Source organism: Stenotrophomonas sp. OVS01A (genome assembly GCF_019969775.1).
GTDB classification, from domain to species: Bacteria; Pseudomonadota; Gammaproteobacteria; order Xanthomonadales; family Xanthomonadaceae; genus Stenotrophomonas; species Stenotrophomonas indicatrix.
In genome coordinates this window covers 114,106-227,624 of sequence record NZ_JAHXYV010000006.1, presented here as the reverse complement: position 1 = coordinate 227,624, position 113,519 = coordinate 114,106, and the positions used below count along the sequence as shown (strand labels likewise).

The window sequence follows — 113,519 nt, the reverse complement described above, 5'->3', positions numbered from 1 at the left end:
GCCGCCGCAGCGCCACCTGGGTTACGCCGTGCAGTGGTTCGGGCTGGCGCTGACCGTGCTGGTGGTGGCGCTGGTACTGGAGTGGCGCGGAAGACGGCCCGTTGCCCGGTAGTGCCGGCCGCTGGCCGGCATCCCTTTCCCAACCATGAGAAAATGCCCTGCATGAACACTGCTACCTCCCCGCAGGCGCGCGGCAACGGCCGCCGGACCCTGGTGCTGCTGTTCGCCGTTTTCTTCGGGGCGATGGCGCTGGCCGCCCTCCTGCGTTTCTCCGGCTGGCAGCCAACCGCGCACCGCAATGCAGGGCAATTGCTGAAGCCGCCGGTGGATCTGCGCCAGCAACCGCCGACGCTGGCCAATGGCGCGGCCTACCCCTGGAACCCCGAGGCGCGCACATGGCGCCTGTTGGTGGCCCCGGCCGGAGCCTGCGACGCGCAGTGCGTCACTTTGTCGCAGGGACTGGGCAAGGTGTGGCAGCTGTTCGGCCATAACGCCGATAATGTCGAGATCCTGTGGCTGGGAACGCCACCGGCGTCGATCGCCTCGCTGCCCGCGCTGCGGCCGCTGGCCCCGTCGCCAGCCCTGCGCGCGGCGCTGCCTGGCGTCGATGATCCGGCGGGTCTGCCGGTCTACGTGATCGATCCGAACGGCTTCGTGATCATGCGTCATGCCCCCGGGAGCGATCTCGGCGGTCTGCGCAAGGACATGGCCACGTTGCTGAAACTGAAGTGAGTCCCGTTTGATGAGCCTTTCCGCGCGTCCGGCGCTGCACCGCAATTTCCACCGCCTGGCGTGGTTCGCCATGATCATGACCGCGAGCACGATCATGTTCGGTGCCTTCGTGCGCCTGTCCGATGCCGGCCTGAGCTGCCCGGACTGGCCGACCTGCTATGGGCAGGCGACCTGGCCGCAGCACGTGGAAGAGACCATCGGCCACCCGGCAGCGGAGATCCGTCCGCTGGAAACACACAAGGCCTGGCGTGAGCAGGTGCACCGCTTCCTGGCCGGCGCGCTCGGCATCGAGATCCTGACCCTGGCCCTGCTGGCCACGCGCAAGCGGCGTTTCGGAAGCACGGCGGTGGTCACCGCCTGCGTGCTGGTGGCCGCGGGCATACCGCTGTACATGATGGGCTGGCATGGAACCGCCAGCGCACTGGCGCTGGTCGGCGAGGCCATCCTGCTGATCGCGGCGCTGCGCTGGAGCAACATCGACCTGGCGCGCGCTGCGCTGCTGACATTGGCGGTGGTGATCTTCCAGGCGCTGCTGGGCATGTGGACGGTGACCCTGCTGCTCAAGCCGATCGTGGTGATGGGTCATCTGCTGGGCGGCATGCTGATGTTCGGCCTGCTGGTGTGGATGGCCTGGCGTGCCACGCACATGCCGATCACCCTGGCTGAGGCGCCGAAGCTGAAGTGGCTGCTGCGCATTGGCGTGGCGGTGCTGGTCACCCAGATCGCGCTCGGTGGCTGGGTCAGCGCCAACTACGCGGCGCTGGCGTGCGGCGGCGGCAGCGCCTCGCTGGACAACTTCCCGCGCTGTGCCAACCAGTGGTGGCCGCAGCACAACTTCGCCGAGGGCTTCACCCTGTGGCGCGGTATCGGCGTGGACTACGAAGGCGGCGTGCTCGACGGGGCCTCGCGCATCGCCATCCAGATGGCCCATCGCCTGTTTGCCATCGTCGTTGCCGTTTACCTGCTGTGGCTGGGCCTGCGCCTGTTCCGGCTGCCGAGCATGCGCGGCTGGGCTTCGGCCCTGGTCGCGCTGCTGGTGCTGCAGGTCACCCTCGGCATCCTCAACGTGAAGCTGGCGCTGCCGCTGGAAGTGGCAGTGGCGCACAACGGCGTTGCCGTTGCCCTGTTGTTTGTATTGGTCAGCCTGCTGGCCCGCCTGCGTGCCCCGGACTGATCCCATGTTTTCCAACTATCGCCAGTACTGGGACCTGACCAAGCCCAAGGTCGTTGCCCTTATCGTCTTCACCGCCCTGGTCGGCATGGTCCTGGCCATTCCCGGCGTGCCCAGCTGGGAGCAGGTGCGTGCCGGCCTGCTCGGCTTCCTCGGCATCTGGCTTGCCGCGTCCGCCGCTGCAGCCATCAACCAGCTGCTGGATGCGCACATCGACGCGCAGATGGCGCGCACCTCGTGGCGTCCGCTGGTGGTGGGCAAGGTCAAGCCGTGGCAGGTGCTGGTATTCGCCGGCGTGCTGATCGTGCTGTCGATGGCGATCCTGGTGCTGTGGGTGAACTGGATCACCGCGGTGCTGACCTTCGCCTCGCTGATCGGTTATGCGGTGATCTACACCGTCTACCTGAAACGTGCGACCTCGCAGAACATCGTCATCGGTGGTCTGGCCGGTGCGATGCCGCCGATGCTGGGGTGGGCGGCGGTAACCGGCATGCAGGGGCAGTCGGACTGGGCGTACTCGTCGCTGCTGGTGCTGATCATCTTCATCTGGACGCCGCCGCACTTCTGGGCGCTGGCGATCTTCCGTCGCGAGGATTACGCCAAGGCGGAAATCCCGATGCTGCCGGTCACCCATGGCGTGGTGCACACGCGTAAGCAGATCATGGCGTACTCGGTGGTGCTGGCGCTGGTCTGCCTGCTGCCGTACCTGGTTGGCATGAGCGGAGTGTTCTACCTGGGTGGGGCGATCGTGCTCAACGCCGTGTTCCTCTGGTACGCCTGGCGCATGCTCAACCCGCCGGACGAGCTGTTCTCGATGAAGATGTTCAGTTACTCCATCGTCTACCTGATGGCGCTGTTCGCCTTCCTGCTGGTGGACCACTGGATCCTGCCCTGGTTGTGACGGCTGGATCCGCCGGGCATGGCCCGGCGCTACCTGTGGAACATCCACTGCCCTGGTTGTGACGGGGTGACGCCGCCGGGCATGGCCCGGCGCTACCACCGCGCCCGGTAGCGCCGGGCCATGCCCGGCGATGTTCCACAGGTCAGGGCGCGCGCTTGGCATACCGTTGCGCGATCACGCCGCAGACGATCAGCTGGATCTGGTGATAGATCATCACCGGCAGCACGATCGCGCCGAGGCTGCCACCGGCGAACAGCACCTTGGCGATCGGAACGCCGGTGGCCAGGCTCTTCTTCGAGCCGCAGAACACGATGGCGATCTCGTCTTCGCGGTTGAAGCGCAGGCGGCGGGCGATGAAGGTGATCAGCGGCATGGCGATGCCCAGCAGTACCGCCGCCACCACCGCCACCGCGAACAGCGACAGCAGCGGCGTCTTGCTCCACAACCCCTCGGTAACCGCTTCGCCGAACGCCGAGTACACCACCAGCAGGATCGTGGCCTGGTCGGTGTAGCGCAGCAGCGCGCGCTGCCTCTCAACCCAGCCGGCGATCCACGGGCGCAGCAGGTGGCCGGCCACGAACGGCACCAGCAGCTGCAGCATGATGCCGCCGATGGCATGCAGCGGGTCGTGCACGCCGCCGGAGGTACCGGCCAGCGCGGTCAGCAGCAGGGGCGTGAGGAACACGCCGAGGATGCTCGACAGCGAAGCACTGCACACGGCCGCAGGCACGTTGCCGCGCGCCATCGAGGTGAACGCGATGGACGACTGCACGGTGGAGGGCAGGGTGCACAGGAACAGCACGCCCAGGTACAGCTCAGGCGTCAGCAGCCAGCCGGACAACGGCTTGAACAACAGCCCCAGCAGCGGGAACAGGATGAAGGTGCAGGCGAGGATCGTCAGGTGCAGGCGCCAGTGCAGCATGCCGCCGATGATCGATTCGCGCGGCAGGCGCGCGCCGTGCAGGAAGAACAGTGCGGCGATGGCGACGGTGGTGACATCGTCGAGCACCAGGGCGGCGGCGCCTTTCATCGGCAGCAGCGAGGCCAGGCCGACGGTGCACAGCAGGGCGAGGGTGAAGTTGTCCGGTCGCAGGCGCGACCACCAGCGGGTCATGGTGGATGGGCTCCTTGGTGCGGGGGGATTACCCCGGGAATCAGGGGGTGGGAGAAGGGATCGCCAGACGCTCGCGGGTGGCCGCTTCCAACGACTTCAGGCCGGCTCGCTGGCCCAGTTGCAGCGCCTGTTCCGGGCTGGCGTGTTCGTAGCGTGCGTTGACCAGGCCGAGCACGGCACCGGCGCGGTTGCCGGAAGCGCAGTGCAGCAGCACCGGCCCCTGGCTCTGCTGCAGCGCCTGGTGCACGGCGCGCAGGTTGGTGGCATCCAGGCCCTCGGCGCCGGCTACCGGGATGCGCACATAGCGCAGGCCGAGCGCTTCGGCCTCGCGTGTTTCATCAAAGCCGCGATCTTCATCGGGTTGGCGCAGGTCGATTACCGTGCGCACGCCTTGGGCAGCCAGTTCGTGCAGTTGCGCGGCCGTGGGCTGGCCACCGGCGTAGAGGCCGGGGCGGACTTCAGCAAGAACAGGGTCCGCAGCCCAGGCCGGCAGGATCGGGCAGAGCGACAACAACAGCAGGCAGGTCAGGCGCAGCAGCATGCTCTCTCCGGGGATGTGTTCTGCCGCTACAGGCGCAGATTGGCGCGCGCCTTCAGCAGCTCGCGCATCTCGTACTTGTCAGTATCGTCCAGACCCTGTTGTCGCTGCTTGGCGTTGAGGTCGTCGATCCGCTGGAACAGCAGCTGCTTCTCCAGCTGGCCGACCGCGTCATGCAGTTCCACCGTCCACATCGCTTCATCGCCCGCCAGCGTCTGCGCGGCCAAGGTGTGCAGCGAGGCCTGTTCTTCGCGGCCGTCGAAATGCTCCAGCAGGGCGCCGGTACTGATGTCCGGGCGCTGTTCGACCAGCCCCAGCAATTCCAGCAGCAGCTCAACGCCCGGCAGGCGCAGGCCCTGGAAGTGGTGCTTGCCGCCCAGGGTCAGGGCCAGCGACGGCTGCTGCAGCAGGACGGCGATCGCGCCACGCACCAGGCTGCGCTTGGCCGCCGGCTGGATCGTGCGCGGAGCGGCGCGTTGCGGCATCTGCGGCCGGCCCGCCTGCGCGTTGCCGCCCAGGCCGGTCAGCTGTGCCAACTGCTGCTTCATCAGGTCGCCGAAGGCACCATCGGGAATCTGCGCCAGCATCGGCTTGGCGCGCTCGGCCAGCCGTGCCTTGCCATCCAGCGTGCCCAGGTTGATCTCGCGGGTCAGCTCGTCGAAGAAGAACTGCGACAGCGGCGTGGCCTGCTTCAGGCGTTCGTCGAAGGCCTCGGCGCCTTCCTTGCGCACGATGCTGTCCGGGTCTTCGCCGTCGGGCAGGAACAGGAAGAAGGCCTGGCGGCCGTCCTTCATGCGTGGCAGCACCGATTCCAGCGCCTTCCAGCCGGCGCGGCGGCCGGCGGCGTCGCCATCGAAGCAGAAGAACACGTCCGGCGCGTTGCGGAACAGCAGCTCGGCATGGTCCGGCGTGGTTGCCGTGCCCAGCGTCGCCACTGCCTGGGTGACGCCGAACTGGAACAGCGAGACCACGTCCATGTAGCCCTCGACCACGATCAAGCGCTCGATCTTCTGGTTGGCCTGGCGCACCTGCCACAGGCCGTACAGCTCGCGGCCCTTGTGGAACAGCGCGGTCTCGGGCGAGTTGAGGTACTTGGGGCCGTCATCCTTCTCGAACACGCGCCCGCCGAAGGCGATCACCCGGCCACGGCGGTCGAAGATCGGGAACATCACCCGGTCGCGGAACTTGTCGTAGACGTGGCCGCGGTCGTTCTTGGAGAACAGGCCAGCGCGGTCGAGCAGCTTCATCCGCCGCTCGTCCTTGCCCAGTGCGTCGCGCAGGCCGCTGTAGCCATCAGGTGCATAGCCGATCTGGAAGCGCGCGCGGTTCTCTTCATCCACGCCGCGGCCATCGAGGTAGCTGCGGGCTTTCTCGCTGCCCTCAAGGTTCTTCTGGAAGAACCTGGTTGCCGCGTCCAGCGCCGAATACAGCTCGCGACTGTCATCCTGCTGCTGGGCGCTGCGCGGATTCTCGCTGCGCGGCACTTCCATGCCGGCACGCTTGGCCAGTTCATCCACCGCGTCGAGGAACTCGAGGCGGTCGTAGTTCATCAGGAAGCTGATGGCCGTGCCGTGCGCGCCGCAGCCGAAGCAGTGATAGAACTGCTTGGTCGGCGAGACGGTGAACGAGGCCGACCGTTCGTCATGGAACGGGCAGCGCGCGGCGTACTCCTTGCCCTGGCGCTTCAACGGCACGCGGCTGCCCACCACCTCGACGATGTCGGAGCGGGCCAGCAGGTCGTCGATGAAAGCGTCGGGGATACGGGCCATGGGCAACGAGGCAGGGCGCGGCGGCAGCCACGCGGAAGGGGGGAAGTCAGTCCCCCTAGTTTACCCCTTGCCGGCCACGTTCCCGGGCGCGTTCGCCGCAGTGCCAGGGTCGATGCCGGCAGCGAGCAGATGATGGCGTGCGCGCAGGCGTTCATCGATCACCGCGGTCATCAGCGCGCCGACGAAGAAGACCACGGTGGCGTAGTAGATCCAGACCAGCGAGATCACCAGCGCACCCATCGAGCCGTAAGCGCTGCCCGGTGCGACGGTGGCGATGTACACGCCGATGCCATAGCGGCCGAGCGCGAACAGCGCCGAGGTGATGAGGCCGCCGATGAAGGCCTGGCGCCACGCCACGCGCCGGTCCGGCAGGTAGTGATACATGAAGGCGAAGCCGACCGCGTACAGCAGCAGGCTGGTCAGGTAGCCGATGGCCGGCAGGATCGAGGGCAGCTGCGCAAAGGCCACCTGCAGCACGGTGGTGGCGGTCATCGACAGGATCAGCAGGAAGCCCAGCGCCAGCACCACGCCGAAGGAGAACACGCGTTTGCGCAGCCACGCCTTGATGCCCTCCAGGCGTTCGCCGCTGGTGCGGAAGATCAGGTTCAGTGCGTTCTGCAACTGGGCAAACACCGCAGTGGCGCCAACGAACAGCAGCAGCGTGCTCCACAGCCCGGCCAGCGATCCGACGTCGGGCTGGTTGTCGGCATTCTTCAGCACGGTTTCGGCCACGGTCGCGGCACTGCTGCCGGCCACAGAGCTGATCTGGTCGACCAGGGCCTGCTGTGCCGGCGGATACAGCGAGGCGGTCAGCCACAGCAGCAGCACCAGCAGCGGCGCCATCGACAGCAGGGCATAGAAGGAAACCGAGGCGGCCTGGGTCAGCACGTCGATTTCGACGAAGCGCTTGACGACGGCCATCGGGAAACTGTCCTGCAGGCGCTTGATGTACTTGTGCAGGGACGCGGGGCCGCCGTGCGGCGCGCTGTCTTCGGGGGCGTGGGACGTTGGATCAACCATGCCGGAGTTGTAGCAGCACCACGTCGAAGACGCGGTGAAGCAGGTGCGCAGGAGCGCGTCCCGGAGTCCCTTCGCAGTGCGGAAGGGACCCGGGTCAGGCGTCGCTTACGACAGCGCCTGCTTGACCAGCTTGGACACCAGGCCCATGTCGGCCTGGCCGGCCAGCTTGGGCTTCAGCGCGCCCATCAGCTTGCCCATGTCGGCCGCGCTGCTGGCGCCGGTCTCGGCGATGGCTGCCTGGATGGCCGCGACAATCTCGGCTTCGCCCATCTTGGCCGGCAGGTAGGCTTCGATCACCACGATTTCGGCGCGCTCGATTGCCGCCAGGTCTTCGCGGTTGGCCGCTTCAAACTGGCTGACCGAGTCCTTGCGCTGCTTGACCATCTTGTCGAGCACGGCGATCACGGCGGTGTCGTCGAGCTCGATGCGCTCGTCGACTTCCTTCTGCTTGATGGCGGCGTTGATCAGGCGGATGACGCCCAGCTTGTGCTTCTCGCCGCCCTTCATGGCGGCCTTCATGTCTTCGGTGAGCTGCTGCTTCATGCTCATGACGAACCTCGTGGTGGTAGTGGGGCAGGGCGGATGCCCGGGCCCGGAAACGCAAAAAGCCGGCGACGCTCGCGCGTGCCGGCTTCGACTCCATCGCGGCAGGGAATGCCCACCGCAATGAAGATGCGTCCGATCAGTACAGGCGCTGACGCTTGGTAACGTCGCGCGACGAGCGGCGCAGCTGACGCTTCACAGCAGCGGCGGCCTTGCGCTTGCGCTCCTGGGTCGGCTTTTCGTAGAACTCGCGCTTGCGGGTTTCGGCCAGCACACCGGCCTTTTCGCAAGTGCGCTTGAAGCGGCGAAGAGCAAACTCAAAGGGTTCGTTCTCGCGGACTTTGACGCTGGGCATGGAATCTCCGGGACACAGTAGAACCGGGTCACGCCCGGCGAGCCGCACATTATAGTGGCGAATAAACAAACTGCAAGCCACAAATCCTGAATAGGGGCAAGTTGTTGGATTGCAGTGAGGCCTGCCAGTTCCCCGAGGGGTTGGCAGGGGCGTCATAATAGCAGGCATGCGAGTCCTTGGCATCGAATCTTCCTGTGACGAGACCGGCGTGGCGGTGTATGACACCGACCTGGCCGGCAGCGCTGCCCTGCGCGCCCATGCGGTTTACAGCCAGATCGCCCTGCACGCCGAGTACGGCGGTGTGGTGCCTGAACTGGCCAGCCGTGACCACGTGCGCAAGCTGCTGCCGTTGATCCGTCAGACGCTGGCCGAGGCCGGGCTTGGCGTGAACGACATCGACGGGGTGGCCTACACCGCCGGCCCCGGCTTGGTAGGGGCGCTGCTGGTGGGTGCCGGCGTGGCCCGGTCGCTGGCCTGGGCGCTGGAGGTTCCCGCCGTGGGTGTGCACCACATGGAAGGTCACCTGTTGGCGCCGCTGATGGAAGACGATCCGCCGCAGGCCCCGTTCGTGGCGCTGCTGGTGTCCGGTGGCCATACCCAGCTGGTGGCCGTCGATGCCATCGGCCAGTACCGGTTGCTGGGCGAAACCCTGGACGACGCCGCAGGCGAAGCCTTCGACAAGACCGCCAAGATGATGGGCCTGCCGTACCCGGGCGGGCCGCAGCTGGCCGCGCTGGCCGAGCAGGGCACGCCGGGCGTCTACCGCTTCACGCGGCCGATGACCGACCGCCCCGGCCTGGATTTCAGCTTCTCCGGCCTGAAGACCCAGGTCCTGATGGCCTGGCGCGACAGCGACCAGAGCGAGCAGACCCGCGCCGACATCGCCCGTGGCTTTGAAGACGCCGTGGTCGAGACCCTGTGCATCAAGTGCGAACGCGCGCTGGAAGCGGCCGGCACCAATGTGATCGTGGTGGCCGGCGGCGTGGGTGCGAACAAGCGCCTGCGCGCCCGCCTGCAGCAGATGGCCGAGCGCCTCGGCGGCCGCGCCTGCTTCCCGCGGCCGGCGTTGTGCACCGACAACGGCGCGATGATCGCCTTCGCCGGCGCGCTGCGCCTGCTGGCGGGCCAGCACAGCCCCCCGAAGGTGGACGTCACCCCGCGTTGGGACATGGCGACGCTGCCGGCGGTGTGAGCCCCGCAACCGGTAGCGCCGGGCCATGCCCGGCGGACGCATTATGGACGCCCTGCCAACGGCGACGCCGCCAATACCGTCGTCGCCCGTTCATGGCGCTGCAGCCATGCCAGCGTGTGTGGGCACCGGGCGTGGATCAGCCGCCCGATCGCGGCCAGGTCGGCGCCGATGTCGCGCTCAAGGATCGGTTCGTGGCGGGCGATGCGGTTGCGCAGGTGGCGGATGCGTCCGATATCTGCGTGGATGGCTTTCCTGGTGACACTGGGATGGGCCGAAGGCGCATGGCGTAGAACGCCGCTGAGCGCTGGTATCCACAGCGAAGCGTCGAAGCGGCAGGTGAAGAGCTGCTGCCAGAAAACCATCGGCAGGTTGGCGACGATCTCGGGCGTGTCGGTGGTACGGCCGGTTACCAGTTCCAGTGCGGTTCTCGCCGAAGCGGATGAAGATGCCGGCAACCTGCGTCGGAAGGCATCATTCCACGGCCATCGAGGCCCATGTTGCCGGGCCAGCGCCGATGCGGCTGCGTTGCGGATGACAACTTCGCACAGATGCACCGGCATCATCAGCGCACCGCACATCCGCATGTTCCACAGGTACAGGGATTCGGCGGTGACACCCGGGCTGCAGGCCGATGCAATTCTCTCGTAGGTCGACAGGCGCTCCGCTGACAGAGCGCGCCTCAATGCATCGTATGCAGCCATCGTGATGTGCGGTGGTGAAGGAAGGGTCGATGCTGGCCAGAGACGGCGGCGATCACCATCGGGGAACGCCGTTGCCTGCGTGACCGATTTCCTGTGTTTCGGCTCGGACGAATTCCGTGAGTTGCTTTGTCGCAATTGGCCTTGACCGGCGATTGGGTCCTTGCCTAACCTCAGTGCCTGCGCCACCGGGACCCGCGGCTTGAGAAAGCTCCCCCCGGGGACAAAACGGTAGTACCAAAGGGCCCCGCTAGCAGGGCCCTTTGTCTTTTCCAGACCTTGCGAATGCCCGGCGACCCGCCTCCGTTCCGGGCAGGCTCACTGCCGTCCCGTTACCATGGCCGCCTGTTTTCCGGCTGGTAACCGCAATGGACAAGGTTTTCATCGAAGGGCTGACGATCGACGCCCTGATCGGCATCTACGATTGGGAGCGGCGGATCCGCCAGGACCTAGTGTTCGATCTGGAGATGGGGTTCGACAACCGTCGCCCGGCCGCCAGCGATGACATTGCCCATACCCTGAACTACAAGGCGGTCAGCAAGCGCCTGGAGCAGTTCGTGCGCGAATCGGAATTCGGCCTGGTGGAGACCCTGGCCGAGCGCTGCGCGCAGATCGTGCTGGACGAGTTCGACGTGAAGTGGCTGCGCCTGAAGCTGAGCAAGCCCGGGGCGGTGCGCGGTGCACGTGCGGTCGGCGTGATCATCGAACGCTCGCGGGACTGACACTCCGGTAATGCCGGCCGTCGGCTGGCAACCCCCGGTAGTGCCGGCCGCTGGCCGGCAACCTCAACAGCAATGAAGAAGGAGACAACCGATGGTGGACGCAGTGGTGGCGGTACAGTGGCTGGAAAAGCTGCAGAACACACTGGAACCCTATCCTGGCGCCTACCTGGCGTTGATGATCTCGGCGCTGCTGGTTGCCGCCGGCCTGGCCAACTGGGTGACCAAGCGCATCCTGCTGCGCGGCCTGCGTCGCCTGCTGCAGCGCCTGCCGGGCGCCGAGTCCGGGCGTGGCAGCCATCTGATGCGGGTCATTTCGCGGCTGTCCAACGTGGTGCCCAGCCAGGTTATCGCCTCGGGCATCACCCTCATTCCCGACCTGCCGCCAAGCCTGGTCAACGTCATCATCAAGCTGTGCATCGTGTGGGCGGTACTGACCGTGTCGATGGCGTTCTCGCATGCGCTGGATGCGGCCAACGACCTGTACGAACGTCGCCCCGAGGCGCGCAACAAGCCGATCAAGGGGTACCTGCAGGTCGCCAAGATCATCATCTTCGTGATCGCCGGGCTGTCGATCGTTGCCACCCTCGCCGGTGTCGACCTGCGCTACCTGGTCACCGGCCTGGGCGCGGCCACCGCAGTACTGATGCTGATCTTCCAGGACACCATCCTGTCGCTGGTGGCCAGCGTGCAGATCAGTGGTGATGGGCGTATCCGTATCGGCGACTGGATCGAGATGCCCAGCCAGAATGCCGACGGCGATGTCATCGATATCGCCCTGCATACGGTGACGGTGCAGAACTTCGACAAGACCATCACCACCATCCCGACCAAGAAGCTGGTGACCGAGTCGTTCAAGAACTGGCGCGGCATGCAGGAGGCCGGTGGCCGCCGGATCAAGCGCGCGCTGTTCCTGGACCAGCACAGCGTGCGTTTCATGGAGGAACAGGACCTGGCCTTCCTCGGCCAGTTCGCCCTGCTGGGCGACTACCTGCGCGGCAAGCAGCAGGAGCTGGGCCAGTGGAACGGGCGCCTGCGCGAGCAGGGCGTGGCCGAGGTCAACAGCCGCCGGGTGACCAACCTGGGCACCTTCCGCGCCTACGTGGAGCGCTATCTGGCCAGCCATCCGGGCATCCATACCGATATGACCCTGCTGGTGCGCCAGCTGCAGCCGACCACCGAAGGCCTGCCGCTGGAGCTGTACTGCTTCACCCGCAGCACCGCCTGGGGCGAATACGAGGCGGTGCAGTCGGACATCTTCGACCACCTGCTGGCGATCCTGCCGGCCTTTGGCCTGCGGGTGTTCCAGGCGTCCAGCGACGCGATGTTGATGGCCGGGCAGCGCCAGTTGGCCGGCTCGGAGTAAGCTGCGATGCCCCCGGCCGGACCGTACGGATCCGGCTGGTGGCTGAAACTGAATGACGAAACCTCTCGCCAAATCGTCCGGGATCGCTAGAATGCCGGGCTTGTAAACGTTTTCATCAAGGACTGCCGGTGGCCTCCGATCGCATCGAATCCCTCATTGCCCAGATGACCGTCGAGGAAAAAGTCGGCCAGCTGGGTGTCTTCGCGGACATGGTCCGCCCGTTCGCCCCGGACGTGAACCCGGAAGCCAACGTGCGCAATGCCGACCAGGTGCTGCAGCAGGTGCGCGAGGGCAAGGTCGGCTCGCTGTTCAACGGTGTCGGCGCCGAGCTCGGCCGCCGCATCCAGCAGGTCGCCACCGAGGAGAGCCGCCTGGGCATCCCGGTGATCCTGGCGGCCGACGTCATCCACGGCATGCGCACGGTGTTCCCGATTCCGCTGGGCGAGGCCGCCAGCTTCGAGCCGGACCTGGCCGAGCGCACCGCGCGCGCCACTGCGGTTGAAGCTACCGCTGCCGGCCTGCACTGGACCTACGCACCGGCAGTGGACATCGCCCGTGACCAGCGCTGGGGCCGCGGTGCCGAAGGTGCCGGTGAGGACGTGGTACTGGGCTGTGCCTTCGCCGCTGCCCGCGTGCGTGGCTTCCAGGGCAGCGACCTGCGGGCCGCCGACTCGCTGCTGGCCACGCCCAAGCACTTTGCCGCCTACGGCGCGGTGATGGCCGGCATGGAATACAACATGGTGGACATCTCGCCGCAGACCCTGCGCGATGTGCACCTGCCGCCGTTCAAGGCGGCCTTCGACGCTGGCGCGATCACCGTGATGTCCTCGTTCAACGACATCAACGGCGTGCCGGCCAGCGCCAACGCCGAGCTGCTGACCGACATCCTGCGCGGTGAATGGAAGTTCCCGGGCGTGGTGATCTCCGACTACACCGCCGACATGGAACTGGTCGCGCACGGTTATGCCGCCGACGACCGCGATGCCACCGCCAAGGCGTTCACCGCCGGCCTCGACCTGAGCATGCAGAGCGGCTTCTACGCCGAGCACCTGCCGGGCCTGGTGGAGAGCGGCGAGGTGCCGATGAGCGTGCTGGATGAAGGCGTGCGCCGCATCCTGTGGCTGAAGGAAGCCATCGGCCTGTTCGACGACCCGTACCGTTCGCTGGACCCGGCGCGCGAAGCCGATACCTCCCATATCGACGCCCATGACGAACTGTCGCGCGATGCCGCGCGCCGTTCGATCGTGCTGCTGAACAACCGCGACAACGTGCTGCCGCTGCAGAAGAACGGGCAGAAGATCGCGCTGATCGGCCCGTTCGTGCAGGACCGCGACAACATCGAAGGCTGCTGGACGCTGTTCGGCGACAAGCAGCGCTACGTGGATCTGGAAACCGGCGTGCGTGCGGCCATCGGCGATGACGCGCTGCTGGAAGTGGTGCCGGGATGCGAACTGGAAGCCGCCATTGCCGGTGGCACCGAGGCGGCCGTGGCCGCTGCGCTGCGCGCCGACGTGGTGGTGCTGGCGCTGGGTGAGCCGCAGCGTTACAGCGGCGAGGCGCAGTCGCGCGTGGAGATTACCCTGCCGCCGGCACAGCAGGCGCTGGCCGAAGCGGTGGCGATGACCGGCAAGCCGCTGGTGGTGCTGCTGCGCAATGGTCGCGCGCTGGCCCTGCAGGGCGCGGTGCGCAATGCGCATGCCGTTGCGATCACCTGGTACCTGGGCACGCAGACCGGCCATGCCGTGGCCGATGTGCTGTTCGGCGATTACAGCCCCTCCGGCCGCCTGCCGGTCAGCTTCCCGCAGGTGTCCGGCCAGCAGCCGTACTTCTACAACCACCCGCGCACCGGTCGCCCGGAACTGCCGACGATGTCGGAATTCAAGGCACGCTGGCGCGAGATTCCGAACGAGCCGTTGTACCCGTTCGGCCATGGCATCGGCTACACCACCTTCGCCTACGGCGTGCCGCAGCTGAGCACTGCGCGCGTCGGCTGGGACGACACCCTGACCGTGACCACCACGCTGACCAATACCGGCAGCGTGGCCGGCGAGGAAGTGGTGCAGCTGTACATCCACGACCGCGTGGCCAGCCGCGTGCGGCCGGTGCGCGAGCTGAAGGACTTCCGCAAGGTGGCCCTGCAGCCGGGCGAGTCGGCCGAGGTGGTGTTCACCCTGACCCGTGAACAGCTGGCATTCACCGGCCGCGACGGCGTGCTGCGTGCCGAGCCGGGCCTGTTCGACGTGTGGGTGTGCGCCTCGTCGATGGCTGGTGACGCGGTGCAGTTCGAACTGCTGAAGGCCTGATCGGTAGAGCATCCACGCATGGCGTGGATCTACTGGCAATGAGTAGCGCCGGGCCATGCCCGGCGTCCTCACCCATGGCGAACACGCCGGGCACGGCCCGGCGCTACCATCGGAGCCTGATCCGATGGAGACCGCGCATGCGCACGATGGCCTACCTTGTTCCTGTCCTGTTGCTGGCAGCGTGCTCGCAGCCGGCACCGCCGCCCGAACCTGCCGCCGATGCGCCTCCGCCGATGACGGGCGCGACGCCGGCCGAAGCGGCCGCCAGCACCACGCCCGATGCCGTCGCCGCGCCACAGGCTGCGGCGGAGCACGCCAAGGATGCGGCTGCGACGCCGGCCGATGCTGCCAACCCCGCAGCACCTGCGGCGGCAGACGACGCCCGCGCGCGCATCGAGACGCTGCTCGGCGATGCGGCGCAGTATGAAAAAGTATTCACTGCCTTCAAGACCGCAGTGGTCGGTGGCGATCGCGCGGCGGTGGTTGAAGAAGTGCGATTCCCGCTGAACATCAGCGGTGGCAGGAAGATCACCGGGCCCGGTGAATTCCAGCGCAACTACGAAAAGATCATCACCCCGGCGGTGGTCAAGGCGGTGTCCGCGCAGGACTTCGGCACGGTGTTCGTCAACCAGCAGGGCGTGATGATCGGCGATGGCCAGGTCTGGCTGACCGGCGAGTGCCTGGACAAGGCCTGCACGCGCACCGAGGTGAAGGTCGGCACCATCCAGTAACGAAAACGGCCCCGTATGCAGGGCCGTTCCAGATCGGTAGTGCCGGCCGCGGGCCGGCAACCAGGGCTCCTGCAGGTGCCGGCCAGCAGCCGGCACCACCCGGCCGTCAGGCCTTCGGCGTGAGCTTCAGCAGCCGTGCCTTGCTGCCGTCTTCCAGCAGCCACAGTGCGCCGTCCGGGCCCTGTTCCACTTCGCGGATGCGCTCGCCCATGTTGAAGCGTTCGGCCTCGCGCGCGCTGTCGCCGTCGAAGGCAACCCGCACCAGCGAGGTGGACGACAGGCCACCGATGAAGGCGCTGCCCTTCCACTGCGGGAACAGGCTGCCGCTGTAGAACATCAGGCCGGCCGGGGAAATGACCGGGTTCCAGGTCACCTTCGGTGCGGCAAACTCCGGGCGGGTGTCATGGTCGGGAATCGGACGGCCGTCGTAGTGGTCGCCGTTGGACACGATCGGATAGCCGTAGTTGGCACCGCGCACGATCAGGTTCAGCTCATCGCCGCCGGCCGGGCCCATCTCCTGCGCCCACAGCTTGCCATTGGCATCGAAGGCGATGCCCAGCACGTTGCGGTGGCCGAGCGACCACACCTGCGCGGCCACACCGCCCTGCGAGGCGAACGGATTGTCGGCCGGCAGGCTGCCGTCGTCGTTGAGGCGGATGATCTTGCCCAGGTTGCCGCTCATGTCCTGCGCAGGATCGAACTTCTGCCGTTCGCTCGAACTGATCCACAGCTTGCCGTCCGGGCCGAAGGCCAGGCGGTGGCCGTAGTGGCCTTCGCCGCTGACCTTCGGCGTCTGCCGCCAGATCACCTTCAGGTCCTTCAGCTGGCCGCCACCGTTGGCATCGAGGGCGAGGGTGGCACGGGCCACGGCCGCGCCGCGCGTGTCCAGCGTGCCTTCCTCGGCGTAGCTGACGTACACCACATGGTTGCGGGCGAAATCCGGATGCAGGATGACGTCACCGAACCCACCCTGGCCGCCGTAGGCGACCTTCGGCACACCGGTGATCTCATGTTTCTGGCCGCTGGCCAGGTCCAGATGCTGCAGCTTGCCGCGCTTTTCGGTGACCAGCAGGCTGCCATCGGGCAGGAAGGTCATCGCCCACGGCTGGTCGAACCGGCTGACCTCGGTGGCGGTGAAGGGGCGTTGGTCTGCGCTGGCCGCGGCGGTCGCCGGGGCCTTCTGGCCAGACGCATCAGGGCCGGCCGCGTTGCAGGCGGTGGTGGCGAGGATCGGCAGCAGGCCGAGGGCGAGCAGCAGGGGCGTGCGGGTCATGGGTATCTCCAGCGGAAGGGGATGCGGATGGCCAGGCTCTCCCTTGTATACCACCGGGGCGGTGACGGTCGTGGCCCGAAGGTCCTGCTCCCCCTGTGCGGCATGGCGCGGATCGTCTAGGGTGTTGTCGCCCGGGCAAAGCATTGCCCGCCTGTCTGCCAAGGACCTGCAATGAACGCACCCCTCATCCATCGACCCTCGCCCGCCTTCATCGCCGCCTCGTGGGTGGCCCTGCTGCTGGGCGCGGTGGCCTACCTGGTCGGCCTGTTCAATGCCGAGATGCCGCTGAACGAGAAGGGCTATTACCTGACCCTGCTGCTGTTCGGCCTGTTTGCAGCGGTATCGCTGCAGAAGAGCGTGCGCGACCGCGTCGAGGCCATTCCGGTGAGCGGCCTGTACTACGCGCTGTGCTGGTTCGCACTGCTGTCGGCGCTGTTGCTGCTGCTGGTCGGCCTGTGGAACGCCACCCTGGTGCTGAGCGAAAAGGGCTTCTACGGCATGGCGTTCGCGCTGTCGCTGTTTGGCGCGGTGGCGGTGCAGAAGAACACCCGCGACCTGATTGCCGCCAACGCGGCCGAGCCCAAGCGCGCGTCGTCGATCCCGCCGCTGCCGGAACAGGAATGACCGGCTGAGGTAGCGCCAAGCGCCTGCCCAGGCCAGGCCTGCAACGCAGAAGGCGCCGAGCAGGGGCTCGGCGCTACTGGGGCTGCATCAGTCAACTGCTGGAGGGGTCAACCGTGGCGCGTCAGCCGCGGATCGGCCACATGGGCTTCATCCCAACCGCGGCGGACAGCGGCGCGGGCCTGATCCCATTCCAGGCGGCTCTTGCCGCGCTCCGTCGCCCAGCGGGACTGCAACTCCGCTTCGACCTGTTCGTAGGCGCGGATCACCTGATCGGCGCGGGTTTCGTTGAAGCGTGCTGCGTGGCCGATCTGATAGGCCGGCTCGTAGTCATCGAACAGCAGGCTGGCGTCGTAATACGGTTCGGCGCTGTAGCGGTCGCGCCAGTAGTCGGAAATGGCCTCGCGCGGGGTGCTGTCTTCCGGCACGCGACCGGGGATCTGGTAATCGGGGCTCATGGACAGAAGGCTCCGTAGTGGACGAAGCCTGATCGTGCCCATCGGCCGGTTAACGCGCCGGACCGGCAGCGTGATCGGCAGGTCAATCAGCAGCGGCATCCTTGCGCGGCAGCTTGTAGATCACCGCGCCAACGGCGAAGGCGACCAGCGCTGCGACGATGTTCTGCCAGCTGGCACTGGCAAACAGGGCCACGCACAGCAGCAGGGCCAGCACCGGAATCAACGGGCCGCCGGGCAGCTTCAGCGCGCCGGGACGGTCGGCATAGCGCTTGGCCAGTACCAGCACTGCGGCGGCCGTGCCGATGTAGGCGAACAGGCGTGTGGTCATCGACAGCAGTGCCAGCTGCACGAACGACCCGGACAGCGCCAGGCCGAGGGCGATCAGGCCCTGGCAGAAGATCGCCGCGGCCGGGGTACGGAAGCGCGGGTGCACCTGCGCCAGCACCTTCGGGCCGTAGCCATCGCGGGCCAGGGCGAACAGGAAGCGCGGGCCCATCATCATCGTGTTGCTGTTGGTGCCGAGGATGGAGATGGTCGCGCCCACGGTGAGGATCAGCGCCAGCGCCTCGCCGCCGAAGCTGGAGGCCGCATCGGCCAGTGGCGTGGCCGAGTTGGCCAGGCCGGGCAGCGTGCCCTGCGCCACGATCTGCACCGCCGCGTAGATCACGGTGACGGTGACGATCATGGTGATCAGCGCGAACGGGATGTCGCGGCGTGGGTTGCGGTACTCGCCGGCTGCGGCCGGAATGTTCTCGAACCCGGCGTAGGCATACAGCAACAGCAGCGCCGCCTCGCCCATGCGCTGCAGGTCGTGCGGGTCCGGGCGCTGGCCGGAGAAGGCCAGCTGTGGGTCGATGTAGAACGCGCCGATGGCCACGAACAACAGTAGCGGCAGCATCTTGCCGATCACCAGCACGATGCCGGTGCGGGCGGCCGAACGCACGCCGATGATGTTCACCCCGGTGAGGAAACCGAGCGAGACAACGATGATCGCGATACGGCCCATGCCTGCGCCTGCCCACGGCCAGAACCGCGCCACAGCGTCGGCCAGCGCATTGCTGAGCGCTGCGGCCGAGCTGATGCGGGTCAGCCAGATCATCCAGCCGATCTCGAAGCCGGCGAAGCGGCCAAAGGCTTCGCGCGCGTACAGGTAGCTGCCACCGGGCTCATCGAAATAGCTGGCCGCCTGCGCGTAGCACAGCACCAGCAGGGCGACGACGATGCCGGCGGCGACCACGCCCCACAGGCTGAAGGGACCGAGCAGGGCGACCGTGGCCGCCGGCAGCAGGTAGATGCCGCTGCCGACCACATCGTTGATGGACAGGCCGACGATCTGCCAGCGGCTGACCGCGCGCTGCAGTTGGGGTTCGTCGGCGGCGCTCAACGTACGGCTCCTTCAAGCGCGGGCAGCTTCCACTGTGCCTGCAGGCGCTGGTATTCGGCCCTTGGCAACAGGACGAAGCGTGGCGTGTCCTGCGGGCGCAGCCAGTCCAGCAACGCCTGCATGCGCACCTCTGGCATCGCAGTGCAGCCAGCGGTGGCCTCGCCGGGCTGGCGCCACAGATGGGCGAAGATGCAGCTGCCCTTGCCGGGTTGGTTGTCCGGGTTGTGCGCGATCACGAAGCCTTCCCGGTAACGCACGTCACCTTGGTTGTGCAGGTCCAGCCGCATCGGTTCGGTGGAACCGGCTATGGCGGCGCTGCCCACCTTCTTCGCATCGACGATGCGGTTGTAGAACGGCGATGCTGGCACGTCCATGCAGTAGCTGCTCTCGAGCATCGGCTGATAGGTCATCGCCGTGCCGGGCCGGGTGATGGCATAGCCGAACGCGCTGCCCAGCGCGAACACACCGGCCGGACTGCGGCCATCGCCTTCCTTTTTCTGCGGACCGTCGGTCTGGGCAGGATGCAGGCCCAGGCCCCAGGCACTGCCGGTGCGACCCAGCGCCACCGGGAAGGCCTGGCCGTGCCTGCGCCAGTGCTTGCCGTCGCGCACGAAGGCCTGCAGCTGGCCCTGCGTGCTGTCCCAGGTCTCGCTGGTGACCACGATCAGTTGGCGAGCGTTGTCCAGCGGGGCAGCGTGGAGAGCAGCTGCGGCAACGAGCAGCAGCGCGGCAGATGCAAGGCGGGCCAGCAGCAGGTTCATCGGGCGCTCCGGTCAGGAATCCAGCAGGTGGTCGATCCGTTCCAGGTTCACCGCCAGCTGCTGCTGGCGATCCGGATTGGCGTGGCAGAGCAGCACGAACAGGAAATCGAGCAGGGCATGCATGGCGCTACGGTACAGCAGCTGCGCAACCTGCGGCGCGCGGTCGTGTGCGCACACCACCAGTGCTGCATCGGCATGCGCACGCAGCGGGTTGGCGGTGTGGCGGGTGATCGACACCACCTTGCCGCCCATGTCCTGGAACTGGCGCGATAGCTGCGAAAGCTGTGGCAACTTGCCGAACTCGGAGAACATCAGCAGCACATCGCCCGGGCGCGCGGCGGACAGGTTGGCCAGCATCAGGATCGGATCGGTATGCGGCACCACCAGCAGGCCGAGCAGCGACAGCCGCATGGCGAATTCGCGCGCGTACAGGCCGTCGTCACCCAGGCCGTACACAAACAGCTTGGGCGCGCCGTCGAGCAGCTGCACGATGCGCTCGATCTCCTCGCGTGGGTTGGCCTGGCGGGTTTCTTCCTCGGCCTGGGCCTTGCTGCGGCGCAGGGCGTCGCCCAGGCGCAGGTAGTCATCGCTGATGTCCGGTTCGGCGGGCGCCTGCTGTGGGTCGGCACCGGCGCGGGCGACGTCCTCGCCGATGGAATATTTCAGGTCCGGGTAGCCCTTGAAGCCGAGCTTCTGGCTGAACTTGACCACGCTGGACTGGCTGATGCCCAGCGCGCTGGCCAGCTGCTGCGAGGAGTAGTCGCGCAGCAGGTGCGCGTTGTCGAGGATGAAGTCGGCGATGCGGCGTTCGATGGCCGACATCTGCCCGCGCTCGGTGCGGATTTTCAGCAGGGGCGGCATGCGGGGCGTCCGATGGTCGTGCGCTGGAGCATAGAGGACCGCGTTGCGGTTGGCGGCGTAGAGCAGAGTATGTGGTGGCTCGGGCGGGTGCCAGCCGCGAAGGGGTTACGGAGTGGGGAAAAAGCAAGAGCAAGGGCATCCACGCATGGCGTGGATCTACCCGGAGCTGCAGTTGAGTCCGCCTTCAAGCGAGCCGAGCACCGCAGGTCCGGCGAGGGCGAAGAGGCGCGGGTGTCTGAGCGCAGCGAGTTCCGCGTCGTCCCTCGGCGGACCGAGGAGCGCAGGGCACCGGCGTGCGCAGCACGTCGGCTCGCGGCCGGCGGAGCGTTTCTTTTGGTTACTTTTCTTTTCGCGAAAAGAAAAGTAACGCCCGACCCAACGTCAGTTGTACGCCAAGCCAGCCGCAAGGCAGAAATCAACCCAGCATCTCCAACCCCCGCACTTCGGTGATGCCCAACCCCGGCACATCGCTGATGCTGATTTCCGACTCGTTGAAGCGCACCCCGCCGCTGACCGGATCGAACTGCCCCAGCGAGGGGCCATCCAGGTCGACCTTGGTGATCACATCGCTCTTGGCTACCGCCAGGTGCACCGCTGCGGCCACGCTGATGCTGGATTCGATCATGCAGCCGATCATGCACGGCACGCCGTAGATGCCGGCGATGTCGGCAATGCGGATTGCGTTGGACAGGCCACCGGTTTTCATCAGCTTGATGTTGATGATGTCGGCGGCGCGCTGCTGGATCAGGTCCATCACCTGGCTCGGACTGAACACGCTCTCGTCGGCCATCACCGGGGTGTTGACCCGATCGGTTACGTACTTCAGGCCGCTGATGTCGGCGGCCTTGACCGGCTGCTCCAGCAGTTCCAGCACCACACCTGCATCTTCCAGCGTTCGCATCGCATGCACCGCCTGCTTGGCGGTCCAGCCCTGGTTGGCATCCAGGCGCAGCAGCGCACGGCCTTCGACGGCGGCATGGATCGCCTTGACCCGCTCGATGTCCACGCCGATGTCCTTGCCGACCTTGATCTTCAGCGACTCGAAGCCGCGTTCGATCGCCGACAGCGAATCGGCCACCATCTTGTCGATGTAGTCCACGCTGATGGTGATGTCGGTGGTGATCACCGGGTCGCCACCACCGAGCATCTGGTACAGCGGCGCGCCATGCAGCTGCGCCCACAGGTCGTACAGGGCGATCTCCACCGCCGCCTTGGCGCTGGTGTTGCGCTCCATCGCGGTCTGCACCAGCGTGCACAGGCGGTTGAGGTTGACCACCTCCTGGCCGATCAGGCGCGGGGCGATGAAGTGCCGGATCGCTTCGATGATCGAGCCGTGGGTATCACCGGTGATCACCGCGGTGGCAGGCGCCTCGCCGTAGCCGGTGTGGCCGCTGTCGGTGCGGATCAGCACCACCACGTCCTCCACGGTTTCCACCGTGCGCAGCGCGGTCTTGAAAGGGGTCTTCAGCGGCACGCGCAGCATGCCCAGTTCGATGGCGGTGATCTTCATTCAGGGGTTCTTGGCACGCAGGCGTTGGATGTTGGTGATGCGATCGATGTAGCGGACGCTGTCGCTGGCCATCATCGGCTCCAGCGGGGTGACCGATACGCCATTGAGGTGGGCCTGCACACGCTTGCCGTCGGCGCCGAACCAGCTGCCGCCCGCGGTATCGTGGATCACCCAGGTGCGGCCATCGACGTGGCCGATGGCCATCATCACGTGGCCGGGGATGTAGACCAGGTCACCCACCTGCAGATTGGTGACGGCGCGGTCGCGCACGGCCTTGCCGTCCTTGGCGGTGAACGGCAAGCGGTCCAGCGCGGGACTGACCGCCTGTGCGCTGGTATTGCGTGGCAGCAGCACGCCGAAGCTGCGGTAGATCTCCGATACGAATCCACTGCAGTCGCGGGTGTCGTAGTCGTGGCCCCAGCCATAGCGCTCGCCGAGGAACTTGAACGCTTGCTGCAGCAGCAGGCGCGGAGTCAGCGGCAGGTAGTCGGCGGCGGTGTCCTGCGAGCGCGGCAGCAGCGCCGGCACCAGCTTCAGGCGGCCATCGGCCTCGCGCACCGGCAGCTGCACCACCCACGAGGCGTGCGCCTGTTGCCCGTTCACCGGCTCGGCGGCGGGCCAGTCGGCCAACACCGGCAGGCGCATGCCCATGTCCAGCTGCAGGCGCGATACGCGCGGTTCTTCGGGTGTGTAGGCGGTGTGCGCTGTGGCGGCGGTGACGATGCGGTACGGGCCCTTCGCGCCGTAGCCGAGCACCGTGGCCTTGTCACCGCTGGCCACCGCGTCGGCTTCGATCCATGCGCTGTAGCGCTCGCTGTGCACGAACAACCAGCGGCCGTCGGTGCTGCGGTGGACGACGGCTACCTTGTCACCGGGAAACAGCGCCGACTCCTGGAAGCGGTCGATGTCGGTATCGCCGACGGTGCTGAAGACACGCTGGCGGGTGGGGAAGGTGCGCAGCGCGGCGCGCTTCACCACCAGGGCGTAGTCCGGCGACACCTGCGACGGAACTGCGTCGAGACCGAGGTTGGCTTCGATCGCGCTGCGCACGTCCGGTGCGATGGCGCGGCCCTTGTCGTCATACAGCGCCCGCGTGGGCCAGCTCGACAGCGCGCCGATGCTGTCACGCACCTGTGCCGTGCTGAGCTGCGCAGGCAGGGTGGCGATGTCCTGGATGTGCTTGTCCTGCGCGCGCATCCGTGCGTTCTGCGCCTCGATCTGCGCGCGGTCCAGGATAGGTGCGTCGGCATTGTCCAGCCGTGCCGCCCAGTAGTCCGCGGTGAGGTAGGCCTCGTGCAGGCCGATCACGTAACGCAGCGGGGCGCCGGGGTCGGGTGCAGGCGTGGCCGCCTGGGTGAATGCGGGTGCGCCCAGCAGGCCCAGGGCCAGTGCCAAGGTCAACCGGTGCGGCCAGTGCCGACGCGGTTCGCGGGAAGCCAGGATCATGCGCTGCACACCCTCCTCGAATGCCTGTTGGAATATTTATTCCTTTCGGCCCCGAAAGCAAGAATAAATTATTGACCGGTCTTCCGGCCCGTGTTACACAGCCGTTACCACCCGCGCTTGGGAAGTGTCGCTGTGGATCCTGCCGTTCGCAAACCGTCTCTGCCTGCCGCTGCCGGCCTGTGTGCCGCGCTGCTGCTGTGGGCGTCGGCGGCACCGGCCGCGGATCCGCGCAGCGCCACTGATCGCGAACGGGAAACGCAGCTGATCGATCTGGTCGACAGCGGTCGTTTCAGCGATGCCGATGCGTTGCTGGCGACCGCTGGCGATGCTGCCGAAAGCGCGTTCCAACGCGAGCGCATGCGCCGCATCAAACTGGATTTCTCCCTTGACCACGCCGCTGCCAAAGCAGCGGTACGCCGCTGGATTCCCGACCTGACCGACGAGGAATTCGCGCGCTGGGACCAGCTTGGCCTGATCGAGCATCTCGACATCGATGGCACGCGCTGGTACTTCAAGCGCGCACCATCGAACCTGTTCCTGCTCAGCGATGAAGCGCGTGCACGCCGCCGCGCGGATGCGCCGATGCCGGCGCCGGGCCCCAACGAGGTGCTCAACGCGCATCACGCGCGCGTGGTTGCCGCCGCCGAACAGAGCGGCATGGCATCCGTGCTGCCGCAGCGCATCGAATTCACCCAATCGTTGACGGTCAAGGCGGATGCCGTACCGGCCGGCGAAACCGTACGTGCCTGGATTCCGTACCCGCGCGAGATTCCCGGCCAGCAGGAGCGCGTGCAGTGGATCGGCAGTGCACCAGGCAAGGCTCGAGTCGCTCCGGCCAGCACCCAGCAGCGCACCGCCTACCTGGAAGCCGCAGCCGTGGCTGGCCAGCCGACGCACTTTGAAATCCGCTATGCGGTGACGATCTTCGCGCGCCACACGGCAATCGATGCGACGAAGGTGCAGGCCACGCCGGATGATCCAGCATTGAAGCCCTATCTGGCCGAGCAGCTGCCGCACGTGCGCTTCACCCCGGCGCTGAAGCTGTTCTCCGACCAGGTGCTGCAGGGCGAGACACGCCCGTATGAAGTGGTACGCAAGCTGTTCGCCGCGGTCGACCGCATTCCATGGGCCGGTGCGCGCGAGTACTCGACCCTCAGCAACATCAGCGACTACGCGTTGCGCGCCGGTCATGCCGATTGCGGGCAGCAGACACTGCTGTTGATCGCCCTGCTGCGCATGAACGGCATTCCCGCGCGCTGGCAATCGGGCATGGTGTTCTCCGACGATGGCAGCGGCTACAACAACCTGCACGACTGGGGACAGGTCTACCTGGCGTCCTACGGCTGGCTGCCGATGGATGTGACCACCGGTGCGCTGGCCAGCGGCACGCCCGCGCTGCGTGACTTCTACCTCGGTGGCCTCGATGGCTACCGCATCGCCTTCAACGACGATCTCGGCCTGGCGTTCGTGCCGGCCAAACAGCACTACCGCTCGGAAACGGTCGACTCGCAGCGCGGCGAGGCCGAGTGGTCAGGCGGCAACCTGTACTTCGACCAATGGAGCTACGACTTCCAGTGGCGGGTACTGCCAGCCGGGCAACGCTAGCGCGACACACCACCCCACCACCATTCAATTCTTGCAGGAGAGAGCAGGGGATGAAGGCTTACAACATCAAGCGGGCGGCCTTGTGCGTCGCCCTCGGCGCGTGTCTGGGCATCATGCTGCCCGCCACGGCCATGGCCCAGAACGTGTCGGGTGCGGTCGCCGGCCGCGCCACCGCGGGCGACCAGATCACCGTCGTCAATGCCGGCACCGGCCTGACCCGGACGGTCACCGTCGGTGCCGACGGCAGCTACCGCCTCGGCCAGCTGCCGGTGGGTGACTATCGGCTGCAGCTCAGCCGCGATGGCCAGACGCTGGGCGAACAGGTGGCGGTAAGCGTCGCTGTCGGCGGCACTACGACCGTCAACCTGGCCAGTGGCGGCGGCGTCACCAACCTCGATGCACTGCAGGTGGTCGGTACCCGCGTGATCAACCGGGTGGATGTCTATTCCACCGAGACCTCATTCAACATCAACCGGCAGGAAATCTCACGGCTTCCGGTGGCACAGGATCTGTCCGCCGTGGCGCTGATGGCACCGGGCGTGGTCGGCGGCAACTCCTCGTTCGGCGGCCTGTCCTTCGCCGGCTCCTCGGTGGCCGAGAACGCAGTCTTCATCAACGGCCTCAACGTTACCGACATGTACACGCGTCGCGGCTTCAGCACGGCCCCGTTTGCGTTCTTCAATGAATTCCAGGTCAAGACCGGCGGCTACTCGGTCGAGTTTGGCCGTTCCACCGGCGGCGTGATCAACGCGGTCACCCGCTCGGGCAGCAACGAGTTCAAGGGCGGCGTGGAAGTCACTGCCGAGCCCAGCGCAGGGCGCTCAAGCGGTGGTGACCATTTCCATCGCGACGGTACGCCGCATTCCTATGGCAGCCGCGACAACAACTCGTTCCTGAAGACCAATGTCTGGGGCTCTGGGCCGATCATCAAGGACAAGCTGTTCCTGTTCGCCATGTACGAGGACCGCAACGACCGCGGCCACAACACCTCGTCCGATGGCAGCACCTGGTTCAAGAACAAGTCCGGCAATGGGTTCTGGGGCACCAAGCTGGACTGGAACATCAATGACAACCACAGCCTGGCGCTGCTGGCATTCTCCGATGAAGGCGATGTCACCAATGCGTCCTACGCCTACGACTGGGATGACAACCGCCTCGGCGACTGGGGCGGTGATTCGATCACCGAGACTGGCGGCAAGAACTGGTCAGCCACCTACACCGGTCACTTCGGACAGAACTTCACCGCACGCGCGATGGTCGGCCAGAACAACCAGCGCGCCTTCACCAACTCGTCGCTGGACCAGGCCTGCAGCCCGGTGTTCACCGACAGCACCTATGGCACCCGCCTGTCCAAGCTGCAGGGCCTGCGCGCCGGCTGCCATCCGACCGGGACCGCCGTGGCCGAACGTGATGACACACGCGACGTGGCGCGCCTGGACTTCGAATGGCAGCTGGGAGACCACCTGCTGCGCTTCGGCGTTGACCGCGAGCTGATGACCACCGACCAGACCACCCGCTATCCCGGGCCGACCGCCTTGAGCTACACCGCCTACGTGGCGCGTCCCGGGGATGAAGTGTGGGACGGCGCCAATGCCTACGTGCCGGCCGGTGTCACCGAGATGCTGCGTGCGCGCAACCGGCAATCCGGCGGCAAGTTCGAGACCGAAGCCAATGCCTTCTACCTGGAAGACATCTGGAACATCACTCCGAACCTGATGCTGAACCTTGGCGTGCGTTGGGACCGCTTCGAAAACCGCACCGCCGCCGGCAAGGCGTTCATCAAGATGGACGATCTGATTGCGCCGCGGGTGGGCTTCTCGTGGGACATGAAGGGCGATGGCAGCACCAAGCTGTTCGGCAACGCGGGTCGTTACTACCTGCCGGTGACCAACAACATCAACGTCAACTTCGCCGGCGGCCTGACCGACGAGTACAGCTACTACGTGCTTGAGGGCTGGGAACGGAAGACCTCGCCTACCGGTTCGGCGTACATGGCGCCGGTCATCGGACAGCAGATCGGGCCGACCGACACCCGCATGAACACCGGCGGTGCCGACCTGCGGCAGAGCGTGGACAAGGACCTGAAAGCGGTCTACCAGGACGAGTACATCCTCGGTTTCCAGAACATGATCAACCAGGCCTGGTCGTGGGGCGTCAACGCCACCTACCGGCGCATGACCCGCGCACTGGATGACATCCGCATCAACTACACCCCGTGCGGACCGACGCCGAGCACGTTGTGGCCGATCGCGAACCCGGGCGAGAGCCTGACCATCTGGGGCGACAAGAGCATCGGCTGCGCCAACGAAGGCTGGATCACCATCGATACCGCCAACAGCGGCTATCGCAAGGGCGGCAGCGGCGAGGTGATCGGTTATTCCAAGCCGAAGCGTACCTACAAGGCGCTGGAATTCCAGATCGATCGCGCATGGGACGAGAAGTGGATGCTCAACGCGTCCTACCTGTGGTCCAAGAGCGAGGGCAATTTCGAAGGGCCGGTGAACTCCGATACCAACTACGGCGACACCGGCATGGTCCAGTTCTGGGATCACCCGGCTACCAATGAACGTTATGGCGTGCTGTTCAATGATTTCCGTCACCAGTTCAAGCTGCGCGCGGCGTATGCGCTGAACAAGCAGTGGTCGTTCGGCACCACGTTGCAGGTGCAGTCCGGCGGCCCGATCACCGCTTATGGCGTCATGTGGCCGAACGATTCGATCGCAGGTGGCAGCACCTCCAGTGAGGGCAGCGGTGGTGGCACCGGCTGGCTGTGCGTGGCCAACTGCTCCGGCCCCTATGACAAACGCCAGTTCGAATACAGCCCGCGTGGTGCCTTCGGTCGCCTGCCGTGGACTTGGACCATGGGCGCGAACGTGACCTGGCGCCTGCCGGTGGAGGGCATCGACCTGAGTGCCCGGCTGTCGGTGTACAACATCTTCAACAACCAGAAGACCATCAACGTGCACCAGCGTTACGAAGCCCAGCCTGGCCAGTACCGCGAGAACACCTTCGCTACCGGTACCCGCTGGCAGGCGCCGCGCTACACCCAGCTGGTGGTGACCTGGAACTTCTGATCGACGAGGATGCGCAGGGCCGGGCGTCGCCCGGCCCTGCCAATGGAGACCGGCCGTGTATCGCCTGCTGACCTTGGCCGCGTTGCTTGCCGCCACCGCCCCAGCAGGGGCGGTGGACACCGCACGCCTGGACGCCGACATCGCCTTCGTGGGCCAGCACGAGCACCTGCCGGGGCTGGCGATGGCGGTGGTCGAGGATGGCCAGGTGGTCTATCGCCACACCGAAGGCGCGCGCGGTGACGGCGGCCGCATCGACGAAGACACGCTGTTCAAGATCGCCTCCAACAGCAAGGCGATGACCGCCGCGCTGCTGGCCACGCTGGTGGAGCAGGGCAAGCTGCGCTGGGACGACCCGGTACGCCGCCATCTGCCGGCGTTCCGCATGCATGACCCGTGGGTGGGCGAACACCTGCAGGTGCGCGATCTGCTGATTCACAACAGCGGCCTCGGCCTGGGTGCCGGTGACCTGATGCTGTGGCCTGAGCCCAATGCCTTCACCCGCAGCGATGTCATCGCCGGGCTGGCACACCTGAAGCCAGTCACCAGTTTCCGCAGCGGCTACGCCTACGACAACCTGATGTACGTCGTTGCCGGTGAGGTGGCTGCGGCCGCCGGTGGCAAGCCGTATGACCAGCTGATGCGCGAGCGGGTGTTTGAACCGCTGGGGATGACCCGTTGCCAGGTGGGCGCATGGTCGGTGAAGCAGGTCGGCAATGTCGCCCAACCGCATGTGCGTCGCGATGGCCGCAATGTGGTGGCCGGTGCCGATGGAACGCTCAGCCCCGATCTGACGTCGATGGCGGCCGGTGGCATCCGCTGTTCGCTGCGCGACATGACGCGCTGGATGCAGGTGCTGCTGGACCCGGCGCTGGCACCGGCGTGGTTGAGCGCCGAGCAACGCCGCATGCTGTGGACGCTGCACATGCCGATGCCGTTAGGCGAACGCCAACGCAAGTGGGACAACGCCCACTTCTATGGCTATGGGTTGGGCTGGCGGGTGTCGGACATGGATGGGCAGTGGAAGGTCGCGCACACCGGTACGCTGTCGGGCATGTATTCCTCGCTGGCGCTGCTGCCGGATCGCAAGGTCGGCGTAGTGATGCTGTTCAACGGCGAGGCCGAAGAAGCCCGCACCGCGCTGATGCAGTCAACACTGAAACAGTTCACCGCGCCGGATGACGCGCAACCTGTGGGGTACTACCTGGCCGAGCTGAAGGCCGATCGTGCCGCGCGTGCCGCCACGGGAAGTCGTGCGCCCTCTACCCGGGCTGCACGCCCGGCTGCAACCACCGATCTGGCGCATTGGCAGGGGCGTTACCGCGATCCCTGGCTTGGCCCCGCCTCGCTATGCCCCACCAGCAATGGCCTGCGCTTCAGCGTGGACAAATCGCCCGCGCTGCAGGCAACGGTGCAGCAGCTGCAGGGTCGCTGGCTGTTGCAGTGGGATACGCTGGAACCCTCGGCGCAGGCGTGGCTGAATCCCGATGCAGGCACGCCGACGCTGGAACTGCGCGCCATCGATCCGGAGATCGACTTCAGCTATGACTTCCAGGACCTGCATTTCACTCGTACTGGCGATTGCCCTGGCAGCGGCGGCCCACGCCGCTGAGCCACCACGCATCTCGCCCGCCACCGACGTCACTGCGGCGGGACTGGTGGAGATCCGCACGCTGTCGCCGCGCATCGAGATGGACATCCGCTACGCCGGTGCCAACAACTTCACCGCTGCGCGCGTGCCCGGCTATGAGGCGCCCGCGTGTTATCTGCTGGCGCCGGTGGCAAAGGCGTTGGCTGCTGTGGAAGCCGACCTGCGCGCGCAGGGTTTTGGCTTGCGTCTCTACGATTGCTATCGCCCGGTGCGCGCGGTGCAGGCGTTCATGGCCTGGGTAAGTGATCCGCAGGAACAGTCGCGCAAGGCGCTGCAGTATCCGGATCTGGACAAGCCGCAGCTGCTGAGCGACGGCTACATCGCCGAGCGCTCCGGCCACAGCCGTGGTGCCACCGTGGATCTGGGCCTGCTGGATTGCCGCAGCGGGCGCTGTACGCCGATGGACATGGGCACCGACTTCGATTTCTTCGGCCCGCGCGCGCATACGCAGACGCCCGACCTGAATGACGCGCAGAAGGCCAACCGCCAGCAGCTGGTACAGGCGATGGCACGGCGTGGTTTCGCCAACTATGCGCAGGAGTGGTGGCACTACACGCTGCAGCCCGAGCCGGACCCCGGTACCGCCTACGACGTGCCAGTGCGGTAAGGGGTTGTCGGCAGGGCTGCGCCCTGCACCCGCCGAATCGACGGCAACAGCAACAGCAACAGCAACAGCTGGCATTCCGTGGGATGGCGGGGTGGGTCCGGTTGCGGGGGACGCTGCAAGTACGTCCCTGTAAGCTCGGTCGCGCCATCCATGGCGCTCACGCCCCCGCAACCGGACCCACCCCGCCTTCGACAGATTTCCGCGATCTGTCGGAATGGCTTGGCGTGCTCCTGGTGGGTGTCGACCTTGGTCGACACAGTAGATCCACGCCATGCGTGGATGTTCTTCGTTCAATTGTCGAAATATTCGATTCGATGGAAATCCATCCACGCATGGCGTGGATCTACTGAAGCCGCCGGTACTCGTCTGGGGAAGAGCCCCCTGAGTCAGGGGGCGGCCGCGAAGCGGCGGGGGTGTGGAAGCTGGTAAGGGGGGCCCGCGGTTCGCGCAGCGAAGCGTGGGAGCGACAGCGCGTATGCGATGGCGCGTACCAGGGCGCAGCCCTGCCGATACGCCTTACACTGGCCGCCTTCTCCTGCGTCCCCGCCCGATGAACCTTCCCCTGCATTTCGGCCTGCTCGGTACGCTCGAGGCGGGTCTCATCGCCCTGCTGGTCGGCCTGCTGGTGTATTTCCTGTGGCACCACCTGTGCCGACTGCTGCACTGGACCGTGGGTCATGCGATCGGCTGGTCGTGCGTGATCGCGGTGATCATCTCCGCCGGCATCGATGCCTGGAAGCTGTTCTACATGGGCATCGTGCGGTTGGAGTCGCCGCTGTATGCGCGCCTGTTCCTGTCCACCATCCACGATCCGAACGAACTGGGCAGCCGCGTGGTGCTGGAGATCGCCGGTGCGCTCTCCGGTGTTGCATTGGGATGGGTGTTGTTCAGTTCGCGGTCATCGGAAAAAACCGTCGACTGACGCAGGTTTTTCGTTCGCTGCCGGTTAAATCCTGCAGCGCTGAATGCTCGTCTTACTACCTGCTCACTTCGCACTAACCACCGCGCTAACGCATGCGTCTGCGCCAGTGGTTAACCATGCGTGTTCGAGGGAATCGCGGCGCAAAATCGATTCAGAAACGCGGTGGCAGGGTAGGTGCCGTGCGGAGACAACGACCGCGCACTACCACCCTTCAGGAGACACCCCAGATGACTATTCGCAACCGCAAGCCCCTGATCGCCCTGATCGTCGCCGCCGGCAGCGTGTTGGCCATCCCGGCGATGGCGCAGTCGGCCAAGCAGCAGGCCGCGCATGCACAGAACGAAGCGGCACAGGCCCAGCAGGCGGCGGCACAGGCAGGCCAGGCGGCTGACCAGGCCACCGACGCGGCCGCAGCAGCCTCGGCGCAGGCCAACGGCGGTGGCCAGACGTGGGCCAGCATCGATACCGATGGCAACGGCACCATCAGCAAGAGCGAGTCGCAGGTGAATGCGGGCCTTGCGCAGGTGTTCGACCAGGCGGATGCCAACAAGGACGGCCAGTTGAGCGCCGACGAGTACAAGGCCTACGTGGCCGCCCAGCAGGCGGGTGCCGGCGCGGGTGGCACGGCCGCAGGCCAGGGTCGCTGATCCACGGTTGAATTCGGGACAACCGGTGCATGGGCAACCCGGGTGGCTTCGGCCACCCGGGTTTTTTTCGTCATCGCCGCGCCTGTATCCTAGGGCGATGAACACCTCCACGCCTGCGCCCTCGCGCGCCATCGGCCTGGTCGGTTTTGACGGTGACGACACGCTGTGGAAGAGCGAGGACTACTACCGCAAGGCCGAGCAGGATTACCTGGACCTGCTGTCGCGCTACATCGACGTCCACGACACCCAGACCGCCCGCCACCTGCTGGAAGTGCAGCAGCGCCACCTCGGCGTGTTCGGTTACGGGGTGAAAAGCATGACGCTGTCGATGATCGAAGCGGCCATCGAGATCACCTCGCAGCGGATCGAAGCCAAGGACATCCAGCGCATCCTCGATATCGGCCATGACACCCTGCGCCACCCGGTCGAACTGATCGACGGCGTACGCGAGTCGGTGGCGGCCATAGCCGCGCGGTACCCGGTGGTGCTGATCACCAAGGGCGACCTGTTCCACCAGGAAGCCAAGATCAAGGTCGCGGCGCTGGCGGACCTGTTCCCGCGCATCGAGATCGTGTCCGAGAAGGACCCGGAAACCTATGCCCGCGTGCTGGCCGAATTCGACCTGCCGATGCAGCAGTTCGTAATGGTCGGCAATTCGCTGCGCTCGGACATCGAACCGGTGATCACCCTCGGCGGCTGGGGTATCCACACCCCCTACGCAGTGACCTGGGCGCACGAGACCCAGCACGGCGTGGCCGACGACGAACCACGCATGGTCAACGCCGATACCGCCTGGGACTGGCCGGCGGCGCTGGCGACGATCGAGGCCAAGGCCGCTGCCGCGGCCTGACACGGCGCGGCGGCTGCGGCAGAATCGAAGGATGAAACTGCCACTGCGCGCCCTGCTGTTGTCCCTGCTGCTGGCGCCGGCCATCGTGCTGGCGCAGCAGACCGCCGAACGTTCGGCGACCTATGAGGTGGATACCGGCGATGCCTGGGTCGACACCCAGCTGGCCGACATCAACCACTACGCCGAGCGTTACCCCGATGCCTTCCTCGACGAGGTATCGCGCTATGCCGGTGTACCGCGCGGTTACATCGCCGCGCTGGCCACCACCCACCGGTGGCAGGCCGGCGACATCTATTTCGCCTGTTTCTGGGCCAAGGCCAGTGGCCAGACCTGCCGCGACAGCGTGCGCGCCTTCAGCCAGGACCCCGAGGGCGGCTGGGCCGAGGTGGTGAAGCGGATGCCGGCCAAGCCGCAGAACCTGCACTACCGCGCCGTACGCCACGCCATCGTGGCCAGCTACGAGCACTGGGATCGGCCGATCGCCCTCGATGCCACGCTGAAGCGCCAGCTCAAACGGTAGTGCCGGCCGCTGGCCGGCAACTGCATGCCCCCGACGCACGGTGGTTGCCGGCCAGCGGCCGGCACTACCCATCGCAGGTCATGTTGCTCTGCGTATCGCCGCCGCCGCGCGCTCCGGCGACAATACGGGTCCGAGCTGTTCCCCGTTCCCGTAATCGAGTGACTGATGAGCGCCTCTTTCGTTTCGCCTGATGTGATCCGCCGCCTGTTCGCCCAGGCCATGTCCCGCATGTACCGCACCGAAGTGCCGTTGTACGGCACGCTGGTGGAACTGGTGGAGCGGATCAACACGCAGGTCCTGGCGCAGGACCCGGCGCTGGCCGCGCAGCTGCTGCGCAACGACGAGCGTGCCCGCCTGGATGAAGAACGCCATGGCGCGATCCGCGTCGGTACCCCGCAGGAACTGGCAACCCTGCGCCGCCTGTTCGCGGTGATGGGCATGTACCCGGTGGGCTACTACGATCTGTCGGTGGCCGGCGTGCCGGTGCATTCCACCGCCTTCCGCCCGCTGACCGCCGCTGCGCTGGCACTGAACCCGTTCCGCGTGTTCACCTCGCTGCTGCGCCTGGAGCTGATCGAAGACGAGGCGCTACGCGCACAGTCGGCCGAGATCCTCGCCCGCCGCCGCATCTTCACCGACGAGGCACTGGCGCTGATCGACCAGGCCGAGCGTGACGGTGGCCTGACCCAGGCCGATGCCGAGCGCTTCGTCGAACAGGCGCTGGAGACCTTCCGCTGGCATGGTGACGCCACCGTCGACCTGCCGACCTACCATGCCCTGCACAAGGCGCACCGGCTGGTGGCCGACGTGGTCAGCTTCCGTGGCCCGCACATCAACCACCTGACCCCGCGCACGCTGGACATCGACGCTGCGCAGGCGGCGATGATCGAGCACGGCATGGCCGCCAAGGCGGTGATCGAGGGCCCGCCGCGCCGCGCCTGCCCGATCCTGCTGCGGCAGACCAGCTTCAAGGCACTGGAAGAGGCGGTGCACTTCCCGGGCAACGAGGGCGGCGACGCCGGTACCCATACCGCGCGCTTCGGCGAGATCGAGCAGCGTGGCCTGGCGCTGACCGCCAAGGGCCGCGCGCTGTACGACCAGCTGCTGACGCAGGCGCGCGATGCCGACGGCGCGGGCAGCACCGGTGGCGACTATGGGCAGCGCCTGCAGGCGGTGTTCGCCAGCTTCCCGGATGACCACGACACCCTGCGCCAGGAAGGCCTGGGGTATTACCGCTACCAGCTGACCGACGCTGGCCGCGCCGCGCCGGAGCGCGTGGCCGATCTGCCGGCCGAAGTGCTGGTTGCCGCGGGCCTGGCCACGGCCGATCCGATCGTCTACGAGGACTTCCTGCCGGTCAGTGCCGCAGGCATCTTCCAGTCGAACCTGGGCGGCGGTGAGCAGCGCGCGTACGCCGCCCATGCCAATCGCGAGGCCTTCGAACAGGCGCTGGGTGCGGCGGTGAACGATGAGTTCGAGATCTACGAGCGCATCCAGGCCGAATCGCTGGCGAGCCTGCGCACCTGATGCGGCACACCCGCCGGGCATGGCCCGGCGCTACCAAGGTGCGATGCGGGACACCGCCGGGCATGGCCCGGCGCTACCAAGGTGCGATGCGGGGTAGCGCCGGGCCATGCCCGGCGAACCGGCAATACTCAGGCCTTCATGGTGCCCGTATCCAGCCACCGCTGGTGCCACGACAGCGCCTCCGGCAGCAGGTGCGGGGTGTGCTTGCCGTAGCTCTCGCGGCTGGCGCGGTCGAAGTAGTCCTGCAGCTGCGCGCGGAAATCCGGGTGCGCGCAGTTGTCGATCAGCACCTGCGCGCGCTTGCGCGGGGTCAGGCCACGCAGATCGGCCAGGCCCTGTTCGGTCACGATCACCGACACGTCGTGCTCGGTATGGTCGACATGGCTGGCCATCGGCACGATCGCCGAAATGGTGCCGTTCTTCGCCGTCGACGGGCTCAGGAACGCAGACAGGAAACCATTGCGCGCGAAGTCGCCCGAACCGCCGATGCCGTTCATGATCCGCGTGCCCATCACGTGCGTCGAATTGACGTTGCCGTAGATGTCCACCTCGATCATGCCGTTCATGCCGATGCAGCCCAGGCGGCGCACCAGTTCCGGATGGTTGGAGATTTCCTGCGTGCGCATGATGATGCGCTCGCGGTAGAAATCGATGTTCTCCTTGAACGTCTCGTTGGCCTGCGGGCTCAGTGCGAAGCCGGTGCACGAGGCATAGCTCAGCACGCCGTCGCGCAGCAGGTCGAGCATGCCGTCCTGGATCACTTCGGTGAACGCGGCCAGGTCGCGGAAACCACTCTTGGCCAGGCCGGCCAGCACTGCATTGGGGATGTTGCCCACGCCCGACTGCAGCGGCAGCAGGTTGGCCGGCAGGCGGCCGCGTTTCACTTCGTGCTGCAGGAACTCGATCAGGTGCGCGGCGATCTGCTCGCTGGTCGCATCGATCGGGCTGAACGGGCTGTTGCGGTCCGGGCCATTGGTGCGCACCACGGCCACGATCTTGTCCGGGTCGCAGCGCAGCGCGGTCTCGCCGATGCGGTCGTTGGCATTGACCAGCGGAATCGGCTTGCGGTGCGGCGGCAGCGCGGTGCCGTAGTAGATGTCATGCATGCCATCCACGCCGGCCGGCTGCCACTCGTTGACCTCGATGATCACCTTCTTGGCCAGGTCCAGCCAGGTCTTGTTGTTGCCCAGCGAGGTGGACGGCACCAGCGAGCCATCCTCGCGGATCGCCGAGACCTCGACCACGGCGGTATCGATCTCACCGTAGAAGCCGAACCAGACGTGCTGGGCGACGTGGCTGAGGTGGATGTCGATGTAATCCAGCTTGCCCTCGTTGATGCGGTTGCGCGCATCCGGGTCGCTCTGGAACGGCATGCGCATGGCGATGCCATCGGCCTTGGCCAGCGCGCCATCGAGTTCCGGCGCGGTGGAGGCGCCGGTCATCAGGCTGATCTGGAAGGGCAGGCCCTGGGCATGCACCGATTCGATGCGGCGGGCCAGCTCAACGGGAACGGCCTTGGGGTAACCGGAGCCGGTAAAGCCGCTCATGGCCACGGTTTCACCGGGCTGGATCAGCGCGGCTGCGGCCTCGGCGGAGACCACGCGGTCACGAAGACGCGCGTTGGCGATGCGATCAACAGTCATGACGACAGCGTTTCTGGGGGGAATCCCGATTATCGGCCATCCCCTGCCGTACGGGGCGTTCTACCTTCGTGGAATGGTGTTTCCGGCAACGCCTCTCCCATACCCGTCAGTTTTGTTTTGCAGTGCAGCGTGCAAAGTACTTTCGTACACCGCACGATGGCCCTGCATCCCGACGTGGGGGAGGGAGCAGAGCCCGCTGGCAGTTCGCTGCAAGCGGGCTTTTTTATTGCCTGTCGCCCAAGATGAATGCGCGGCCTCCATTATCGGTAGTGCCGGCCGCTGGCCGGCAACCCCAGCAACCTTCGGCGATATCGCAGCAAGCGGTCACAGCTCTTCGCCGTTGGCAAAGAGATGCGACCCCGCGAGAATCAGTGCATGACCCTCGCCCCCGCCGAATTGCCCGCCACCCTGCAGCCCCTCGTCCACCGCGCGCTGGCGCGCCTGGCCCAGGCAGTGCCCGATCCCATCCCGGCAGAACTGCAGCCGCTGCTGGTGCAGCTGGCCATCAGCAGCGACTTCGCCCTGGACACCCTGGTGCGCCAGCCCGGCCTGCTGGCACAGCTGGCCGCGCCGGGCTGCCCGCCGCTGCCGGCGCCGGTGCTCGACCCGCTGCAGCCCAGCGACTGGCCGGCACAACTGCGACGCTGGCGCACGGCGATGTCCACCCGCTTGATCTGGCGCGACCTGGCCGGGCTGGATGACGTGCCGCAGACTCTGGCGGGCGCTACCGCGTTGGCCGAGGACTGCCTGCGCTTGGCGCTGGACGCCCTGCAGCAGGAGTTCGCCCAGCGCCACGGGGTGATCACCGATGACCACGGCCAACCGCAGCAGCTGGTGGTGTTCGGGCTGGGCAAGCTGGGCGGTGGCGAGCTCAACTTCAGTTCCGATGTCGATCTGGTCTACGCCTACGTGCAGGGCGGTGAATCCGACGGTCCGCGCGCGTTGGCGGCCGAAGAGTATTTCGCCCGGCTCGGCCAGCGCCTGGCCAAACTGCTGGATGAAACCACCGTCGATGGCTTCAGCCATCGAGTCGACCTGCGCCTGCGCCCGTTCGGCAGCGCGGGCCGCGTCGCACTGTCATTCGCTGCGATGGATCAGTACTTCCAGCGCGAAGGCCGTGACTGGGAGCGCTATGCCTGGTTGAAGGCGCGCGCGGTGGCGGGCGATATCGCCGCTGGCGAGGCCTGGCTGCAGACCCTGCGTCCGTTCGTGTACCGCCGCTACCTGGATTTCACCGCGCTCGACGGCCTGCGCGAGATGAAGGCGGCTATCACTGCAGAAGTCGCCCGGCGCGAGATGCACGACGATATCAAGCGCGGTGCCGGTGGCATCCGCGAGATCGAATTCCTGTGCCAAGCGCTGCAGCTCATTCGCGGTGGCCGTGAGCCGGTGCTGCGTGAGCGGCGGTTGCTGGTCGCGCTGGATGCCCTGGTGGCTGCCGGGCAGATCGCTCGCGATGATGGCGCCGCACTGCGCGAGGCCTATCTGTTCCTGCGCCGGCTGGAAAACCGTTTGCAGATGCTGCGCGATGCGCAGACCCATGTGCTGCCCAGCGATACGCTGGATCGCGAGCGGATTGCCGTCGGCCTGGGCTATGCCGATTGGGATGCGCTGCGCGAGGCACTACGTGTGCAGCAGCAGCGCGTCAGTACCGAGTTCGGTGCGCTGCTGGCACCACGCAAGGGCCAGGCAGCGCCGGATGCGCTGGCCAACTACTGGCGCAGCCTGCCCGAAGGCAGCAACGCGCCGCTGCTGGCCGAGGCCGGTTTCCTCGATGCCAATGGCGCCGATCAGTCACTGCGCGATTTCGCCCAGGGTACGGGCGTGAAGTCGCTGTCCGATGCGGCGCGTGCGCGACTGGACCGCGTACTGCCGGCACTGCTGCACGCGGCCACCCGTTCACCGCAGCCCGATGCCGCACTCAAGCGCGTGCTCGGCCTGCTGCAGGCGGTCCTGCGCCGCACCAGCTACCTGGCGCTGCTGGACGAACAGCCCAGCGCACTCGCGCGACTGGTCGACGTGCTGGCACGCAGCGCGCTGCTGGCCGAGCGCCTGGCCGCGTATCCGCTGCTGCTGGACGAACTGCTGGACGTACGCGTGTCCGGGCCGATGCCCGACGCCGCCGGCATGCTGGCCGAATGCCGGCAGGTGCTGCCGGTGGAAGATCCCGAATCGCAGCTGCGCTGGCTCAATGAAACTCGCCTGGCGTTGAGCTTCCGCATGGCCATGGCCACGCTGGATGGCCGCCAGGGCGCGGTCGACAGCACCCGGCAACTGGCCGAACTGGCGCAGGCGGTAGTCATCACCGTGTTGGCGATGGCCGAGGCCGATATGCACGCCGCGCACGGCGCTATCGCCGGCGGCCGCTTCGCGATTATCGGTTACGGCAGCCTGGGCGGCCTGGAGCTGGGTTTCGGCTCGGATCTGGACCTGGTGTTCCTGCACGATCACCCGCCGGGTGTGGAAGCCAGTGACGGCGCGCGCCCGCTGGAGCCGGGCCGCTGGTATGCGCGCCTGGCCCAGAAGGTGATGGCGCTGCTGGCTGCAGTCACCGCCGCCGGCCGCCTGTACGACATCGACGTGCGCCTGCGTCCGGATGGTGGCAAGGGCTCGCTGGTGTCTTCGCTGGCCAGCTACACCGAGTACCAGCGCGATCGCGCATGGACCTGGGAGCACCAGGCGCTGGTGCGCGCACGCGGCGTGGCCGGCGATGCCAGCCTGCTGCAGGATTTCGAACAGGTACGTGCGCAGACCCTGGGCCGCGAACGTGATCGCGCAACGCTGTATGCCGATGTGGTGAAGATGCGCGGGCGCATGCGCACCGAATTGGACCGCAGCGATGCCGCGCGACTCGACCTGAAGCAGGGCGCGGGTGGCGTGGTCGACCTGGAATTCCTGCTGCAGACCGGCGTGCTGGCATGCAGTGCGCAAACCCCGGCATTGCTGCAGCCTCGTGCCACGCCTGCATTGATCGACGCGCTGGCGGCGGCGGAGTTCCTGCCCGAAGCGACCGCACAGGCGCTGCATGGCGCGCATGCCGCGCTGCTGGAGGTCGGGCTGGCCTGCACGCTGGATCGCCGGCCGCGCTTGGCACCGACCACGCCGGCCATCGAAGAGGCGTGTGCGGCGATCCGCGCCGCGTGCATCGCCGCGGAGCTGCCGTTCGCCTGAGTGCTTGCAATGGCGGTAGCAGCTTTGGGTAGGTGCCGACCGTGGCACCCACCAGATCAATGGTCTGGCGATGGCTTTTCATTGGTAGGTGCCGACCGTTGGTCGGCACAATCCCTCAGCTGCGATGAACCCTGAAGAAGCGTGCCGACCAACGGTCGGCACCCACCGGGTTCAAGGAGTGCGCCAACCAAGGTTGGCAGCTACCGGATCAATGGTCTGGCGATGGCTTTTCATTGGTAGGTGCCGACCGTTGGTCGGCACAATCCCTCAGCTGCGATGAACCCTGAAGAAGCGTGCCGACCAACGGTCGGCACCCACCGGGTTCAGGGAGTGTGCCAACCAAGGTTGGCAGCTACCGGATCAATGGTCTGGCGATGGCTTTTCATTGGTAGGTGCCGACCGTTGGTCGGCACAATCTCTCAGCTGCGATGAACCCTGAAGGAGCGTGCCGACCAACGGTCGGCACCCACCGGGTTCAGGGAGTGTGCCAACCAAGGTTGGCAGCTACCGGATCAAGGGCCCGGCGATGGCCGTCCATTGGTAGGTGCCGACCGTTGGTCGGCACAATCTCTCAGCTGCGATGAATCCTGGAGAAGCGTGCCGACCAACGGTCGGCACCCACCGGGTTCAGAGAGTGCGCCAACCAAGGTTGGCACCTACCGGTGAGGCGGTCAGCCCGCTGTACGCAGCGGCGCCATCTTCCACAGCAGCGCGCGGAACGGGGCCAGCAGGCACACGCCGATCGCCAGCTTCACCGCTAGGTCGCCCGCCGCCCAGCTCACCCACGGCAGGGTGGAACCGGCGAAGGCGATCGACCAGAAGATCGTGGTGTCCACCGTAGCGCTGCAGGTGGTGGCCACCATCGGTGCGCGCCACCAGCTGCCGCGGCGCAGGCGATCGAATACGGTGATGTCCAGCAACTGGGCCACGATGAAGGCCGAGCACGAGGCGATCGCAATGCGCGGCGTCGCCACCCACACCGACAGCAGCACCGCCACCGCAAACCCGATCCACGCCACGCGGCGGGCCGGGCCCGGGCCGAAGCGGCGGTTGATCAGGTTGCTGACCAGAAAGGCCACCGGGTAGCTGAAAGCACCCCAGGTCAGCCAGTCATTGATCGGGTACTGCACCAGCACGTTGGACAGCAGCACCACCGCGCCCATGGCCAGCACCGCCAGCACCAGGGCGCGGGCGGTCAATGGGGCAAAAACAGGCGCAGGACGCACGGACATGGCGAGCCAGAGGACAAAGGGGATCGCCCATTATCCGCCCGGCCCGCCGCAAAGCCAAAAACGGCCGTTCAGTTTTACAGCTGCTCGCTCAGCGCGTCGCCGGCGGCATAGGCGGTCGGCACATAGGCCAGGGCCTTGCCCTCACTGTTCTTCACTGTCCAGCCGGCACCGGCATCGGTCGGGTCGAAGCGCACCTGCTGGCCGACCACGAAACCGGCCACCGGGTCTTCGCCCTCGATCGCCGGCCACTGCAGGGTGGCGGTCTGGTCGGCCTTGTCCGGCACCTGCAGCTGCACCTGGCGCTCGCCAGCGGCGGTGGTCGCCACCTGCTTCACTTCCATCGGCGGCAGCGGTACCGCAGGGGTGCGCTCGGCCACCCGGCCATTGCGCTCGCTGGCCTTGAACGGCGCCTTGGACAGCGCGGCCAGGCCCATCGAGGTGGCCAGCGGAACCGATACCACGATCAGCGAAGTGACCAGCACGCTGGCCTGGCCGCTGTTGATGTGCGGGGCGGCGCCAGCGTGCACGGTCGGCACCGTCAGGGCCGAGAGCAGCAGGGCGGCGGCGGGGGCGCGCAGGGAACGAAGCATGGTGACCTCCTGGTCAGGATGAAGGCAGCGGCTCAGCGCTGCGTATCGAAAATGTCGCGGGGGCCGGTGGCCTCGGGCAGGTATTCCAGTGGGCGGCCCTGGTTGTCGCTCACCCGCCAGCCGTTGCCCGATTCAGCAGGCTCGAAATTCACGGTCTGGCCCACGTTGAACTGCACGGCCGGGTCACCGGGCCGCTTGGGCCATTGCATGGACGCGGTGTTCTGCGGGTTGGCGGGGTCCTGCAGCAGCACTTCACGGCGACCATCGACGGTGGTGGAGATGGCGCTGACCTGCATCTGCGGCAGCTTCACCCGCGGGCCCTGGCCGGGGGGCATGCCCGCATCGTTGGTTTCCCCAGCCGCGGCTGCGCGCGCCCGTTCCACCATCGGCGCGGACATCTCCAGGCTCGGCCCCTCGGGCACGCTGTTCTGGATGATCACGATGCGGCGCTCGGCATGTGCCGGCGCTGCAGACAACAGGCTGCCGCACAGAAGCACGGCCAACGCGGAAAACTGCAGGTTGCGCATCATCTTCTCCTTGCCAGGTCAGGGCGCAGCGGCGGCAGTGTCGGCCGTCGCATGCGCAATGGTCAGTTCCTGCTGCAGCTGGCTGCGCTGGTGCAGGAAGTCGAATACCGATTCCACCGTCACCACCGAGTAGTTGCCGGAAATGCGTTCGCTGGCCGGATGGTCGGTGGTGGTGGCGTTGGCCACGAACAAGCGCGCACCCACGCGCTTGCCCAGGCCGATATGCAGCACGCTGGGCTGGTACTTCTGGGCGCGCAGCCATTGCTGTGCCTGTTCGCGCTTGACGATGACCGGGCCCCCTTCGGCCTGCGCCATCGCTGCGGCCAGCACTTCCAGGATCCACTGGTTGGAATTCTGGAAGTCGGTGGCGAACGGATAGGCCACCACGTTGTAGTTCGATTCGTGCAGCGCCTTGGGCTGAATCGCTGGCGCTGCCAGCATCCGCTTCAGTGCAGCCTGCAACGCCGGGGGCGGCACGCCGATGCGCAGATCGGTATGGGTACCGCTTTCACCGACGAAATTGCCCAGGCCCTCGCGGTACAGCTGCGAGCTGTCGGTCTTGCAGCGGTTGAGCAGGTGCATCGCGCGCCAGCGGCCGTCGTCCTCGCGCAGCAGGAAGGCCAGGTGGCTGTGGCGCAGGCCGTAGCGGCTCAGGTCCTGGCCGCCACGCGCGGCGATCACCACGTCCACGTCGGGCAGCGCATCCAGGCGCTCGGCCGTGGTCCACGCCACATCGAACATCGCCGCCTGCGCGGCCACGCTGGGGTAGCGCTCGCGGCAGGTGCCGCTGTCGGCCCATGCCGGCACGGTGGCCAGCAGGCCCATCGACAGCAGCAGGGCGCAGCGCAGGCGATGCAGACGTTCCATGTATACCGCTCCAGACGCGGGCAGGCCCGCGCGCCGATCATACCCGCATCGCTGGAATCAGCGCTCCACGCCCTTGCGCCGCAGTTCCTTGTCGCACGCATCGCTGATCGGCGCGATCGGCAACGGCGGGCGCTCGTTGCGCGGATTGCGCAGGGCCGGCTGCTCGCGGTAGGCATCCAGTTGCTGCTGGCAGGCGTGCGAGAGCGGGTCCAGTTCGGTAGGGGTGGTGGAGCAGGCGGCCAGCAGGGCCAGCGGCAGTAGAAGCAGGGTACGCATGGGGGACGTCCAGTCCGAGGGGGGAGGCTGGACTCTAACCGCGCTGCGGGATCGAAATGTTCAAAAAACGCTGGAGAGGGTCGTGCCGGCCGCTGGCCGGCAACCCCATGATCTTCGGCCACGTGCACCTGGTTGCCGGCCAGCGGCCGGCACTACCGTGATGCCAGGCGTGCTTTGACCTCGGCGGCAATCCGCGTGGTTTCGCGCAGGGGTTCGATGCGGTCGTACTGCCAGTCCAGCCAACGCGGCTGCAGACGCCCGCGCTCGCGCAGCTGCTGCTGGAAGCGCGCCAACCGTCCCTGTGCGGTATCGGCCAGGGCCACCATCACCGGCATGCGGGTGGCGCTGGCCTCGGACAACAGGTTCACCGAATCGGGCGACACCACCACCCGGTTGGCCCAGCCGAGCAGGCCGGCATACGGGTTCACGCCATCGCCGCCATCGCCCCAGATCACATGCGGCAGATCGGCGAACTTCGCGCGCAGGATCTCGGCCAAGGCCGGCGGCGTGCGCCGCGACGTCGTCGCCAGCAGGCTGCCGCCCTCGCTGCGGATCTGCTCGGCCAGCGCCTGGAATACATGCACCATCGCGGTTTCGTCCCACGGCGCCAGCGGCGTCGGGCCGCCCACCAGCAGCGCGGTGCGCGGGCCGGGCAGGGTGCTGAAGCTGGCGAACGCCGCGCGGCCCCAGGCCAGCCAGTCATCGTCCACCGGGTTCAGGCTGCCGATCAGGGTCAGCACGTTGCTGCCGCGCAGCGCGTCATGTTCGGGCACCACCACCACGTCCCAGTGGCGGGAACCGATGCGCGGGTCGAGGATCTGCACCACCTGGCTGCCGCGCGCACGCAGTACGCGCAGCGCGCCGGCGGCCTGGCGGCCACAGCCGATCGCCAGCGCGGGCACATCGGCGGCGAGGGTTGCCAGGGCTTGGCCGTAGCCGTGCACATCACCGGGCAAGCGCCGCGGTGCCAACCAGCGCCATGGCGCCCGGGGCTGCAGGATCAGGGGGCGGTGGGTGCCTTGGCGCAGCGCCGAGGCCAGCGCGACCGCCTGCCGGACATTGCCGGCACGGCCGTCGGTGACCGTCCAAGGAGCGCTCGATCGTTTCACCATTGGCATTAATTCGTTTCAGCCCTGCTGGGTGTTGCAACAGTCGCGACACTCTACACTGCGGATCGACGTTTCGCCCCGCGCCGCCCGCGGGCACAGACCTTAGCCGCCCTGGAGATCCACCGATGTCCCACGCGCTCGACGCTGCTGCACTGGACCAGTTGTTCCGCACTGCCCGTACCCAGAACGCCTTCCTCGACAAGCCGGTCGAAGACGCCCAGCTGCACGCCCTGTACGACCTGCTGAAGTGGGGCCCGACCGCCGCCAACGGCAGCCCGGCGCGCTTCGTGTTCGTGAAGTCGGCCGAAGCCAAGGCCAAGCTGGCCCCGGCCCTGTCCGAAGGCAACCACAACAAGACCCTGGCTGCCCCGGTCACCGTCATCGTGGCCTTCGACCAGGACTTCCACGAGAAGCTGCCGTACCTGTTCCCGCACACCGACGCCAAGGCCTGGTTCGACGGCCCGCGCGAAGGCCGCCATGAAGGCGCGTTCCGCAACGGCAGCCTGCAGGGCGCTTACCTGATCCTGGCCGCACGCGCGCTGGGCCTGGATGCCGGCCCGATGTCCGGCTTCGACAACGCCAAGGTCGACGAAGCCTTCTTCGCCGGCACCAGCATCAAGTCGAATTTCCTGGTCAACCTGGGGTACGGTGACGATTCGGGCCTGTTCCCCCGTCTGCCGCGTCTGTCCTTCGACGAAGCGGCGCGCATCGCGTAAGTCGCTGTATCGGTTTCGGGCCCGCCCGCCGTGGCGGGCCATTGCTGCACTGTGTTCCCACCCTACGATCCGGAGAGTTCCTGAGATGAGCGCCACCCGTAAACTGCTGCTGCCGCTGGCCCTGACCCTGGCCATCGCCGCCTGCTCCAAGCCGGCCGACACCGCCGCCCCGGCGGCCGATGCTGCTGCCCCGGCCGCCACCGAACAGGCTGCCACCACCCCGGCCGCCGATGCCGCTGCTGCCGCCCCGGCTGCTGCCGCCATCACCATCGCCTCGGGCACCTACAAGCTCGACCCGACCCATACCGACGTGCTGGCGCAGTGGAGCCACTTCGGCTTCTCCAACCCGAGCGCGCACTTCGGCAACGCCGAAGGCACCCTGGTGTACGACGCCACCGACGTCACCAAGTCCACCGTGGAAGTGAAGCTGCCGCTGAGCGGCCTGAACAGCTTCACCGCCAAGTTCGACGAGCACCTGAAGAGCGCCGACTTCTTCGACGCTGCCAAGTTCCCGGCTGCCAGCTTCAAGAGCACCAAGGTTGAATCGGCCGGCACCAACAAGCTGACCGTCACCGGCGACCTGACCATCAAGGACATCACCAAGCCGGTGACCCTGGACGTCACCGTCAACGGCGGCGGCGAGCACCCGATGGCCAAGGTTCCGGCCGCCGGCTTCGATGCCACCACCACGATCAAGCGCAGCGATTTCGGCGTCGGCGCCTACGCCCCGAACGTCAGCGATGAAGTGAAGATCCGTATCACCACCGAAGCCACCGGCGAGAAGCCGGCGGCTTGATCCCTCCCGCTCACTCGTCGTGAGAAGGCAGAAGGCCCGCTGAAAAGCGGGCCTTCTTTTTTGGCGATGTCCTGGACGGGTCGCTCGATTGCCTGATTGGCCGATTGTCGAATCAATTGGTCGCCGAATCACTCAATCGCCCAATCGCCGAATCGCCCAATCGCCGAATCGCCCGATCGCTGAATCGCCGAATCACTCGGTGGCCCGATCGTCTGGTAGTGCCGGCCGCTGGCCGGCAACTGCATGCATCCAACTACCCCGAGGTTGCCGGCCAGCGGCCGGCACTACCCGGCAGGTGCCAACCTCGGTTGGCGCACGAGCACTCCGCAGGCCAACCAAGGTTGGCCACTACCGGGTACGGGCGCTCAGCGCAGCGTACCCAGCCACGCCGCCGACGCTTCGCTCGGGCTCTGCTTGGCCTTCACCACCAACCCGCTCGCACGCACGAACGTCTGCGCCGCCTGCGCCACTACCTGGCGGGCGATCAGCGCGGCCTGCTTGGTCGTTGCCTGCTGCTTGCGCAGCTGCACGATATGCACCGACGGGCGACCGACCGGCGCGTACTTCTGGTCGCGGCGCAGGATGTCGGCCACCTGTCCCACTTCGTGTTCGGCCTGCAGGTAGCGGTGCTGTGCCTCGACCAGCTCACGCAGCGGTACGCGCGCCGCGGCCGGGTCGGCAAAGGCGGACAGCGCTGCATCGCAGGCGGCATCATCAGTGAAGCGGGTACGCAGCGTGTCCACGCTGGCCAGGGTCAGTTTGGCCATGTGGGCCTCGTTGCTGCAGGAAAGGAGTGCGATTGTCGCATTGCTTGCCGGGTCGTGCCGGCCGCTGGCGGGCGACTGCATGGGGGCGTGCGGACCAACGGTCCGCACCCACCGGCGGACCAACCGTCCGCACCCATCGGCTGGCCGACGGTCTGCACCCGCCGGCTGCAGAGAGCAGCCGAGCATCGGGTCGCGGTTACCATGGCGGCCGCACTGAACCACGGAAGGCAACACCATGCAGGAAGCGCAGTATTGGCTTGGCGAATTCTGGACCGGCCTGAGCGTGCTCGATCTGATCGGCGGCAGCGTGCTGGGCACGCTGTTGGGGCTGGTGCTGGGCATCTTCGCCTGGCGCGGGCTGCATCGACGCGGTTGGCTGCGGCGGCAGCGGCGTTGGCACCACGGGCTGCTGGCCTCGTATGTGGTGCTGCTGCCGTTGCTTGTCGCGTTCTTCGGCCTGCAACTGGGCTTCACCGCCGGCGCGCACCGCGCGCTGTTCAAGCAGCTCGACCACTTCCAGCCGCACCTGCAGACGATGGTGGAAGGGTGGAGCAGTGGCTTCACCGCCTCGCTGGAAGACGAACGCATGCGTGCCGCGCTGCAGAGCCAGGGCACGGTGGGTGACGTTGCCGATTCGCTTGCCGCGATCTACCTGCGCGAGCATCCGCTGCCAAGCGTGGAGCGGCTCGGTAACGGGCCGATGGCGCGCGGCGTGGGCTGGGTGATCGGCAAGGTGCGCGCCGGATTGCTGCGCGCGATGGTGGAAGACACGCTGATCGACAAGGCTGGCACTGTTGGCCTGGAGCCGAAGATGGTGCGTGAGGCGCTGACCATGCGCATGGATGAGCTGCTGCATACGCGCGGCGTGCTGCGGCTGGTGAAGGCGCAGATCAACGGCATGATGCCGGGTGTGTACCTGGGGTTGCTGCTGCCGCTGGCGATCATCGCGCTGCTGCTGGCGCTGGAGATCTGGGCCGCGCATCGGTTCGGGTGGAAGGGTGGGGCTGCGCCCCGGCTGGTAGTGCCGGCCGCTGGCCGGCAGTTGCAGGATGCTGCCGAAGGGTCATGAGGTTGCCGGCCAGCGGCCGGCACTACCCGTAGAAGAGCGTGCGGACCAACGGTCCGCACCTACCGTTTTGCGGTCAATCGCCGTCCTGTTCGTCCGGGTGCGCCTTCCAGTAACCGGTCGAGCGGATCCAGTCGCGCGGCACGCCCAGGTGGCCTTCAATGAACTTGCGCATCATCCGCGCGCGGCGCGATTCGGTGGCGATCCAGTAGAACGTATCGCCCTCGGGCACCTCGAAGTCGGTCAGCATGTCTTCCAGCAGCGTGCTGCTGGCGGCCGGGAAGCCGTTGCGTTCCAGCCAGTGGATGCGCACGTTCTCGTACTGCGGCAAATCCTGGCGCTCGTCCTCGTCGGCCACCTCGATGTACGCCTGCACCTCCGCGCCTTCGGGCAGCACGTCCAGCCAGCGGGCGATGGCCGGCAGCGCGGTCTCATCGCCAATCAGCACGTAGGCGTCATAGCTGTCGGCCACCACGAACGAGCCGCGTGGGCCGCCGATCACCAGCGTGTCGCCGGCCTGTGCGCGCTCGGCCCACGGCCCGGCAATGCCCTGGTTGTGCAGCACGAAGTCGATGGCCAGCTCACCGGTTTCGTGGTCCCACCAGCGCGGGGTGTAGTCGCGTGCCGGCGAAGGCTGCTTGCCCTCGGGGTAGCTGCGGCCCTCGGCGGTCAGCACCGGCAGCACCATCTCGCCGCTGGCGTTGGGGAAGAACAGCTTGATGTGGTCGTCGGCGCCGGGCGAATCGAAGCCGGCCAGGTCGTCGCCGCCCAGCACGATGCGGCGCATGTGCGGGGTGACAGTCTCGGTGCGCAGCACCGTCAGTTCACGGAAGCGCACATCCAGGCGCAGGCGCGAGTTGTGATGTTCGGTCATGGGGGTACCTGTTGGAAGGTCGCGCGGGGGCGCGCGGCATGGGGGAGACCTGGCTGGAATCAGTCTGGCTGGGTCGTTGAAAAGGGAGCAGGCGCGTTGTCGCCCTGGCCGTTGATCAGCGCCGAGGCACGCGACAGCAGGGCCGCCACCTGCTCGGCTTCGCCGTCGGCCCAGCGCCCGTGGTGGTGCACCAGCGCCCGCTTGAACTCGCGCAGCGCAGCGGCCAGCGGTGCCGGCAGCGAGGCCTTGGTGATCTCGCGGGCGCGGTCGAACGCGCGCCGCTGCGCCAATCGCACCTGGGTGCGCTGCACCTTCAATTCGAACTCGCCAGCGGTGGTGATGCGGAACACACGGCGGCCGTCCACCTCTTCCGACGCCACCCAGCCGGCCTGCTCGAAGCTGGCCAGCAGCGGGTACATGGTGCCGGCGCTGGGGGTATAGGCCTGCATGAACATGGTGCTGATGTGCTGCATCAGCTCGTAGCCGTGGCGCGGCTGCTCGCCGATCAGCGCCAGCACCAGCAGGCGCAGGTCGCCACGGCTGAGCACGCGCGGCTGGCCGTTGCGGCGGGGTACCGCGGCATCGTCGGTGCGGCTGCGAGAGGAGGGGGATCGGCCCATTTCGATATATCGGTAACGTGTATTGCAAACGATATATCGATAGGCCAAGCGCGGCAAGCAGGATTCCGGCCACAACGCTTGCCGGATCGGGCCACGCAGCCAGGCGGCACAAGGGCTCAGGGGGAAAGATGCGCGCGGCGCAAGCCACCGTTGCGCGGCCTGACATCCGTATCGGGCCACGCAACGGCACTGCGGGTTTCCGCCCCGGGCAGGGGCGCAGCAGACGAGCGGCGAACCGCGGGAAGGGGCCTGCTCGCGGCCAACCGTGCGCAGCTGCTTCGTCCGCGTCGAGAGGCGCGCGCGACACGTTGTCGCGGGTTCAGCGGCGCCCCGTCAGACAACGCCGACATGGCGCCCGCCTTGCCCCACAACGGTCATCCATGGCGGTAACACTGCGTCCTGCGCATGGGCGCAGCTGGCCGCAAGCGACAGCTGGCGCAGCCCTTGCAGGCAGCCACAGCGGCCTGCCGCAGCGCTTTGTCCCGCCGGTGGACGTCCCGGGACAGGCCTTGCAGACATGGGTGGCCTGCATCCATACGCCAGCGTAGCCAAGTGACGAAAGCCCTTGGTGCGCTACACTTTGCGGTCTAGAAATCTATCAACAGTCGCGCGCGTGCGTGCGGTAATGGGAGCGCTAATGAACTGGTTGAACGAGGTGCTGAACAACGACCCGAATCCTGTGGAAACCCAGGAGTGGATCGAGTCGTTGAAGGCCGTTATTGATGTCGAGGGCCCCGAGCGCGCGCATCAGCTGCTGGAAGGCATGGTGGAACTGACCCGTCGTTCGGGTGCCTATCTGCCGTTCTCTCCCACTACCGAATACGTCAACACCATCGAGCCGCAGCTGGAGGCCAAGAGCCCGGGCAACGCCGAACTGGAATGGCGCATCCGTTCGATCATCCGCTGGAACGCGATGGCCACCGTGGTGCGCGCCAACCGCAAGCCGGGTGACCTGGGCGGCCACATCGCCTCGTTCGCTTCCGGCGCAACGCTGTACGACGTGGGCTTCAACCACTTCTGGCGCGCCCCCAGCGAAAACCATCCGGGCGACCTGCTGTTCATTCAGGGCCACAGCGCCCCGGGCATCTACGCGCGTTCCTTCCTGGAAGGCCGCATCAGCGAAGAGCAGCTGGACAAGTTCCGCATGGAAGTGGACGGCGGCGGCCTGTCGTCGTACCCGCACCCGTGGCTGATGCCGGAGTACTGGCAGACCCCGACCGTGTCGATGGGCCTGGGCCCGCTGGCCGCCATCTACCAGGCGCAGTTCATGCGCTACCTGGAAAACCGTGGCCTGATCGAGAAGTCCGACCGCAAGGTGTGGTGCTTCATCGGCGACGGCGAGAGCGACGAGCCGGAAACCCTGGGTGCCATCGCGCTGGCCGGCCGTGAAGGCCTGGACAACCTGATCTTCGTGGTGAACTGCAACCTGCAGCGCCTGGACGGCCCGGTGCGCGGCAACGGCAAGATCATCCAAGAACTGGAAGGCGTGTTCCGTGGCGGCGGCTGGAATGTCATCAAGCTGCTGTGGGGCGGTTACTGGGATGCCCTGCTGGCCAAGGACACCAATGGCGTCCTGAAGAAGCTGATGATGGAAACCGTCGACGGCGAATACCAGAACTGCAAGGCCTTCGGCGGCGCGTATACCCGCGAGCATTTCTTCGGCAAGTACCCGGAAACCGCTGCGATGGTGGCCGGTCTTTCCGACGACGACATCTGGCGCCTGAACCGTGGTGGCCACGACCCGCACAAGGTGTACGCCGCCTACCACCAGGCCGTGAACACCAAGGGCATGCCGACCGTCATCCTGGCCAAGACCGTGAAGGGTTACGGCATGGGCAGCGCCGGTGAGGCACTGAACCCGACCCACCAGACCAAGAAGCTGGACGACGAAGCGGTGCGCCACTTCCGCGACCGCTTCAACATTCCGGTGACCGACGCGCAGCTGGCCGACGGCCAGGTGCCGTTCTACCACCCGGGCCCGGATTCGCCGGAAGTGCAGTACCTGCAGGAACGCCGTGCATCGCTGGGTGGTTACCTGCCGCAGCGCCGCCGCAAGGCCGAAAAGAGCTTCAATGCACCGAAGCTGGAAAGCTACGAGCGCCTGCTCAAGAGCAGTGGCGAGCGCAGCTATTCCACCACCATGGCCTTCGTGCAGAGCCTGAACATCACCCTGCGCGACAAGGAACTGGGCCCGCACATCGTGCCGATCGTAGCCGACGAAGCCCGTACCTTCGGCATGGAAGGCCTGTTCCGCCAGATCGGCATCTACGCGCCGTTCGGCCAGAAGTACAAGCCGGTCGACGCCGACCAGCTGATGTTCTACCGCGAAGACCAGAGCGGCCAGGTGCTGCAGCAGGGCATCAGCGAGCCGGGTGCGATCAGCTCGTGGATGGCCGCCGGTACCAGCTACTCGGTCAGCAACGTGCCGATGCTGCCGTTCTACATCTACTACTCGATGTTCGGCTTCCAGCGCGTGGGCGACATCGCCTGGCAGGCAGCGGACATGCGTACCCGCGGCTTCCTGCTGGGTGGTACCGCCGGCCGCACCACGCTGAACGGTGAAGGCCTGCAGCACGAAGATGGCTTCAGCCATCTGGTGGCCGGTGGCATTCCGAACGTGCGCAGCTACGACCCGACCTTCGGCTTCGAAGTGACGGTGATCCTGCAGCACGGCACCAAGGCGATGATGGAAGATCAGATTGACGAGTACTACTACGTCACCCTGATGAACGAGAACTACACCCACCCGGAAATGCCGGAAGGTGCGGCCGAAGGCATCGTCAAGGGCATGTACCTGCTGACCGACGCCGGCAAGCCGAAGAAGGGCGAGCTGCGCGTGCAGCTGCTGGGTTCGGGCACCATCCTGCGCGAAGCCATTGCCGCGGCCGAGCTGCTGGACAAGGACTTCGGCGTGACCGCTGACATCTGGAGCTGCCCGAGCTTCAACGAACTGCGTCGCGATGGTTTCGACGTGGAACGTGCCAACCGCCTGCATCCGGAAGGTGAGCAGCGCAAGGCCTACGTGACCGAGCTGCTGGAAGGCCGCCAGGGCCCGGCGATTGCCGCCACCGACTACGTGCGTGCGTATGCGGACCAGATCCGCGCTTTCGTGCCGATGTCGTACACGGTGCTGGGTACCGATGGCTTCGGCCGTTCGGATACGCGTGCGAACCTGCGTCGGTTCTTTGAAGTCGACCGGTACTACATCGCGCATGCCGCGATTGCGGCGCTGGCGAAGGACGGGAAGATGACCGCGAAGGATGTGGCCCGGGCGATCAAGCAGTACAAGATTGATCCGGAGAAGGCTAATCCTGTTGGGGTTTGATTGGGTCAATTAATTGACTAGAAGGGCGAGCCAATAGGCTCGCCCTTTTTCTTTGCCCCGATTATGCGTGGGGCGGGTTCAGTAGCGTGACTCCATCAAAAAAAACCAGCTGACGTGTCGACTTTTTGACTTGGCTAAGTCGTACAAGAATGGTCGGAATAAGGAGGGGAGCTCTTCTAGGTGTCGCCATCTACTCCATCGAAGCAGAAAGATGGCATCATCAGCGCATGGATGAGCCTTGGAGCAAGGATGAAACTGATACCCAACTGCCCCGGCGTTGAAACGACCGGCACCGAGCGCCGAGTATTTTCTTTACTCCGTAACGTTGATTGGGGTGGGGTGACCGGATTTGCACTGCATTCTCTAAACCTCGCGGAGCACGAGTATCAGCGATGGGGCGAGATTGACTTCTTGGTCGTGGGCACCAAAGGGCTCATTGCAATTGAAGTCAAAGGGGGAAGCCTCTCCTGTTCCAATGGGCAATGGTGCTATGAAGATCGAATGGGACGAGTGGTGCGCCGAAGTAAGTCGCCCGTCGTGCAGGCGAAGGATGCATTCTTCTCGCTCGATAAAAAGTACCTTGGACCGGCACTAGGGAGAAATTTCGCTCTTAATTCCACAGCCGGTTTCTGCGTAATACTTGCAGGAATGGCTCGAAAAGATATCGATCACATAATCGGTGGTCCAGAGCTTCCTGCTGCGCTAATCGGCACTCGAGAAGATGTGGTCAATCCGGCGAGCCTTCAGAAATTCTTGATACGCGTCGCGATGTATTGGTCGGCCAAGAATAGATCTAAGGGTTCGATTCAAGCGGACGACGTGAAGCGAATTCTCCAGCTGCTACGTCCGGAGTTCGAACGAGTTCGCTCGCTCGCATTGACTCGCGAGCAACTTGGTATAGAAATAAAAGCCCTCACATCTGAGCAGTATTCAATTATTGATCTTTGGGAAGGGGCTAAGAGAATCCTCTGCTCGTCTGCAGCCGGTTGTGGAAAGACGCTTCTTGCCGTAGAGATGGTTCGAAGACTGAGGGCCTCAGGAGAGAAGGTTACTTTTGCGGTCGGTAGTAATTCGCTTGCGGACGCCCTGCGAACAAGCTTGGATTTGGATGGCGTAGTGCTTGGCCTTGACGATCTGGACGCCTTATCGTTGAAGGTAGAAGAGAAAGCAAGCACTCTGATAATAGATGAGGGGCAGCAACTCCTCACGAGGAGGCAGTTGGATATCCTCGATTCGACATTGGAGGGCGGGCTGGCTTCTGGGCGGTGGGTCTGGTTTGGCGATCAAAGCTATCAGTCGTCTTTGCCTGAAGTTGAAGCACGCGAGTGCTTCGAGGCGCTAACCAGAATGGCTTCAGTTGCGCCAAGGCTCACGAGAAACTGTAGAAACACGCCCGAAATCATATCAAGCGTTGAACTTGCATCTGGGGTTCCTCTTGGTCATGCAAGGGTGCGTGGTCGAGGGCTTCATCCGAGGTTCGTGGAGGCAGACAGCCTCGTGCAAGCTGCAAGCATAGCGTCAAATCAGGTTCATCAATGGAGTGCCGAGGAGATTCCTATTGCAAACATGGCGCTTCTCACTGATAGCGTAGATTCTGGGAGGCTTGCCGCCTTAGTTGCGAGCCAGGGCAAGTTAAGTGTCGAAAAATGGAGGCGGGCATCTGCAAGTTCCCATGCGCTGAACCACTCATGCATCGACGATTTTCGCGGTCTGGAAGCTGGCTTCCTGATTATGTGGATCGGCGATGATGACTTGGACGATGAATCACTCGGACGCGCTCTCTACCTTGGAATGACGAGGGCAAACTTCAGTCTTCTCGTGATAGCGACGCCAAAGAATAGAGCGCGGATAAAAGGGTACATGGCAGACAATGCGCTAAGGCCGAAGGAGATGGCAAGTGTCAATTACTGAGTTAAGCGAGGCTAGAGAGCGGTCCGTCGAGAAGATTCGATCCTGGATGATCGGCCCGTCAGATGGAGAAGAGGAAGACTTCGTCGGCTCCCCTCTGCTTCGATACATGATGGGAATGCTGTATCCAGTTGAGAACAATCAGATTGACCTGGCAGACGATGGAACTACAGACGATAGCCAGTCCGCCGACGATGACGCCGACTCTTCGGCCTCAAACCCTGCCCGCCGACAGCTCCCATCATCACTCGGAATGAGCTTTCTTGTCGGGCCTGATGCCTGTCTGGAATGTGTAGCCGAGGCAGCCCTGTACAAGGCGCATGGCGCTAAGGCTACTGGAGAGCGTGGTCGGCGGGCTTGGCGCCGAGACAGGCTCCCTTCCGACATCGAAACCGTTCAAGTGATGACCGGAGAGGTCGAGCGCCTTACCCTCGGCGGGCATGCCAAGCTTCACATCAACGCGCGACCTTGGGGGGGGGGAGGTCATCTGGTTACGGTGACGTTGATAAACGCAATTGATGCCGGGAAGAACTTAATAGACCCCGCTAAAGTCCTCTTTCAGGTCGGGCTCTCCGTGACTGTATCAAAGGGGGAGCTTCTTCCGTATCCGTCCGCTCGTTCGGCGTCGGCGAGTAGCGAAGATGAGGCGGAGGTTAGATACCTCTATCGTGGATCGCCCGTGTACGCGAGAGGGCATGGTGTTGCAGCGGAGTGGGACGAATGTGCTGATGGTCGTCCTAGGACGGTTCGCGCATCATTCATGCCCAAGGCAGAGGTGCGCGCTCCAACCTTCGAAATTCAGTCAGATCTTCTCGTCGACGAACGATACGCCAGCGTTGAGTATCTCGCGTTCAATAGTGATGCTGAGGAGCTTAAAAGGGTCCTGGCAACGGTGAGCTCATCGTTCAAACGCTGGGTTAAGTCTCAACACGAGACTGCTTCGGCGAACGGCGAGGTTGCCGGCGTAGTTCTGGCGAAACGGTCTGAAGATTGGTGTGAGAGGATAGATCAAGGCATCGAACTTCTCTCTGATCCGGTTGCCTATGAGTCATTTGTGCTGGCAAATCGCGCAATGTACTGGCAAATGATCATGGCAAAGGAGGCGCGGAATGGTCCATTTTCTGTTCAGGATGGCCGATGCGTCCCGCCATTGCGTGCGGGACATGATTTCGAGTGGCGACCATTCCAGATTGCCTTCTTTCTTGGCGTGCTTCCCTCCTTGCTTGAGTCGGCATCTGCGTCCGTTGCTGACGCATTGGCGATTAGGGATGACCGCGACACTGTTGATGTCATTTGGTTTCCGACAGGCGGGGGCAAAACGGAGGCATACTTGCTTGTTGCGGCTTTCGAACTGATAAGGCGCCGACTCGTTCATGGAGCGCAAGATCAGGCGTGCGCTGTACTGAGTAGGTACACCCTGCGAATGCTCACTGCCCAGCAGTTTCAGCGGACCGGGATGTTGGTGGGCGCGCTGGAGCTAATGCGTCGTTCGGACATGGCGCGACTCGGCAGTCGTCCATTCACCGTCGGCCTATGGGTTGGGAAGAGTCTCACCCCGAACTACTTCAAAGACGCGGTATCCGCTTATGAGAAGTGGATGCGGGCACCGTCGACGGAGAAGAATCCGTTCTTGCTCGATCGCTGTCCAGTTTGCGGGACAGCTATAGTTGATGATGTCTCCGGAAGCTCCGGAGTGCTGGCGAGCGAGGTTGGATTCGTATTCAAATGCATGAGTAGAGCTTGCGAATTCAAAGATGAAATTCCAATGCAGGTCGTGGATGAGGCTTTATACAGGTCACCACCGTCTATATTGCTGGGTACACTCGACAAGTTTGCCGGTCTTGCATGGGATGACCGGCCCCGCGCTTTTTTTGGTCTCAATGACCGAAGCGGTCCTCCGCCTTCGCTAGTTATTCAAGATGAATTGCACCTGATCTCCGGCCCTCTAGGTTCCATTGCGTCGCCGTATGAGCTTGCCATCGATTCGATCATAAAATCGCGTGCAGCTGGTCGCGGTGCCAAGGTGATTGCCTCCACAGCGACAATTCGGAACTCTGGGGAACAGGTGCGGGGAATCTATGGGAGGCCATCCGCGGTATTTCCATCGCCGATTAGAAGTTGGGATGACGCATTCTTCTTTCGATTGCAATCAACATCAGAAGTGCCAGGTAGACTCTACGTCGGTGCTATGGGTCAAGGGACTACCACGCCTGTAGTCTCCATGGTATGGATGGCGGCTGCGCTATTGCAGGCAAGTAAGGAGGTGGCGCTGCCGGCTAAGCTTGATGATGCGTATTGGACTGTCCTTGCCTATTTGAACAGTCGTCGTGAATTGGGACGCACGATCACTGCAGCGTCACAAGAAATTCCGGATCGAATCAAGGCCATTGCGACAACATCAGACAATGTTCGTCAGGTCAACAAGATTATGGAGCTGAGCTCGCAGATGGCGAGTGACATGGGCGAAGCGATTCGTACCCTTCAGAGAAAAGGAACGCCTTCAAGTCCGGCAACGGACTTTGTGCCCTGTACGAACATTATCTCCGTTGGGGTGGACATTGACAGGCTGGGTCTCATGCTAATCAATGGACAGCCGAAGCTCACCTCGGAGTACATTCAGGCATCAAGTCGCGTTGGACGGTCTCCTTTGGTCGCGCCCGGGCTTGTGGTCACACTGTATTCCCCGGCGAAACCCCGCGATCGATCGCACTATGAAGATTTTGCGGCCTATCATCAATCCTTCTACCGCTATGTAGAACCAACAAGCGTCACGCCATATGCTCCCCCTGCCAGAAAAAGAACTCTGCACGCCGCCTTGATCTCAATGGTGCGACATGCGACCCCTTACTCATCCAATGATCAAGCGGGTGCCGTTCCTCTAGATGACGCTGTTGTAATCGGCCTTGTCGAACAGTTCAAAACGAGGGTTAGATTTGCGGATAGTGTAGAGGCGGATGAAGTCTGGCGCGAAATTGACTCAATACTGCATGTCTGGAAAGAACAGAATGAGGCGGGAGGAAAGGTAGTCTACGTTAGCTCGGGTCGGCAATTCGTTGGGACTGAGACCGCGTTGATCAGAGATTTCGGAGATCCGCCAAAATGGGGAATGTTCGAAACGATGCGATCAGTTCGCAATGTTGAGCCAGACATCCATCTTCGTCCCGTCGGCAAGAGTGGTGCAGGAAATGACTAGGCGGTCTATCAGGCAGGGGCAGCTCATCTCGCCATTCGGAGTTGGTGCAATCATCGACATCGGACAAGAGTCATTTGTAATGACTGATATTAGCCGCTGGAAGGCTGATGAGATGCGAGCAATTGAGTCAAGTTTTTTAGAGCGAAAACTGAATACGCCGATTCGGTGTCCGTCCGGAAAGGAAGTCGCTCGTCCCCTCGCAATCAATCGGTTTCCTCGCTGGCACTTCTGTCCCAGGTGCAGACTAATGCGTATGGTCACGGGTATGGACGATCTGAACAGCGAGCATCAGATTCCCCGTTGTACCGCCCCAAAATGCAAAAGTGATATGACTCCAATGGGGTTTGTTGCCGCATGCAAGAACGGTCACCTATCTGACGTTGATTGGCACAGGTGGGCGCACTCAACTCATCAGGGCGGTTCTGTCTGTAGCCGGCAAACGGCAAGTATGAAGTTCGAAACCACGGGTGAAGGGGGAGGCGATTGGACGGCCATCAGCGTTCGCTGTGCGTGCGGGGCGAGTCGAGACTTTACGGGACTAGTACAGGTAGAAGGCCCTGCGGGATTAACTTGCCATGGGGGGCAGCCCTGGCAATACCAGCCGCCGCCGTGCGGCGAGAAGGTGACTGTGTATCGGCGTGCTGCGAGCAATCTGCACTTCTCGAAACAGATATCTGCGCTAGATCTCCAGCCTGAAGACGTTTCCGGGATCACCGGGAATGCCATCGAACAGGCGTGGGAGGCTTCCGATTTCATTTCGATGGCGCGAGCCCTCGCCGCGGCCGACGTTTCGCATGACGTGATTCTTAGTGCTGCAAGCAGTCATGCAGACCGCATATCGCGTGAGTATGGCTGCCGTCCGTCTCTGGCGTTGGAGTGCCTTCGCGGGATCATCGAATCGGGGGGCACATCAGAAGGTGACGAGGGGGGCCGGGCAGCGGATGTTCAGCAGGCGATCCTGCAAGAGGAGTGGAGCGTTCTCTCTGGGCGGGCCGATATCAAGACAGAGCATCTAGATGTCAGGAGAAAGGCAATCCCTCTTGACTGGCCGGTTGAGCTGCGCCGGACAATTCGGTCCATGTCCATGGTGCGCCGGATGCGGGAGGTGCGTGCGCTTCTCGGTTTCAGGCGGCTGAATCCAGATGAGAGTACGCCGCTAGTCCCGGTGGATCTTGGTGCGGTGCAAGTCGGATGGTTGCCAGGCGTCGAAGCTTGGGGTGAGGGCATATTTATCCAGCTTAATGAGGAGGCCGTGCTCGACTGGGAGGAGCGGGCTCGGCCGCCAATTGAGGGGCAGCTCAGTATGCGTCAGAGCGTAGAGGGAATGGGGTGGGATCCGGAGTGGGCATCTCTACGCTTTATCATGTTGCACTCCCTTGCCCACGCTCTTATTCGTCGGCTGGGCTTTGATGCTGGTTACTCGGCTGCCTCTATTAGGGAGCGCATTTATGCAAGTTCCGGCGTGGGCGGAATGTGCGGAATCCTGTTGTACACGGCCGATGGCGATTCGGAAGGATCGCTTGGGGGGCTTGTACGCATGGGAGATCCTACTAGATTCAGCCACTTGGCCGAAGCTGCACTTGCCGACATTGTGTGGTGTTCTGCCGATCCAGTATGTAGGGAAACGAGTAACCAACAAGCCGCTCCGCTCAATGCAGCTGCGTGCCACGCGTGCATTCTTGCGTCTGAGACTACGTGCTGCTGCAATAACTCGTTGCTGGATCGTAGAACTCTGATCGGCGTCAGCGAAATGGAGCCTTTCTTCCGCATGGAAAATATGAACTTTAGCTAATAGTAGGGATGCTAATGCGATTTCCTAAACTGACGGATCTCGATGCGGAACAAATGCGGATCTACAGCGGTGCCCCACCGACGGGGTCCGTGATCGTCGTTGGTCCTCCCGGAACGGGGAAGACCGTGATGGCATTTCATCGAGCGGCGTACCTCGAAGCGCGAGGCAAGTTGCAGCCAAACAAAGCGATGGTTCCGCGTGTACTTATGTATAGCAAGGTTCTCTCGACTTATACTGCTGGAAGAGACGGAGTCGCGCCCACGGTCGCCACTAGTACGCTCCATAAGTGGGTGTACGAATGGTGGAGATTGATGTTTGGGCGAAAGCCGCCGCCGCACTGTGCGGACGATGCGTACGCATTCAATTGGACGTCAATCGTCACTCAGGTGCTAATCTCGTCTGGCATGCTGCAGAGGCGTCAGCATTGGGGTCATCTGATAATTGATGAGGGTCAGGACTTTCCGCCTGATATGTATAGAGCGTTATCTGCCATTAGTTCTGCCATGGTCGAGGAAGATATCGACGCGAGGCCGGCGATCACTGTATTTGCGGACGAGAATCAACGCCTTTCCGAGACGAGGAACTCAACCATTCAAGAGATTGAGACCGCGTTGTCACTTCCTGAAGGCCGTAGGTATGCGCTCAAGCGGAACTACAGAAATACATTGCAGATCGCGGCCTTTGTGCGTCACTTCTACGTGGGGTTGCCGTCTGGAATTCCTGATCTTCCTGTTCGTGTGGGCACAGCGAAGCCAAAGGTCGTTCTTGCTCGCTCTGGAATCGAAGTGGCGAGGCGCAGAATAGCCCTCTATGCAAAGAATAATCCTGACAAGGATGTAGGGGTAATATGCATGGCGGACTCGGTCAGGCGCAGGTGCTTCAATAGTTTGTGCACCAGACTGGCAGGGTCCAATATTGTGGTTCAGACTTACTCAAACAAAGAGAGAGAGGAGCATCCACCTGAGGCTCTGAAGTTCGACTGTGGGGGCTCCGTTACCGTGCTGAATGCGCAGAGTGCGAAGGGTTTGGAGTTTGATTCAGTATTCGTGATAGATCCACTTGTCGATGCTGGTGGTGCGAGCCTTCAGCAGGCCAGAATGCAGCTGTACGTTACTGCGTCCAGGCCGAGGGACTATCTAGAGCTAATTCTGATGAATCCTCCTGACGATTATTTGAATCTCCTCCCGGAATCAGAAACGTATGACTTCATCGAAGAGTAATCCCCGTGCGCGGCCGCGTCGCAAGGTCGCCTCACGATACGTTCCAGTGCATCAGGATGAGTTGATGCTGGCGTTTGCACGTGGCTTCTTTGAAGTAAGGGGGGGCGGTCCCTCGTCAGGGCGTGTGGCCGCTAAAGATCTCGTTACTGTGCGGGAGGGCAGGGATTGGGGGGCGGTCTTCTTGCTGGAGTTGGATGGCGGTGCGGGTCTTAGTTCGAATCCGCGCCCAAGCAACTGCATCTTCGCTGATCAGGTGGTCTCGGTTGTGGCACCAAGCGATGAGGCGCTAGTCGACGTGCTCGCTCGCATCGAGGCCTTCGACGACACCATCGCCGACCTAGTCCCCATGAGGGTGGAGTCAACGATGTTTCCATCAGGCGAACTACCTCTCGCCGATAGTGGTGCAGGAGAGTACGAGTGTTCGACAGGTGATTTCATCGCGGCAGAGCCTCTAGTTCTGGACAAGCTCGGTGGAGCATATGCTCTCATAAGGGCGCACTTAGAGAGTTTGGAGCGGTCTCCTTCCGAGTTGCACCGAATGCTTAAGTTCGAGGCTGCGCGATCGCAGGCTCTGGGCGATGCGCCTGGTGCCTTTGCGTCCCATGTTTACCGCCTAGTCCGCCCGTCCGTAGGCGAGGCGGATGACCTGAGAATTTTTGTGGCCGCGGCGTGTAGTCTTCTAACGGCATCGACTGCGCGAGGACTAGATGCGACTTCCTTCGTTCGAGGTCTAGCCATTGGGGACGGCGAAGGAGCTGTAAGCATCGCGGCATTCCTGACTGTCTTGGAAAAAGTCTTCGACAACCGGATCGAGTTGGTCGACGCTATGGTCGATGACTCCGGTGGCATTGGTCAGCGCGCACTGTTGATCTTTTTGCTCGCGCCTACACCGGAGAAGCTCAGAAGGTGGGTGAAGGCTCGCACTGTTGGCCCTCAGGTTGCGTTGCTCGCGAGCGTGCTCTCGGGCCTTTACGCAGGCTTCGGTGGGCTGTCTCGTGGAGAGAAAGGGGCGTCGCGCGAGCAGGCGGTGGCTCATGTGGCTGCCGCCAGGCTCTCCATAAATGGCGAAGTTAAGGGTCTTGAGTTGACTTCCGCGTGGGACCAGAGTGGTGTCCGCACTGAGACCCTGTTTGCGGCGTCGCTTCCTCTAATGCGTGGGAAGGGTGCGACGGACTTGCAGAAGAGGGCGGTGCTGGAGGCCCTTGCTGGCAACAGTTTGCAGCCAGCTGTTGATCCGGAGAGTGGAGACATCCGTGTGACTTTTGGAGGCTGTCCAATGGTTGCGGTGATTAAGTATGCCCGTTCCTCTTTGGTGCTTGGGGGCGTTGAGGTATACGAAGTTGTAGTTGAGGGTCGTCAACCTAGAAGAGGGGCTCTGACAAGGGATGTTCTAGAGAGATTATTGGATGAATCAAGTCGGCCCGTCGTGGCGTGCCTAACCCCGATTAAAGGTAGAGTGTTGCTAAGAGTTGAGGTGCAATCCGCATCACTCCTCGTGGAAGCGCTGAATGCAATAGGGGTCGTATCGTCCGCGTTGTCTCTCACGGCCGTGTAGCCGAAGTCAGGACAGGGTTCCCCAGATCGTCCCACACGCGTCCGTCGTCAGAGCTCCTGCCCGCCTCGATCTGTTAGATGTGTGGGTTGATCGCCAAACTGACGTTGAGTGCCGCCTTGTGCAAGCAAGGCGGAAGGCGCTAGTCGGGGTGCGTCGTGGTGGGTTCTCGCCTGACTTCCCTGCTAGATGGGGAGGCGATCTTCATCAGACCGGAAGAGCTGTCGAACGAGGAGGCTGACCCGTTAGGCGGTGAGGACTGAGCCTCGCCTAATTATTCCCGCTAAATGCTCCCCGATTGCTTTCGCCATTGGCACCGGTACGGCATTTCCAATCTGGGTGTATTTCGGAAGCTCTCGCTCATGAATGCCCTCCAGAGGGTTTCCGGCCCGCTTGATGCCGCCGGTTGTTCGTTTACCTTTGAACTGGTACCAGTCAGGGAATCCTTGAAGTCTTGCCCATTCGCGAACAGTGAGTGTGCGGGGCTGCTCGAAGTGGACATAGTCGTCAGGTAGGGAGGTGGCGGTCACGGTTGGCCCTTTCTCGGTCCATTCCTTAGGCAGTACGCGCTGGGCGAACTTCTTCGTTGACTCAAAAGAGTTGCCTTTGAGCATTGCGTCAAACTTCATAAGCACGGGAGGGCTGTGCTTGCTGTAATCATGCTCCGACACCGGGTCGCCCTGCCGAGCAATGGTGAGACCGTCATGAGAGCGGCGCAGCTCGATCTGCGTTTCACTAAATGCCTGACAGGGATACGCAGCTGTCGACCCGCCGTTCTGGTAATAGGGATCAACCAGGTCGCCAAGGAGTTCAACAATTGATGGCGCACGCGACACATCCCCGGCGGGAAGGAACCCGCTGGATATCCCAGTGCCATCTATGGCGTCAACATCTCTCTTGCTTGTGACCCCTCCCGCTATGTCGCTCCTAATTCCCACAAGTACTACGCGCGGTCTGTTCTGACAGACTCCGTAGTTTCTCGCATACACCAGCTCCGCAGCGAGCTTATAATCACCAATTCCGGCGAAAGCCTTCTTGACGTCCTTCCATATCTCCCCAGGTTCGCCGTAATACGTCCACTTCCCAGTAAGCAGGCCGCGCACGTTCTCGAAGACGAATGCTTTTGGACGCAGCCTGTCGATAATTCGAGCCATGTCCTTGTAAAGGTGGTTTGATGGAACATCCTCTTTGGCTACTGCGTAGGATCGGCGATGTCCTATGCCCGAGAAGCCCTGACAAGGGGGGCCCCCCACGATGAGATCAATCTCCCCGTGATCTAGGCCAAACTCTGACAGGATGTCTCTTTGGAGCTTGTCGAGCGTTTCCCGCCTCGTGATTCTTCTCGCATCCGCCGAACTAAAGCGATTGAGCCACTTCTCTCTGTCGAGGCCTTCTGAGAACCAGCTGTGCTTTGCCTTTCGATTGGAAATATAGGTCGCACGAGCGTCGTTGTTAATTTCATTAACATAGATTGGCGTGAACCCCGCCTGCTCGAGCCCCAATCCAAATCCGCCACAACCGGCGAAAAGGTCCATCACGCTCAAAAATTCTTCTTTCAATGAGCTTCCCCAGTCTCGCCAACCATCTGTGCAGGTAAAGGTATTTTCTATGCAACCCCCTAGTTTACGCTACTCACGGCGGGTTTCAATGGGCCTGAAGGGGGGGCGACGGCCATCATGGCAGGAAACCTGTGGATGCACCAGGTGAGGCGACCGTTCCGGTAAGATGGACCAATAGATGGTGTCAGCTTGTGGCTGGATCCACTGGGTAATGTTCCATGCCATGAGCATCCGCTTCGAACGGGGTGAGTCGAAGTTCTGGCTTGGCGGGGCAAGGGAAAGGGGATGGATCAAGTTAAGGATTACTCTGACGAAAGGTTGTTCTCGGGATGCGTCTACTGTGGAATGGCAGTTGAGACAAGGGAGCATGTACCCTCAAAGGTATTCCTTGACATTCCTTATCCGGAGAACCTTCCGGTAGTTGGGTCATGCAAAGAGTGCAACGAGGGCTTTTCCAGAGACGAGCAATACGTGGCTTGTCTAATTGAAGTTGTAAGGGTGGGAAGCTCGGATCCGAGTGACATGCGAAGGCAGTTGATTGCAGCGACGCTTGCAAGGTCCGCGCGTCTGCGAGCGCTTATTGACGGAGGGCGCTCGGAGCAAGCAGGGCTCATTCAGTACTCTTTTGACCGCGAGCGACTGAGTCGCGTATTGGTTAAACTCGCAAAAGGACACGCATGCTTCGAGCTTGCGGCTTGGAATCTTGGTGAGCCTGAGGAAGTGTGGTGGGCACCCATGATGTCTCTAGTTGATTCCGAACGTGAGGCGTTCGATGCACCCCACGTAGTTGAGACTTTCGGTGAGATTGGGTCTAGGGCTGTCAGTCGAATGATGGTTATTCAACCAACCTTGACTTCGAGCACTGGTGAGATGATTCAGCCATTTCCTCCTCTGGTGATATCCGATTGGCTGGATGTGCAAGAAAACAGATACCGATTTCTGGCTGTTGATAGTGGAGGGCATGTGGTCGTTTCTATTGCGATAGGCGAGTACCTAGCTGCTCGAGTTAGATGGAAGAAGTGATGCCTCGGTCGAGTATTTGTATTGCGTTCAGTTTGCGCAGATTAGATGCCTGAGTTGTTAGCATCTGATGGGGCGGACGTCATCCCGATTTTGAGTGGCACGGCGATTTGGAGTTCAATCCCCAACGAGACGGAGATTGGACGTGGAGAGGCGCTTTTCCGAAGAGCAGATCATCGGCTTCCTGCGTGGGGCAGAGGCCGGCATGGCGGTGAAAGACCTGCAACGGCAAGGAGTTCTGCGGCAAGACGATGGTGGCTTGGGTCTACGAGCGAGGCGTGCAGTTGCGCTTGATCCAGCCAGGCAAGCCGAGTCAGAACGCCTACATCGAGAGTCTCGACGGCCGTTTGGGCGACGAATGTCTCAACGAGCACTGGTTTCCCACTCTGCTGCACGACCGGACCGAGATCGAAACCTGGCGGCGGGAATACAACGAGGGGCGACCGAAGAAGATCCTGGACGGCCTCACACCTGCCGCCTATGCCCAACAGTTGGCGGCCAAAGCCGCTACGATGAAATCTTGACTCTAAAGAGCCCCGCTACTGGCTACTGAAAGCGGAGGGCGTCGCAGACGTGCTATAACTGCCAAGCTATAGCAGCATTCGGACAATGGAGTGGGGGCACCTTGTAATGAGTTTGTCTTATGAGTCTTGGATCCACAATCTTATGGAGCGGATTGTGGAACTGGTTGGGTTGGGCGCGGCCCAGTCCGCGCTGGCGGAGTGCGAGGCCTCCTTGAAGCAGGAGTTCGGTAAGGGCGATCTTGAAAGCGCTGGCATTATTTTCTTAAAGAAATTAGTAACGCACGACCTTGATCTTCAGATTGGGAAGAGGCGTGGTGAGGGCTCCTCGGAAAGTCAACTAGCATATGAGTTTGGTGTGTCGAAGGAGGAGGCGCGCAAAGCCTGGTCAAGGGGGTTTAAGAAGCAGGCGCTGGTTCTCGCATGGTTTCGTGGTCAGGATATCGACTTTTCGGCCTCATTTGATTTCAGATCCTGACCTCTAGTGGTTGTATTTCTTTCGCATCTCGAAGGTTTGGGCACCAGCAGCATCCCCGGATTCGGGGATGTTTTGTCGTCGCTGGCAAGTCCTAAAGGCACGGCAGGCATGCATGCCCCAAATGACTCGCCTTTGCTGATTGCGCAGATCAGCTTCGCCGCTCCCAATCCGTCCCCGCCCGTATCCGCCATTGCTGCTGCAAATCCTGCAATTTCGGAACCCGCTCCGCCGAATGTCCAGCAACCGCCGTCAGCACTAGTTGCATCGAGGAGTTGTCCACCATCATCACCGGTTCCCCGTCAGCCCACACCTCAAAGTACCCCTCGCCCTCATTCCTCGGACTCACCACCAGCCCTTGGCTATCGCGTGCCTCGGCAAACGCCTTGCCCTCCTTCTGAATAAGCCTGAACTCAGCATCCGACAATCTGCGGTAGACCTTCACCTCCAGCGTCGCCTGGGGAAGGCAGTGGTCCGAGATCGCCGGGGCCATCAACATGAGCGCGGTGGTGACAACAAAGGGCGGCACCCTCATGTGGCGCGCTACGGCAGCACCGCCGCATCACGCCAGGCTCTTCGCGTAGGTACTATCCCCGCACCTGCAATCGCTCAGCCACCTGCGCAGTCAACGCCACACAAGCCATCTTCAACCCTTCCATCATCCGATCCCCCAGATACTCCTCGGGCGCGCCATTCTGCCGCGTGCGCTCCGCAGCCAACATCAGCTCCGCCACCACGCGCAGCCCAGCCAACGCGCAGTCCGCATCCGCCAGCTCAAGACAACGCCCAGGCAGTTGATGCCGCTCCGGCCAAGGCTGACCGTCCGCCGCCGCACCAGTGCCGATGCGGTGCAGCGTGGCAACGAAGGTGTTGGGGTCGCTGGACGATTCGCGCTCGACTTCAGTGTTGGCCGGGTCGTGCTGCGCATGGAGAGAGCGGAATTCCGATGTGTTCATGGCAATGCTCCGTACAGGGACAGATAGCAGCGCCACCAATAATGGCGGCGGACGGTGCGTGGCTCGAAAACCGGTGAGTGTCAGACCGGCGGGTCCGAAGACCCCCACGCACCGCCCGCCATGGAACGCGAACGGATTGCCAGCCGGCGCCACACAAAAGTGACGCCGGCTGGCAAGCGCATACATCTGACACTCAGGCGGGTTTTCGAGTCCCGCGCCACCCATTTTTCGGTGGCACGCCAAGAGATACCCGCGCAGCTGCCAAATGCCAAGAAACTGCAGAACTGACGATTGCCAGTCCTGACGCATTCGGGATTGTCGCACACGGTGTTAAGCCGGCAGGCGATTGCGCCGCAACGGTCTTGAAGGGCTTGGCGCTATTGGCCCCAGACGCAGGCTGCCCACAGCCAGTCCCACGGAGTAGGACCAATTACGACAGATTGGATCAGCGGTTCAGCCGGGCTGCGCCTCGGCCGTGGGCACGAAGGTCAGACGGACCCGAACCCGCGCATGCAGCGCGACGCCCCCAACCACAACCGGTTCGAAGCGCCACTTGTCCACGGCGGTAAAGGCCGCACGATCAATCTCCCGCAGTCCGCTGGACCGCGCCACCATCACGTTGGAAACGTGGCCCAGCTCATCCAATTGAGCAACCAAAAGCACCTCCATGGGAACCTGCAGCAAGGTATCGGGCGGCGTGGCAGGGGCCGTTGAATACACAACGGCGGGCGCCTGCGGTAGCTCGAAGGTGGGGTTGTCACCGCGCTCTACGAACACCTCAGTGGAAACCTGCGGGTCTGCCGCCAAGGCCATGGCAGGTGTAGCGCCCAGCAGCATCAGAACAAGGTTCAGTGCCAGAGCGGTGTTCGAACGGGGCATGCTTGGTTTCCATTCCGGTGCGCTGCCAGCATAGCGGCCATCCCCAGGCAGCGCTTGCCTTGAACGCCGGCGTGCCGGACTGCTGCACGGCTCACACAGGCATGCCCGGCCGTGGCCACAGCGCGTCGTCGCGCTCCAGGTCGTAGTCGCTGCCGAACGCCAGTGCTGCTTCGCGCGGCGGGAGGTCTGCATAGCAGCTCAGCAGATACTCATCGATGCCGGCATCGCTATGGTCGATGGCGAACAGGTGGAGGAGCTCTTTGTCGAAGGCTTCCAGCCATGTGGGATCGATCTGGGTCATGGTGATCCTCCAGTGGGGGAGGGGAGGATGGCTGAAGTGCGTCTCAAGACATGGGATGTGAATTCGACTTACTGCGGGCCCGGCGGTAACCGTCCGCTCTGTAGTGACAGTCGTCGTAGATTGCTTTTAGGCCAGGGTGTATAAGAAGGCCTGGTGAAAACACACCTATCAATCAAGGCTGACGCGAGGATGGACGATGCTGCGACTGGGACGACGGATGCTGGGAGCCGGCGCATGCTTTGCTTTTCTTCTGCTGATCGCTTGCCAGGCACAGACTTCCCCGCCGCGATCTGAGACTTCTTCAAGTGCTGCACAGAACAATGTGCCACTTGTCAGGCCGCTTACTCTGACGTCAATGGCCGAGCCCATGGTCGTAGAGTTCAATCTGGAGCCGCCCGGTAGAAGCGCCAGTCCAACCCTCTTGATTGCTGTACGCGTAAGTGGGGAAGATGGTGCCGTAGCGATGGAGCGGGCCTTGATGATTCGAAGCGCTGGTCTGCCTGCACGCGTACACCTTATTCAACTTGGAGAAATGGGTGACGCAAATGCTCCACTCGTCCGTGTTGAGCAGCAGCTGGGATCGGCCGCCACTCTCGTGCCGATCAACGCTGATGGACAGGTTTCAATGGTCTGGCTTGATGACGTGGACGACACTTCACTTGAAGCGGCAGGTCTGTCCAATCCGCAGGGGCACTACAAGCAGCTGGCGATGGCATGGGGCCAGAACCTCTCTCCGGGCAGGTACCGCCTTAGTGTGGAATTACTTGACCCACCGGTACATCTCGCGCCGATCCCGGCAGAATTGATGGTCGCCTACAAGCACAAGTCGAAATAGGAGCGATTCATGGACGAACGATATCGCGTGACAATTTACGTTGCGGCGCCAGGAACCCCACTGTTGGAGGGCGGAACATCTACCGCGGGCCACGTCTACTACACGGTGGACAATGGCCGTGAGAGCACTAGCTATGGTTTTGCGCCGAAGGAGCACGGGGCGACGACTGGTCCCGGCAAGGTTTATGACTCTGACGCGCGGGAATACCAGAACCCCTTTTACCAACGAACGCTCGAAATCTCGAAAGATCAGTACGAAAAGCTACAGGAATTTGGTGCAGCGCCGGACAAGCACGGGTTCAATACGCAGTATCACGGGCTCAACAACAGTTGTATTGATTTCACCTGGGGTGCACTGAATCATGCGGGGCTCCATCGCACCAATGCACTGTTCATGCAGGACAAGGATTTCCAAGGTGGCCTCAAGCCACTCACCAATGTCGAGTACATCCGCAGCATCCGCGCACCGTTTCCCGATAGTGAGTTGAACAGCGAGCATTACAACAAGATGCCGGAGCGAACCCTGAAGCAACGCCTCATCAGCGATGAGCAATTGCCAGGCAACGATCGCGAGATGCTCGATGCCATCCGCAAGGGCGTAGCGGGCATTGATGAGAGGCACGGCCGGGCCTACGACGAGACTAGTGAGCGCATCTCGGTGGGGTTGCTGGCCACCGCCAAGGAAAATGGGCTGGAGCGCGTCGATCATGTTGTACTGGGCAATACCCCCGCTGATGGCTCAGCACAGCGGCTATTCGTCGTGCAGGGCGAGCTCAACGATCCTGCGCATGTGCGAGCCTCTATGACGGCAGAGGAAGCAGCCCGAACGCCAGTGGAGCAGTCGTTCGCCAAGGTCGAGCAGATTTCGCAAAGCCAGCAGGAGCGCGCCTTGGCGGTACAGCAGGAGCCCGTGCTGGAACAGAGCCGGGCGCCCATGCAAATGGGCTGACCCGGGCCGAGTACTGCATGGTAGATCACAGTTTCGGGGGCTTCGGCCCCTGTGCTGCTTTTCTCTCCACCTGCCCGCGAACCCACCTATGCGATCATCCGGCCAGGACCGCAGTACCCAACAAGGCTGAGCAGGCATGGAGCAAGCAACACGCTACACGGTAACCCTCTTTCTGGCCGCGCCCGGCACCCCGCTGAACAGCGGCGGCAGCTCACCGCGCGGCCACATGTATTTCCAGACCGCCGCCGGCGAGGAAGCACACAGCTACGGCTTCGCACCGCCGCGCCTGCCGACCGATGAGACCGCTGCCGGTGTGCAGTACGCCGAGGTCGTACACGACGACGCCGACGAGCACCGCGACCCGTATTACAGCCGCACCCTGGAAATCAGCGAGGAGCACTACGGCTGCCTGCGCGATTTCGCCGAGGAGCCGGCCGAGTTCGGCTTCGATGTCGATCGCCCGGCCACCATCAACCGCTGCAGCGATTTCGTCTGGGCCGCGCTGCACTATGCTGGCCTGCATTCGCAGCCAGCACCGCTGGACGGCGGCAGCAACCTGGGCGAGTTTGCGGTGCTGTTCAACCTGCCGGAAATCCAGTGCATTGCGGCGCCATTCCCGGCCAGCGAGCTGAATGGCGAACAGCACCACCCGATGCCCGAACGCGAGGCCGAGCTGCACCGCGAAGGCGGTCGCCCGAGCGACGAGCCGCCGCCCAGCCCGATGGAAGTGGCCGGCACGCTGCTGGACCCCTCGCACCCGGATCACCGGCTGTTCGCGCAGCTGATCCAGAAGGTGGCCGAGCTGGACGCCGCACACGGGCGCACCTTCGACGACACCAGCCAGCGCATCAGCGCCAGCCTGCTGGTGTTGGCCAAGCAGAACAACCTCTCCCGCGTGGACCACGTGCTGCTCAGCCGGCCTACCAAGAGCAGCCACGAGGCCGAGAGCATCTTCATCGTGCAGGGTGACCGCGATGACCCGGGGCATCGCCGCGCGAGCATCGCTACCGAGGTGGCGGCACAGACCGATGTGGCCGATTCGCTGCGGTTGAAGGAGCAGTGATGCGGGTGGTGCTTGCGGTTGTTGCATCTGCGGCGCTTGCCTTGTTGGTGGGCTGCGGTAGCGACTCACCGCCGGCTGACGTGCCGAAGCTTTTGACCCGGGCTGAGGCCGAGGCACGTACCGTGGTGCCATTCACGCGAGGCGTGCGGTTGGACAAGGCGGGGCGCATCGTGGATGTCACCTTTGAGGCGCCGGCGGTGGTCGACCCGCAGATGTCCTGGCTGAAGCTCGGGTTGAGAATGCAGGGGGCTGAGCAGAAGGCTGTATCGGAAGCTGCTGAACGCCTCAGGCGCGCGGAGTTTCAGACGCGTATTCACTTGGAGCGCGTGGACATGGCAAAGCCGTCGCCCATACCGCTTTCAAGGTCGTCCGATGATGGCCGCGGCTGGCAAAGGCTTCCTCAGGATGGCCGCGTCGAACGTTTGTTCCAAGACAGCGTGGACGCCTATCCCTTGGTGCAGGCCGGGCTCCAGTCGGAGGATATGTTCTATGAGGTTCTGCAGATCGCCGATGCAGGTTTGATTGATCCGGGTCGGTATCGCGTTACCGTTGATATTGTCGAAGATCGCCCTGAGTTCGAGGGGATGCAGGTCGAGTTCATCGCCGCGTATTACTCGCTAGGAAAGTAAATCATGCAGGATGCAGCAGAGCGTTACACCGTCACCATACATCTTGCGGCGCCGGGCACGCCCCGCCGCGGCATGCGGGGCGGTGAGTGGATTGATCTGGAAGACTCCGATGTCGGCCATATGTATCTGTCCCTCAACCGTGTCGGCGAGAAGGCAGATCCGCTGAGTTTTGGCTTTACCCGCAAGATCGAGCCAGATGGCAGCAGTCACGGCTCGGTGGACGCCAATGATGTGAGGGTCTACCAGGACCCCCGCTACCAGCGAACGATCGAGATCAGCAACGAGCAGTACAACAAGATCATCGAGTTCGCGAAAGATCCCGCGAAGCACGGCTTCGATGCAAAGAACTACAACCTCGCCTCCAACTCCTGCGTGGACTTCGCCTGGGGCGCCTTGAACCACGCCGGTATTCACGGCAACACCATTTTCGGTGAGTTCAAGACGTACGAAGGTACGTTGAAGGTGCTGGACAACATCGGACCGGTGCAGAGCATCCGGCCACAAGTGAAAGGCAGCGAGCTGGATCGGGAAGAATGGAAGCCGATGCCCGTGCAGACCAATGCGATACAGCGGTGGTCCACGGACGCCAGTGACCCAGCCCGCGCGGATGCACTGGCCTGGACCGGTACGCCGGGCGACCCCAACCACGCCGACAATCCCCGACTGAATCAGATCCACGAGCGCGTGGTTGCCATGAATGCCTTCGGCGCCCAGAACGGCAACGTCAGCGCCAGCCTTCTGGCGCTCTCCAAGGAGCAGCAGTTCACGCGCGTAGACGATGTGCTGCTCGGCGAGCGCCGTGGCGATGCCGCCCCCAACCTCTTCATCGTGCAGGGCGATCGCAGCGACCCGGCGCATCAGCGCGCCAGTCTGCCGGCAGACGTCGCCGCGCAGACGCCGGTGGCAGCCTCGTTCGAGCGCATCGAGCAATTGGCGCAGGCACAGCCGCAGCGGGATGCCCAGCGTCAACAGGAAGAGCAGCAGCTGGCCCAGACCCACGCCCCGCGCATGGCGTAGGCGCCCAACACCGAACAGCGCGTCCGCCAGGCATCCGCAGGCGGACGCCACGGCCCCTACCTGCTACCATTCCCGCGCTACCCAGCCAGCCCACCCCGCGCAGACAGATGCAGGGCCGGGCCGTCGAAGAACGGCCCCGCGAGCCAGGACACCCTCCGTGCCCATTGAAGGACGCTCGCATGATCCGCAATTCCCTTTTCCGTTCGGCTGCGCTGGCCGTCGCCGTGTCGCTGAGCCTCGGTGCTCCGACCGCCTTCGCCGCTGAAGCCGCCGCTGCCACCAGCCCCGCCACCGCCGTGCAGCGCCAGGCCATCGCCCAGGGCCTGTATGAGCTGGCTTACAGCCCCAAGCAGAACGCCGTGTTCGTTGCCTCGTCCGGTGGCTTCGGTGACAACGCCGGCCCGGCCCAGGTGCTGCGCCTGAACCCGACCACGTTGGCCGTGGAAACCCGCATCCCGCTGGAGCGCAAGGCGTTCGGCGTGGTGCTGGATGACGCCCACGACCGCCTGTACGTGGGCAACACCGTGGACCTGTCGGTGACCGTGGTCGATACCGCACAGAACAAGGCCATCGGCACCGTGCAGCTGATGGAGAAGAAGACCGGCAAGGACGGCAAGGCCGCCTACACCCACGACCTGCGCGAGCTGGTGGTCGACAGTGCCGCCAACCGCCTGTACGTGACCGGCCACAGCAGCCAGCCGGATGTGAGCAGCGTGCTGTTCGTGATCGATACCAACACCCTGAAGGTGATCAACACCATTCCGGGCCTGGGCAACGCCAAGGCGCCGGGCTTGGCGCTGGATGCCGCCAACAAGCGCGTGTACACCAGCAATCTGCTGGCCGATCTGGTGGTGGTCGGCACCGACTCCAACAAGGTCGAAGCCCAGCACAAGATTGCCGCCGAGCAGCCGATGAACATCGCGCTGGACCCGGCCGGCAAGCGCCTGTTCGTGACCGACCAGGGCTCGGAAATGCTGCGTGGCTACCAAGCCAAGAGCAGCGGGCTGGTCAGCAAGCACCCGGGCCAGCGCGTGCTGGTGCTCGACCGCAGCAATGGCAAGGAACTGGCCAGCATCCCGACCGACGCCGGTCCGCTGGGCATCCTGCTGGATGCACCGCGCAAGCGCCTGTACGTGACCAACCGCGAAGCCGGGACGGTGACCGCGTACAACAGCGACAGCTACCAGAAGGTGGCCACCTACGCCGTGCCGACGCACCCGAACAGCCTGGCGCTGGATGCCAGGAACAACGTGCTGTACGTGAGCATCAAGAACGGCGAGAAGGATGCCAAGGGCTCGGACGAGAGCGTGGCGCGTATCCAGCTGTAAGGGATGGTGCCGGGTCATGCCCGGCAGCTGGCTGCTGGAAAAGGGCAGGGCTTTTTGCCCTGCCTTTTTCTTTGCCCGGTTGCGGCCCCCACCGCCAACCCGCTAGGGTTGAAACCCATGGCAGGGAGCCAAAGGATCTGAACATGCTGGGTATCCACCGCTGGCTGCGCGTCGGCCTGTTGATCATCTTGAGCACCGTGCTGGGTGCCTGTTCCAGCCGCATCCCGGAGCCACCCGAACCACTGGAACTGACGCAGCCGATTACGTTGGATCGGCCCGGCCAGGAGATGCGGTTCGAGTTCGAGACGAATGCGCGCAATTTCGATCCAGGCCGCACCTATGCGCTGGAGCTTGAGGTGCAGCGGCAAGGCGGGCGCGAGAACGGCGAACCGGACATGCGCAGGTTGAATCTTCCCTTTGAGGTGTCACTGCAGCGATGGGGCGCAGGTGCCTGGCAGGACGTCCCCACCCATGACAGCTACCAGGCACTCGCGCTCAACGCGGGGAAGCCGCTTCCTGCATGGCACGCATCCAATGCCTGGCGCTATGCAGCGTTGAGCGCGGGCAGCGGTGGCCAGTATCGATGGAGCATCGTTGCCCTGCCGTTGGATCTTGATGCCCGTTACCGGCTGGATGTGCGCACGGTTCAGCCCAGCGCCGAGTTGAAGCACTATTCGGCTCGTTTGAAGGTCCACGCCGCCCGCCCGGTTGGAAAGTAGTCAGCACCTCACCCTCGGAAGGAACTGAAGGAGCCACCTTATGGATAAGCCGCGCTATACCGTAGAGATCGTCATCGCCGCACCTGGCACGCCTCTGATGGACCCGAAGACCGGTCGACAGGAGGTCCTTGACGGTGTTCCGCAGACATCCTCTCCAGGTCATATGTTCTATGTCCTGCATGCATCAGGCCAGCCCGCGAAGAGTTTCGGGTTCGCGCCCAAGGTACACGGAAGCATCAACGGGCCCGGTGACATCATGCCGGATGACGCAGATGTCTATAAAGACCCACGCTACACCCGCACCCTCGAGATAAGCGAAGAGCAATACAAGAAGCTTGAGGCCTTCGGCTCGGATCCGGAGAAATTCGGCTTCAGCAAGCACTACGAGGACGTGCGCCACAACTGCGTGGACTTCACCTGGGAAGCGCTGAACCACGCTGGCATCGAGCGGAAAAGAAGTATCGACGTGAATGCTTTTGGAGGTCCCGCAGGGCAGCTCTTTCCGGATGTCCGCATTCCCCTGGACAGCAAGGGCGCGGGCAAGGACGGTTTTCGCCCGCTGCGCAACATCCACGGCGTGGACAGCATCGAGCCGCCGTTCCCGAACAGCGATCTCAATCGTACGAAGACCAATCCGATGCCCGAGCGCACGTGGAAGCATCGCTTGCTGAGCGAGAACGACGACATCGGTGAGCGCAGCGGTGAGCGGTTGGCCAACGACGCACGTGTGCCGGGTGACACATTGCATCCGCTGGACCAGCGGGTGCGTGCGGCGCTGGGGGACGCGGCCGAGCGCCAAGGGTTGCCGCCGGGACAGCAGCCCGAGCTGTTGGCGGGCCACCTGACGCGATTGGCGGTGCAGGGTGGCTACACCGAACGCGATACCTTGCAGGTGGCCTTCAGCAGTGGCGGTGCGGTGGATTCGCCGGGCTATGTCTTCCTGCAGCGCACGGGCGACACCGCCTCACCGGACCCTGCAGCGAACCGCCAGCGTCTTTCGCTGGCCGATGCCCAGCAGGGCACGGTGGAAGAGGTGTACCAGCAAGCCAGCGTGCAGCATCAGGGCCGCGAGGCCAGCCGCGTCGCGCAGGAAGATCAGCTGCAGCAGACGCAGCACGCTCAGCCGCGCATGGGCTGATACCGGCCCATGCGACAGGCGCCGATGGCATCGACGCCTGACGGCATTCATCCCATGCGATGCGCAGGGTTCTGCTGCTGATCCTGCGCCTGTGCATCCAGCGTCTGCTGCTCGGCCTGCACTGGCTGCTGTCCGCCCAGCCCCAGCTTCTGCAGTGACTGCTCGGCCGGCGTCTGCGCGGCCACGGCGGTCGGCAGCATCGCCCGCAGGTGCGCCGGGTTGGCCGGGTCGCCCTGTACCACGAAGATGTTGTGCCCGGCCGGGAGGTTGGCCGTGGCGTTGCTCACCACCACGTGGTCGGCGCGTTCCAGACCCTGTTCGCGGGCTTTGACGGCCAGGCTGGCGGCCACGTTCTCGCTGGTGGCGTCGAACGCACGGCCGTGCTTCTCGTCCAGTGCGGCTACGTTCTGGCGGATCTGCTGGTGCAGGGAATCATCAGGGGTCATTGGGGGCTCCATGTGGCCGCTACCGTGTGGCCGGATGTAGCCAGTGTAAAGCGGTCGTGGGCTGCGCCGGTAACCGCTTTGTTGCTAGCCTGTGGCCCGGGGTGCAGGGGATGGCGCCCGGCTGCAATGGGATGGAGGGAGAGGGTGGTGCACGGGGAGACAAACCGGATACGGGGGCAGGCAGCTGCGCGGTTGCTGCTGGGCGTGGGGCTGTGGGTCTGCGCAGGTATTGCGGTGGCTGACACGCCCGTGGCGGCGGACGATCCCGCTTGCCCTTCGCAGGACTTCACCCATTTCCTGCAACGCTTCGCCGACCCGGCCGATGACCGGGTGCGCCTGCGCTATACCTCGGACCCACTGGAGTACGAGGTGCCGATGCACACCGTGCGTGACGACCACGAGGGATTGGCGCCCACGCACGTCGTGCTGGAGCAGGGTGCCGCGCGGTTGAAACGTTTCAACTACCGCTACCTGGCCGCGTTCAATCTGTTCGTGCCTTCGCCGGTAAGCCGCGATCCGGCCGCGCTGGAGCGCATGCGCGCCGGCGCCTACAACGCGCCCACACGCATCGAAGCGATCGATGACAACGGGCAGCGCGTGACCTTCGGCAGCGACGCCGAGCGCGATACCTACACCTTCGCGCGCCGCTACGGCTGCTGGATGCTGACGCGCGCCAGCAACCTGCGCGATTGAGCGGGCGCTGCGGCGGTGATGTCTATTTGTCTGCCGGGCGGTGGTCGTAACTAATCACCCGCTCGGCCTGCCATCGGCCATCCACGCGGCGCCAGACCTGGATGAAACGGGCCTGGCCGGTCCAGCGTTCAACGCCATCGGCGCCGCGCTCATGGAAGCGGTGATCGCCCATTTCCAGGGCGCGATCGTCCTGCAGCGGAAAGACCTGCAGTGAGCTCTCCACCAGCTCGCGCCGCAGGTGCCAGCCCCCCTTGCGCGCGTTGTCGCACAGGCTGGCCACGCTGCGGCGGAAGTCCTCGCGGCTGTTGGCGGACTTGCCGTCCTTGTCATGGAAGAACTCCATGTCTTCGGTGGTCATCGCGGCGGCCCTGTCGGCATCGCAGGCATCGAAGGCCACGGCGAACAGCTGCGTGTCGGCCGCGCGGATCTGCTCGCGCAGGGTGTCGCTGGCGGGGGAGGTGCCGGCGACGGCGGCGGCGAGCAGGGGCAGGGCGAGCAGCATGGCGTGGCTCCATTGAGGACCGGCGCAGACTGGCATGGGCGATGGCGCACGGTAAGCGGGGCATGACGAAACCGGTGCAGGGCCCGACCAATGCCGTGCTGGCGGGTGCGAACCGATGTACCGGCTGACCGGTGCCCGTGTACGCGATGTCATGGCCTGAGCCGGATCCATCACGGGCGGCTCCGGTGCGATTGCCTAGGCTGGGTTCCTCTTTCCCCCGGGAGTTCCCATGGCTACCTCCTCCGTCCGACTGCACATTGAAGATACCGGCGGCACCGGCCGCCCGGTCATCTTGATCCATGGCTGGCCGCTGTCTGCCGAATCCTGGAAGGCGCAGGTGCCGCTGCTGCGCGATGCCGGTTACCGGGTGATCAGTTACGACCGTCGCGGCTTCGGGCGCTCGGACAAGCCCGCCGATGGCTACGAGTACGACACCTTGGCCGCTGACCTGGCCGGCCTGATCGACGAACGCGACCTGCGCGATGTCACCCTGGTCGGCTTCTCGATGGGCGGTGGCGAAGTGGCGCGCTACATCGCCAACCATGGTGAAGACCGCCTGCACAGCGTGGTGTTCGCTGCGGCCGTGCCGCCGTACCTGTTGAAGGGCGCGGACAATCCCGAAGGGCCGCTGACCCAGGAAAAGGCGGATGAGATGCGCCAGGGGCTGGAGAAGGACCGGGAGTCGTTCTTCGACGGCTTTACCCGCGATTTCTTCAGTGCCGACGGCAAGCTGATGGTCACCGAGGACGAGCGCCAGGCCGCCATCGCGCTTGCCCATCAATCTGACCAGACCGCTGCGCTGGGGTGCATGAAGGCGTTCGCCACCACCGATTTCCGTGCGGACCTGAAGAAGGTGACCGTACCGACGCTGGTGCTGCACGGTGACAGCGATGCGACGGTGCCGTTCGAAGGTTCGGGCAAGCGCACGCATGCGGCCATCGCCGGCAGCGAGGTGGTGGTGCTGAAGAATGCACCTCATGGCTGCAATACCAGCCACGCCGATGACTTCAATCTGGCGTTGCTGGAATTCCTGAAGAAGTAACACCGACTACGGCATCATCCGCACATGCCCACTGCCCGCACGCCGCCCTGGAAGAAGCCCAACCCGAAGGGCCAGAAGACGCAGCCGCTGACGGAGGCGCAGAAGGCGGCGGCGCGGCAGCGGGCAGAGGAGAACGGGCGCCGTTACCCGAACCTGGTGGACAACATGTGGGCGGCGAAACTGCCGCGCGGTTGAAGCCTTACTGGCTGTTGCGCCCCGGCCACGGCTGCCAACCCCATTCCCGCCATGGCGCGACGGTGTGCGGCTGTATCGTCAGCGTAACGTTGGACGATGCGCTGCACTTGTACAGTGCGTCGCGCAGCAGGGCCGCATCCACCGGCTGCGCCGTGGCCACCTGCAGCAGCGTGCCGCGGTGCCGCACCTGCACCGGCAGCACTCCGTGCACCTCGACCAGATTGCCGGTACGGGCTCTGCGGTAGCGCATGGTGATGGGGCGGACAGTGCGGTGCAGCACAGGTGCGCAGGCGTCCAGCAGGTGCAGCTGCTGCTGCATGGGCGCGCGGACCTCGATGACGGTGGAGGGATATCCCAAGGTGCTCTCGACCAGCACCTGGAAGCGGGGGCCATCGGGCATCAGGTAGACGGTCAGGCCCACCGTGCCGATGAACGCCATTGCCGCGAGCAGGACCCAGCTGCGCGGCACCTTGGGCGGCTGGGTGAAGCGCTGCAGGCGCGGTCTGCGCCGAAGCATGCGGCGATAGCGGCGCTGTGCAGCGGGGCTGGGCAGCAGGCTGTCATCCGGCAGTGCAATCACGCGCGGCGGAAGGCGGGCCAGCCGCGCATTGATCACGCGTGCGCCAAGCATCGCAACCAACCCGCCAAGCAGAACCGGCAGCAGGGTACGCACGAGCAGATACAGCCCTACCATCGCCAGCTCTCCTGAAGGAGTGGACATGATCGCGCATCCTCCAGGGTCGTGTCGCATCTGCCAGCCGACAGCGGCCGTTGGCTTGGCTAGCATGCGCGTCACTCGCTGGGACTACGTCGATGACCGCCTTCACTGCCCGCCTCGGACGCTTCTTTGGCGCCGGCCTGATGTTGTTGCTGCTGCAGGTGCTGGCGCTGCTGTCGGTGGGCTTGGCCGCAGGCCATTTCCACCAGCGCGTGGCCCTGCTGCTGGAGCCCCTGTCTTTGGCCTGCGGCGGTGCCGATCCTGCTGCCCGGATGCTGGTTGCCGAGCAGCTGTTGGCACGTGCCGGCGCGCTGGACGACTGGCAGCCGCTGTGCTGGCTGCCGATGGCAACGCTGGTGCTGGCCCTGCTGGGTACGCTGCTGGTCTGCGTGCACTGGCTGCGCTATGTAGATGCACCGCTGCGCCGCAGCGCTTGGGGCCTGCTTGCCCTGCATGCGGCGGCGCTGCTGCTGGCGAGCGTGATGCTTCGACTGTATGAGCACGTGTGGGCGGGCATCACCACTGCGCTGCCTGCAGCATGCATGACAGACCTGACACCAGACGGACATGCGCTCCCGTCCTCGATACGGCGATGGCTGTTGCAGATCTTCGCCAGGGGCGACCTGATGCCGCCGCACGCACCTGATGCGCTGGCCATCATCCTGTGCGGACTGCTGATGGCAGCGATGGTGGTCGGCCTGTGGCTGTGGCGCACTACCTCTCAGCTGAGCCGGTTCTGAAGCTGGCGCGGGCCGCTGACTGGCACCAACTGGCGCTTTTGCGGCACGCTATGCAGATGAATACGGAAACTTCATTCAAGCAGACCAGCAAGTTCCTCAGCCTGGTGCTGCGCCATGAACCCGCGAAAATCGGGTTGAACCTGGACGGCCAGGGCTGGGCCAACGTCGACGAACTGCTGCAGAAGCTGGCTGCACACGGGCAGGCGCTCGACCGTGGCGGACTGCAGCACATCGTGGCGAGCTGCAACAAGCAACGCTTTGCACTGAGCGATGATGGCCAGCGTATCCGCGCAAACCAGGGGCATTCGGTCGCGGTCGATCTTGGACTGGTGCCGGTGGCGCCGCCGCAGTGGCTGTACCACGGCACGGTGCCGCGCTTCGTCGGCTCGATCCGCGAGCAGGGCCTGCGTGCGGGCGAGCGCCATCACGTGCATCTGTCACTGGACCGGGAGACGGCCCACCAGGTCGGTGCTCGCCGCGGTGCGCCGGTGATCCTCAGCGTGCATGCCGGGCGCATGCATGCCGATGGGCACGTATTCCACCGCTCGGCCAATGGTGTCTGGTTGACCGACCACGTGCCGCCGCAGTACATCGCCGACTGACCCGCTCTGGCGCTGCGGCCGGGTCCACACTCGGCGGCAAGGGCCAATCGCGTTACAGTCGCTGCATCCTGGTCCCATGGATGTACCGATGCGTCTGTTCCTGCGTGCGTTGCCGTTGCTGTTGTTGTCATTGACTGTCCACGCTGCCGAAGTCGATCGGCGCATCGCGGTGACCATCGACGATCTGCCGTGGGCGCGCCTGGATGAGATCGTGCCGGCCGATCTGCAGGCACGCCATGCCGCACTGATGGCGCAGCTGCGCCAGGCCGATGTGCCGGTGGTGGGCTTCGTCAACGAAAACAAGCTGGAAGTGGATGGCCAGGTGCAGCCGGCGCGCGTGCAGATGCTGCGCGACTGGTTGGATGCCGGCTACGAACTCGGCAACCACACCTGGTCGCACATGGACCTCAACGCCAAAGGCGTAGCGGCATTCCAGCAGGACTTCCTGCGCGGCGAGCAGGTGCTGCGGCCGCTGCTGGCCGAGCGTGGGCAGACGCCGCAATGGATGCGCCACCCTTACCTGCGTGCGGGCCGTACGCCGGAAGACCGCGTGGCGATGGACGTGTTCTTCAAGCAGCACGGCTACCGCGTTGCGCCGGTGACGGTCGACAACGGTGAGTGGGTATGGGCCTTCGCCTATGCCAACGTGATGAACGAGCAGCCCGATTCACCGCAGCGCGAGGCGACGCTGGCGAGCCTGCGCAAGGGCTATGTGCCTTACATGCTGAACAAGGTGGATTACTACGAGCAGCAGTCACAGGCGCTGCTGGGGTATGCGGTGCCGCAGGTGTGGCTGATGCATGCCAACGAGCTCAACGCGGCGACGTTCGCCGAGCTGGTGGCGGCCACCAAGCGCCGTGGCTATCGCTTCGTGTCGCTGCAAGAAGCCGTGCGCGACCCCGCCTATGCGCGCGGCGCCGAGGGCTACAGTGGTCGCTATGGGCCGAGCTGGCTGCACCGCTGGGCGATGGCCGAGAACAAGCCCAAGGCGTTTTACGCCGGCGAGCCGGAAGTACCGAAGTGGGTGATGAAGCTGGCCAAGGTGGAAGGCGAGTGAGCCTCAGCGCTTGACGGCCAGCACGCCATCGAGCGCCAGCTCGGCCTTGAAGCCGGCCTTTTCCAGGCGCTTGGCCACTTCGCGCGGCACGTCGCGGCCGCTGGTCAGCTTGTTCGGCGCGCCGGTGTAGTGGAACAGGCGGCCACCCTTGCGGATGACGCGGGCGAGATGGTCGTAGAACACCTGCGAGTACAGTTCGCCGGCAATGCCGAAGCGCGGCGGGTCGTGCAGGATCGCATCGACGCTGTTGCTGGCGACCTGTTCGATCTGCTGCGAGACGTCGCCGTGGCTGAAGTGCAGGCGGCCGCCCGCGGCGGCTGAGTCAGGATCGGGCGACCACGGATTGAGCGTGCGCAGCCACATCACGTCGGCGTTCTTCTCGAACGAGCGGATCTGGCCGACGCCGGCCTCCAGTGCGCAGGCGGCGAAGTAGCCAAGCCCACCGCAGGTATCGAGGAGGCTTTTGCCCGCCGGGGCGACCAGCTCGACCTTGCGGCGCGCGTCCTCGAACGGCGACAGCTTGGAGGTCGGCAGCATCTTGATGCCGTCGATCTCGAAGGTCGGTGCGCCCCACTCGGTCGGCACCAGCTTGATCAGCGAGCCGCTGAAGCGGGAGATGGAGCAGAACTCCTCGCCATCCCAGTAGTACAGCGTGCGGTCCTTCAGCTTGCCCGGCCACGGATAGTGCTGGCCGCGGAAGGTGAAACCCTCGGCATCCAGCTGTACTGCCGCTTCGCTGCGGCCCAGATCGAGCGAGCCCGGCCACTCGGTGGCGCCCTTGTCGTGGGCACGGCGCAGGGTGTCAGCGCTGTCGCGGGTCAGCAGGGGGCCGGAGTAGTGGGGCACGGTGGGTAGCGGGAGGATTCGGGGGAGGGCATGGTACCGCAGGCGCTGTGCAGCCGAGCCGGACATGGACGCGGCGCTACCGCAGGTCGGTGCAGCTGAATCCGTGGATGGTTCCCTCTCCCGAGATGAGGCCGACGCCTCGTGAGGGCCGCATGCCCTGCAACGCGCACGAACGGCGATGGACATCCTGGGTGGCGGCTGGCTGCCGGTCGAAGTCGTAGCGCATGCTGCCGTCTTCCTGCAGCAGCCAGTGCACGGTTACGCGCTCGGCGCGTTGCCCTTCGATCTCCCAGTCGAAGGTACGCATCACCAGGATCTCGCCATCAGCGGTCTCACGCACCTCGTCGTAAGCACCCTGGGTCTTTGCAACGATTGCGGCCAGCAGGAGAAGAACGGTCATCGGAATTCCTCCTCGAAACCGGCAGCGTGTGCCAGCGGCATCGCTGAGGCCATGGGAAGAATTGCAATGTGGCCGCTACTGGCACTTCACCGCATACACCGGTCCGGCGCCGATCAGCAGCAGCGCCATGTAGTCGCTGTCGCGTGCCCGGGCCTTCAGCGTGGCGCCGTCCTTGACGCGGAAGATGCCGAAGCCGCCGGCCATCCGGATCAGCGCGCTGTCGATCTGGTCGGCGTCATCGCGGAAGTACTGCTGGATGTCGCTGCGGCTGGCTTTGTACAGCGCATTGGGTTCGCGCTGCCAGTGGCCATCGCGTTCGAACGAGACGAAGTACTGGCTTGCTTCCTTTTCGATGCGGAACTCGGCGGACTTGCGCGGGCTGGTGGCGAAGCAGCCGAGCATCGGGTCGGAGGAGAACGGCAGCTGGGTGTCGCCGGAACAGGCCACCAGCAGCAGGAGGGCACCGGGCAGCAGCAGGCGGAGCGTGCGCATGGGATGTCCCGACGGGGCAGGTGCGGCCAGTGTAGGCAGCACGCAGCCGTGGCCGGTACAGATTTTCGGCAAGAACCGCCGCCCTGCTGGCGTCACGCGCTGCGGTGGATCTCCACGGTGACATGCACCAGTTCCTCGTGGATCGCCAGCGCCTGGCGCACGGTGTCCGGATCGAGCGTGGCATCACTGGTGACCACGCTGGCGGCGACGGCGTACTTGCCGCGCCCCACCTGCCACACGTGCAGGTCGGCCAGGCGTGCCGGCCACGGACCCTGCTCGATCACTTCGCGTACCTCGGCCACCACCGGCGCATCCATCTGCGCGTCGAGCAGGATGCGGCCGCTGTCGCGCAGCAGGCCGATTGCCCAGACGGTGACCAGCACCGCGCCGACCAGGCCCATCACCGGATCCAGCCAGGTCAGGCCGAGCAGCTTGCCGCCCAGCAGGGCGACGATGGCCAGCACCGAGGTGGCGGCGTCGGCCAGCACGTGCACGTAGGCCGACCGCAGGTTGAGGTCGTGGCCGTGGGAATGGTCGTGGCCGTGATCGTGGTCATGCCCATACCCATGATGATCACCATGGTCGTGCCCGTGTCCATGGTGGTGATGGGCGTGGCCGGGGCTGTCATGCAGCCACCATGCGCACAGCAGGTTCACACCCAGGCCGACCGCGGCGATGGCGATGGCTTCGTTGTAGTGGATGGGCGCGGGCACCCACAGGCGTTCCAGCGATTGCACGGCCATCAGCGCGGCGACGCCGAGCAGGGCGATGGCGCTGGTATAGCCGGCCAGGATCTCGATCTTCCAGGTGCCGAAGGCGAAGCGCGGATCGTGCGCGTAGCGCCGTGCGCAGCGGTAGGCGAACACCGACAGGCCCAGTGCCAGCGCGTGCGAGCTCATGTGCCAGCCGTCGGCCAGCACGGCCATGGAGTTGAACCACCAGCCACCGACGATCTCCACCAGCATCATGCTGACGGTGAGCCACATCGCGCGGCGGGTGCTGCGTTCGGCCAGCGGATTGCCGTGGTCGAAGCGGTGCTCGTGGCGGCGGGCGGCGGCGAGGACGTCCAGGTGCATGGCGGCGGTCAGGCTTGGGTGGATACCCCCATAGGGTATATGATCCCGCAATGGCCCATGTACACAGAAATCGAAAGCAGCTGCTGACCCGGGTGCGCCGCATCGGCGGGCAGGTGGCGGCGCTGGAACAGGCATTGAACACGCCCGAGGGCGAGGCAGGCGACTGCGCCGATGTGCTGGTGCAGGTGGCGGCCGTGCGTGGCGCTGCCCACAGCCTGCTGATGGAACTGCTGCACGAGCATCTGCAGGAACACGTGGTGGGCGCGGACGACCCGGCGCAGCGGGCGGCCGAAGCCGAGGTACTGGTGGCACTGCTGCGGCGTTACGGCAAATAGCTGGGTAGTGCCGGCCGCTGGCCGGCAACCTCATGACCTGCGGACGATGCCTGCAGTTGTCGGCCAGCGGCCGGCACTAGCTTCTGCGGTGCCGGTGCTGCGCGTTCCACAGGTGCGTGGCGGCCAGCAGCAGGCTGCCGGTGACCGTCAGCGGGGTCTCCCAGGCGTGCGAGGGCAGTGCCAGCGCCCCGGCCATCAACAGCGCCAGGCCCATGCCCGCGCTCAGCCATGCCAGCGCAGGCAGCGGCTGGCGGCGTTCGGCGCGCCACAGGGCAAAGCCGGTCATCGGCAGCGCGATGGCGACGAAGACCAGGTGCACCCACTCCGCTTTGGCCCAGACGCCGAACAGCGGCAGCGCGGCCGCCAGCAGGGGCAGTGCCAGGCAATGCAGCAGGCACAGGCTGGACAGGGCGACGGCGCCGGCATCAAGCAGGGCGGCAGCGGGCGACTTCATGCGGGGAGTTCCTTGCGCGACAATTGTTATACAGTAACATTTCCATTCCGCAGCCAGCCCGCTCCGACATGAACACTGTTTCCCGCGCCGACCGCCGCCTTCCGGTCACCGTGCTTTCCGGCTTCCTTGGGGCCGGCAAGACCACCCTGCTCAACCAGATCCTGCGCAACCGCGATGGCCTGCGGGTGGCGGTGATCGTCAACGACATGAGCGAGGTCAACATCGATGCGCAGCTGTTGCGCGATGGCGGCGCCGAACTGCGTCGCACCGAAGAGACGCTGGTGGAGTTCAGCAATGGCTGCATCTGCTGCACGCTGCGCGATGATCTGCTGCAGGAGGTCAGGCGTTTGGCCGACAGCGGCCGCTACGACTACCTGCTGATCGAATCGACCGGGATCGGCGAGCCGATGCCGGTGGCTGCCACCTTCGCGGTGCGCGATGAGCACGGCTTCAGCCTGAGCGATATCGCACGGCTGGACACGATGGTGACGGTGGTGGATGGCAGCGCCTTCCTGGCCGATTTCGGTTCGACACTGCGCCTGGCCGAGCGCGGTCAGCAGGCGGGGCCGGATGATGATCGTGGCGTGGTCGACCTGCTGTGCGAGCAGGTGGAATTCGCCGATGTGATCGTGGTCAGCAAGGTGGACCAGGTGGACGACGAAGTGCTGCAGGACACGCTGGCCGTGCTGCGCGGGTTGAACCGCGACGCGAAGCTGCTGCTGTCCCGCTTCGGCGATGTCCCGCTTGCCGAGCTGCTGGATACCGGCCGCTTCGATTTCGAGCGCGCGCAGCAGGCCCCCGGTTGGGTGAAGGAACTGCGTGGCGAGCACACGCCGGAAACCGAGGAGTACGGCATCGGCAGCTTCGTCTATCGCTCACGGCGGCCGTTCCATCCCGCTCGCTTCGCGCGCACATTGCAGCACGGCATGCCCGGCGTGATCCGCAGCAAGGGCTGGTTCTGGCTGGCCAACCGCATGGACTGGGTGGGTGAGTTGAACAGTGTGGGCGCGGCCACACGCACCCAGGCGGCGGGCTTCTGGTATGCGGCGCGCGAGCGGGTGCACGCCGGCCAGGAGGACACCACGCCGCTGCTGCCGCCAACGCCGCTGCCTTACAGCGATCTGGGCTGGGCCCGGCAGCAGGCCGACTGCTGGAGCGCGCCGCTGCCGGACGTACGGGAATTCCCGGACGCGGCCGCGCACTCGGCGATGGCACGCCTGTGGCATCCGCTGTGGGGTGACCGCCGGCAGGAACTGGTGGTGATCGGCGTGCACATGGACGAGCGTTTGGTGCGCGCCACACTGGATGCGTGCCTGCTCAACGACACCGAGCTGCAGGCCGGGCCCTTGCTGTGGCAGCAGATGCCGCAGGCGTTCCCGGTGTGGAAGCGTTGATGCGTCTGCACCACGCGTGGATGAGAGGCTGGCAGTAGATCCACGCTACGCGTGGATGAGAGGCTGGTAGTAGATCCACGCCATGCGTGGATGGGAGGCTGGCAGTAGATCCACGCCATGCGTGGATGAGAGGCTGGCAGTAGATCCACGCCATGCGTGGATGAGAGGCTGCAGGAGCCGAGCATGTGCTCGGCCCTACAACGCATCGCGCCACCGCCAACCTGCATCACCGACCTGCAGCACCTGCGTTGGCCGCAGGGCCTGCAGCAGGTGGGTGTCATGGCTGACCATCAGCAAGGCCCCCGGCCACGCCGCCAGCAGCTCTTCCAGCGCCTGCAGCGCAGCAAGGTCCAGCGCGTTGCCCGGCTCGTCCAGCAACAGCAGCTGCGGGGCAGGATCGGCGTACAGCACGCTGGCCAGTGCCCCTTTCACCCGCTCGCCATCGCTGAGGCTGCTGGCCGGGCGCTGGACGCGCTGCGCATCCAGGCCCAGCAGGGCAAGACGCGTACGCAGTTCACCCGCATCGGCCGCGGGATTCGCAGCGCGCACGGCATCGAGAATGCTCTGCTCACCTGCAAGCCCCAGCAGTTGCTGGTCGAGCAGGGCCAGCGGCGCATGCCGCTGCACCTGACCGCTGCGTGCCGCCAGCTGCCCGGCCAGCACGCGCAGCAGCGTCGACTTGCCGCTGCCGTTGTCGCCCACGACGGCGATGCGCTGGCCGCGCCGGATCTCCAGCTGCAGCGCCGCGTTGCAGCCATGCGGCAGCACCAGATCGTGCGCCTGCAGCAGGCGGGCCTGGCCACGCTCGCCTTCGCCACTGAACAACGCCAGTTCTGGCGTCACGTGTACCGCCGCAGCGGCGGCGCGCACCTGCGCCGCGCTGGCCTGCAGGCGGTCGCTCTGGATCTGCTGCGCACGGCCGTGGCTGGCTTCGGCGCGCTGCTTCTGCCGACCGAGCAGGATCGGTGCCTGGTTGGCCTCGCGCGCTTCGCGGTTGCCACGTGCCTGCCGCTGCTGCTGGCGCTCGTTCTGTTCGCGCGCGCTGCGTTGCTGCTGCCGGTGCTGGGCACGGGCATGCTCCAGCTGCGCGGCGGCGGCCTCGCGTTCGGCGGCGCGTGTGTCGGCATAGTGCTGCCACGGTCCGCCGTAACGATGCAGGCCGTGCGCGTCCAGTTCGACGATCTGCGCCATCTGCGCGAGCAGGCCACGGTCGTGGCTGATGGCCAGCAGGCCGCCCTGCCACTGCTGCAGCTGTGCGTACAGCTGGTGGCGATGCCGGGCGTCGAGATGATTGCTTGGCTCGTCGAGGATCAGCCAGTCCGCGCCGCTGGCCCACGCGCCGGACAGCGCCACCTGCATCGCCTGGCCGCCACTGAGCCGGGAGGCGGGCTGCGCCGGATCAAGGTCGGTCGGCAACTGCATCGCCTGCCACTGCTGCTGCAGGCGTTCGCGCAGGTCCCAGTGGTCGCCCACGCAGGCGAAATCGGCTTCATCGATGCTGCCTGCTTCGATGCGCGCCAGTGCCGCCAGCTCGGCGCCGACGCCGGCCAGTTCACCCACCGTGCCACGTGGCGGATAGCCCGGCGTAGGCAACAGGAACACCTGGCCACTGCGGTGCACGCGGCCATCGTCGGGCGACAGCTGGCCGGCGAGCAGGCGCGCGAGCACGCTCTTGCCGGCGCCATTGGCGCCGACCAGCCCGGTGGCCACCGGTTCGAAGGAAAAGGACAGATCGGAAAACAACGGTCGGCCATCGGCCAACCGATACGACACGCGATCGAGCGTGAGGGAATGCGAAGTCATGCGACCTCCATGGATGCCTGGTTCTCCCCTGCGCGCAGGGGCGGGAAGAGTCGGGCCGTCTAGTGCGAAGACGGCGGCATCACTGGCGCATTGGTCGCGAGCCTCGGTGGGGAATGAGCGGGCAGTATAGCGCCGCGAGCTGAATGGTCGTGGCCGTGGCGCGGGGTCAGGGCACCGTATCCAGCCGCGCGCCAACGAATTCGATGAACACCCGCAGCTTCGGCAGCACGTGGCGGCCGGAGGGCCACAGCAGGTGGAAGATGCCGCAGGAATGCACGTGCTCTTCAAGCACGGTGACCAGCCGGCCATCGGCCAGTGCATCGCGCACCGAATGCACCGGCACGAACGCCAGGCCCCCGTCGCGCAGCGCCAGTGCCACCCGCGCTTCGATGGTGTTGGCGACCAGGTGCACCGGCAGATCCTGTGCCGTTTCGCCTTCGGGCCAGAGGATCGGCCATGGCTCGAGCTTGCCGGTGCTGGGGAAGCGGTAGTGCAGCAGGCGGTGCTGCAGCAGGTCGCCCGGCGTGCGTGGAACGCCATGCCGTTGCAGGTACGCCGGCGATGCAACCACGCGGCGTGGGAACACACCGAGGCGACGCGCGGTGAGGCGTGAATCGCTGGGCTCGCCAACGCGCAGCACGGCGTCGAAGCCTTCCTCGATGACATCGACCAGGCGATCGCAGAAATCCAGCTCCAGCCGGATGTCCGGGTAGGCCGCCATGAATTCGGCCATCAGCGGCAGGGTCAGGTCGCCCACCAGCGGCAGGCTGATGCGCAGGGTGCCGCTGGGGGTTGCATGTTGCTGGGCCAGTTCGGTGCGTGCGGCATCGCGTTCGTCGAGGATGCGGCGGCAGCGTGCCAGGAACAGCTGGCCCTCGGCCGTGAGGGTGATGCTGCGCGTGCTGCGGTGGAACAGGCGCACGCCGAGTGCGTGTTCAAGCCGGGCCACGCACTTGCCGGCGGCTGAGGCGGAGATGCCCTGCACGCGGCCGGTGTCGACGAAGCTGCGGGTGTCCGCGGCGTGGACGAAGGTCTGCAGGTTGGCCAGGTTGTCGAGGACGGACATGGGGAAGGTCGCTGCGAAAGTGGGCAGGGTAGGGCGCGGCAGTCCGGCCCGCTGACGTGGCCCGCGCAACACTGCGGTGCGCGGGCCTGGCGGGGCGGTACGGCCCAGCGGTTCCGGGCATCATGCCGATTGCGGACCTTGCGGTCCATGATGCACGGAGCCCCGCCCCGCTTTTTGCCGGCGCCGGAGCTGCCTACCGTGGCGGGCCTCTCCCCACGGATCACCCCGATGACACTCGCCCTTCCTGTTGATACCGCACCGGCGCTGCCCGCGGTGAGCGCACTGCTGCGGACCGTGCATCCACAGCGCCTGGTCGGTGCGGTGGTACTGGTGCGCGAGCACGGCGTGCTGCGCCACGCCAGCGCCAGTGGCCTGGCCGACCGTGAATCGAACACGCCGATGCGCCGCGACCACCTGTTCCGGCTGGCCTCGGTGAGCAAGCCGCTGCTGACCACGGTGATCCTGCGCCTGGTAGCCGAGGGGGTGCTGGACCTGGACGCGCCGGTGCAGCGCTGGTTGCCGGCGTTCCGCCCGGCACTGGCCGATGGCAGTCGCCCGCCGATCAGCCTGCGCCAGCTGCTCAGCCACAGCAGTGGGCTGGGCTACCGCTTCCTGGAAGCCGATGCTCAAGGGCCCTATGCCCAGGCGGGTGTGAGCGATGGCATGGACGCGAACCCGGTGACGCTGCAGCAGAACGTGCAGCGTATCGCGCAGGCGCCGCTGTTGTTCGCGCCGGGCAGCCAGTGGCTGTACTCGCTGGGCGTGGATGTGGCGGGCGCCGTGGCTGAAGCGGCCACCGGCGAAAGGTTGCAGGTGTTGTTCGACCGGTTGTTGGCGCAGCCGCTGGGCCTGCGCAATACCGCGTTCGCCACCGCCGAGAGCGCTCGTCTGGCCACGCCGTATGTCAGTGACCTGCCGCAGCCGCATCGGTTGCGGGAGGGCGAGGTGGTGCCTGCGTTCGAGGGATCGGTGGGCATCGAATACAGCGTGGCGCGGGCGACCGACTCACACCGCTATCCGTCGGCAGGCGCGGGGCTGGTGGGCAGTGCCGACGAGGTAATGGCCGTGCTGGAAGCGTTGCGCGATGTGCGCGCCTCGCAGCTGCTGCCGGACAGCGTGGTTGCACAGATGGGAACCCCGCAGGTCGGCGAGCTGGGACCGGTTGATCCGCCGGGTTGGGGCTTCGGCCTCGGCTTTGCGGTGCTGCGTGATGCAGCGGCCAGCGGCACACCGCAGACCGCAGGGACATGGCGTTGGGGCGGTGCTTACGGCCACAGCTGGTTCGTGGACCCGGCGCGTGGCCTGAGCGTGGTCGCGCTGACCAACACGCTGTACGAAGGCATGCATGGCGCGTTTGTCGATGAACTGCGCGATGCGGTGTACGCCGATCTGGAGACGGTGCGATGAGCGGTCACGCAATTGATGCAGCAGCTCCGGCGGGTGAAGCAACACGCTTGCCGTGGCGCGGGCTGCTGGCACTGGCCGGTGGTGGCTTCATCACTCTGCTGACCGAAACGCTGCCAGCGGGCGTGCTGCGGCCGATGGGCGAGAGCCTCGGCGTCAGCGATGCGGCCGCAGGGCAGCTGGTGAGCGTGTATGCACTGGGCTCGGTGCTGGCTGCGTTGCCGATGACCGCGCTGACCCAGCGCCTGCCGCGCCGTCCGCTGCTGCTGGCGGCGATTGCCGGCTTCATGGTGGTCAACACCGTGACCGCGCTGAGCCACGACTACGTGCTGACCCTGGTAGCGCGCTTCCTGGCGGGTGTGGGCGCGGGCCTGCTGTGGTCGTTGGTGGCCGGCTATGCCGCACGCATGGTGGTGCCGGAACTGCAGGGAAGGGCGATCGCGGTAGCGATGATCGGCTCGCCGCTGGCGCTGTCGCTGGGAGTGCCGGCCGGCACCTTGCTGGGCCAGCAGATCGGGTGGCGCTGGGCGTTCGCGTTGATGAGCGTGTTGGCGGTGCTGCTGCTCGGCTACGCCCGATGGGCACTGCCCGCGTTGCCGGCGGCCGGTGCAGGCCAGCGCATGTCGCTGGGCTCGGTCTGGCGCATGCCCGGCATCCGCAGCACGCTGCTGGTGATGGTGCTGTACGTGCTGGCGCACAACGTGCTGTACACCTACATCGAGCCGTTGGCAGTGCAGGCCGGCGCCGGGACGTGGCTGGACCGGCTGCTGCTGGCATTCGGCATCGCCGCGATCGTGGGCATCGCCATCGCCGGCTGGGGCGTGGACCGCCACCTGCGCGCGCTGGTGTGGGCCAGCGTGATCGGCTTCGTGATGGCGGTGGCTTCGCTGTTGCTGTGGCCAGGCGTGCCGGGCGTGCTGCTGCTGGTGACGATCCTGTGGGGCGTCGCGTTCGGTGCGGTACCCACCCTGTTCCAGACCGCCCTGACGCGCCGCGCCGGTGCCGCCGCCGACCTGGCGCAGTCGATGCTGGTGACCGGCTGGAACCTGGCCATCGCCGCCGGCGGCGTCGGCGGCGGCCTGATGCTGCAGGCCAGCGGCGCCCAGCACCTGGCCTGGCTGCCGTTGCTGCTGCTGGTGGTGTGCGGCCTGTGGGTCTGGGCGCGGCCGAAGGCCTGGGCGTAGGCGTCGATCGAGGGTGACGGGGTTGCCGGCCAGCGGCCGGCACTACCCCAGCCGAAGCTCAACAGCGTGCGCGAGCGCAGCGACCCGCTGTTGCTTTTCTCTTCTCTATTTACGTGGTGGAACGCCGCAGAGATCTGTCCCGGCCAGCCCACGAACCGCTCTTAGCGACCCACCACGAGGGGCGGCGCCGTTCGCCGGCTACTCCCCCGCCTGCTCGCGCTCGAACGGCACGCTGCGCGGATTCTGCATGTGCTCCCGCGCCGCGCCGTACTGCTGCTGGCGCTTGCGGTGGAAGGCGATGAACTCATCGCGCGGCAACGGCCGCGAGAACAGCCAGCCCTGGCCGAACTGCACGTGCTGGCTGTGCAGGTAGGCCAGCTGCGCTTCGGTTTCCACACCTTCGGCCACCACCCACAGGCCCAGCTCGCGGGCCATGCCGATGATGTGCGGCGTGACCGGGCTGGTCGCGCTTTCGGTGCCGATCGCATCGACGAAGGACTTGTCGATCTTCAGTGCATCCAGCGGCAGCTGCTGCAGGTACTGCAGGCTGGAATAGCCGACACCGAAATCATCGATGGCCACGCTGTGGCCCGCGCGCCGCGCCGCAGCCAGCATGGTGCGGGCACGGTCGATGTCGAGGAAGCCATGTTCGGTGGCCTCCAGCCAGATCTGTTGCGGCAGGATGCCGCTGCCGGCCATGCGCTGCGAGATCACCTTCAGCGCCCGTCCGCTGCTGATGTCCTCGGCCGCCAGGTTGATCGCGATGTGTGCACTGCGATCCTCGGCCAGCAGCTCACGCATGTCGGCAACCACGTTCTCGATCACCAGGTCGGTGATGGCGGCGATCATCCCGGCTTCTTCGGCCAAGGGAATGAACAGGTCCGGACGCACCTGCGTGCCGTCGGGGCGCTGCCAGCGCACCAGCGCCTCGGCGCCGACGCAGATGCCGGTGTCCAGTTCGATGATGGGCTGGTAGTGCAGGTAGAGTTCGCGGCGGCGGATGGCGATGCCCAGTTCGCCGCGCATCGACAGCCGTCGTCGCGACAGCCAGATCACCAGCCCGGCACCGGCGGCGGCCATCAGCAGGCCCAAGGGCACGAACAGCCACGCCTGCTGCCGGAACGTGGCCGCCAGCGCGGTGCGCGGCGCCGTGGCGATCGCCAGCCATTCACCGCTGCGCGCGCTGGCATACAGGGTGTCGCGGTCCAGGCCTTCGCCGGGCTCACGCAGCAGGCGCTGCAGCAGGGCCGGGTCCATGCCATCCTGCTGGGTCAGCAGCCGTCCATCCGGACTTGCCAGGGCCAGCCGCACGTCCGGATCGACGATGACGTCGACGAAGCGCCGAGGGTCGACCAGCACGTCATAGGACCCGTACATCATGGACAGCATCGGCCGCCGGCCAGCCGCCTCGGGGCGCACGTTGACGGTGATGCCGGCACCATCGCTGGTGACGTGGTCCGGCGTGGGCTGGTCCACATCCTGCTGGAACGGCCCCCACGACGTGCAGCGCAGCTTGCCGCCCTCGAAGTAGCCCATCTGGTCCGACGACGGCGTGGTCATCACCAGGGTCTGCATGCGCTGGATGTGTTCGGCCCCGCAGGGCGGCAGGACAGTGGCCTCGGCCGACTTCAATGCCGCCAGTGCTTCCTGGTAGGACACTTCGGTACGGCGCAGGCTGCGCTCGGCGATGGCATGCAGCCGCTGCTGTTCGACACTTACGGCACGGTCCCAGGTGGCATAGACCATGACCGCGATCGGCACTGCAGCGGCCAGCACGGCCAGGACGGTGCCGCCGATGATGACCCGCAGTCGGCTCATGACCGGGGCTCCAGAGAGGTGTGCAGGGCTGGGCACATGGGCGGGGCCGGTCCTTGGGCGATGGCGGTATATGAACACGGCGCAGGGCTGGGCGGAATGGGACAAAGGCGGTAACGGGTCACATTGTGGTGAAAGTGACACTTGCTGACGGCCCTGGGCCGTCCGGCGCTGGCGTTGTGGCAGCGGGAGGACTAACGTCGAACGCTTCACCCGCCCCTTCCCGCGCCCATGACCGAGCCCGCCACGCCCCCCGAGCACCTGCGCCGCAGCCTGTCCAACCGCCACCTGCAACTGATCGCCATCGGCGGTGCCATCGGCACCGGCCTGTTCATGGGTTCGGGCAAGACCATCAGCCTGGCCGGCCCGTCCATCGTGTTCGTCTACCTGATCATCGGCGCGATGCTGTTCTTCGTGATGCGGGCGATGGGCGAGTTGCTGCTGTCCAACCTGCAGTACAAATCCTTCATCGATTTCTCCACCGATCTGCTTGGCCCATGGGCCGGGTTCTTCTGCGGGTGGACGTACTGGTTCTGCTGGATCGTCACCGCCATCGCCGACGTGATCGCCATCGCCGCCTATGCGCAGTTCTGGTTCCCGGGACTGGAAGCGTGGAAACCGGCGCTGGCCTGCGTGATGCTGCTGCTGTCGTTGAACCTGGTGACGGTGAAGCTGTTCGGCGAAATGGAGTTCTGGTTCGCGCTGATCAAGATCGTGGCGATCTGCGCGCTGATCATCACCGGTGCTGGACTGGTGGCGTGGGGCTTCACTTCGCCCAGCGGCCACACCGCATCGCTGTCGAACCTGTGGAATGACGGCGGCATGTTCCCGATGGGCCTGGTGGGTTTCTTCGCCGGTTTCCAGATCGCGGTGTTCGCCTTCGTCGGCATCGAGCTGGTGGGCACCACCGCTGCGGAAACGGCTGACCCCGAGCGCAACCTGCCCAAGGCGATCAACTCGATCCCCGTGCGCATCATCATCTTCTACGTGCTGGCGCTGATCGCGATCATGGCGGTGACCCCATGGCGCCAGGTGGTGCCGGACAAGAGCCCGTTCGTGCAGCTGTTCGTGCTGGCCGGCATTCCCGCCGCCGCCAGCCTGATCAACTTCGTGGTGCTGACCTCGGCCACGTCCTCGGCCAACAGCGGCATCTTCTCCACCAGCCGCATGCTGTATGGCCTGGCCGAGGAAGGCCACGCACCACGTGGCCTGTCCAAGCTCTCGCGCGCTGCAGTGCCGGCACGGGGCCTGCTGTTTTCCTGCCTGTGCCTGCTGGGCGGCACCCTGCTGATCTACCTGATCCCCAACCTGGTGACCGCCTTCACCCTGGTGACGACCCTGGCGACGGTGTTGTTCATCTTCGTCTGGTCGCTGATCCTGGTGGCCTACATGGTCTACCGCCGCCGCTACCCTGAGCGCCACGCGGCCTCGATCTTCAAGATGCCCGGTGGCGTGGCGATGTGCTGGGCCTGCCTGCTGTTCTTCGCCGCCGTGCTGGTGCTGCTGAGCCTGCAGGCCGACACCCGCCAGGCGCTGATCGCCAGCCCAGCGTGGTTCGTGCTGCTGGGCGCCGGTTATTGGCTGCGGCGGAAGATGGCGAGATAGTCAGCAAGACCCTCGCCAACAGATCCAACGGCCTCGGTGAGCCCCATCCACGCATGGGGCGTGGATCTACGTGTCGACCAAGGTCGACACCCACCAGCAGCCGCGGGAGATGGCGCAGTAGTCAGCAAGACCCTCGCCAACAGATCCAACGGCCCCGGTGAGTCTCATCCACGCATGGCGTGGATCTACGTGTCGACCAAGGTCGACACCCACCAACAGCCGCATGGTCGACATCCTTCAGCCGCCGCGGGAGATGGCGCAGTAGTCAGCAAGACCCTCGCCAACAGATCGAGCGGCCTCGGCGAGTCCCATCCACGCATGGCGTGGATCTACACGTGTCGACCAAGGTCGACACCCACCAGAAGCCGCGTGGTCGACACCCATCAACAGCCGCATGGTCGACACCCACCAACAGCAGCACAGAACACCGTTCCCAGATCGCGGAAATCTGTCGAAGGCGGGGTGGGTCCGGTTGCGGGGGCGTGAGCCGCATGGATGCGGCGACCGAGCTTACAGGGACGTACTTGCAGCGCCCCCCGCAACCGGACCCACCCCGCCTACCTTCAGGAAGCCAGCTTCTGCTGTTGCTTCGGCTGTTGCTGCGGCCGTTGCTTCTGCGGGTGCCGGGCGCCGCCCGGCCGAACCCCCCATTCACTCAGTGTTAGCGGCCGCGGCCGGATCATCCCGCCGCCATGTCCCTCCGTCCCGCCCTCGTCGCGCTGTTGTTGCTGTCTGGCCTGTGGCCAGGGCTGGCCGCTGCGCGCACGGTCTACCGCTGCGTGCAGGGCAACACCGTCAGCCTGGCCACCGCACCGGAGCCCGGCTCGCGCTGCACGCCGAAGGAGATCGAGGACAGCGCCGTGCAGACCCCCAACCTGTGGGGCAACATGGGCGTGTTCAGTGGCGTGCTGTACGAGCGCGAGCAGGACGGCAAGCTTGTCTATTCCACCCGCAACCTGCCCGGCTCGCGGGTGTTCCTGAAGTTCACCGTGGCCACACCGCCGGGCGAACCGGCGCATGAAGGCCTGGGCAAGGTCGGCAAGCCCCAGCTGGCCCAGCACGCAAAACAGTTCAAGGCGGCGGCCAAGGCCACCGGCGTGGACGATGCCTGGTTGCGGGCGATCGCCCACGCCGAAAGCAATTTCGACGCGCTGGCGGTGTCCAGCAAGGGCGCGCAGGGCGTGATGCAGCTGATGCCGGACACCGCGCTGGAATACGGCGTGCGCGACCCGTTCTCGCCGCAGCAGTCCATCGACGGCGGCGCCCGCTATATGCGCGCGCTGCTGCGCCGCTACAACGGCGACCGTCCGCTGGCAGCGGCGGCCTACAACGCCGGCATCGGTGCGGTGGCGCGCTACAAGGGCGTGCCACCGTATGCCGAAACCCTGGCCTACGTGGACAAGGTGATGGCCCTGTATACGCGCTACCGCGAAGCGATGGGCATCCGTATCGAAGTGCCGGCGAAATGACCGGCGATCAGCGCGATGTGGAAATGCTGTAGAGAGGGTAGCGTTCAATCCGGCCGACGCGGTTGATCGCGGCACGCACATCGGCACGCCGTTTCAGTTCGCGCCAGCGTTCGTCGGCCACCCGCTCCGCGGGCAGCGAGGGATACACGCGCATGTCCTGCAGGCTGAGCAGTGCGTCGGTGCGATCCTCTGCGGATTCCAGTTGGCTTATCAGCGCGGCTGCGGCGGCCTCCATGTCGCCTTCTTCAATCAGCAGTTCCATATGGATCTGGGGTGCGTCCTTGCGGTGGCTGACGATTTCCGCGCGCGCGGCCGCCGCTGCCGCCGGATCGTTGTTCTCGCGCGCATGCACGAAGGTCAGGTAGGCGCGCGCCGCAAGCCCGAAGGGCGACAGCCCGTCCATGCCTGCAAGCAGGGTGTCGCTCTCGCGTTCGTGGCCAGTGGCAGACAGCATGAAGGCCAGGTTCATGCGGTGCTCGGCCGCGTCCGGGCCAAGGGCACCGACCGCATCGGTCAGTCGTGCGGCCGCCACCGAGTCGTCGATGCGATCCAGCCGGCGCAGTGCCAGCGTGCGGTAGTCCAGCAGCCACGCCAGCCACGTTGCCTCCTGACCCGCAGGACGCTGGCCGGCACTGACCATCCGCGCCATGTCATCGGTGAACTGCACGATCTGCTCGTTCTCGCCCACCATCAGCTGGATGAAGCCGAACGCAGCCAGCTTGGCATTCAAGCGGCGGTCGAGCAGGCCCGACACGCGCAGGTCATCCAGCTTGCGCTGTGCCACCTGCTGCGGATCGAACCGCGGATCGCGGCGATCGACGTAGCGGTCGAAGCGCTTGTCGCTGCGCAATGCGATCACCTCCAACGGTGTATCGATGCGGGCAATCGTGGCAGCTGCCTCTGCGCTGCGGCCGTGCTCGACCTGCAATGTCGCCAGCACCAGCCAGAGGCCAGTGGGTTCAACGCCATCCCCCGTCCACTGGTTGTCGAACAGGCTCTTCAGCAGGGCCATGCGTTGAGCCGGCTGCGCACGCAGCGTGTACTGCAGGTAGCTGACGGTCTGCGTATCAACCTGCACGGGGGCATCTGCATGGGTGGCCGCTTGCAGCAGGTGTAGGGTTGCGGCGGCGGTGTTGTCCTCGGCCAGTTCCACCGATACCAGGGTGGCCAGCGTGGCCGGATCGTTCGGCAGCGCGGTCAGTGCCTGCTGCAGGTAGCGGCGGGCAACGCCGGGGGCATCCTGCATCAACGCGGTGGCACCGGCGATCTGCGCGTTGCGCCCACGCACGGCGGGCTCGAGACGGGCGAACAACGGATCGTCCATCAGCCGTTCGAATGCGATCATGGCACCCAGCATGTTGCCGCTGCCGGCCATCATCAACGCCGACTCCCACCGTTGCTGGTAGGCGGAAAAGGGGGTATCCGCGATCTCCTGCGCTGGCGCCTCGGGATGGGGCTCGACGGCGTGTGCAGATGCTGCCGCCAGCACGGTGAGCAGCAGCGCGGCGAGAGGCAGGGTAGGTCGGGACATGACGGCATCCATCCTTGGAAAGTGCGTTGATTTGAATGCGAAGTGCGTTGATTTGAACCCGCAAAGGGCTGCCACCACAAGCACCCCCGCATTTGCAGCGGCGCGGCCTTGGCAGCCGGGAGTGCAGCGACTATCGTCTGACCCTCTTCACGGTCTGGCAGGCGAACAGGAACGATGGCACGGCGGCATTGGATGGCGGCAGGCGTAGTGGTGGCAACAGCGGTGGCATTGGCGGCAACCTGGTGGGAGTTCCCCGCCTCCGGCCCGCAGGTGCCGGCTGGCCCTGTACCGACGCCGCTGGCGTGGACCGCACAGATCGAGCTGCTGGCCGGCGACGGTCATCCGGGTGATCGCGATGGCGCCTCGGCGCAGGCACGCTTTGCCGACCCCTACGCGCTGCTGGCCAGCGCCGATGGCAGCGTCTACTTCACCGATGCCGGTGACAACAACCGCATTCGCCGCCGCCTGCCCGATGGCCGTATTGAAACGGTAGCGGGGCAGAGCGAGGGTCGTGTTGATGGGCCTGCCCTGCAGGCAAGTTTCAACACGCCTTCGGGTATTGCCGCCGATGCGCAGGGCAATCTGTATGTGGCCGACACCGGCAATCATGCGATCCGGCGCGTCAGTACCGATGGACAGGTGACGACGCTGGCCGGTGGCCAGCAAGGCTTCGCCGATGGTCCTGCCGCGCAGGCGCGCTTCGATGGGCCGATGGGCATCGCCGTGGATGCGCAGGGACAGGTCTATGTGGCTGATACCTGGAATGACCGCATCCGGGTGATCGGTACCGATGGCAACGTGCGTACGTTGGCCGGCGGCGACCGCCCGGGCTTCGCCGATGCGCTTGGCGCTGACGCTCGTTTCGATACACCGGTGGCGCTGGCCTTCGATGCGCACGGCGCACTGCTGGTGGCCGATCTGTTCAACAACGCAGTGCGTCGCGTCGGCACCGATGGCATGGTCAGCACCGTCGTTGGCCGCGGGGAGGTCATCAATGGCCCGCTGTCACTGGCCACCACGCATGACGGCGTGCTGTACGTGGGTGACCTGGATGGACGCATCGTGCAGGTGACCCCGCAGGGGCATCAGCTGGCACTGCTGGGCAATGACCGCCTGCCACGCCTGGCGCGCCCCAGCGGTCTGGCGGTGGAGGCCGACGGCACTCTGCTGGTGGCCGATTCCGCGGCTTATCGCCTGCATCGCCTGCGCCCGTTGCCGGTGGGTGAACTGCCCGCACCGGCGCTGGTGGGCCCGGCCTCGGATGCGGCGCTGCCGGACAGTGGCGGGCGCTGGCCACTGGCACCGCAGGATGGCTGGCACGAAGTGGTGGGCACGCTCGGCGAGGTGCGCGGCACCTTCCAGGGTGAGAGCCGCCACCACCTGCACGGCGGCTTCGATGTGCGCGGCGATGTCGGCCAGACCGTACTGGCGATCGCCGAGGGCAAGATCAGCAGCCCGATTGCCGCCTGGAGCCTCGGTGGGCAGGCTGAGGGCCTGGCCGTGGACCGGTTGAAATACATCCACATGCGCGTCGGTCGCACGCCACGCGGCGAACCGTTCGACGCGCGCTGGCAGCCGCTGTACGCCGAAGACGGCACGCTGGAGCGCATCCGCGTGCGCCGTGGTACACGCATCCACGTCGGCGACCGCCTGGGCAGCATCAACAACCAGGCGCACGTGCACCTGGCCGTGGGCAATGGCGGTTTCGAGACCAATGCGGTGGCGCTGGGGTTCAAGGGCTATGCCGACCACTTCGCGCCGCGCATCACCGATGTGGCGCTGCTGGACGACAACGACCAGCCAATGGCCGCCGGCAGTGATGGCGTGGTGATGCTGGCCCGGCAGGGACGCGGCGTGCAGATCGTGGTGGAAGCCTGGGACCAGGTGGACAACAACCTGCCACGTCGCCGGCTGGGGCCATACCAGGTGGGCTACCAGATCCTCGATGCCGCCGGGCAGCCGCTGCAGGGCTACGAGCAGCCGCGCTGGAACATCGTCTTCAACCGCATGCCACCGCAGAAGCAGGCGGTGAAAGTGGCTTACGCACCCGACAGCGGCATCACCGTGCATGGCAGCGCGGTCACCCGCTTCCGTTATCTGGTGACCAACACCGTGCGCGATGGGCTGATGGAAACCGGGCGCTGGCAGCCGGCGGCGTTGCCGCCGGGCGAGTACATCGTGCGTGCCAGTGCGCGCGACTACAGCGGCAACGAAGGCGTGGGCCCGCGCGACATCAGGGTACGGCTGCTGCCATAGCCGCGGCCGGGGCGCCGCAGCGTTCGCGCTCGGCGTCCATGTCTTCCAGCGGCCGCACCTCGATGCTGCCGAAGCGGGCCCACGGGAAGCCCTGGGCGATACGCATGGCCTCATCGCGGTCACGGGCCACGATCAGGTTGAAGCCGGCCAGCAGTTCGCGGGTTTCGGCGAAGGGGCCATCGAGTACCCGGCTGTGGCCATCGCGCACGCGCAGGGTCTGCGCCGATTCGATCGGCTGCAGTTTCTGCGCGGCCAGCAACGTGCCTTCGGCCTGCAGTTTGTCGGCATGGGCGAGGCAGTCGCGCATCAACGTATTGAAGTCGTCGATGGGCAGTGTGCGCAGCAGTGACGGGTCGATGTAGATCAGAAGCAGGTACTGCTGCATGGCGGAGTCCTGGCGGGGGCGGGGGTCCATGATCGCGCAGGTTTGCGCGGGGGCATGCTGCACTGCGAAAGGCAGAGCGGGAAGCGCGCCTTCGGCGGGGATCGGCGAACGGCGGGGCCCCTCCGTGGTGGGGTTGGTCGTGAAGAGCTGCATCTCTGCGGGTTGGCCGGGCGGGTGGGCTGCGCAGGGGACGCCGTGAATACGTCCTTGTAGGCTCGGGCGCGCCATCCATGGCGCTTACGCCCCCGCGCAACCCACCCGCCCGGCCACGGACAGGTTCCTGCGGCATCCACCACGGGAAATCACAGGAAAAGGCAAAAGCGGGTCGCTCCGCTCGCAAAGCGAAGGCTGCCAGCCAACCGCTTTTGCTTTTGCTGTTGCTGTTGCTGTTGCTGTTGCTGTTGCTTCTGCCTTTTTTCTTGATCTTCCCGTGGTGGTTCGGCCACCGGAATCTGTCTGGGGCTGGGCGGGTGGGGTTGGCGGGGTATCCGCGCCATGGATGGCGCGGCTAAGCCTCCAGGGACGGATTCACGGCGTCCCCGCCAATCCCACCCGCCCAGCCTTCACTCGGAAACCCAGCTTTCAGCGACCAACCCCACCCCACCACGGAGGGGCCCCGCCGTTCGCCGATCCCCGCCGAAGGCGCGCTCTCCGCAGGAAAAATAATCTGCACGACGGTGTCGATTCTCGCGCCCCTGGTTCGTTGTAAGAGGGAAGGGCACGCACCCGCAGCCCAGCGGAGACCGCAATGAAAGTGATGGTGATCGTCAAAGCCAACGCCGATTCCGAAGCCGGGCGCATGCCCAGCGAACAGGAACTGGCCACCATGGGCGCCTACAACGAACAACTGGTGGCCGCCGGCATCATGCTCGCCGGGGAAGGCCTGCATGCCACCCAGCGCGGCCGGCGCGTCCATTTCGGCGGTGGTACGCCCCGGGTCGAGAGCGGCCCGTTCGGCCCGGCCGGCGAGCAGATCGCCGGGTTCTGGCTGTGGGACGTGCGCTCGCTGGACGAGGCCACCGAATGGGCCAGCCGTGCGCCCTTCGGCGCGGGCGGTGCGCTGGAGCTGCGCCCGTTGATTTCCGCCGAAGACTTCGGCGAAGCCTTCACCCCTGAATTACAGCAGCAGGAACAGCGTCTGCGTGAGCAGCTCGACCGTGCCTGAGCACGGCCGCGCATTCATCCCATCCTACGGAGCATTCCCATGAAACTGATTCCCTTCCTCGGCTTCAGCGGCCAGGCCCACGACGCAATGGCGTTCTATGCCAAGGCACTTGGCGGCCAGGTCACGTCGGAGATGAAGTACCGCGACATGCCGCCGTCCGACGGCTCGCCGGGCTGCAATGAAATGCCGGCCGACACCCTCGACCATGTGGCCCACAGCCAGCTGGAGATCGGCGCGGCGATCCTGATGGCAGCCGATGGTCCCGGCGGCGGCGAGGGTGGCTCGACCACCATCAACGTCGACGTGGACAGCATCGAAGAAGCCGAGCGCGTTTTCGCGGCGCTGGCCGAGGGTGGCCAGGTGCAGATGCCGATCGCCGAAACCTTCTGGGCCCACCGCTGGGGCATGTTGACCGACCGCTACGGCAAGCCGTGGATGGTCAACTGCATGAAGCAGCCCTGATTTTCCTTTTCTCCATCCTTCGCAGGGAACCGCACCGATGAGTACACCGCAACCGCAGATGATCTTCGTCAACCTGCCCGTGCAGGATCTGGAAAAAGCCAAGGCGTTCTTCGCCGCGCTGGGCTACAGCTTCAACCCGGCCTTCACCGACGAGAACGCCGCCTGCATGGTGGTCAGCGAGAGCATCTTCGTGATGCTGCTGGTCAAGCCGTTCTTCCAGCAGTTCACCACCAAGGGCATCGCCGATGCGCATGCGCAGACCGAGGTGATCACCTGCCTGTCGGCTGACAGCCGCAAGGCGGTGGACGCCATGGTGGACAAGGCGTTGGCCGCCGGTGCCAGCGAACCGCAGCCGGCGCGCGACTACGGCTTCATGTACCAGCGCGGCTTCCAGGACCTGGATGGGCATCTCTGGGAAATCGCACACATGGACGGCGAGCCGGGCTGAGCGGCCGCCGCAGGGAGAATCCCCATGGCTTACGTGGATGCTTACGTATTGCCGTGCCCGCAGGACAAGGTGGCGGCCTATCGCCGCCTTGCCCGCCAGGCCGGCGCAGTGTGGAAGGACCATGGCGCGCTGCAGTACATGGAATGCGTGGCCGATGACGTGCAACCCGGAAAATCGACCTCGTTCCCGCAGGCGGTGAAGCTCAAGCCGGGCGAAACGGTGATCGTGGCCTTCGTGGTGTTCCGCACGCGTGCCGCGCGCGACCGCATCAACAAGAAGGTGATGGCCGACCCGCGGCTGGCGCATATCGGCCCGAAGGACATGCCGTTCGATACCAAGCGCATGTTCTGGGGCGGCTTCAAGCCGATCGTGGAAGCGTGAACGCCGGCGCTTGTGCGGGCCGGGCCCGCATGCTGTGATCGGCGCATGCACGAGCCCGCCCTGAGCCAGCGCCTGGACACCCTCTGGCGGATGGAATCGCCAGTGTTGATCGCGCGCCTGGCGCGCCTGCTCGGCGGCGATGTCGGTCGTGCCGAAGAGCTGGCCCAGGACACCTGGCTGGCCGCGCTGGAGCGTTGGCCGGTGCAGGGCATCCCGGACAATCCTGGAGCCTGGCTGATGACCACCGCGCGCAACCGCGCCATCGATGTGCTGCGCCAGCACCGTCGGGTGGCGCAGCAGCATGCGCAATGGGGGGAGGAACTGCATCCGGCCGCATTGCCCGCGCCCGACGACAGCCAGGCGCTGGAAGACGACATCGGCGATGACCTGCTGCGGCTGATGTTCGTGGCCTGCCATCCAGTCCTGCCTGCCGACGCGCGGGTGGCGCTGAGCCTGCGCCTGCTGGGCGGGCTGACCACGACCGAGATCGCCCGCGCGTTCCTGCAGCCGGAGCCGACCATCGCCCAGCGCATCGTACGTGCCAAGCGCACGCTGGCGCAGAAGCAGATCCCCTACGAAGTGCCGCGTGCCGATGCATTGCCGGAGCGACTGGCCTCGGTGCTGGAGGCGATCTACCTGGTGTTCAACGAAGGCTATGCAGCCAGTGCAGGCGACGACTGGATGCGACCGGCGCTGTGCGCCGAGGCGCTGCGGCTGGCGCGCATCCTCGCCCATCGCATGCCGGTGCCGCCGGTACTGGGCCTGTTGGCGCTGATGGAACTGCAGGCCTCGCGCGCGGCGGCACGGGTGGATGCGCAGGGTGCGCCGATCCTGCTGGACCAGCAGAACCGGGCGCGCTGGGACTGGCTGCAGATCGAACGCGGCCAGCAGGCACTGGCGCGTGCGGTGTCGGCGGGTGGCGGCGATGACCCCTATGTGCTGCAGGCGCGGATCGCCTTCTGCCATGCCAGTGCGCGGCGTGCCGAAGACACCGACTGGGCGCGCATCGCTGCACTGTATGCGCAGCTGCTGCAGGTAATGCCATCGCCGGTGGTGGCATTGAACCGGGTGGTGGCGGTGTCGCGCAGCGAAGGCGCGTTCGCGGCATGGGCACTATTGCAGCCGCTGCTGGATGAGCCACGCCTGCAGGGCTACGCACCGCTGATGGTGGTGCGCGGCGAACTGCTGCAGCAGTTGGGGCGGGAGCAGGACGCGCGTGACGCATTCGCCTCGGCAGCGGCGTTGAGCCAGAACCAGGCAGAGCGGACCCTGCTGCGGCAACGGGCCGGCCTGCCGCAGGAAAATTGAAGCCGACAAGGTCAGCACTTGTCGGTTTGCCCCGGAGCGGCTATGTTTCGCGCCCAGCGGGCGTGTTCGCGCCTGTCATTCGTGTGTCGTGACCGAGGAGCGGTTGGATGTTTTCAAGGACGAAGAGCGCACCGCGCGCTTTTGCGCGCCTGCTTGCCTATGCCCTGTGCCTGGCCGTATGGCCGTTGGCCAGCCAGGCCGCAGACAAATCGCAGCAGGCCTACTGGGCCGGCTTTGCCTATACCGCTGACGCCGCCGCCGTACAGGCGACCACCCCGCACGCGCATGCCGTGCTGGAAAAGCGTGGCCTGATTCCGCTCAACCAGACCCTGGCACAGGCGCTCAAGCGCCGCGCGCCGGCCAACCTGGAACTGATCGACCAGCCGGTGGCGATGCTCGATGGCACCACCAGTGCCGTGGTGCTGGCCGCTGCGCTGGACCGCGAGCTGGTATCGGTCGAACCGATCGGCGACCAGTACAAGGTGCTGGTGGAAGTGGCACTGCAGGCGCTGTTCTTCGATTTCCGCGAGCGCCAGGTGATCGCCTCCTATCCGCTTACCCTGCAGCGCATCGACGTGCAGGAGTACCGCCCGGACAGCGACGATATCGACGCGATCGTCGCCGATCTGCTGTACGGCGGTGCCGATACCAGCCTGTCGCAGGTGCTGGCCACCACCCTGGCCCAGGCCAAGCTGCCGGAAGCGGCCACGCGTCGCCTGCAGGTGGGTGCGGTGACCTTGTCCGACGCCACGCTGGCCAAGCTGCCCGACCCGAAGTGGGCCGGTCCGCTGCGCGCCACGCTGGCACACGAACTGTCCAAGACGCTGTCGTCCAATACCGGTGTCGGCCTGCTGCCGCCGGCCTCGGGCCAGGCGATCGGCGGTGCCATGGCCGCGCGCTTTGCCGACGGCAAGGTCTACCAGCTGAAGATCCCCGAGGCCGACTACGTCATCAGCCTGCAGGTGGATGCGCTGAAGAACGGCGTCATCAGTGAAACGCCGGCGATGAAGACGATGCTGTTCGGCGCGTTCTTCACCGCCAAGGTCACCGAGCCGTTCTCCGGCAAGGTGTACTTCGAACAGCCGCTGCGCAAGGGCGCCACCAAGGTGGTGCCGGTCACGCAGTGGCAGGTCGACCAGTGGTCGGCCAGCTACGAAACCCTGCTGGCCGGCTTCGATGCCTTCGCCGGCGCCGCCGCCAAGCGTGCCGATTCGCGCGCCTGGCTGGACGAGCAGAAGCCCGGCGGACGCCCGCTGCAGCAACAGACCCAAGCCCTCCAGGAGTTGATCAAATCATGTCGCTGATGCGTACCATCCTGCTCATCCTCATCGCCCTGGCGGTGGCCTCGCCGGTCGCCGCGCAGACTGCCAGCTCGCGCGGTACCGGTTCGGCCAGCTACAGCCTGCGCCTGAGTGCCGATACCCGTGCGCAGGCCCTGAACAAGGCCAAGGCCAATGCACTGGAGGCGTACATCGCCGAATCCGGTGCGGCCAAGCTGCGCCTGTTCGAATCGCGTCGCGCCGAGTTCCTCGGTGAAATCGACCGCTACGTGCTCAGCGCCGTGCAGCTGTCGGACAACGAAGACAAGAAGGCCAAGACCTACAGCGTCACCGTCCGCGCCGAAATCAACACCACCCTGCTGCAGACCAAGCTGGATGCCGGTTCGGCCGTGGCCGGTGCCACCGCCGCACAGCGCTCGCTGCTGACCTTCCTGTTCATGGCGCGCTCGCAGGACACCGTGCAGTCGTTCCAGGACAAGGAATACCGCCGCGTCGACGCCAGCAGCAGCTACAGCGAGAACACCCGTGAGGGCGACAGCTTCCGCGGCAACTCGGTCAGCACCAACGGCAGCATCAACCAGAACGGCTCGGTGTCGGTCACCAGCGGCGGCAGCACCACCGCCCGCAGCGACAACATCAGCTGGAAGGTGGCCAACGCCGCCGAAGTCAACACGGCCATGACCGGTGCCTTCAGCGCCGCCGGCTACGAAGTGGTTGAAGCCGAATACGTGGAAGGCGAGTCGCGCGGCCTGCTCAGCATCGAGCGCATCCGCAAGGACTTCAGCACCGGCAACGATCTCTCCGCGGCCACCCTGCGCGATACCGCCAACGGCATCCGTGCGGCGAACATCCCGTACATCGCCGTCGGCACCCTCGACGTCGGCATGCGCGACCGTGATCCGGCCAGCGGCAACACCCGCGTGTTCGTCACTGTCACCGGCAAGGTGCTGGACGTGACCGGTCGCTTCCCGCGCACCGTGTCGTCGGTGGGCCCGGTGCAGTTCTCCGGTACCGGCCCGAACGAAACCGTCGCCCGCACCAATGCACTGCAGCTGGCTGCCGAAAAGGCCGCCCAGCAGATGATCAACGAACTGAACGTCAAGGCGGTCCGCTGACGTTACCGCTGCGCTCGCCGGGCATGGCCCGGCGTTACCGGCCCTGGTGGGTGCCGAGCGTGCTCGGCACTGACCCGCTGCTATCCCCGATCCCGCGCGCCGCATTGCGGCCGTCTCTCCCAAAGGACTCTTCCATGATCCGTAATACCGCTCTCGTCGTTGCCATCGCGGCCGCCACCCTGTCGATGCCGGCCCACGCCCAGTTCGGCAAGCTGAAGGACCTGGCCGGTGGTGCCACCGGCAGCTCCAGCAGCAGCGCCAGCGCTGCCGCCCCGGACGAAGCCGCGCAGGAAGCGCTGGTCCGTCGTTTCGTCAGCTCGCAGTCGCACTCGCTGCAGGCACAGACCTCCTTCGCCCGTGCCTTCGGCCTGGCCGAGCAGGTGCAGCTGCTGGAAGCCGAGCGCCAGGCGCTGTCGTCCGGTTCGGTGAACGTCGATGCGATGAAGAAGTCGGTGTCGGTCAGCGAAGCCGCCCAGGCCGCCATCGACGAGCGCCAGGCCGCACAGCCGGAACTGAACGCTGAATCCAAGCAGCACTACGCCGAAGGCCTGGTCTCGCTGCTGGCCTCGGCTGCCGAAGCACAGAAGCTGAGCGGCGAAGCCAGCGGCTTTGCGGCCGGCATGAAGAACCTGGGCGCCACCCAGATGGCCACCGTTGGCCGCAAGCTGGCCGCCGGTGCCTGGGTTGCCAAGGAATCGCCGGGCTTCATCAAGGGTCTGTACGGCTCGACCAAGTCGGCTGTGACCTTCGCCAAGAAGAGCAAGGTGAAGGTGCCGTCCAACGCCGATTCGATGCTGGATTCGCTCTGATACGAGGCAGCTCCGCATGCGTACGACGACTCGATTGATCGGCCTGGGCCTGGCAGCGGCCCTGCTGGCAGCCTGCGGCAAGCAGGATGCACCGGCAGAAACCGCTCCGGCCAAGGACAAGGCTGCCAGTGCACTGGCCAGCAATGCGCCGGTGCAGGAAGCGCCCCTGCGTGGCACGCCGGATTTCGGCGGCACCACCCAGGTCGCGCGTGAAGCCGACGGTATCGGCAGCACCCCGGAACTGGCGGTGCTGGCGGCATTGCAGTCGGCCGTGGCCCAGGTCAACGGCGTACGCGTGGCCAGCCAGATGCAGAGCCTGCGCGCAGGCCTGCATGTGGACGTGGACGGTGAACACGTCGGCGATATCCGCGCCGACGCGTTCTCCCAGCAGATGATTGCCGGCTCGCAGGGCGCGGTGCTGGGCTATGAAATCCTCTCGCAGGATGAAGTGAGCCAGCTCGACGAAGAAACCATCGCCCGCGTGCGCGCCAGCGACGAAGGCTGGAGCTTCAAGGGGTCGGCCTCGGCCAGCGCTTCCGGCGAAGCTTCCGCCAAGGGCGGCTCGGCGTCGGCCAGCGTCAAGGAAAACTACGAGGAGCAGGTGAAGGTAGACGCCAAGCGCGGTGCCAGCTCCTTCGATTCGGATGTCACCCGGCGCAGCATGCGCAGCTACTGGAAGGTGCGTGTCCGCGCGCAGATTGCCCAGTACCGTGCACCTGACGAAGAAGGCAAGCCGAAGATCGTGGTGGCCCTGCCGCGCACCAAGTCGGGCAGCTATGCCGTTGGCGATGGCCGGGTGAACGCCGACGAGGTCGCCCAGGCGATCCGCGCGCGGCTGTCCGACACGCTTACCCAGACCCAGCGTTTCATCGTGCTGGACCGCGAGTTCGGCGACGAACTGCAGGCCGAGATCGACCACATCAACAGTGGCAACGTGCGCCTGCAGGACACCGCGCGCGTTGGCCAGCAGCTGGCGACCGACCTGATCCTGATTCCGACCATCGAACGGTTCGAGTACCCGCGCAGCGTGCGCAACCTGCGCATGTCCGATCGCCAGGTGACCTCGTATTCCGGTGGCGGCCGCATCACCCTGCGCCTGGTCAATGCCACCACCGGCCAGGTGGTGATGTCCGACAGCTTCGACCATCAGTTGGCCTCGACCGGCCCCAGCACGCTGCCGCGCGTGGTCAATGGCCGCAGCATGGCCGCCTCGATGATGGACTCGCTGTCCGGGCAGATCGGCAGCACGATCGTCACCACGCTGTTCCCGGTGTCGGTGGTGTCTGTCGATGGCGACCAGGTGGTGCTGAGCCAGGGCGGTGACACCGTGCAGGTCGGCCAGCGCTGGCAGGCCGTGCGCCTGGGCGAAGAGCTGAAGGACCCGCAGACCGGCCGTTCGCTCGGCCGCAGCGAGCATCCGTGCTGCACCATCCGCATCGACCGCGTTGCCGCGCAGACGTCCTACGGCACCCTGGAAGAGGGCGTCGACGCGATGCGCGGTGGTTTCCGCCCCGGCCAGATCGAACTGCGCCAGAAGCTGGGCAGCAAGCCCAAGGCCGCCGCCGGCGCAACCGCATCGGCCGCCCCGGCCGCCGCAGCGCGCCCGGCCAGCAAGCCGAAGCCCAAGCCCGCCGCCGCCCCGGCCGAAGACCCGAACTGGTAAGACACCTCGGTAATGCACAGATGGGGTCAGAGCTCTTTCCCACCGGGAAAGGGATCTGACCCCTTCTTGTTTCTGCTCATCCACGCATGGCGTGGATCTACTGTGTCGACCAAGGTCGACATCTACCAACAGCGGCGATACCACCAACAGCGTTACCAACAGCAGCGGGAAACTGTCGAAGGCGGGGTGGGGCAGCGTGCGGGGGCGTGAGCCGCATGGATGCGGCGACCGAGCTTACATGGACGTACTTGCAGCGCCCCCCGCACGCTGACGTGCCCCGCCTACCCTCAGGAAACCTGCTTCCGCTGTTGCCTGGGCTGTTGCTGTTGAGGTTGCCGGCCAGCGGCCGGCACTACCGCGGCTGCCGGGTGCAGGGCGCAGCCCTGCCGAACCTCTTACCCCTTACACTCCAGAACGATTTCCCTGCTGGAGAGAGCAATGAAGCGAGTAGTACTGGGCGTGCTGGCCCTGTCGGTGTCGAGCGCACTGATGGCGGCCACCCCGAAATTCGATGGCGCGCGGATCTCCGCCGACGTCAAGGAACTGGCCTCCGACGCCTACGAAGGCCGCTCCCCGGCCACCGCCGGCGAACAGAAGACCATCGCCTTCCTCAGCAAGCAGTTCGCCGACGCCGGCCTGCAGCCCGGCGGCGACCTGAAGGACGGCAAGCGCCTGTGGACCCAGGCCGTGCCGCTGCGCAAGGGCGACATCGTCGGCACCCCGCAGCTGTCGCTGCAGCAGGGCGGCAAGACCATCGCGCTGGAGCAGGGCAAGCAGATCGCCGTGCGTGCAGCCATGAACGGTGCGACCAGCGTGGATATCAGCAAGGCACCGCTGGTGTTCCTCGGTTACGGCGTAAAGGCGCCGGAGCGCAACTGGGACGACTTCAAGGGCGTGGACCTGAAAGGCAAGATCGCCGTCGTGCTGATCAACGACCCGGACTTCGAAACCGGCAAGGGCGACTTCGACGGCAAGGGCATGACCTGGTATGGCCGTTGGCCGTACAAGTACGAAGAAGGCGCACGCCAGGGCGCACTCGGTGTGCTGATCGTGCATGAGACCGCCCCGGCGTCGTATGGCTGGGCCACGGTGGCCGGCTCCAACACCAACACCATGTTCGACGTGGTGCGCGACAATCCGGCTGACAGCCATCCGCTGCTGGAAGGCTGGATCCAGCGCGATCTGGCAGTGGAACTGTTCCGCTCGGCCGGGCAGGATTTCGAGGCGCTGAAGAAGAAGGCGCAGCAGCGTGACTTCACCCCGGTGCCGCTGACCGGTGCCAGCCTGGATGCGAAGTACGCGGTGAAGACCGAAGTGATCACCTCGCACAACGTGGCCGCGCGCCTGGAAGGCAGCACGCATCCGGACGAGACCGTCATCTACAGCGCGCATTGGGACCACATCGGCGTGGGCGAGCCCGACGCACGCGGCGACCGCATCTTCAACGGCGCGCTGGACAACGCCAGCGGCACCGCCTCGCTGATCGAACTGGCGCGTGGCTTCGCCAAGGCACCGCGTCCGCAGCGTTCGGTCGTGTTCCTGGCGGTAACCGCCGAGGAGAAGGGCCTGCTGGGTTCGGAGTACTACGCAACGCACCCGCTGTACCCGCTGGAAAAGACCGTGGCGATGATCAACATGGACGGCATGGCGCCGTTCGGCCCGTCGCGCGATTTCGGCATCTACGGCGCGGCGCGCTTCGAGCTGCTGGACCAGTTGAAGGGCGTGGCCAAGGGCTGGGACATCCGCTACACGCCGGACCCGAAGCCGGAAGCCGGCCTGTTCTTCCGCTCCGACCACTTCCCGTTCGCCAAGCGTGGCGTGCCCGCGCTGTCCTGGTCGGCCGGGCAGGACTGGGTGGACGGTGGCGTCGCGGCGGGCAAGAAGGCGTCCGAGGACTACACCGCCAAGCGTTACCACCAGCAGGGCGACGAGTGGCAGCCGGACTGGGTGTTTGCAGGCGCTGCGCGCGACCTGGAAGTGCTGTACACCCTGGGCAACCAGCTGGCTAATTCGCGCAGCTGGCCGAACTGGAGCAAGGACGAGGCGTTCCGCGCCGTGCGTGACGCCAGCGCCGACCAGCGCAGATAACGGAATGCGCCGGGCTCACCCGGCGCCTCCCCGGTTGCCGGCCGCTGGCCGGCAACCCGGTGATGCCTGGTAGTGCCGGCCACTGGCCGGCAACCCTGTGATGTCTGGTAGTGCCGGCCGCTGGCCGGCAACCCGGTGATGCTTCCGGAAGCGATGGGGAGCCGGCCAGCGGCCGGCACTACCAGAACCGGTTCCATCCACCCTTTCCCGGTCTTCGTCGCACATCGCTTGTTTGCCCGAAGGGCCGCTCTATGCTCGGCTCACCCCTTCCACCAAGGCGCCGCCGTGATCGCCAGCTTCTCCCTCATCATCCGTCATCTGCTGGCCTGGGCCGCGGCGCTGTTCGTTGCCGGCATGGTCTGGAGTGGCATCTTCAGCGGCATGAACGACGGCCCAGGCTGGGTGTTCGGGCTGCTGGTGATGTTCCTGATGATTTCCGCGCTGGGCAGCGCGATCACCCACGTGCGCCGGGTCTGGCTGGTGGCCGGTCGCCTCGATGGCGCCACCTTGTCCGGCCGCCAGCGCCGGCAGATCGAACTGCCGATGGATGCAGGCCAGGCCTTCGCAGTGGTCGAGGCTGCCGTCGGCGAACTGCCGCGGGTGGAAGAGGTGGAGAGTTCTGCCGGCAGTCTGCAGGTACGTGCCTATGTGCGGCGCGTCGACCTGTGGAACGGCCGGCAACCGTCGCGCTGGAACCTGCCGGCGCGGCTGGCGATCAAACGCAACAGCGTGCTGGCCACGGTAACGCCGGGGCAGGGCACCAGCACCGTCACCCTGCTGTTCGAACCGGACGCCGGCTGGTGGGCCGATCTGCTGGCACTGGATGAAGGCAGCAACTATGAGAACGCCGAAGCGGTGACCCGAGCGATCAGCCGCCGTGTGGCCGACCAGCGCCGCGACGAGCAGGCCGCTGCCGAACAGACCCAGGTGGAAAAGGAACTGTCGGTCGCGCGCTTGAACCTGCTGCACGCGCAGGTCGAGCCGCACTTCCTGTACAACTCGCTGGCCAATGCACAGGTGCTGACCCGCACCGACCCGACGCGCGCCGAGCAGATGCTCGGCCACCTGATCCAGTACCTGCGCAGTTCGCTGCCGCAGGTGGATGAATCGGTTTCCACGCTGGGCGTGGAGCTGGAACGTACCCGCGCCTATCTGGAAATCCTGCGCATCCGCATGGGCGCACGGCTGGCGGTGGAAGTGCAGGTGCCCACCGAGCTGCACGAAGTGAAGATGCCGGCGATGGCGCTGCAGACCCTGGTCGAGAATGCGATCAAGCACGGCCTGGAGCCCAAGCCCGGCGGCGGCACGATCTGGATTCTCGCGCGTGGTTTCGATGACCATGTCACCGTGACGGTCGCCGACGATGGGCTCGGTTTCGGACAGGGCACCAGCGGCACCGGCATCGGCCTGAAGAACCTGCGCGAGCGCCTGCGGCTGACCTGCGGCGAGCAGGCCGGAGTGGCGATCGTGGCCAATTTCCCCAGTGGTGTAGCCGCTACCATGACCCTGCCGCAGTCGGCCAAGGAGCCCAGCCATGCCGCTTGAAGCGCTGATTGCCGAAGACGAGGAGCTGCTGCGGCACTCGCTGGTCGAGCAGCTCGGGCGGCTGTGGCCGGAGCTGAAGCTGGTGGCCGAATGCGAGGACGGTGCCAGTGCGCTGGAACAGCTGGCCGAGAAGCAGCCGGACATCGCCTTCCTCGACATCCGCATGCCCGGCATCAGCGGCATCGAAGTGGCGCGGTCATTGGCCGAACTGAGCCCGCGCACCCAGGTGGTGTTCGTCACCGCCTAC

The 113,519-nt window shown here is 65.3% G+C and carries 106 protein-coding genes and 1 pseudogene (2 of these 107 only partly in view); 65 read left to right on the top strand and 42 right to left on the bottom strand.

What is annotated here, in order from left to right; translation table 11 throughout:
- The 4 genes in view from LC407_RS18225 to cyoE are tightly spaced (at most 50 nt apart) and all read left to right on the top strand, a layout consistent with a single transcriptional unit that may run on beyond the window.
- Positions 1-112, top strand: the 3' portion of a protein-coding gene (locus tag LC407_RS18225; RefSeq protein ID WP_223483357.1) for an SURF1 family protein. Its footprint begins 605 nt before the window's first position; 112 of the gene's 717 nt are visible here — the last part of the coding sequence; the start codon falls outside the window, past its left edge; its stop codon occupies positions 110-112.
- Positions 113-162: 50 nt separating this feature from the next.
- Positions 163-732: a hypothetical protein gene (locus LC407_RS18220; protein WP_033830168.1), complete on the top strand. Its 570-nt coding sequence runs from the start codon at positions 163-165 to the stop codon at positions 730-732.
- A 10-nt stretch (positions 733-742) separates the two neighbouring features.
- Entirely contained in the window at positions 743-1,906 is a 1,164-nt protein-coding gene (locus LC407_RS18215) for a COX15/CtaA family protein (protein WP_025878285.1), read from the top strand.
- A 4-nt stretch (positions 1,907-1,910) separates the two neighbouring features.
- Positions 1,911-2,804, top strand: coding sequence for a heme o synthase (gene cyoE, locus LC407_RS18210; RefSeq protein WP_025878284.1), 894 nt, complete (start codon positions 1,911-1,913; stop codon positions 2,802-2,804).
- Positions 2,805-2,946: 142 nt separating this feature from the next.
- On the opposite strand, the gene LC407_RS18205 is transcribed toward cyoE, so the two are convergent.
- From LC407_RS18205 to rpsU, 6 genes are all read right to left on the bottom strand, one after another.
- Positions 2,947-3,918: a bile acid:sodium symporter family protein gene (locus LC407_RS18205; protein WP_025878282.1), complete on the bottom strand. Its 972-nt coding sequence runs from the start codon at positions 3,916-3,918 to the stop codon at positions 2,947-2,949.
- A gap of 40 nt (positions 3,919-3,958) precedes the next feature.
- Positions 3,959-4,459: a protein tyrosine phosphatase family protein gene (locus LC407_RS18200; RefSeq protein WP_025878280.1), complete on the bottom strand. Its 501-nt coding sequence runs from the start codon at positions 4,457-4,459 to the stop codon at positions 3,959-3,961.
- A gap of 26 nt (positions 4,460-4,485) precedes the next feature.
- Complete coding sequence (gene dnaG, locus LC407_RS18195) at positions 4,486-6,225, bottom strand: DNA primase (protein WP_223483356.1); 1,740 nt, start codon at positions 6,223-6,225, stop codon at positions 4,486-4,488.
- Positions 6,226-6,285: 60 nt separating this feature from the next.
- The gene (locus LC407_RS18190) at positions 6,286-7,245 is read right to left on the bottom strand and encodes a YihY/virulence factor BrkB family protein (protein WP_059065748.1); all 960 of its coding nucleotides are present in this window, start codon (positions 7,243-7,245) and stop codon (positions 6,286-6,288) included.
- 105 nt (positions 7,246-7,350) lie between these two features.
- Complete coding sequence (locus tag LC407_RS18185; RefSeq protein WP_032975623.1) at positions 7,351-7,794, bottom strand: GatB/YqeY domain-containing protein; 444 nt, start codon at positions 7,792-7,794, stop codon at positions 7,351-7,353.
- A 133-nt stretch (positions 7,795-7,927) separates the two neighbouring features.
- Positions 7,928-8,143 carry a 30S ribosomal protein S21 gene (gene rpsU, locus LC407_RS18180; RefSeq protein WP_002808376.1) on the bottom strand — a complete coding sequence of 72 codons (216 nt, stop codon included), beginning with the start codon at positions 8,141-8,143 and terminating at the stop codon, positions 7,928-7,930.
- 166 nt (positions 8,144-8,309) lie between these two features.
- Here rpsU and tsaD point away from each other — a divergent pair, with 166 nt between their 5' ends.
- On the top strand, positions 8,310-9,335 hold the full coding sequence (gene tsaD / locus LC407_RS18175; protein WP_049468546.1) for a tRNA (adenosine(37)-N6)-threonylcarbamoyltransferase complex transferase subunit TsaD: 1,026 nt from the start codon (positions 8,310-8,312) through the stop codon (positions 9,333-9,335).
- A gap of 41 nt (positions 9,336-9,376) precedes the next feature.
- Here the strand turns inward: tsaD and LC407_RS18170 are convergent, their stop codons facing one another.
- Complete coding sequence (locus tag LC407_RS18170) at positions 9,377-10,036, bottom strand: hypothetical protein (RefSeq protein WP_223483364.1); 660 nt, start codon at positions 10,034-10,036, stop codon at positions 9,377-9,379.
- A 365-nt stretch (positions 10,037-10,401) separates the two neighbouring features.
- Between LC407_RS18170 and folB the strand changes: the two genes are divergently transcribed.
- The 4 genes from folB (at position 10,402) to LC407_RS18150 (ending at position 15,152) form a co-directional block, all read left to right on the top strand.
- Positions 10,402-10,755 carry a dihydroneopterin aldolase gene (gene folB / locus LC407_RS18165; RefSeq protein ID WP_025878255.1) on the top strand — a complete coding sequence of 118 codons (354 nt, stop codon included), beginning with the start codon at positions 10,402-10,404 and terminating at the stop codon, positions 10,753-10,755.
- A 91-nt stretch (positions 10,756-10,846) separates the two neighbouring features.
- Complete coding sequence (locus tag LC407_RS18160; protein WP_223483355.1) at positions 10,847-12,118, top strand: mechanosensitive ion channel domain-containing protein; 1,272 nt, start codon at positions 10,847-10,849, stop codon at positions 12,116-12,118.
- Positions 12,119-12,246: 128 nt separating this feature from the next.
- Entirely contained in the window at positions 12,247-14,421 is a 2,175-nt protein-coding gene (locus tag LC407_RS18155; RefSeq protein WP_080150739.1) for a glycoside hydrolase family 3 N-terminal domain-containing protein, read from the top strand.
- A 137-nt stretch (positions 14,422-14,558) separates the two neighbouring features.
- Positions 14,559-15,152 carry a hypothetical protein gene (locus LC407_RS18150; protein ID WP_033830175.1) on the top strand — a complete coding sequence of 198 codons (594 nt, stop codon included), beginning with the start codon at positions 14,559-14,561 and terminating at the stop codon, positions 15,150-15,152.
- Positions 15,153-15,258: 106 nt separating this feature from the next.
- Here LC407_RS18150 and LC407_RS18145 read toward each other — a convergent pair whose 3' ends face one another.
- Positions 15,259-16,425, bottom strand: coding sequence for a PQQ-dependent sugar dehydrogenase (locus LC407_RS18145; RefSeq protein WP_059065755.1), 1,167 nt, complete (start codon positions 16,423-16,425; stop codon positions 15,259-15,261).
- Between the two features lie 171 nt (positions 16,426-16,596).
- On the opposite strand from LC407_RS18145, the gene yiaA reads away from it, so the two are divergent.
- Positions 16,597-17,049 (top strand): inner membrane protein YiaA, encoded by a 453-nt coding sequence (yiaA, locus tag LC407_RS18140; RefSeq protein WP_025878247.1) that lies wholly within the window; start codon positions 16,597-16,599, stop codon positions 17,047-17,049.
- A 107-nt stretch (positions 17,050-17,156) separates the two neighbouring features.
- On the opposite strand, the gene LC407_RS18135 is transcribed toward yiaA, so the two are convergent.
- The 6 genes from LC407_RS18135 to LC407_RS18110 form a co-directional block, all read right to left on the bottom strand.
- Positions 17,157-17,504 (bottom strand): hypothetical protein, encoded by a 348-nt coding sequence (locus LC407_RS18135; RefSeq protein ID WP_025878246.1) that lies wholly within the window; start codon positions 17,502-17,504, stop codon positions 17,157-17,159.
- Positions 17,505-17,586: 82 nt separating this feature from the next.
- Positions 17,587-18,888, bottom strand: a complete 1,302-nt coding sequence (locus LC407_RS18130) for an amino acid permease (RefSeq protein WP_033830177.1) — start codon at positions 18,886-18,888, stop codon at positions 17,587-17,589.
- Positions 18,885-19,649 (bottom strand): L,D-transpeptidase family protein, encoded by a 765-nt coding sequence (locus LC407_RS18125; protein ID WP_223483354.1) that lies wholly within the window; start codon positions 19,647-19,649, stop codon positions 18,885-18,887. Before LC407_RS18125 ends, LC407_RS18130 begins: the two co-directional genes overlap by 4 nt.
- Positions 19,650-19,661: 12 nt before the next feature.
- Positions 19,662-20,510, bottom strand: a complete 849-nt coding sequence (locus LC407_RS18120; RefSeq protein WP_025878243.1) for a MurR/RpiR family transcriptional regulator — start codon at positions 20,508-20,510, stop codon at positions 19,662-19,664.
- A 415-nt stretch (positions 20,511-20,925) separates the two neighbouring features.
- Positions 20,926-22,020 carry a dipeptide epimerase gene (locus LC407_RS18115; RefSeq protein ID WP_025878242.1) on the bottom strand — a complete coding sequence of 365 codons (1,095 nt, stop codon included), beginning with the start codon at positions 22,018-22,020 and terminating at the stop codon, positions 20,926-20,928.
- Positions 22,021-23,466, bottom strand: coding sequence for an SH3 domain-containing protein (locus LC407_RS18110; protein WP_223483353.1), 1,446 nt, complete (start codon positions 23,464-23,466; stop codon positions 22,021-22,023). It abuts the gene before it with no gap.
- A gap of 132 nt (positions 23,467-23,598) precedes the next feature.
- Between LC407_RS18110 and LC407_RS18105 the strand changes: the two genes are divergently transcribed.
- The 9 genes from LC407_RS18105 to LC407_RS18065 all read left to right on the top strand — a co-directional run bounded on the left by LC407_RS18105 (position 23,599) and on the right by LC407_RS18065 (position 34,866).
- A complete protein-coding gene (locus LC407_RS18105; protein WP_223483352.1) occupies positions 23,599-25,071 on the top strand; it encodes a transglutaminase domain-containing protein in 1,473 nt (490 codons plus the stop codon).
- Between the two features lie 50 nt (positions 25,072-25,121).
- Positions 25,122-28,145 carry a TonB-dependent receptor gene (locus LC407_RS18100; RefSeq protein WP_223483351.1) on the top strand — a complete coding sequence of 1,008 codons (3,024 nt, stop codon included), beginning with the start codon at positions 25,122-25,124 and terminating at the stop codon, positions 28,143-28,145.
- Positions 28,146-28,200: 55 nt separating this feature from the next.
- Positions 28,201-29,754 (top strand): serine hydrolase domain-containing protein, encoded by a 1,554-nt coding sequence (locus tag LC407_RS18095; RefSeq protein WP_223483350.1) that lies wholly within the window; start codon positions 28,201-28,203, stop codon positions 29,752-29,754.
- Positions 29,687-30,400 carry a M15 family metallopeptidase gene (locus tag LC407_RS18090; protein ID WP_059065765.1) on the top strand — a complete coding sequence of 238 codons (714 nt, stop codon included), beginning with the start codon at positions 29,687-29,689 and terminating at the stop codon, positions 30,398-30,400. The genes LC407_RS18095 and LC407_RS18090 overlap by 68 nt, the downstream gene beginning before the upstream one ends.
- Before the next feature lie 550 nt (positions 30,401-30,950).
- Complete coding sequence (locus LC407_RS18085; protein WP_025878234.1) at positions 30,951-31,322, top strand: hypothetical protein; 372 nt, start codon at positions 30,951-30,953, stop codon at positions 31,320-31,322.
- Positions 31,323-31,549: 227 nt separating this feature from the next.
- Positions 31,550-31,969: an EF-hand domain-containing protein gene (locus LC407_RS18080; RefSeq protein ID WP_025878233.1), complete on the top strand. Its 420-nt coding sequence runs from the start codon at positions 31,550-31,552 to the stop codon at positions 31,967-31,969.
- A 97-nt stretch (positions 31,970-32,066) separates the two neighbouring features.
- Entirely contained in the window at positions 32,067-32,819 is a 753-nt protein-coding gene (locus LC407_RS18075; protein WP_025878231.1) for an HAD family hydrolase, read from the top strand.
- Positions 32,820-32,850: 31 nt separating this feature from the next.
- Positions 32,851-33,339: a hypothetical protein gene (locus tag LC407_RS18070; protein WP_059065769.1), complete on the top strand. Its 489-nt coding sequence runs from the start codon at positions 32,851-32,853 to the stop codon at positions 33,337-33,339.
- A gap of 165 nt (positions 33,340-33,504) precedes the next feature.
- Positions 33,505-34,866, top strand: coding sequence for a VOC family protein (locus LC407_RS18065; protein WP_059065771.1), 1,362 nt, complete (start codon positions 33,505-33,507; stop codon positions 34,864-34,866).
- 128 nt (positions 34,867-34,994) lie between these two features.
- On the opposite strand, the gene LC407_RS18060 is transcribed toward LC407_RS18065, so the two are convergent.
- Positions 34,995-36,509 carry an acetyl-CoA hydrolase/transferase family protein gene (locus tag LC407_RS18060; protein ID WP_080150722.1) on the bottom strand — a complete coding sequence of 505 codons (1,515 nt, stop codon included), beginning with the start codon at positions 36,507-36,509 and terminating at the stop codon, positions 34,995-34,997.
- 375 nt (positions 36,510-36,884) lie between these two features.
- Here LC407_RS18060 and glnE point away from each other — a divergent pair, with 375 nt between their 5' ends.
- Positions 36,885-39,680 carry a bifunctional [glutamate--ammonia ligase]-adenylyl-L-tyrosine phosphorylase/[glutamate--ammonia-ligase] adenylyltransferase gene (gene glnE / locus LC407_RS18055; protein WP_223483349.1) on the top strand — a complete coding sequence of 932 codons (2,796 nt, stop codon included), beginning with the start codon at positions 36,885-36,887 and terminating at the stop codon, positions 39,678-39,680.
- Positions 39,681-40,351: 671 nt separating this feature from the next.
- On the opposite strand, the gene LC407_RS18050 is transcribed toward glnE, so the two are convergent.
- The 6 genes from LC407_RS18050 to LC407_RS18025 all read right to left on the bottom strand — a co-directional run bounded on the left by LC407_RS18050 (position 40,352) and on the right by LC407_RS18025 (position 44,284).
- On the bottom strand, positions 40,352-40,912 hold the full coding sequence (locus LC407_RS18050; protein ID WP_025878224.1) for a queuosine precursor transporter: 561 nt from the start codon (positions 40,910-40,912) through the stop codon (positions 40,352-40,354).
- 74 nt (positions 40,913-40,986) lie between these two features.
- Positions 40,987-41,502: a hypothetical protein gene (locus tag LC407_RS18045; RefSeq protein ID WP_223483348.1), complete on the bottom strand. Its 516-nt coding sequence runs from the start codon at positions 41,500-41,502 to the stop codon at positions 40,987-40,989.
- A gap of 32 nt (positions 41,503-41,534) precedes the next feature.
- Complete coding sequence (locus LC407_RS18040; RefSeq protein ID WP_099782571.1) at positions 41,535-42,029, bottom strand: hypothetical protein; 495 nt, start codon at positions 42,027-42,029, stop codon at positions 41,535-41,537.
- An 18-nt stretch (positions 42,030-42,047) separates the two neighbouring features.
- Entirely contained in the window at positions 42,048-42,896 is an 849-nt protein-coding gene (locus LC407_RS18035) for a DUF2145 domain-containing protein (RefSeq protein ID WP_099782573.1), read from the bottom strand.
- 57 nt (positions 42,897-42,953) lie between these two features.
- Positions 42,954-43,172, bottom strand: a complete 219-nt coding sequence (locus tag LC407_RS18030; RefSeq protein WP_032975596.1) for a hypothetical protein — start codon at positions 43,170-43,172, stop codon at positions 42,954-42,956.
- A 152-nt stretch (positions 43,173-43,324) separates the two neighbouring features.
- Positions 43,325-44,284, bottom strand: a complete 960-nt coding sequence (locus tag LC407_RS18025) for a mitochondrial fission ELM1 family protein (protein WP_140228256.1) — start codon at positions 44,282-44,284, stop codon at positions 43,325-43,327.
- Positions 44,285-44,406: 122 nt separating this feature from the next.
- Here LC407_RS18025 and LC407_RS18020 point away from each other — a divergent pair, with 122 nt between their 5' ends.
- Together LC407_RS18020 and LC407_RS18015 are read left to right on the top strand one after the other, a co-directional pair.
- On the top strand, positions 44,407-44,997 hold the full coding sequence (locus tag LC407_RS18020; RefSeq protein WP_025878215.1) for a malonic semialdehyde reductase: 591 nt from the start codon (positions 44,407-44,409) through the stop codon (positions 44,995-44,997).
- Between the two features lie 85 nt (positions 44,998-45,082).
- Positions 45,083-45,793, top strand: coding sequence for a YceI family protein (locus tag LC407_RS18015; protein WP_025878214.1), 711 nt, complete (start codon positions 45,083-45,085; stop codon positions 45,791-45,793).
- Between the two features lie 365 nt (positions 45,794-46,158).
- On the opposite strand, the gene LC407_RS18010 is transcribed toward LC407_RS18015, so the two are convergent.
- Complete coding sequence (locus LC407_RS18010) at positions 46,159-46,560, bottom strand: hypothetical protein (protein ID WP_025878212.1); 402 nt, start codon at positions 46,558-46,560, stop codon at positions 46,159-46,161.
- A 235-nt stretch (positions 46,561-46,795) separates the two neighbouring features.
- Here LC407_RS18010 and LC407_RS18005 point away from each other — a divergent pair, with 235 nt between their 5' ends.
- Positions 46,796-47,629: a hypothetical protein gene (locus LC407_RS18005; RefSeq protein ID WP_134831906.1), complete on the top strand. Its 834-nt coding sequence runs from the start codon at positions 46,796-46,798 to the stop codon at positions 47,627-47,629.
- 73 nt (positions 47,630-47,702) lie between these two features.
- On the opposite strand, the gene LC407_RS18000 is transcribed toward LC407_RS18005, so the two are convergent.
- Positions 47,703-48,500: a siderophore-interacting protein gene (locus tag LC407_RS18000; protein WP_223483347.1), complete on the bottom strand. Its 798-nt coding sequence runs from the start codon at positions 48,498-48,500 to the stop codon at positions 47,703-47,705.
- 59 nt (positions 48,501-48,559) lie between these two features.
- Positions 48,560-49,120: a PadR family transcriptional regulator gene (locus tag LC407_RS17995; RefSeq protein ID WP_223483346.1), complete on the bottom strand. Its 561-nt coding sequence runs from the start codon at positions 49,118-49,120 to the stop codon at positions 48,560-48,562.
- Positions 49,121-49,757: 637 nt separating this feature from the next.
- Here LC407_RS17995 and aceE point away from each other — a divergent pair.
- From aceE to LC407_RS17965, 6 genes are all read left to right on the top strand, one after another.
- Positions 49,758-52,445, top strand: a complete 2,688-nt coding sequence (gene aceE, locus LC407_RS17990) for a pyruvate dehydrogenase (acetyl-transferring), homodimeric type (RefSeq protein WP_032975588.1) — start codon at positions 49,758-49,760, stop codon at positions 52,443-52,445.
- A 249-nt stretch (positions 52,446-52,694) separates the two neighbouring features.
- The gene (locus tag LC407_RS17985) at positions 52,695-54,356 is read left to right on the top strand and encodes an NERD domain-containing protein/DEAD/DEAH box helicase (protein WP_223483345.1); all 1,662 of its coding nucleotides are present in this window, start codon (positions 52,695-52,697) and stop codon (positions 54,354-54,356) included.
- The gene (locus LC407_RS17980) at positions 54,343-57,546 is read left to right on the top strand and encodes a hypothetical protein (RefSeq protein WP_223483344.1); all 3,204 of its coding nucleotides are present in this window, start codon (positions 54,343-54,345) and stop codon (positions 57,544-57,546) included. The genes LC407_RS17985 and LC407_RS17980 overlap by 14 nt, the downstream gene beginning before the upstream one ends.
- Complete coding sequence (locus LC407_RS17975) at positions 57,488-59,338, top strand: DUF1998 domain-containing protein (RefSeq protein WP_317850728.1); 1,851 nt, start codon at positions 57,488-57,490, stop codon at positions 59,336-59,338. Before LC407_RS17980 ends, LC407_RS17975 begins: the two co-directional genes overlap by 59 nt.
- A gap of 8 nt (positions 59,339-59,346) precedes the next feature.
- The gene (locus LC407_RS17970; protein WP_317850727.1) at positions 59,347-60,558 is read left to right on the top strand and encodes an AAA family ATPase; all 1,212 of its coding nucleotides are present in this window, start codon (positions 59,347-59,349) and stop codon (positions 60,556-60,558) included.
- A 64-nt stretch (positions 60,559-60,622) separates the two neighbouring features.
- Positions 60,623-62,113 carry a hypothetical protein gene (locus LC407_RS17965; protein ID WP_223483342.1) on the top strand — a complete coding sequence of 497 codons (1,491 nt, stop codon included), beginning with the start codon at positions 60,623-60,625 and terminating at the stop codon, positions 62,111-62,113.
- 242 nt (positions 62,114-62,355) lie between these two features.
- Here LC407_RS17965 and LC407_RS17960 read toward each other — a convergent pair whose 3' ends face one another.
- On the bottom strand, positions 62,356-63,645 hold the full coding sequence (locus LC407_RS17960) for a DNA cytosine methyltransferase (protein WP_223483341.1): 1,290 nt from the start codon (positions 63,643-63,645) through the stop codon (positions 62,356-62,358).
- A gap of 309 nt (positions 63,646-63,954) precedes the next feature.
- On the opposite strand from LC407_RS17960, the gene LC407_RS17955 reads away from it, so the two are divergent.
- From LC407_RS17955 to LC407_RS17945, 3 genes and pseudogenes are all read left to right on the top strand, one after another.
- Complete coding sequence (locus LC407_RS17955) at positions 63,955-64,692, top strand: hypothetical protein (RefSeq protein ID WP_223483340.1); 738 nt, start codon at positions 63,955-63,957, stop codon at positions 64,690-64,692.
- Between the two features lie 212 nt (positions 64,693-64,904).
- Positions 64,905-65,213: pseudogene (locus tag LC407_RS17950) on the top strand (transposase); the annotation flags it as partial.
- 106 nt (positions 65,214-65,319) lie between these two features.
- Positions 65,320-65,688, top strand: coding sequence for a hypothetical protein (locus LC407_RS17945; protein WP_223483339.1), 369 nt, complete (start codon positions 65,320-65,322; stop codon positions 65,686-65,688).
- A 148-nt stretch (positions 65,689-65,836) separates the two neighbouring features.
- Here LC407_RS17945 and LC407_RS17940 read toward each other — a convergent pair whose 3' ends face one another.
- The 4 genes from LC407_RS17940 to LC407_RS17925 all read right to left on the bottom strand — a co-directional run bounded on the left by LC407_RS17940 (position 65,837) and on the right by LC407_RS17925 (position 67,821).
- A complete protein-coding gene (locus LC407_RS17940; RefSeq protein WP_223483338.1) occupies positions 65,837-66,220 on the bottom strand; it encodes a hypothetical protein in 384 nt (127 codons plus the stop codon).
- A gap of 52 nt (positions 66,221-66,272) precedes the next feature.
- Complete coding sequence (locus tag LC407_RS17935) at positions 66,273-66,641, bottom strand: hypothetical protein (protein WP_223483337.1); 369 nt, start codon at positions 66,639-66,641, stop codon at positions 66,273-66,275.
- A gap of 453 nt (positions 66,642-67,094) precedes the next feature.
- Entirely contained in the window at positions 67,095-67,520 is a 426-nt protein-coding gene (locus LC407_RS17930) for a TonB family protein (protein WP_223483336.1), read from the bottom strand.
- Positions 67,521-67,611: 91 nt separating this feature from the next.
- Positions 67,612-67,821, bottom strand: coding sequence for a hypothetical protein (locus LC407_RS17925; RefSeq protein WP_223483335.1), 210 nt, complete (start codon positions 67,819-67,821; stop codon positions 67,612-67,614).
- 196 nt (positions 67,822-68,017) lie between these two features.
- Between LC407_RS17925 and LC407_RS17920 the strand changes: the two genes are divergently transcribed.
- The 8 genes from LC407_RS17920 (at position 68,018) to LC407_RS17885 (ending at position 75,498) form a co-directional block, all read left to right on the top strand.
- The gene (locus LC407_RS17920; protein ID WP_223483334.1) at positions 68,018-68,656 is read left to right on the top strand and encodes a hypothetical protein; all 639 of its coding nucleotides are present in this window, start codon (positions 68,018-68,020) and stop codon (positions 68,654-68,656) included.
- 9 nt (positions 68,657-68,665) lie between these two features.
- Entirely contained in the window at positions 68,666-69,604 is a 939-nt protein-coding gene (locus LC407_RS17915; RefSeq protein ID WP_223483333.1) for an XVIPCD domain-containing protein, read from the top strand.
- Between the two features lie 136 nt (positions 69,605-69,740).
- Positions 69,741-70,667 (top strand): XVIPCD domain-containing protein, encoded by a 927-nt coding sequence (locus tag LC407_RS17910; RefSeq protein ID WP_223483332.1) that lies wholly within the window; start codon positions 69,741-69,743, stop codon positions 70,665-70,667.
- On the top strand, positions 70,667-71,296 hold the full coding sequence (locus LC407_RS17905) for a hypothetical protein (RefSeq protein ID WP_223483331.1): 630 nt from the start codon (positions 70,667-70,669) through the stop codon (positions 71,294-71,296). Before LC407_RS17910 ends, LC407_RS17905 begins: the two co-directional genes overlap by 1 nt.
- A 3-nt stretch (positions 71,297-71,299) precedes the next feature.
- Positions 71,300-72,313, top strand: coding sequence for an XVIPCD domain-containing protein (locus tag LC407_RS17900; protein ID WP_223483330.1), 1,014 nt, complete (start codon positions 71,300-71,302; stop codon positions 72,311-72,313).
- A gap of 179 nt (positions 72,314-72,492) precedes the next feature.
- On the top strand, positions 72,493-73,641 hold the full coding sequence (locus tag LC407_RS17895; protein WP_223483329.1) for a YncE family protein: 1,149 nt from the start codon (positions 72,493-72,495) through the stop codon (positions 73,639-73,641).
- 143 nt (positions 73,642-73,784) lie between these two features.
- Positions 73,785-74,360: a hypothetical protein gene (locus tag LC407_RS17890; RefSeq protein ID WP_223483328.1), complete on the top strand. Its 576-nt coding sequence runs from the start codon at positions 73,785-73,787 to the stop codon at positions 74,358-74,360.
- Positions 74,361-74,400: 40 nt separating this feature from the next.
- A complete protein-coding gene (locus LC407_RS17885) occupies positions 74,401-75,498 on the top strand; it encodes a hypothetical protein (RefSeq protein ID WP_223483327.1) in 1,098 nt (365 codons plus the stop codon).
- A 47-nt stretch (positions 75,499-75,545) separates the two neighbouring features.
- Here LC407_RS17885 and LC407_RS17880 read toward each other — a convergent pair whose 3' ends face one another.
- Positions 75,546-75,944, bottom strand: a complete 399-nt coding sequence (locus LC407_RS17880) for an XVIPCD domain-containing protein (protein ID WP_223483326.1) — start codon at positions 75,942-75,944, stop codon at positions 75,546-75,548.
- 234 nt (positions 75,945-76,178) lie between these two features.
- Here LC407_RS17880 and LC407_RS17875 point away from each other — a divergent pair, with 234 nt between their 5' ends.
- The gene (locus tag LC407_RS17875) at positions 76,179-76,637 is read left to right on the top strand and encodes a hypothetical protein (protein ID WP_223483325.1); all 459 of its coding nucleotides are present in this window, start codon (positions 76,179-76,181) and stop codon (positions 76,635-76,637) included.
- 22 nt (positions 76,638-76,659) lie between these two features.
- Here LC407_RS17875 and LC407_RS17870 read toward each other — a convergent pair whose 3' ends face one another.
- Positions 76,660-77,139 carry a nuclear transport factor 2 family protein gene (locus LC407_RS17870; RefSeq protein WP_223483324.1) on the bottom strand — a complete coding sequence of 160 codons (480 nt, stop codon included), beginning with the start codon at positions 77,137-77,139 and terminating at the stop codon, positions 76,660-76,662.
- A gap of 229 nt (positions 77,140-77,368) precedes the next feature.
- On the opposite strand from LC407_RS17870, the gene LC407_RS17865 reads away from it, so the two are divergent.
- Together LC407_RS17865 and LC407_RS17860 are read left to right on the top strand one after the other, a co-directional pair.
- A complete protein-coding gene (locus tag LC407_RS17865) occupies positions 77,369-78,181 on the top strand; it encodes an alpha/beta hydrolase (protein WP_025879208.1) in 813 nt (270 codons plus the stop codon).
- Between the two features lie 24 nt (positions 78,182-78,205).
- Positions 78,206-78,376, top strand: coding sequence for a hypothetical protein (locus LC407_RS17860; RefSeq protein WP_099782623.1), 171 nt, complete (start codon positions 78,206-78,208; stop codon positions 78,374-78,376).
- Positions 78,377-78,380: 4 nt separating this feature from the next.
- On the opposite strand, the gene LC407_RS17855 is transcribed toward LC407_RS17860, so the two are convergent.
- Positions 78,381-79,097 (bottom strand): hypothetical protein, encoded by a 717-nt coding sequence (locus LC407_RS17855; protein ID WP_223483323.1) that lies wholly within the window; start codon positions 79,095-79,097, stop codon positions 78,381-78,383.
- 92 nt (positions 79,098-79,189) lie between these two features.
- On the opposite strand from LC407_RS17855, the gene LC407_RS17850 reads away from it, so the two are divergent.
- The 3 genes from LC407_RS17850 to LC407_RS17840 all read left to right on the top strand — a co-directional run bounded on the left by LC407_RS17850 (position 79,190) and on the right by LC407_RS17840 (position 81,493).
- The gene (locus LC407_RS17850; protein ID WP_223483322.1) at positions 79,190-79,834 is read left to right on the top strand and encodes a hypothetical protein; all 645 of its coding nucleotides are present in this window, start codon (positions 79,190-79,192) and stop codon (positions 79,832-79,834) included.
- A gap of 56 nt (positions 79,835-79,890) precedes the next feature.
- A complete protein-coding gene (locus LC407_RS17845; protein ID WP_223483321.1) occupies positions 79,891-80,436 on the top strand; it encodes an RNA 2'-phosphotransferase in 546 nt (181 codons plus the stop codon).
- An 88-nt stretch (positions 80,437-80,524) separates the two neighbouring features.
- Positions 80,525-81,493 carry a polysaccharide deacetylase family protein gene (locus LC407_RS17840; protein ID WP_223483320.1) on the top strand — a complete coding sequence of 323 codons (969 nt, stop codon included), beginning with the start codon at positions 80,525-80,527 and terminating at the stop codon, positions 81,491-81,493.
- A gap of 3 nt (positions 81,494-81,496) precedes the next feature.
- Here the strand turns inward: LC407_RS17840 and LC407_RS17835 are convergent, their stop codons facing one another.
- The 4 genes from LC407_RS17835 to dmeF all read right to left on the bottom strand — a co-directional run bounded on the left by LC407_RS17835 (position 81,497) and on the right by dmeF (position 84,307).
- A complete protein-coding gene (locus LC407_RS17835) occupies positions 81,497-82,339 on the bottom strand; it encodes an MnmC family methyltransferase (RefSeq protein WP_088101288.1) in 843 nt (280 codons plus the stop codon).
- A gap of 76 nt (positions 82,340-82,415) precedes the next feature.
- Entirely contained in the window at positions 82,416-82,739 is a 324-nt protein-coding gene (locus tag LC407_RS17830) for a hypothetical protein (protein WP_223483319.1), read from the bottom strand.
- Between the two features lie 75 nt (positions 82,740-82,814).
- Positions 82,815-83,231, bottom strand: coding sequence for a hypothetical protein (locus LC407_RS17825; protein WP_025879201.1), 417 nt, complete (start codon positions 83,229-83,231; stop codon positions 82,815-82,817).
- A 92-nt stretch (positions 83,232-83,323) separates the two neighbouring features.
- Positions 83,324-84,307 carry a CDF family Co(II)/Ni(II) efflux transporter DmeF gene (dmeF, locus tag LC407_RS17820; RefSeq protein ID WP_223483318.1) on the bottom strand — a complete coding sequence of 328 codons (984 nt, stop codon included), beginning with the start codon at positions 84,305-84,307 and terminating at the stop codon, positions 83,324-83,326.
- Between the two features lie 50 nt (positions 84,308-84,357).
- Here dmeF and LC407_RS17815 point away from each other — a divergent pair, with 50 nt between their 5' ends.
- Positions 84,358-84,642 carry a metal/formaldehyde-sensitive transcriptional repressor gene (locus LC407_RS17815; protein ID WP_099841815.1) on the top strand — a complete coding sequence of 95 codons (285 nt, stop codon included), beginning with the start codon at positions 84,358-84,360 and terminating at the stop codon, positions 84,640-84,642.
- A 76-nt stretch (positions 84,643-84,718) separates the two neighbouring features.
- Here LC407_RS17815 and LC407_RS17810 read toward each other — a convergent pair whose 3' ends face one another.
- Complete coding sequence (locus tag LC407_RS17810; RefSeq protein ID WP_223483317.1) at positions 84,719-85,096, bottom strand: MerC domain-containing protein; 378 nt, start codon at positions 85,094-85,096, stop codon at positions 84,719-84,721.
- A gap of 68 nt (positions 85,097-85,164) precedes the next feature.
- Between LC407_RS17810 and LC407_RS17805 the strand changes: the two genes are divergently transcribed.
- Positions 85,165-86,490, top strand: coding sequence for a GTP-binding protein (locus LC407_RS17805; protein WP_223483316.1), 1,326 nt, complete (start codon positions 85,165-85,167; stop codon positions 86,488-86,490).
- A gap of 195 nt (positions 86,491-86,685) precedes the next feature.
- Here the strand turns inward: LC407_RS17805 and LC407_RS17800 are convergent, their stop codons facing one another.
- Complete coding sequence (locus LC407_RS17800) at positions 86,686-88,293, bottom strand: ATP-binding cassette domain-containing protein (protein WP_223483315.1); 1,608 nt, start codon at positions 88,291-88,293, stop codon at positions 86,686-86,688.
- 166 nt (positions 88,294-88,459) lie between these two features.
- Complete coding sequence (locus LC407_RS17795) at positions 88,460-89,359, bottom strand: LysR family transcriptional regulator (RefSeq protein ID WP_059065838.1); 900 nt, start codon at positions 89,357-89,359, stop codon at positions 88,460-88,462.
- Positions 89,360-89,587: 228 nt separating this feature from the next.
- Here LC407_RS17795 and LC407_RS17790 point away from each other — a divergent pair, with 228 nt between their 5' ends.
- Positions 89,588-90,766 (top strand): serine hydrolase domain-containing protein, encoded by a 1,179-nt coding sequence (locus LC407_RS17790; RefSeq protein WP_223483314.1) that lies wholly within the window; start codon positions 89,588-89,590, stop codon positions 90,764-90,766.
- Positions 90,763-91,947 (top strand): MFS transporter, encoded by a 1,185-nt coding sequence (locus LC407_RS17785; RefSeq protein WP_223483313.1) that lies wholly within the window; start codon positions 90,763-90,765, stop codon positions 91,945-91,947. Before LC407_RS17790 ends, LC407_RS17785 begins: the two co-directional genes overlap by 4 nt.
- Before the next feature lie 198 nt (positions 91,948-92,145).
- Here the strand turns inward: LC407_RS17785 and LC407_RS17780 are convergent, their stop codons facing one another.
- The gene (locus LC407_RS17780; protein WP_025879192.1) at positions 92,146-93,765 is read right to left on the bottom strand and encodes an EAL domain-containing protein; all 1,620 of its coding nucleotides are present in this window, start codon (positions 93,763-93,765) and stop codon (positions 92,146-92,148) included.
- A 228-nt stretch (positions 93,766-93,993) separates the two neighbouring features.
- On the opposite strand from LC407_RS17780, the gene cycA reads away from it, so the two are divergent.
- Together cycA and LC407_RS17770 are read left to right on the top strand one after the other, a co-directional pair.
- Positions 93,994-95,367: a D-serine/D-alanine/glycine transporter gene (cycA, locus tag LC407_RS17775; RefSeq protein WP_080150650.1), complete on the top strand. Its 1,374-nt coding sequence runs from the start codon at positions 93,994-93,996 to the stop codon at positions 95,365-95,367.
- Between the two features lie 692 nt (positions 95,368-96,059).
- The gene (locus LC407_RS17770; RefSeq protein ID WP_033830232.1) at positions 96,060-96,836 is read left to right on the top strand and encodes a lytic transglycosylase domain-containing protein; all 777 of its coding nucleotides are present in this window, start codon (positions 96,060-96,062) and stop codon (positions 96,834-96,836) included.
- 7 nt (positions 96,837-96,843) lie between these two features.
- Here LC407_RS17770 and LC407_RS17765 read toward each other — a convergent pair whose 3' ends face one another.
- On the bottom strand, positions 96,844-98,367 hold the full coding sequence (locus LC407_RS17765; protein WP_223483312.1) for a hypothetical protein: 1,524 nt from the start codon (positions 98,365-98,367) through the stop codon (positions 96,844-96,846).
- A gap of 174 nt (positions 98,368-98,541) precedes the next feature.
- Here LC407_RS17765 and LC407_RS17760 point away from each other — a divergent pair, with 174 nt between their 5' ends.
- A complete protein-coding gene (locus LC407_RS17760; RefSeq protein WP_223483311.1) occupies positions 98,542-100,623 on the top strand; it encodes an NHL repeat-containing protein in 2,082 nt (693 codons plus the stop codon).
- On the opposite strand, the gene LC407_RS17755 is transcribed toward LC407_RS17760, so the two are convergent.
- Positions 100,601-101,008, bottom strand: coding sequence for a YciI family protein (locus LC407_RS17755; RefSeq protein WP_049464203.1), 408 nt, complete (start codon positions 101,006-101,008; stop codon positions 100,601-100,603). The genes LC407_RS17760 and LC407_RS17755 overlap by 23 nt on opposite strands.
- A gap of 748 nt (positions 101,009-101,756) precedes the next feature.
- Here LC407_RS17755 and LC407_RS17750 point away from each other — a divergent pair.
- The 12 genes from LC407_RS17750 to LC407_RS17695 form a co-directional block, all read left to right on the top strand.
- The gene (locus LC407_RS17750; protein ID WP_032977081.1) at positions 101,757-102,173 is read left to right on the top strand and encodes a YciI family protein; all 417 of its coding nucleotides are present in this window, start codon (positions 101,757-101,759) and stop codon (positions 102,171-102,173) included.
- 39 nt (positions 102,174-102,212) lie between these two features.
- A complete protein-coding gene (locus LC407_RS17745; RefSeq protein WP_025878381.1) occupies positions 102,213-102,635 on the top strand; it encodes a VOC family protein in 423 nt (140 codons plus the stop codon).
- Between the two features lie 37 nt (positions 102,636-102,672).
- Positions 102,673-103,083, top strand: a complete 411-nt coding sequence (locus LC407_RS17740) for a VOC family protein (RefSeq protein ID WP_025878382.1) — start codon at positions 102,673-102,675, stop codon at positions 103,081-103,083.
- 24 nt (positions 103,084-103,107) lie between these two features.
- Positions 103,108-103,464, top strand: coding sequence for a DUF1428 domain-containing protein (locus LC407_RS17735; RefSeq protein WP_025878383.1), 357 nt, complete (start codon positions 103,108-103,110; stop codon positions 103,462-103,464).
- A 45-nt stretch (positions 103,465-103,509) separates the two neighbouring features.
- Positions 103,510-104,772: an RNA polymerase sigma factor gene (locus tag LC407_RS17730; protein ID WP_032977077.1), complete on the top strand. Its 1,263-nt coding sequence runs from the start codon at positions 103,510-103,512 to the stop codon at positions 104,770-104,772.
- Between the two features lie 107 nt (positions 104,773-104,879).
- Complete coding sequence (locus LC407_RS17725) at positions 104,880-106,076, top strand: hypothetical protein (protein WP_025878385.1); 1,197 nt, start codon at positions 104,880-104,882, stop codon at positions 106,074-106,076.
- Entirely contained in the window at positions 106,067-107,167 is a 1,101-nt protein-coding gene (locus LC407_RS17720) for a hypothetical protein (RefSeq protein WP_025878386.1), read from the top strand. Before LC407_RS17725 ends, LC407_RS17720 begins: the two co-directional genes overlap by 10 nt.
- A gap of 134 nt (positions 107,168-107,301) precedes the next feature.
- Entirely contained in the window at positions 107,302-107,976 is a 675-nt protein-coding gene (locus LC407_RS17715; RefSeq protein WP_025878387.1) for a hypothetical protein, read from the top strand.
- Positions 107,977-107,992: 16 nt separating this feature from the next.
- Positions 107,993-109,639: a CsgG/HfaB family protein gene (locus tag LC407_RS17710; protein WP_025878388.1), complete on the top strand. Its 1,647-nt coding sequence runs from the start codon at positions 107,993-107,995 to the stop codon at positions 109,637-109,639.
- 438 nt (positions 109,640-110,077) lie between these two features.
- A complete protein-coding gene (locus LC407_RS17705; protein WP_223483310.1) occupies positions 110,078-111,727 on the top strand; it encodes a M28 family metallopeptidase in 1,650 nt (549 codons plus the stop codon).
- Between the two features lie 285 nt (positions 111,728-112,012).
- Entirely contained in the window at positions 112,013-113,272 is a 1,260-nt protein-coding gene (locus tag LC407_RS17700; protein ID WP_088099864.1) for a histidine kinase, read from the top strand.
- Positions 113,262-113,519, top strand: the start of a protein-coding gene (locus tag LC407_RS17695; RefSeq protein WP_033830239.1) for a LytTR family DNA-binding domain-containing protein. The gene runs 513 nt beyond the window's last position; 258 of the gene's 771 nt are visible here — the first part of the coding sequence; the start codon lies at positions 113,262-113,264; the stop codon falls past the right edge of the window. Before LC407_RS17700 ends, LC407_RS17695 begins: the two co-directional genes overlap by 11 nt.

Coding starts and splice junctions, on each gene's coding strand:
- LC407_RS17715 (WP_025878387.1), top strand. CDS start 107,302: ATGATCCGTAATACCGCTCTCGTCGTTGCCATCGCGGCCGCCACCCTG.
- LC407_RS17965 (WP_223483342.1), top strand. CDS start 60,623: ATGCTGGCGTTTGCACGTGGCTTCTTTGAAGTAAGGGGGGGCGGTCCC.
- cycA (WP_080150650.1), top strand. CDS start 93,994: ATGACCGAGCCCGCCACGCCCCCCGAGCACCTGCGCCGCAGCCTGTCC.
- LC407_RS17785 (WP_223483313.1), top strand. CDS start 90,763: ATGAGCGGTCACGCAATTGATGCAGCAGCTCCGGCGGGTGAAGCAACA.
- rpsU (WP_002808376.1), bottom strand. CDS start 8,143: ATGCCCAGCGTCAAAGTCCGCGAGAACGAACCCTTTGAGTTTGCTCTT.
- LC407_RS18040 (WP_099782571.1), bottom strand. CDS start 42,029: ATGCGCAACCTGCAGTTTTCCGCGTTGGCCGTGCTTCTGTGCGGCAGC.
- LC407_RS17985 (WP_223483345.1), top strand. CDS start 52,695: ATGAAACTGATACCCAACTGCCCCGGCGTTGAAACGACCGGCACCGAG.
- LC407_RS17870 (WP_223483324.1), bottom strand. CDS start 77,139: ATGCTGCTCGCCCTGCCCCTGCTCGCCGCCGCCGTCGCCGGCACCTCC.
- LC407_RS18110 (WP_223483353.1), bottom strand. CDS start 23,466: ATGATCCTGGCTTCCCGCGAACCGCGTCGGCACTGGCCGCACCGGTTG.
- LC407_RS17860 (WP_099782623.1), top strand. CDS start 78,206: ATGCCCACTGCCCGCACGCCGCCCTGGAAGAAGCCCAACCCGAAGGGC.
- LC407_RS18120 (WP_025878243.1), bottom strand. CDS start 20,510: ATGCCGCCCCTGCTGAAAATCCGCACCGAGCGCGGGCAGATGTCGGCC.
- LC407_RS17815 (WP_099841815.1), top strand. CDS start 84,358: ATGGCCCATGTACACAGAAATCGAAAGCAGCTGCTGACCCGGGTGCGC.
- LC407_RS18160 (WP_223483355.1), top strand. CDS start 10,847: ATGGTGGACGCAGTGGTGGCGGTACAGTGGCTGGAAAAGCTGCAGAAC.
- LC407_RS17935 (WP_223483337.1), bottom strand. CDS start 66,641: ATGAACACATCGGAATTCCGCTCTCTCCATGCGCAGCACGACCCGGCC.
- LC407_RS17740 (WP_025878382.1), top strand. CDS start 102,673: ATGAGTACACCGCAACCGCAGATGATCTTCGTCAACCTGCCCGTGCAG.
- LC407_RS17850 (WP_223483322.1), top strand. CDS start 79,190: ATGACCGCCTTCACTGCCCGCCTCGGACGCTTCTTTGGCGCCGGCCTG.
- LC407_RS18045 (WP_223483348.1), bottom strand. CDS start 41,502: ATGCTTCGTTCCCTGCGCGCCCCCGCCGCCGCCCTGCTGCTCTCGGCC.
- cyoE (WP_025878284.1), top strand. CDS start 1,911: ATGTTTTCCAACTATCGCCAGTACTGGGACCTGACCAAGCCCAAGGTC.
- LC407_RS18010 (WP_025878212.1), bottom strand. CDS start 46,560: ATGGCCAAACTGACCCTGGCCAGCGTGGACACGCTGCGTACCCGCTTC.
- LC407_RS18170 (WP_223483364.1), bottom strand. CDS start 10,036: ATGGCTGCATACGATGCATTGAGGCGCGCTCTGTCAGCGGAGCGCCTG.
- LC407_RS18080 (WP_025878233.1), top strand. CDS start 31,550: ATGACTATTCGCAACCGCAAGCCCCTGATCGCCCTGATCGTCGCCGCC.
- LC407_RS18085 (WP_025878234.1), top strand. CDS start 30,951: ATGAACCTTCCCCTGCATTTCGGCCTGCTCGGTACGCTCGAGGCGGGT.
- LC407_RS17705 (WP_223483310.1), top strand. CDS start 110,078: ATGAAGCGAGTAGTACTGGGCGTGCTGGCCCTGTCGGTGTCGAGCGCA.
- LC407_RS18215 (WP_025878285.1), top strand. CDS start 743: ATGAGCCTTTCCGCGCGTCCGGCGCTGCACCGCAATTTCCACCGCCTG.
- LC407_RS17915 (WP_223483333.1), top strand. CDS start 68,666: ATGGACGAACGATATCGCGTGACAATTTACGTTGCGGCGCCAGGAACC.
- LC407_RS17730 (WP_032977077.1), top strand. CDS start 103,510: ATGCACGAGCCCGCCCTGAGCCAGCGCCTGGACACCCTCTGGCGGATG.
- LC407_RS18000 (WP_223483347.1), bottom strand. CDS start 48,500: ATGACCGAACATCACAACTCGCGCCTGCGCCTGGATGTGCGCTTCCGT.
- LC407_RS17975 (WP_317850728.1), top strand. CDS start 57,488: ATGTTGAGCCAGACATCCATCTTCGTCCCGTCGGCAAGAGTGGTGCAG.
- LC407_RS17970 (WP_317850727.1), top strand. CDS start 59,347: ATGCTAATGCGATTTCCTAAACTGACGGATCTCGATGCGGAACAAATG.
- LC407_RS17750 (WP_032977081.1), top strand. CDS start 101,757: ATGAAAGTGATGGTGATCGTCAAAGCCAACGCCGATTCCGAAGCCGGG.
- LC407_RS17810 (WP_223483317.1), bottom strand. CDS start 85,096: ATGAAGTCGCCCGCTGCCGCCCTGCTTGATGCCGGCGCCGTCGCCCTG.
- LC407_RS17900 (WP_223483330.1), top strand. CDS start 71,300: ATGCAGGATGCAGCAGAGCGTTACACCGTCACCATACATCTTGCGGCG.
- LC407_RS18020 (WP_025878215.1), top strand. CDS start 44,407: ATGTCCCACGCGCTCGACGCTGCTGCACTGGACCAGTTGTTCCGCACT.
- LC407_RS17995 (WP_223483346.1), bottom strand. CDS start 49,120: ATGGGCCGATCCCCCTCCTCTCGCAGCCGCACCGACGATGCCGCGGTA.
- LC407_RS17755 (WP_049464203.1), bottom strand. CDS start 101,008: ATGCAGCAGTACCTGCTTCTGATCTACATCGACCCGTCACTGCTGCGC.
- tsaD (WP_049468546.1), top strand. CDS start 8,310: ATGCGAGTCCTTGGCATCGAATCTTCCTGTGACGAGACCGGCGTGGCG.
- LC407_RS17770 (WP_033830232.1), top strand. CDS start 96,060: ATGTCCCTCCGTCCCGCCCTCGTCGCGCTGTTGTTGCTGTCTGGCCTG.
- LC407_RS18025 (WP_140228256.1), bottom strand. CDS start 44,284: ATGGTGAAACGATCGAGCGCTCCTTGGACGGTCACCGACGGCCGTGCC.
- LC407_RS17925 (WP_223483335.1), bottom strand. CDS start 67,821: ATGACCCAGATCGATCCCACATGGCTGGAAGCCTTCGACAAAGAGCTC.
- LC407_RS17720 (WP_025878386.1), top strand. CDS start 106,067: ATGTCGCTGATGCGTACCATCCTGCTCATCCTCATCGCCCTGGCGGTG.
- LC407_RS17855 (WP_223483323.1), bottom strand. CDS start 79,097: ATGTCCACTCCTTCAGGAGAGCTGGCGATGGTAGGGCTGTATCTGCTC.
- LC407_RS17800 (WP_223483315.1), bottom strand. CDS start 88,293: ATGACTTCGCATTCCCTCACGCTCGATCGCGTGTCGTATCGGTTGGCC.
- LC407_RS17825 (WP_025879201.1), bottom strand. CDS start 83,231: ATGCGCACGCTCCGCCTGCTGCTGCCCGGTGCCCTCCTGCTGCTGGTG.
- LC407_RS18205 (WP_025878282.1), bottom strand. CDS start 3,918: ATGACCCGCTGGTGGTCGCGCCTGCGACCGGACAACTTCACCCTCGCC.
- LC407_RS17830 (WP_223483319.1), bottom strand. CDS start 82,739: ATGACCGTTCTTCTCCTGCTGGCCGCAATCGTTGCAAAGACCCAGGGT.
- LC407_RS18060 (WP_080150722.1), bottom strand. CDS start 36,509: ATGACTGTTGATCGCATCGCCAACGCGCGTCTTCGTGACCGCGTGGTC.
- LC407_RS17880 (WP_223483326.1), bottom strand. CDS start 75,944: ATGACCCCTGATGATTCCCTGCACCAGCAGATCCGCCAGAACGTAGCC.
- LC407_RS18200 (WP_025878280.1), bottom strand. CDS start 4,459: ATGCTGCTGCGCCTGACCTGCCTGCTGTTGTTGTCGCTCTGCCCGATC.
- LC407_RS17745 (WP_025878381.1), top strand. CDS start 102,213: ATGAAACTGATTCCCTTCCTCGGCTTCAGCGGCCAGGCCCACGACGCA.
- LC407_RS17795 (WP_059065838.1), bottom strand. CDS start 89,359: ATGTCCGTCCTCGACAACCTGGCCAACCTGCAGACCTTCGTCCACGCC.
- LC407_RS18030 (WP_032975596.1), bottom strand. CDS start 43,172: ATGCGTACCCTGCTTCTACTGCCGCTGGCCCTGCTGGCCGCCTGCTCC.
- LC407_RS17845 (WP_223483321.1), top strand. CDS start 79,891: ATGAATACGGAAACTTCATTCAAGCAGACCAGCAAGTTCCTCAGCCTG.
- LC407_RS17725 (WP_025878385.1), top strand. CDS start 104,880: ATGTTTTCAAGGACGAAGAGCGCACCGCGCGCTTTTGCGCGCCTGCTT.
- LC407_RS17920 (WP_223483334.1), top strand. CDS start 68,018: ATGCTGCGACTGGGACGACGGATGCTGGGAGCCGGCGCATGCTTTGCT.
- LC407_RS18065 (WP_059065771.1), top strand. CDS start 33,505: ATGAGCGCCTCTTTCGTTTCGCCTGATGTGATCCGCCGCCTGTTCGCC.
- LC407_RS17710 (WP_025878388.1), top strand. CDS start 107,993: ATGCGTACGACGACTCGATTGATCGGCCTGGGCCTGGCAGCGGCCCTG.
- LC407_RS17895 (WP_223483329.1), top strand. CDS start 72,493: ATGATCCGCAATTCCCTTTTCCGTTCGGCTGCGCTGGCCGTCGCCGTG.
- LC407_RS18135 (WP_025878246.1), bottom strand. CDS start 17,504: ATGAGCCCCGATTACCAGATCCCCGGTCGCGTGCCGGAAGACAGCACC.
- LC407_RS17760 (WP_223483311.1), top strand. CDS start 98,542: ATGGCACGGCGGCATTGGATGGCGGCAGGCGTAGTGGTGGCAACAGCG.
- LC407_RS17805 (WP_223483316.1), top strand. CDS start 85,165: ATGAACACTGTTTCCCGCGCCGACCGCCGCCTTCCGGTCACCGTGCTT.
- LC407_RS18150 (WP_033830175.1), top strand. CDS start 14,559: ATGCGCACGATGGCCTACCTTGTTCCTGTCCTGTTGCTGGCAGCGTGC.
- LC407_RS17890 (WP_223483328.1), top strand. CDS start 73,785: ATGCTGGGTATCCACCGCTGGCTGCGCGTCGGCCTGTTGATCATCTTG.
- LC407_RS18190 (WP_059065748.1), bottom strand. CDS start 7,245: ATGGTTGATCCAACGTCCCACGCCCCCGAAGACAGCGCGCCGCACGGC.
- LC407_RS18100 (WP_223483351.1), top strand. CDS start 25,122: ATGAAGGCTTACAACATCAAGCGGGCGGCCTTGTGCGTCGCCCTCGGC.
- LC407_RS18090 (WP_059065765.1), top strand. CDS start 29,687: ATGACTTCCAGGACCTGCATTTCACTCGTACTGGCGATTGCCCTGGCA.
- LC407_RS18185 (WP_032975623.1), bottom strand. CDS start 7,794: ATGAGCATGAAGCAGCAGCTCACCGAAGACATGAAGGCCGCCATGAAG.
- LC407_RS17910 (WP_223483332.1), top strand. CDS start 69,741: ATGGAGCAAGCAACACGCTACACGGTAACCCTCTTTCTGGCCGCGCCC.
- dmeF (WP_223483318.1), bottom strand. CDS start 84,307: ATGCACCTGGACGTCCTCGCCGCCGCCCGCCGCCACGAGCACCGCTTC.
- LC407_RS17840 (WP_223483320.1), top strand. CDS start 80,525: ATGCGTCTGTTCCTGCGTGCGTTGCCGTTGCTGTTGTTGTCATTGACT.
- LC407_RS17885 (WP_223483327.1), top strand. CDS start 74,401: ATGGATAAGCCGCGCTATACCGTAGAGATCGTCATCGCCGCACCTGGC.
- LC407_RS18125 (WP_223483354.1), bottom strand. CDS start 19,649: ATGAACCTGCTGCTGGCCCGCCTTGCATCTGCCGCGCTGCTGCTCGTT.
- LC407_RS18005 (WP_134831906.1), top strand. CDS start 46,796: ATGCAGGAAGCGCAGTATTGGCTTGGCGAATTCTGGACCGGCCTGAGC.
- LC407_RS17865 (WP_025879208.1), top strand. CDS start 77,369: ATGGCTACCTCCTCCGTCCGACTGCACATTGAAGATACCGGCGGCACC.
- LC407_RS17780 (WP_025879192.1), bottom strand. CDS start 93,765: ATGAGCCGACTGCGGGTCATCATCGGCGGCACCGTCCTGGCCGTGCTG.
- LC407_RS17735 (WP_025878383.1), top strand. CDS start 103,108: ATGGCTTACGTGGATGCTTACGTATTGCCGTGCCCGCAGGACAAGGTG.
- LC407_RS17765 (WP_223483312.1), bottom strand. CDS start 98,367: ATGTCCCGACCTACCCTGCCTCTCGCCGCGCTGCTGCTCACCGTGCTG.
- folB (WP_025878255.1), top strand. CDS start 10,402: ATGGACAAGGTTTTCATCGAAGGGCTGACGATCGACGCCCTGATCGGC.
- LC407_RS18075 (WP_025878231.1), top strand. CDS start 32,067: ATGAACACCTCCACGCCTGCGCCCTCGCGCGCCATCGGCCTGGTCGGT.
- LC407_RS18070 (WP_059065769.1), top strand. CDS start 32,851: ATGAAACTGCCACTGCGCGCCCTGCTGTTGTCCCTGCTGCTGGCGCCG.
- LC407_RS17955 (WP_223483340.1), top strand. CDS start 63,955: ATGGATCAAGTTAAGGATTACTCTGACGAAAGGTTGTTCTCGGGATGC.
- LC407_RS18220 (WP_033830168.1), top strand. CDS start 163: ATGAACACTGCTACCTCCCCGCAGGCGCGCGGCAACGGCCGCCGGACC.
- yiaA (WP_025878247.1), top strand. CDS start 16,597: ATGAACGCACCCCTCATCCATCGACCCTCGCCCGCCTTCATCGCCGCC.
- LC407_RS17940 (WP_223483338.1), bottom strand. CDS start 66,220: ATGAGGGTGCCGCCCTTTGTTGTCACCACCGCGCTCATGTTGATGGCC.
- LC407_RS17945 (WP_223483339.1), top strand. CDS start 65,320: ATGAGTTTGTCTTATGAGTCTTGGATCCACAATCTTATGGAGCGGATT.
- LC407_RS18015 (WP_025878214.1), top strand. CDS start 45,083: ATGAGCGCCACCCGTAAACTGCTGCTGCCGCTGGCCCTGACCCTGGCC.
- LC407_RS18115 (WP_025878242.1), bottom strand. CDS start 22,020: ATGAAGATCACCGCCATCGAACTGGGCATGCTGCGCGTGCCGCTGAAG.
- glnE (WP_223483349.1), top strand. CDS start 36,885: ATGACCCTCGCCCCCGCCGAATTGCCCGCCACCCTGCAGCCCCTCGTC.
- LC407_RS17905 (WP_223483331.1), top strand. CDS start 70,667: ATGCGGGTGGTGCTTGCGGTTGTTGCATCTGCGGCGCTTGCCTTGTTG.
- LC407_RS17960 (WP_223483341.1), bottom strand. CDS start 63,645: ATGGACCTTTTCGCCGGTTGTGGCGGATTTGGATTGGGGCTCGAGCAG.
- LC407_RS18050 (WP_025878224.1), bottom strand. CDS start 40,912: ATGTCCGTGCGTCCTGCGCCTGTTTTTGCCCCATTGACCGCCCGCGCC.
- aceE (WP_032975588.1), top strand. CDS start 49,758: ATGAACTGGTTGAACGAGGTGCTGAACAACGACCCGAATCCTGTGGAA.
- LC407_RS18035 (WP_099782573.1), bottom strand. CDS start 42,896: ATGGAACGTCTGCATCGCCTGCGCTGCGCCCTGCTGCTGTCGATGGGC.
- LC407_RS17930 (WP_223483336.1), bottom strand. CDS start 67,520: ATGCCCCGTTCGAACACCGCTCTGGCACTGAACCTTGTTCTGATGCTG.
- LC407_RS18145 (WP_059065755.1), bottom strand. CDS start 16,425: ATGACCCGCACGCCCCTGCTGCTCGCCCTCGGCCTGCTGCCGATCCTC.
- LC407_RS17790 (WP_223483314.1), top strand. CDS start 89,588: ATGACACTCGCCCTTCCTGTTGATACCGCACCGGCGCTGCCCGCGGTG.
- dnaG (WP_223483356.1), bottom strand. CDS start 6,225: ATGGCCCGTATCCCCGACGCTTTCATCGACGACCTGCTGGCCCGCTCC.